This is a genomic window from Streptomyces sp. NPDC020898, assembly GCF_044333925.1.
Classification (GTDB): Bacteria; Actinomycetota; Actinomycetes; order Streptomycetales; family Streptomycetaceae; genus Streptomyces.
In genome coordinates this window covers 1-98007 of record NZ_JBIRRV010000029.1, presented here as the reverse complement: position 1 = coordinate 98007, position 98007 = coordinate 1, and the positions used below count along the sequence as shown (strand labels likewise).

Here is a 98007-nt window from a genome sequence, read left to right as displayed (position 1 = left end):
CGAGCGTGCACGGCGCGTCCAGCTTGGAGCCCGCGTCGCCGCATATCGTGCCGCCGCCGTAGACCTCGGTGTCTTCGGCGACCAGGAACTGCTGGTCGTCCTTGCCCGACACGGACACGACGTACTTGCCCGGCGCGAGATAGGCGACCATGCCGTCCGTGAACGAGCCGCTGACGCCCTTGGAGTTCTTGGCGCCCGACGCCTTCTCCGCGGCCGCCACCGGGGTCGCCGCGTCCGCCGCGCTCTTGTTGGACGAGCTGTCGGCGGTGCCGTTCTGACAGGCGGTCATCAGCAGGCCGGCGGTGATCGCGGCGGCGGTGACAACGGCCTTGCGCAGGTGGCGGTTCTTCACGGGAGGTTCCTTCCGGGGGCGGAATCAGCAGGGAGCCGGCGGCGTCTCCACCGTTTCCCGCTCTGTGATCACTATGAGGGCCCCCGAAGCCCGCAGGTCACACCCGTCGTCCCTTCAGGACACCGCCGTTGCCCAGCGGTGACACAGCAACACCTGCACTGCGGACGCCAGTTGGGCGATACGGCAGCCGGGCGGCGGTCAGTCGGCGGCGCCGCGCAGTGCCTCGATGATGTCGCTCAGCGCGCCGGTCAGCTGTGGGTAGTCGTCGTGGGCCACGGGGGTGCCCGCTGCGGCACCGTCGTGGCTGGTCGCGCAGTTCCCCGCGCCCCTGCAGGGCGCTGCCGAACCGCAGCCGATTTCGCCCGACCTGCTGAGAAGGTCCGCATCCGCCCCGTCCATCGCCCGATGCACGTGCGGGGGTGACGGCAGAGCGAGCACGGCGAGCCGGGGCCACGTCCGGCACTGCCTTCGTGCCGGCCGTGGCCTCCGACTCGCCCGCTCCCCTCGTGTTCCTGGTTCTCACCTGTCGTTCGGCATGCGCTCGGACGAGCGGTAGGGGTCGCGCTGGACGACGCACAGGGCCCAGATGATGAAGGCGGAGAGCGCGATCATCACGACGGACCAGACCGGGTAGTACGGCAGGGAGAGGAAGTTGGCGATGACGACGAGTCCGGCGATGGCGACGCCGGCGACGCGTGCCCACGTCGCGGTCCCGAACAGCCCGATGCTGACGATCACGGCGACCGCCCCCAGGGCGAGGTGGACCCAGCCCCAGCCGGTCAGGTCGAACTCGAACACGTACTGACGTGTGGTGACGAAGATGTCGTCCTCGGCGATCGCCATGATGCCCCGGAAGATGTCCAGCACGCCGACGAGGAAGAGCATCACGGCCGCGAAGGCCGTCAGGCCGCCTGCCCATTCCTGCTTCGCCGTGTGTGCCGGCCGAGTGTGTGTCGCGGTCATCTCGTGCCTCGATTCGTGTGGTCCGGACGGTCCGGACGGTCCGGACGGTCTGGCTGTTGCTGTTGCTGTTGTTGTTGTTGCTCAGCGGCCGGAGGCATGGGAGGCAGGGCCCGAGTGCCCGGCCGGAGCGTTGCCGGTCAGGACCAGTTCCTTCGCCCTGCGGAACTCCTCGTCCGTGATGTCGCCGTGGGCTCGGATCTCGGACAGCTTGGCGAGTTCGTCCACGCTGCTGGTGCCGCCGCCCGCGGTCTGCTTGATGTAGGTGTCGAACTCGCGCTGCTGGTCGCGGGCCTGCGCTATCTCCCGACGGCCCATGTTCCTGCCACGGGCGATGACGTAGACGAACACGCCCAGGAAGGGCAGGAGGACGCAGAACGCCAGCCAGCCGGCTTTCGCCCAGCCGCTGAGTCTGTCGTCGCGGAAGATGTCGGTGATGATCCGGAAGAGCAGGACGAACCACATGATCCACAGGAAGAACACGAGCATGGTCCAGAAGGCGCTCAGCAGCGGATAGTCGTACGCCAGGTAGGTCTGTGCGGTCATGTCCGTCCTCCGTCGTCGGTCGTCAGCAGTCAGTCGTCCGTCTTTCGTCGTCGGAGCGGTTGTCCGGCGTTCTCAGCGTGCCCACGGCGGCTGCCGGTCGGCCTCACCCGGCGCGGGTGAGTGTGCGCGCCGCGCGGGCGCCGCCGGGTACCAGGAGGTGGAGGCGACGTACTCGCCGAGGGCCAGGCCCGAGACGGCCACCAGGAAGACGGCGATCAGCCAGGACAGGAACGTGAACACGGGGCCCAGGGCGCCGAACTCGTCGAGGCTGCGTTCCATGGCCGTGGGCAGCAGCAGGCGGGCGGCCTGGCTCAGCAGGACCGTGCCGGCGCCCGCCAGCACTCCCCCCGGCAGCAGGTCCCACCAGCCGATCCTGCCGCCCAGCAGCAGATGCTGGGACCACCACCACATCAGCGACGCCGAGAGCACCGACAGCGCCAGCCCGGTCACCGCGCCCCCGCCGAACCCGTCGCGCAGCGGTGCCTGGACCAGGAGGAAGACCAGCCAGACGAGCAGCCAGAGCAGCCAGCGTCCGACCACGGCCCGCAGCGGTGCGCGCGGCAGGTGCCAGCACCGCTCGCACACCGCCTGCAGCGCCCGGCTCAGGGCCGTGGCGGACAGCAGCGTCACCACGACGCCCACAGCCCCGACGGAGTCCCTGGTGGGGCCGGTGGCGGAGTAGACCCGACGCACCTCGTCGAGCGTGTCGCCGCGTACTCCCAGAACCGCGCTGAGGGAGTCGGCCAGCAGGTCGTGCACCCAGCCGGGGGCGAACGCCGCGATGGTCATCAGCAGCGGGAGCACGGTGAGGAACGCCTGCGCGGCCAGCCGTACGGAGCCCTCCACGAGGTTGAGTGCCGTCAGGCGGGTCAGCAGCCGGGCCGGGGCTCCGGAGCGGAGCCTCGCCGCGACCCGCCTCGCCGTACGCCGGCGCTCGTCGGTGGGCCGGCTCCCGTCTCCGCGCCCGCGTCGCGGTGTGCGCCCGGGCCTGGACGTATGCCTGGGGCCGGCCTTTGGCCCGTGTCCCGCCGGATGTCTGCGCGGCGCCGGGCCGGGGCCGGAGGTCCCGGCCATGGCTTATGGGGTCGCCCGGTTCGGCGCGCCGGATTCCGCCTCGGCCTCCGTGCCGTCGGCCGGTTCCGCGGCGGCGAGGACCGCCAGGAGGATCAGGGCGGCCAGGACGACGCAGAGGACGATGGCCACCGATGCGACCGTGGGGTAGTTCCACAGGAGCAGCCACAGTCCTCCCGCCCCGATGACGATGCCGGTGGTCCACTTGCGGTGCTCGGCCAGCCAGTGGCTGACGGGTCCGGTGCGCACTCGGGTGTGGCCCAGTGCCCGGCCGGCGGCCGTCGTGCCCCGGTCCGCGGTCGAGCGGACGGCGCGGGCGAGGCGGCCGGGACCGTACAGGTACGCGGCCAGCGCCGTGATCACCGCGATGATCAGCAGAGTGCGGGTGCTGTTGCGCAGGAAGCGGATGAAGGTGTCGTAGATCGCCGCGGCCGCGTCCGGGGGCAGTGCCGAGGATGGCACCGAGTCGAGATAGACCCGGCGTAGGACTGCCAGCGCGACCAGCACCACCACCATCATCACGCCGATGCCGAGCGCCGTGATCACCAGCATCAGCCGGTGCGACGGAGCCGTCCACACCGTGAGCGCGGCGATCGCGATGGTCAGTACGGGCAGCCAGGTGCCGAGGATGTCCAGCAGCCGCATCGTGTCCTGTGCCTTGGCCAGTTTCTCGGTGTGGAACAGCGTGACCGTCTTGTCGGTGTCCGGGATCGCGGAGGCCTTCTCGAAGCCCGCGTCGACGAGACGCTGCTTCACCTGGTCGATGACGTCACCCACATTCAGGCTGACGGTGTCGCCCTGGGCACGCACGGCCCCCTTGCTGTCACCGGTGAGCATGTTCACCACCGCGGCGTGCGACCGCCGGTTGGCGCCCTCCCACGCCTGCTGGAAGACGTCACCGGTGATCACGCGGGTGACCGCGCGGTCGACGACGGACCTGACCGCGCTGCGCAGGGGACCGGCGAGGGAGTCCGCCCCCGCCACGACGCGGGGTGGTGCCCCGGAGTCCTGGAGGACCTTGGTGAGCGAATCCGTCACCGCCTCGACGTCCACGTTCTCCACCACGCGGTCCGTGAGCCGGTTGATCACGACGTCCTGCACGGCCGGGTCGGAGGCGAGCGGCGCGACGGTCTCCACGTACCTGTCGGTGTCGGAGACCGTGGCCTGCACCCAGGCCGCGACGACGGCCAGCGGGGCGAGTACCAACGTCAGCAGGAGCAGCACCGAGGCGCCGGTCCGGCGCAGTCCCCGGTGACGCACCTTCGCGGCCCGGCGCAGTCGGTCGTACTCCGCTTTCTCCTCGGCGGTCACGACGTGGTGACCGGGAGGCGCGGCTCCGCCAGGGTCCGGTGAATCGGGGGTCGAGGCCGGGTTCATGGGTGCTCCTCTCGTCGCGCGCGTCGTGCGGCTCCTTGTGTGTGCCGTGCCGGCTACGACCGCCGTGCTCGGCCGCGCCCACCGCCGAAGCGGCGGCTCGGGGTGCCGGACCGTTGCGGCCGACCCCGCGGGCCCGAGGGGTCAGCCGGTTTCGGTGGGGCTGTGCGGGGCGGGGGTGGGTGTTCTTCGGAGTGCGGCCCGCCATGCGAGGGCGACCGCCGCCTCGGCCAGTCCGAGCAGGACCAGCCAGAGGCCGAGCAGCCGGGTCAGGGCGCGGGCCGACTCGGCCGGGAGGGCGAGCACCACGATCCCCGCGACGATGCCGAGCACCGCGGTGCCCAGGAGGACGCCACGGTGCGGCAGGTTCTCGGTGGCGAGGGCCGTGTAGAGGGTGAGGACGCCGGACATCAGCCAGACAACCCCGACGATCAGGGAGAGCGCGGCGATCGTCTGCAGCGGGTTACGCAGGCACAGCACCCCGGCCAGGACGTACAGCACGGCCATCAGCAGCTCCGGGAGCCGTTCGCCGTGCCCTTCCCGGGCGAAGACGGCCACGAACCGGAACGCCCCGATCGTCAGCAGGTACAGGCCGAAGAGGACGGCCAGGACGTGCAGGGTCTCGTCCGGCCAGACCAGCACGAGGACACCCGGCACCAGCGTCGCGACCGCCGAGCCCATGATCCAGGTCCAGGACCGGCCGAGCCTCGCCAGCGCCCGCGCGGGATCTCCCATCGGATCGAGGGCCGCCCTGTCGGGCACGTGTTCCGGTTCGGTACGCGATGCCGGACCGCGCGGCATGGTCATGGCTTCTCCTCGCGTGATCGGGTGCTCGTTTCCGGTATCGCCTACGAGGCGGTGCACCAGGAACTGGCCGCTTCAGAGTCCCGCCCATCGCCGGGGACTGGATCACCCGCGACGGGTGATCCGTCGGGCCCGCCACGGAGATGAGGTGGAACCAGCCGGCGAACCGGACGTACCGCGTCCTGACCAACGGCCGGCCCGCCGACCCGCCGGATCGAAGATCGAAGAGAGACGAGATGAGCGATGCCCGCGATGCCCGTACGGACCGCACCGGGTCCCCACCGGGCGAGCCTCGGCGGCACCGACGGCTGCGCGTCGGCCGGTGGGCGGCGTTCGCGGCCCTCGCCCGCACCGTGTTCATCGCCGTCGGTCTCGTCGCCGCCTACTACCTGCTGCCCTTTGACGATCGCGGCACGGCCCGCACGACGGCGCTGCTCGTGGGCGGCCTGGTGGCGGTGCTGCTGGTGTTCTCGTGGGAGGTACGGAGCATCGTGCGCTCGGCCTACCCCCGGCTGAAGGCCGTCGAGGCCCTGGCCGCCACGCTGGTGCTGTTCCTGGTCCTCTTCGCCGGTGCCTACTACCTGTTGGAACGCTCCGCTCCGGGCTCGTTCAGCGAGCCCCTGACCAGGACGGACGCCTTGTACTTCGCTCTCACCACGTTCAGCACCGTCGGCTACGGGGACATCACCGCACGCTCCCAGACGGGGCGCCTGCTGGCGATGCTGCAGATGGCGGGAGGGCTGCTGCTCGTCGGCGTCGCCGCACGGGTGCTGGCGGGCGCGGTCCAGGCGGGGCTGCGCCGCAAGGGCCGCGAGCCGTCGGCGCAGTCGCGTTCCGGTACTGATCCCGGGCCCCCGGATCAGGAGGCCGGACCATGACCGTACCCGGTGCTTTCACCGCGAGACGGGGCAGCGACGACCGGACCCGGTCGAGGTGATGTCGAGGTGACAGAGCGTCAGCCGGCCGAGCAGGTACCGGAGTTGGTGCCGATCCGCTAGGACCGCATGCCCGCACCGGGCGCCAGGTGCAGCTCTCTGGTGCAGCTCTGGTGCAGCTCTGCGGGGACGCCCACCCCCTGAGTTTCCGGCTGCTCTGAGGACCCGCCCCTGCCCCGTCCCGGTCCCGTCCCTCTCCCGTCACTCCGGCAGCTGCCGCATCTCCATCACGCGCAGGCCCAGCGACTGACAGCGGGCGAGCAGCCCGTACAGGTGCGCCTCGTCCACGACCGGGCCGAACAGGACGGTCTGGCCGGACATCATGACGTGGCTCAGCTCCGGGAAGGCTTTGGCCAGCGCTTCCGACAGGTGTCCCTCGACTCGGATCTCGTAGCGCACGAGCTGTCCTTCCTTGGAACAGTCCGGCACAGTCGGGCGGAACTTCTACTCTGCGATCGTCCGCCCCGGTGCTCCCTTCGGGCCTCACCCGGTGCAGGTGACCGTCGCCAGGCGCCGTACGACATGGATCAATGCGTCAGAACGAGCTTGAACGAAATGATCAGCAGGCCGAGCAGCAGATTGACCGAGGCGGTGGCGACCACAAGCCGCCTGGAGGCGTGGGCGCGGCGTGCCGCGGCCACGGACCAGCCCACCTGCCCGGCAACGGCAACGCAGACGGCCAGCCACAGGGAACCGTCCAGGTCCAGGCCCAGGAGCGTGCCGGCGGCCACCGCGGCGGCCGGCGGGACGGCGGCCTTGGCGATCGGCCACTCGTCGCGGAACACGCGCAGCACGACCTGGCGGTCCAGAGGCTGTTGCGCGAGATGTGCCCCGAACAGCTGGGCGTGCACATGCGCGATCCAGAAGACGGTTCCGGTGAGCAGCAACAGCAGCACCAGCTCCAGGCGCGGGAAAGACCCCAGTTCGCCGGCGCCGATCACCACGGAGGCCGCGAGCATGGATCCGTACACCCCGCCCGTGTAGTCCGCGCCGGCCCGGCGCTCAGCGTGTCGCACCGGTCGCACCGCCGGCTCCGGCCGCAGCGTCGGTGTCCGGCTGCCGTCGGCGGCCTTCCCGGCCGGTCGGCAGGTGCGAGGTGACCAGGAAACTGGCGAGAGCGATGCCGCCGGTGGCCAGGATCGCCGCTTTCAGGCCGTCGAGCTGAGCGGTGGCGTAGGAATCCGCGACGGCGTCGACCTGGGACGACGGCAGCCCGGCTTGCTCGGCCGCCGAGCGCACCTGGTCGGTGGAGACGAAGCTGATCCCGGACTGGAGAGAGACACCGACCTGCTGACGCGTCTCCTCGGACAGCTGCGGGTTGTCGTCCACCTGCGAGGTGAAGGCGTGGGCGAGCGCGCCGATGAGGATCGACCCGATCAGCGCGGTGCCCAGCGCGGAACCCAGGTTCTGTGCCGTGAACTGGAGCCCTCCGGCCTCACTGCGCTCCTCCTCGCCGACACTCGACTGGACGACGTTGCCCAGCTGCGAGGCGAGCAGGCCGACACCCACGCCCAGCAGGGCCATGGCACAGGCGAACATCGCGTTGTCGATGACCGGGTCGATGGTGGCCAGCAGCCACACGATGGCCCCCGCCAGGATCAGCAGACCCAGCCGGACCACCCGCCGGGGCCCCATCACCCGGCCCAGCGAGGACCCGCACAGCGAGACCACGAGCATGGTGATGGACACCGGGAGCAGCCGCAGCCCCGTCTCGAAGGCGTTGAACCCCTGAACCACCTGCAGGTACAGCGGGATCGTGAAGAAGAGCCCCAGCAGGATGAGGTTCTGGCTCAGCAGTGTCAGCAGGCCGGACCGCAGTACGGGTCGGCCCAGCAGGGACAGGTGTACGAGGGGATCGGTGCCCTGGGCCTCGCGCCGTCGTTCCCAGTGCCGGAACAGGGCCAGGACGACCACCCCGAGGGCGATGACGAACAGGGTCGGCGCGAAGCCGAAGACGGTGAAGGGGGGGTTGCGGGGCTCCACCCACCCCCAGGTGCTGCTCTGGAGCACTCCGAGCACGCCCAGTCCCAGCCCGGCCGCCGAGAGCAGGGCACCCACCCAGTCCAGCCGGGGGCGCCGCGCGGGCGGGGCGGGCGTCGGGATCACCCGGCGGCACAACAGGACGGCCAGGACGACCACGACCTCGCCGGCGAAGACCAGCCGCCAGGTCAGATACGTCGTCACCCAGCCGCCCAGCAGCGGGCCGACCGCGATCCCCGCGCCGGCGAGGCCGCCGAGGACCGCGTAGGCGACGGCCCGGTCCCGCCCGTGGTACGACTCCGCGACGAGCGCGGCCATGGCCGGCAGCACCATGGCGGCGCCGAGTCCCTCGATGACCGACCAGCCCAGTGCGAGGACCCAGAGGGTGGGAGCCGCGGCGGTCAGGGCCGACCCGGTGCCGTAGACGACGAGTCCCACGAGGAACATGCGGCGACGTCCCAGGATGTCCCCGAACCGGCCGCCGATGATCATGAAAGCGGCCATGACCAGCGCGTACAACGTGATGATGGCCTGGATGGAGGTGACTTCCGTGTCGAAGTCCTCCACCAGCTGGCTGATGGACACGTTCATCACGGAGGTGTCCAGGACCATCAGGAACTGAGCCGTACCGAGAACGATCAGAGCCCGCCAGTGCTTCAAGGTGTCCACCTCGCTGAGTCGGGTCGGCCCGGGGTACCGGCGGCCGACGGATACCCCGCTGCCGCTCCCATCGAATGCCGGGCACCCGGGCCGCGCCTCACCCGTTCCGGGGGAACGTCACAGCAGCCGGAGTTCGCGGGCGCGGCGTACCGCGTCGCCCCGCCGGCTCACGGCCAGTTTGCGGAAGACGCTCTTGAGATGGGTCTTCACCGTGTTGACCGACACGAAGAGGTCCGCGGCGATCTCCTCCGTCGACATCATCAGGGCCAGCCGCCGCAGGACGTCGCGCTCGCGTGCGCTCAGCTCCACGGCGACGAGCGGCGAGGACTGCTGCACGGGCTGCACGGGCTGCACGGGTTGCACGGACTGCGTGGAACGTGCGGACCGGGTCTCCGGGCGGGGCCGTTCACCGTGGCGCGACCGGTCGGACGTGAGCCAGCCCGCGGCCAGCTCCTGGAGCGGTGCCGAGGCCAGGAGCGGCCCCAGCCATGGGCCGGCATCGAGGAACGGACGCCGCAGCCGCTCGCGCCGGGCGTCGAGGAGCGCCTGCCCGACGAGCTTGCGGGAGGTGGTGTCGTCCCCCGCCTCCACCGCTGCCCGCGCCCTCACCAGCGCTGCCCGGACGGTCACCGCCGGACCGGTACGGCCCTCGGCGCGGACGCTGTCGAGCAGGTCGATCGCCTCCCCGGGACGGCTGGCGGCGAGCAGGATCTGCGCGGCCTCAACGGCACACACCGGCTGATCGCCGGACACGCCCTGGAGCACGTCGACGGCCCGCTGAGGCTGTCCTTCGGCCAGGTGGGCGGCGGAGTCCACGAGCGCCTTGTGGCCCGCCGCCCAGGGGGAGGCCACGCCGGCGGACACCGCCGCGTCCGCCGCCTCGACGGCGGCTCGTGTGTCGCCTCTGGCCAGCAGGAGACGAGCTGTGACGAGGGCTCGTCCCGCCGCCGGTACCGGATCACGCCTCCCCGGGTGGAGGGGGGCCGACTCGTCGAGGAAGGCCTGGGCCCGGTCCAGTTCATGGCGGTCCACGGCCACGCCGGCCAGGACCAGTCGTCCGATGCCGGAGCCGGAGGCCTGGGGCAGGCCGGCCCGCTCCGCCTCGGACACCGCCGCCAGGGCCTTGCGCTCGGCCCTGCCGATCCAGCCGTTCAGGTAGTCGAGCAGCGCCAGGTGCCCCATCGAGTCCTCCCGGGGCAGCACGGTGGAGGCTCCGCCAGGGGTGCCGGCCACGGTGGTCAGGGCGGCGCGAGCGTCCTCGAAACGCCCGGCCCACAGACGTGCCGAGCCCAGATGGGTCAGCAGGAGCGCGGTGAGTTCGGGGTGATCGTCCAGAAGCCGCTCGGGGACCTCCTGCCGCAGTCCGGCGGCCGCCTCGGCGGCCCTCTCGGCCCGTGGGGGACAACCGGTCAGCCGGGCGGCCAGTGCCTCCAGCAGCACACAGCTCAGCCGGGCGGCCGTCAGATCGGGCGCGTCGCCGTTCAGCCGCTGCCCGTCCAGCCGCCCCCCGTTCAGCTGCTCCTCGGCGCGGCTCAGGCAGGCCAGACCGCGGTCGAGGTCGCGGTCGAGGTCGCACTGGGACAGATCGCGGGCCGCCCGTACGAGGTCTGTCGCGGGGCTCCTGGCCTCGGGTCCCATACCGGAGAACACCTGGGTCAGCTCGCCCGAGCGCAGGCCGGTGAAGAGCTGGCCGATCGCCAGGTCGTCGACGAGGGCACCGGCGGCGAAGTCCCAGTCGCCCGCGGCGGCGCCGTGGATGAGTGTCTCCCGCAGGAATCCCGAACGGCGCAGCCACCGCGCGGCCCGCCCGTGGAGTTCCGGCTCCTGGCCGGGCAGACGCACCCGCAGATGGGCCCGGAGTATCTCCCCGAACAACGGATGCAGCTGATACCACGAGTGCCCGAGGTGCTCGACGAACGCGTTCTCGCGGTGCAGCCCGGCAAGAATCGGCTCGGCGTCGGTCCGCCCGGTCAGCGCGTCGGCCAGCTCGGGACAGAAGCGGTTCAGGACGCTGACACACAGCAGCAGGTCCTGCGCCTCCTCCGACTGCCCCTTGAGGACCTCGGCCGTCAGGAAGTCCGCGACCGTACTGCGGTCGGCCTCGAACTCCTTCAGATAGAGCTCCGGGTCCGCGCTCTCCCGGGCGGTCAGCGCGGACAGGCTCAGGCCGGCGGCCCAGCCCCGGGTACGGTCCACCAGGGCGTCCACGGCGGGCTCCGGAAGGCTGAGACCGTGCAGTTCCAGCAGTGCCCCGGCCTCCTCGGAGGTGAAGGCCAGCTCGGCGGCGCGGATCTCCGTCAGCTCGTCGGCCGCCCGGTAACGGTGCAACGGAAGCAGCGGTTCGGTGCGGGTGACGAGGACCAGGCGCAGACCCCGCCCGGCGTGGTGCAGGACGAACTCCAGCTGCTCAGCGATCTCGGGATCGCTCACGCGGTCGTACTCGTCGAGCACGACGACCGTGGGCCGGTCGCGGTCGTCGAACTCCGCGGCGAGCAGCGCCAGCAGTTTGTGGTCCACCCGGGTCGCGTCCGCGGGGCACCCGACCGCGTCGGAAACCGGTGCACCGCAGGCGCGCAGGGCCTGAAGGACGTACGCCCAGAAAACGCCCGGCCGCCGGTCCCCCGTTTCGACGGTGAGCCACGCGGCAGGCTGCCGCAGTCCGGCGGCCCAGTCGGCGGCCAGCATGGTCTTGCCCGCTCCGGCCGAGCCGTTGACCAGCGTCAATGGTGTCCGTAGCGCCTTGTCGAGATGCCGTACGAGCCGCGGTCGGCGCAGAAAGGTGGAGGGCCTCGCGGGGAGGGCGAACCGGGTGCGCAGAAACGGGTCCCCCACGGGATCGGCGTCCAGAACGGCCGACGCGGCCGGAGCCGCGGGGACCGTTGGTACGGCCGGTCCTTGAGCGTTTCCGGCGTGCCCGATGTGCCCAGCGTTCTCGGCGTTCTCGGGGTTCCCCGTCACGGTACTCACCACCCCCTGTTCATCGGGGTCATGCCATGAGCGACGCTTTCGCACCCAGCATCCCAGTCCTCCGGCCTACGCGCGCGGCGGTCCGGGGTGAACCAGGTCCGGGGCTCAGTGCACGGGGAAGCCGAAGGAGTAGCCCTCTGCCGTGAGCCGGGGGAGGATCTGGCGCAGGGCCTCGACGGTCTGGGAGCGGTCGCCGCCCGCGTCGTGGAAGAGGAGGGTCGGCCCGTTGGGCAGTTCCCGCTCGACGGTGGCGACGATGGCGTCCGTGCCCGGGCGCTCGAAGTCCTTGGTGTCGACGTTCCAGCCGAGCGGGCGCATGCCGCGGGAGGCGGCGAGCGTGCGGCTGTACGGGGTGAAGGCGCCGCCGGGTGCGCGGTAGTACATCGGTCGTACGCCCCCGGACGCCTCGGTGATCATGCGTTCGGCGTCGAGGATCTGCTGCGACTGGTAGGCCTGGGACTGCTTGTCCATGGTGGTGTCGTGCGACACCGAGTGGTCGCACAGGCGGTGCCCGGCCGCGACCACCTTCTTCACGAGGTCCGGGTGGGCCTGCGCCTGCGTCCCCACCATGCAGAACGTGGCCTTCACCCCGAACTCCCGCAGTACGTCGAGTACTTGGGGGGTCCACACGGGGTCGGGGCCGTCGTCGACGGTGATGTTGACGCCGCGAGCCCCCTTGTCCGAGGCGTGCACGATGGTCACCGCGACCGGCTTGACGGCACTGGCCGGCTTGGCCGGTGCGGCCGCCTTCGGCGCCGAGTCGCCGACGGCGCCGGCCTGCGCGGTCCACACCGAGGCGCCGGTGGCGAGCAGCGTCACCCCGAGCGCCGCGCCGAGTACCTTGCCGTACCAGCCCCGTCCGCCGCTGTGCCGCGCCTGTGCCATGTCCGCCCCGCTCTCCCGCAGTTCCTCGCCGACCCCTTGGTCACCTCGCGACCAACTGGCAGGACGAGGAACAGCGGCCCCGGGATGCGCCCGTTACCGATCAAGGACAAACCCGGAGTGGTTCCCGGACAACCGGACGAGCAGCGGACGGACTTCACGCCTCCGGGAGGTCGCGCCTCTCCAACGGGCGTGCAGCGAGCCGTTCTCGTCCCGGTGGACGGCGCACCGCCATCTGCCCACGCGCACCACGGCGCCGTGCCCCGGCGGGATGTCGGCCAGGGCGGGCGGCGTCATGGCCGGCAGCCGGTCGCCGAGGGTAACGAGCAACGCGGTTTTGCCCGGGTACGGGAAACGCCTTGGTGCGGCCCAGGCCCACGCAAACGCCCCAGGTCACTGACCTGGGGCGTCATTCTGGAGCTGGTGGGAAAACGGCCTCCGCTCAGTGGTCGTCGGTGATGCTGGTCGCGATGCCGTTGCTGACCACGACCTCGGCGGAGAAGCCCTTCTTGGCGGCCGCCTCCAGCTGGGCCTCGGTGCACTCGACGCCGCCCTCGCCGCCGGGGCCGGTGTTCACGGCCTCGCAGATGTCGTCGTAGCCCATGATCTTGGTGTCATCGGCGACGAGGAACTGCTGCTCGGTGCCCTTCGTGTCGGACACGCTGTACTTGCCCGGCGCCACGAAGGACACGTTGCCGAACCAGGTTCCGTTGACGCCCTTGCCCTCGTTGACGCCCTCGATGACGGTGTCGCGGGAGTCGGAGTCGGCGGGGGGAGTGCTGTCTGAGTCCGAGCCGGGGGCGGGAGTGCTGTCGGTGTCGGACCCGGAGTCCTGCTGGGCGGCGCGGCGCTCGATCACCAGGGTCGCGACGCCGTCCTTCATCTCCACGTCGGCGTTCACGGCACCCTTCTTGAGGGCCGCCTCCAACTGGTCGAGCGTGCACGGCGCGTCCAGCTTGGAGCCCGCGTCGCCGCATATCGTGCCGCCGCCGTAGACCTCGGTGTCTTCGGCGACCAGGAACTGCTGGCCCTCCTTGCCCGGTACGGACACGACGTACTTGCCCGGCGCGAGATAGGTGACCGTGCCGTCCTTGAACGAGCCGCTGACGCCCTTGGAGTCCGCCGCCTTCTCCGCGGCCGCCACCGGGGTCGCCGCGCTCTTGTCGGACGAGCTGTCGGCGGTGCCGTTCTGACAGGCCGTCATCAGCAGGCCGGCGGTGATCGCGGCGGCGGTGACAACGGCCTTGCGCAGGTGGCGGTTCTTCACGGGAGGTTCCTTCCGGGGGCGGAATCAGCAGGGAGCCGGCGGCGTTTCCACCGTTTCCCGCTCTGTGATCACTATGAGGGCCCCCGAAGCCCGCAGGTCACACCCGTCGTCCCTTCAGGACACCGCCGTTGCCCAGCGGTGACACAGCAACACCTGCTCTGCGAACGCCAGTTGGGCAACGCCGCTCGGGCCGGCTCCCGTTCGGACCGCCGATCCCGCCCGGCCCGTCCGGACCGCCGATCCTGCCCGGCCGGTCGGGCAGGTCGGGCAGGCCCGTGCTCCGCAGGTCAGGCGGACGGCAGCTGGCGGTCGTGCACGTGGCCCGTGTCCCAGGCCCAGGCGGCGATCTCGACGCGGTTGCGCACGGCGAGCTTGTCCTTGATGTTGGCCAGGTGGGTCTTGACCGTGCCCAGCGACACGTACAGCTCGCCGCAGACCTCCTGGTTGGTGCGGCCCACCGCCACCAGACGTACGACGTCGAGTTCCCGCTCGGAGAGCGGATGCGGGACCGTCGCCGGCGGCCGCCGCCCGGCGAGGTGCTTGAGCAGCCGGACGGTGATGGCGGGGGAGACCAGGGCGTCCCCGCGGGCGGCGGAGCGCACGGCCTCGATCAGCAGGGTGGAGCCGGCGTCCTTGAGGAGGAAGCCGCAGGCGCCGTTGTGCAGGGCGGTGTAGGCGTAGTCGTCCTGGTCGAAGGTGGTCACCACGACGACGCGCAGCGGGTCGGTGACGCCCGGCCCGGCCAGGGCCCGGGTGACCTCCAGACCGTCCAGCCTGGGCATACGGATATCGACGAGACACACGTCCGGACGCAGCCGACGGGCGAGTTCGACGCACTCGGCGCCGTCGGCCGCCTCGCCGATCACCTCCAGGTCGGGCTGGGTGCCGAGGATCAGCCGGAAGCCGGTACGGACCATCTCCTGGTCGTCCGCGATCAGTACCCGCGTCCGTGGGGCGTTCCGATCGCTGCCGTCGCTCATACCGGCGATCCTTCCACAGCCGCCAGGACGGGGAATTCGGCACTCACGCACCAGCCGCCGTCCGCTGTCCGGCCGCTGGTCAGCGACCCCTCCACGGCCTCCACGCGTTCCCGCAGGCCCACCAGGCCGAAGCCGCCCCGCCCGCCGGTCGGCACCGTGACGCGCGTCTGCGGAGCCGTGTTGCGCGCCTCCACCCGGAGGTGACCCCGGGAGTCGAGTTCGAGGCGGACGACGACGTCCGAACCGTGGGCATGGCGGCGTACGTTCGTCAGTGCCTCCTGCACCACGCGGTGGACGGACGTCTCCACCTCGGGAGCCAGCCGGATCCTGCGCACCTCGGGCGCGACGTACAGCGCCGCGTCGGTTCCGTTCTCGGCGAACGCGGAGACCAGGCGCTTCAGCTCGGCCGGCAGCTCACCCGGGCGGGCCGCCTGATGGTCGTCCTCGCGCAGCACCCGCACCAGACGGCGCATGGAGTCCAGGGTCTCCCCGCCGGCTCGGGAGATGCCCTCCAGCAGGGGCTTGATCTGCTCCGGCGAGGACTCCTGGATCACCAGCGCCGCGTTGGCGTGCACGATGATGCCGGTGACGTGGTGGGCGACGAAGTCGTGCAGTTCCCGGGCGAGTTCCAGCCGCTCGTTGTGGCGTACGGAGGTCACGGCATGGGCCCGGCGGGCGTCCAGGAGACGCAGATAGCAACCGAGGCCCGCGGCGCCGCCGACGGCGAACGTCAGCACGAAGGAGTACTCGGAGATGTTGGGGCCCGTGCTCCAGCGCAGCGGCAAGGCGATCACCGCGGCAGCCAGCGCCACCGACAGCGTTATGGCGGTGGCAGGGCGTTCCACCCGCCGCGCGGTCCGGGAGAGCAGCACGAGCAGGGCGAATGTCTCCAGCAGGCCCCAGGTACCGCTGTTGAGACGGGCATATGCATACAGGCCCACGGTCAGGGCCAGGGAGCCCAGCGCGGCGGCGCCGGCCCGCCATTCGGGGCCCGGCCGGCGGGCGGGACGGAGCAGCGCGGCGGCGGCGAGGGGGCCGGAGACCAGGGTCAGCCAGCTCGACCAGCGGGTCTGCGGGTCGTAGTAGGCCGCCAGGTCGAACAGCCACACCAGGGCCAGGCCCACGCAGAGGGAGACCGTGATGGCGCGCTGGACGGCCGGGGAGAGCGGAGTATCGGGTTCCACGCCGCACAGAGTACGGAGGTACGGCCGGGCAGCGGGTCGGCCTGCAGGCCGATGCCGGCCACCCCGGACCGGCCCCGCGGCCGAGGACAGGCACGCGTGTCCGGCGGGATCGTCGACGGCATGCAGATTCTCAGCTTTCTCCAAGTGGCCCTGGCGGCGCTCGCCGGGCTGTGCCTCGTCCTGTGCGCCCTCGTCACCGTGGATGCCGCCCGATGAACCCGTACCGCACGACCATCGCCTCCCCCGTCCTGGTGGGCGCCGGTCTGAAGAAGTCCTACGGCCTGACCCGGGCCCTGGCCGGTGTCGACGTGTCCGTCTCGGCGGGCGAGTCGCTGGCGGTCATGGGCCCGTCCGGGTCGGGCAAGTCCACCCTGCTGCACTGCCTGGCCGGCATCGAACGCCCCGACGAGGGCCAGGTGCTGCTGGCGGGGGAGCGAGTGGACCAGCTGGGCGAGCCGCACCGCAGTGAGCTGCGCCGGACCCGCTTCGGCTTCGTCTTCCAGTCCGGCCAGCTGCTGCCGGAGCTGCCCGCCGACGAGAACGTGGCCCTGCCGCTGATGCTCGGCGGCATGCCTCGCCGCCAGGCGGTCCAGACGGCGCGGGAGTGGTTCCCGCCGCTGGGCCTGGCGGGCATGGAGGAGCGCCGGCCCGGACAGCTGTCCGGCGGGCAGGCGCAGCGTGTGGCCATCGCCCGCGCGCTGGTCGGCAGCCCGCAGGTGATCTTCGCCGACGAGCCCACCGGCGCACTGGACCAGGCCACCGGCATGGAGGTCATCGACCTGCTGGTCACCACCACCCGCAGGCAGGGAGCCGCACTCGTCGTGGTCACCCACGACGAGGACGTGGCCCGCTGGTGCGATCGCACCGTCCGGGTCCGCGACGGCCGCCTGGCCGAGGACCACCGAACGCCGGCCGGAGCCACGACCGCCGTAGCCCCCGCCGCCTGGGGCACGCCCGGACACCCGGCCGGCTTCGACGCGGACGCGAGGTACGACCGATGAGGGCCCCGAACCCGAGGAAAGCCCTGGACCGCACCACCTGGACCCTGACCTGGCGGCTGACCCGCGCCGGAGGCCGCACCGGGCTGCTGGCCACCTCGCTGTCCGTCGCCGCGGCCGCCATCAGTACCGGGCTCCTGCTGATCTGCGTGGCCGTCAACCTCGGTTTCCAGCAGCGAGCGGACCGCATCGACTGGCGCACCCCCGTCAGGTCCGCGGCTCCGGTCGCCGTCGAGGCGGTCGGCACCACCTTCAGCGGCGGTACCCCCGTCACGGTCGTCGACGTGGCACAGCTCGCGGGCAGGAAGGCCCCCGCTCCGCCCGGCATGCCCCGCTTCCCCGAGCCGGGCGAGGTGTGGGTGTCCCCGGCCCTCGCCGACCTGCTCCACCGCCTTCCCGCCGACCGGCATCCCGTCCCCGGCACCGTGGCGGGAACCCTGGGCCGCGACGCGGTGGCCCACCCCGGCGAACTGGTCGCGCTCGTCGGCCACAGGCCGACCGCCGCCGCCGTCACCACCCCGCGCGAGGTCGATCCGCGCCGCCCCGGCGACACCGTCACCCCCACCAGGGTCGCCGACTTCACCGGACAGCGCTCGGCCGACGGCATCGGCAGCGGGTACGTGGCTCTCGCGAAGATCGCCACCATCCTCGTCGTCGTACCCCTGTTGGTCCTGGGCGCCTCCTCCGCCCGCCTGTCGGTCTCCCGCCGCGACCAGCGCCTCGCCGCACTGCGGCTCATCGGCGCCACCCCGGGCCGGATCGCCGGGATGACCGCCGCCGAGGCCGCCCTCACCGGCGCGGCGGGCGCACTGCTGGGCACCCTCGGATACGGACTGCTCCTGCCGGCCACCGCTCAGGTGTCCGTGGCGGGCGGCTCCTGGTACGCGGCAGACCTGTGGGTGGGGCTCCCGGTGCTGCTCGCCGTACTCGCCGGTGTCGTCGCCATGGTGGTCGTCAGCGCGCTCGTCGGGCTGCGCCAGGTCGTCGTCGGCCCGCTGGGCGTGGCCCGCCGGTCCCAGCCACCCCGCATGAGTTTCCTGCGCGCCCTGGCCTTCGTCGCGGTGATCGTGGGCTACAGCTTGTACACCCAGGAGCACAAGAGTGATGTCAACGGCCCCCTGGTGTTCTTCGCCCTGGTCTTCCTCGCCCTGTCCCTGATCGGCCCGTGGGTGGTCGGCGTCCTCGGGCGGATCATCTGCGCACACGCTCGGAAACCGGCGACCCTGCTGGCCGGCCGCCGCCTGCTCGACGATCCCAAGAGCGGCTGGCGTACGGTCTCCGGGCTCACCCTCGCGGGATTCGTGGCCGGGTTCTTCGCGCTCTTCGGGGTCTCCGGCATCTCGCCCTGGGGACATCCGGACACCCTCGCCGTGGCCGTCCCGAAGAGCCGGGCGGCCGTCGTCCAACAGGAGGCGCGGCACCGCCTGGAACACGCGGGGATCACCGCCACCGTCGGCACGGACACCGACTGGGTCGCCCTGGGGAACGGCGAGGACACCGTGCAGGTCGTGGCCACCGTGCCCGGCGGCACCGAGAAACTGGACCGCGCCCGCACTGCGCTGACATCCCTCGTACCCGGCCAGTACCCGGTCACCGGAACCGACGTCAACTGGTCGGGCGAGTTGTTCACGCGGGACTTCTCCGCCGCCACCCGGGTCATCCTCGGGGTCACCTTCGTCACCGCGATCGCCTCCGCGGGCATCACCGCGGCCTCCTCCGTCCTGGACCGCCGCCGCACCTACGGCCTGCTCCGCCTCGCGGGAACACCGCTGCGGACCCTCGACGCGGCCCGCCGCAAGGAGACCCTCCTCCCCGTGGCGGTCCTCGCCGGCGGAGCCGTCCTGACCGGCCTCTTCACCGCCGCCCCGCTCACCCTCGGCGGCGGCTCAAGCATCGACACCGGCGGCCTGACCCTGCTCGCCCTGTGTCTCGGCGCCGGCGTCGCGGGACTGCTGGCGGCCGGCGCGCTCAGCCGGCCTCTGCTGAGATCGGTCACGGAACAGTCGGGCCCCCGTGAGTAGCACGGGCCCGCCTCGGAGCCGTCTCGGCGGTGGTGGACCGTTAACCGGCTGTTTACGCCATGACGGTTTCTGTACACCCGGCTGCCTCGTTGTGCCGGACCTGTTGATCAATACCGATATGCACGGTCAAGGTCAGAGCCAGAGTCAGGGCGGTACGCAACTCGCCCCCCGCCTCGACGAGTTGGCCCAGATCCTCTTCCGGGACGGCGACGCGGGGCCGGACGACCACGGCCACTGGCGCAAGGCGGTCGCGACCGACCTCTTCCGCCATCGCGCCGGCACGCGGGTGGAGGAGCGGTGGCAGCTGTCGTACGACCGGCTGCGCGCCCTGAACGAGGAGGTGCTGTGCCCGGAGGACCTGGCCCAGGACCCTCGCGCCCTGGCCGCCCTGCACGAGTGGACCTCGGTGGTGGACGGGGCGACGGCCACCGTGGCCGGCATCCACTACAACCTGTTCCTCGGCAGCCTGCTCGACGACGCCTCGTCACCGGCACGGGACCTCACCGAGTTCGTCACGCTGGCCCGCACCGGCACCTTTCTGTGCACGGAGCGCGCGCACGGCAACGACGCGGCGGCGCTGGAAACCGTCGCCCGATACGACCGTGAGTGGGACGAGTTCGTGCTGCACACCCCGCACGAGGGCGCGCAGAAGTACATGCCCAACACCAGCCCCGCCGGCGGGCCGAAGAGCGCGGTGGTGGCGGCCCGGCTGTTGGTCGACGACCGCGACCAGGGCGTCTTCCTGTTCCTGACCCCGCTGAGCGACCGCCGGGGGCCCCTCCCGGGTGTCACCGTGACGATGCTTCCGGAGCGTGTCGGCAGCCCGGTGGACCACTGTGTCACCAGCTTCGACCAGGTACGTCTGCCCCGCACCGCCCTCGTCCAGGGGGAGCACGGGAAGCTGTTGCCGGACGGCACCTTCACCAGGCCCGTGTCCCCACATCGGCCGCGGGCACGAACGGCGTCTCTGCCGGAGGGTAGAGAGCGGCCTCGTACCTGGGACCGGTGTAGCGCCCTCGTACCCGCCCTACGCTCGCAGCGACATGGAGACGATACGCAACTGGCTGCTCCCCGCGCTGCTCGCGGCCGCACAGTTCGCCTGGCTGTGGCCCGTGGCCGGCCTGGCCGGCGCGGAGGTGCCCGGGGCGGCCGCACTGGTCGCCGTCCTGGGCGCGGTGGTCGTCGAGACGGCCGCGCTGGGCCGCCGACGGCAGGCGCCGGTCCTGGCCCTGGCCTGGTCCCTCGGCTCGCTCCTGGTGGGCCAAGTGGCATGGCAGGACGGCTACTTGGGGATGGGCGCGCCGATCGCGCTGTACTCGGTCGCGGTCCGCTGCGCCGGGCCCGTGACCGTACGCGCGGTCGCCGCTGCCGTGGGTGCCGAATGGCTTCTGTCGCTCGTCCAGGTCGGAGTCCGGCCCGCGGCCGCCTCGGATTTGGCGCTCGGCGCGCTCGTGTACGTCGTCTGCGTGGGGCTCGGCGAGGCTCGACGGCAGTGGCTCAAGGGGCGGCTCCTCGCGACCCGTCGGCTGGCCGGCGCGGAAGAGACCCGGCGGCGGGCGGGCGACACCGAACGGCGGCGGCTGGCCCGCGAACTGCACGACGTGAGCGCCCATCACCTGACGTCCGTCGTCATCACGGCCGACGCCGCGCGACGACTCGGCGGCAGCAGGCCCGAGTTGACGGCCGAGGCGCTGTCGTTCGCCGAGCGGACCGGCACCGAGACCCTGACGGCGCTGCAACGGCTCGTCGGTCTGCTGCGCGACGTCGACCGTCCTGACCCACGTCCGATGACCGCGCGTATCGAGGAACTCATCGCCGGATTCGGCCGGTTGGGGCGTCCCATCGATGCCGTGCTCCCCGCCGACCTGGCCGGTCCGGCGGCCGAGGCGGTCCACGGGATCGTCCGCGAGGCCCTGACGAAGTCCTGACCACCTTCGACCTCGACGCCTACCTGTACGAGGCGTTGCGCGCCGGGGCCTCGGGTTCCTGCTCAAGGACGCCCTGCCCGAGGACCTGCTGTCCGCGATCCGTGTGGTCGCCGCCGGAGAGGGCATCCTGGCCCCGACCGTGACCCGCCGGCTCATCGACACCTTCGCGCGGGGCGCCCCGCAGCCGCCGTCCGTGACGGGTGCGCTGTCCTCCCTGACGCCACGCGAGGGGGAGGTGCTGCTGCACATCGCGTCGGGCCTGACGAACGCCGAGGTCGGGGCCGCGCTCGGAGTTGCCACGGGCACCGTGAAGACCCATGTGAACGCCCTGCTGTCCAAGCTGGGCCTGCGGGACCGGGCGCAGGCCACGATCCTGGCGTACGAGAGCGGCTGGTCAGGCCGCGCGGAACGGTCTGAGCGCGATTCGTCGTGCGGCCGGCCTTGCGCGGACCCGATCGCACCGCTGTGTGCCCGGGTGTGTGCTCGGGTGTGTGCTCAGGCCGGTCGCCGTAGGTCCTCCAGATACCGCAGGACCGCGGCGACCCGCCGGTCCACCCGGTCCGTCGGTGACAGGTCGAGCTTGGCGAAGATGCTGCGGATGTGCTTGTGGACGGCGCCCTCGGTGACGACGAGCCGTTCGGCGACGGCGGTGTTGCCGAGCCCCTCGGCCATCAGGGCGAGTACGTCCCGCTCGCGGGGGCTGAGCCGGTCGAGGCGGGTGTCCTGGTGGGAGCGGGTGAAGAGCTGGGCGACGACCTCGGGGTCGATGGCGGTGCCGCCGTCCGCCACTCGCCGCAGCGCGTCCAGGAACTCCTCCACCCGGCCGACGCGTTCCTTGAGCAGATAGCCGAGGCCGTTCACACCGCCGGTGAGCAGCTCGGTGGCGAAGGACTGCTCGACGTATGCGGACAGCACGAGGACGGCCAGGTCGGGCCGCCGGCGCCGGGCCTCGACCGCTGCGACGATCCCCTCGTCGGTGTGGGTCGGCGGCATCCGTACGTCGAGGATGGCGACGTCCGGCTTGTGTTCGTCGATGGCGGCCAGCGCCTCGTCGGGGGTGCCCGCGGTGGACACCACGTCGAGGCCCTCGGCGCGCAGCAGCAGGGCGAGGCCCTCGCGCAGCAAGGCGTCGTCCTCGGCGATCACGATCCGCATGTCACGCTCCGCATGCCGGTCCGCATGTCGATCCGCGTATCGGTCCGCATGTCACAGTCCACAGGGGAGTTCCGCCTTCAGGGTTGTCGGGCCGCCGGGCGGGCTGGCCAGGGAGAGGGTGCCGTCGTGCGCCGCGATCCGGCGGCGCATGCCGGTGAGGCCGGAGCCGCCGTCCTCGTCCGCGCCGCCCCGGCCGTCGTCCTCGACGCACAGGTGGAGACGCCCGCCGCGGCTGCGCGCGGTGATGGTGGCGGATGCGGCGCCGCTGTGCTTGGCGATGTTGGTCAGGGCCTCGGCGATGACGAAGTAGGCGGTCGCCTCGACGGAGGCGGCACAGCGTTCGGGTACGTCGACGTCGGTCCGGCACGGCACCGCGCACTCCGCCGCCAGCCCCGAGAGCGCGCCGGCCAGCCCGCGGTCGGCCAGCACCGGGGGCAGGATGCTCCGGGAGACCGTGCGCAGCTCCGCGAGGGCCTGCTCGGCGGCGGACTGGGCGCGTTCGAGGAGCTCGTCGGCGCCCGCCGGGTCGCGGGCCACCATGCGGCGGGCGGCACCGACCAGGACGGTGACGGAGACGATCCGGTTCTGGGTGCCGTCGTGCAACGACCGCTCGATGCGGCGCAGTTCGGTGGCGTGGGCGTCGAGGGCGGCGGCACGGGTGGCGGTGAGTTCGGCGACGCGGAGCGACAGATCCGTCTCCGGCCCGGCCGCCAGGAGCAGACGTCCGGGCCGGGCCTGCGAGCGGGCCATGCCGGGGCCGAGCCCCAGGATGATGGCGATCCAGCCCACGCCCAGCATGGCCACGGCGAGCGCGTCCGGCCAGGCGTGCGCGTCGCCGATGCCCACGGAGGTGGCGGTCGAGTCGTCGGGCAGGAGCTTCCAGTACAGCGGAAAGAGGCTGTCGCGTACGGCGACGAGCGGCAGGAGGACGCCGAGGAGCCCCAGGAGGAAGCCCAGGGTGGCGTGCCGGGCCAGCCAGCGCAGCTCCCGTCGGGTGGTGGGGTCGACCAGGGCGAGCCGTAGTCGCGTCGGCGGAGGCTCCGGGGCGATGACCTCGGGACCCCGGCGGCCGAGCCGGTCGCGCTCCCGGCCGGCCAGGGCGTGCAGCGCGCCCAGGACCGCGGGTGCCATGAGCAGTCCCACCCCGGCCAGGCTCGTCACGGCGGTGACGGCCAGCCAGAGGAGCAGGAGCAGTGCCAGGAAGGCCGTACCGAGCCCGGAGGCGAGTTGGGCGAGCGCGGTGCCGGCCGCACGCGCGGTCCGTACGACGGTGTCCCCGAGGCCCACCCGCCGGTCACCGGCTGCCGTCGGGTCCTGCTGGACCGCCATCCGCTCTCCCCCTCCCCTTGCTGCGAACTGCTGCGAACGACCTTATGACGCCCGTCAGTTCACCGCGGGTCGAGGGCCGGGGTACAGCCTGCTGTACCCCGGACAGGGCGGGCTGCGGGATCGGCCGGGAGGGGTGCCGATCCGTAGCGTCGACGACGTCAGCCGGACCCCCGGACAGACCGCTCAGCACCGCAGGAGAAGCCCCATGGCGACCACCGATCCCTACCGCCTCACCACCCCCGACACCCCCGCCGACGGCCCGCACGAAGCGTCGTCGCCCGGCGTCACCGGCGGGGAGGTCGTCCGTACGCTGCTCTGGATCGTGGTCGTGGTCAGCGCGGTCGCCAACTCGGCGGCCACCTACGCCGAAGCGGACACCTGGGTGCACCTGGCCTGCGGCGTCGTCACCCTCCTCGCCGCGAGCACCCTCGCCGTGCGCCACCTGCGGGGCCGTCGATGAACGCCGCCCTGGCCTGGACCCGCAACTCGGGGACCACCGCCCACGAAGCGTCGACGCCCGCCATCGTCCTGGACCGGGTCGTCAAGGAGTACGCGGGAGGCATCCGTGCCCTCGACGAGGTGTCGCTGACCGTGGAACGCGGCACGTTCCTCGCGGTGATGGGGCCCTCGGGCTCCGGCAAGAGCACCCTGATGCACTGCGCCGCCGGGCTGGACTCCCCGACCTCGGGCAGTGTCCGCATCGACGGCCACGAGATCGCCGGCCTGAACGAGACCCGCCGTACCGAACTGCGCCGGGAGCGCGTCGGGTTCGTGTTCCAGGCGTACAACCTGATCCCCTCGCTCAGCATCCAGGACAACATCACGCTGCCGCTGCGGCTGGCGGGACGTACCCCCGACCACGACTGGCTGCGGACGTTGACGGAGCGGGTCGGTCTGGCCGACCGGCTCACCCACCGCCCGGCCGAACTCTCCGGGGGCCAGCAGCAACGGGCCGCCGTGGTACGGGCGTTGGCGGCCAGGCCGGCTGTCGTGTTCGCCGACGAGCCGACCGGCGCGCTGGACCTGCGCAGCGCCCACGAGGTCCTGGACCTGCTGCGCGACCTCGTCGACGATCTGCACCAGACGGTGGTGATGGTCACCCACGACCCGGCCGCCGCGGCCCGGGCACACCATGTGCTGGTGATGGCCGACGGCCGGGTGGTCGAGGCCCTCGAAGCGCCGACCGCCCCCGAACTGGCCCGCAGGCTCGTCGCGTTGGCGGGGGTCTGAGCCATGTTCGTCAAGTTCGCCATGTTCCGTCTCGCTCTGCAGATGGCCGGACACCGGATCACCGCACTGATCGCCGTGGCCTGCGCGGTTCTCGGCGGCGCGGCCCTGATCACCGGCACCGGCGTCCTGGCCGAGTCCGGCCTGCGCTCCCACCTGCCCGCCGGCCGTCTCGGCGGCGCGGACGTCGTCGTCGCGGCCGACCAGGAGCTCCACCCGAGCGGTGACCTGCCGATCGCGCTCCCGGAACGCCGTACGGTGCCGGCCCGACTGGTGGGCGAACTCGCCGAGTTGCCGGGTGTCACCGGGGCGGTCGGCGACCTCGGATTCCCCGCCGCCCTCGTCGACGCGCACGGCCGGGTCGTGGCGGCCGGGAACCCCCAGGCCGCAGGACACGGCTGGTCCTCGGTGAAGCTGCTGGACGGTGCGCGTGTCGAGGGCAGCGGGCCGGCCGGTTCCGCCGAGATCGCCGTCGACAGCGCTACCGCCGCTGCGGCGGGGGTGAAGGCGGGCGACCGGGTCAAGGTCGTTGCGAACGCCCGGCCCGCCGCCGGGTACCGCGTCTCGGCGGTCGTCGACGCGCCGGGCGCCGGTGTCTTCTTCGCGGATGCGGCGGCCGTACGGCTGTCGGGAAGGGAGAAGGGCGACGGCGGCCCGCGCGCCGGAACCGTCGACCTGATCGGCCTCCGCACCGCACCCGGCGCCGAGGAACAGGTCGCCGCCGAAGTCCGTACGAGGTTGAAGGGCACCGGGCTCGAAACGGTCACCGGCACGGACCGCGGGGACCTGGTGTCGCACGGAGCGGGCGCGTCCCGCTCCCTCCTGATCCTCCTCGCCGGATCACTGTCCGGGATCGTCCTGCTGATCACCGGGTTCGTGATGGCGAGCGCGCTGGCCGTGTCGATCGCCGGGCAGCGCCGCGACCTCGCGCTGATGCGGGCCGTCGGCGCGACTCCCCGGCAGATCAGGCGACTTGCCGCCGCCCAGTCGACCGTCGTCGCGGCCGTGGCCCTCGTACCCGGTGTGGCGCTCGGGTATCTGCTGGCCGGGCAGTTCCGCGGACTGCTGGCGGACCGGGGGCTCGTCCCGCCCGAACTCCCGCTCACCGTCAGCCCGTTGCCCGCCCTCGCGACGATCCTCCTCATGGCCCTGACCGTGCAGATCGCGGCCCGGAGCTCGGCGTGGCGCACCTCGCGGCTGCCCGCCACCGAGGCGGTCGCCGAATCGCGCAGCGAGCCGCGCGATCCGTCGCGCACCCGGACGCGCATCGGCCTCCTCGTCATCGTCGGCGCGACCACCATGTCGGCCGTACCGCTCTTCTCCCCGACGGTTCTCGGCGCGGCGGCCACATCCATCGCGGGCATCCTCGGGGCGATCGGTCTGGCCCTGGCCGGCCCGGCCCTCGTCCGGGCCATCGGGAACGCGGCGGCCCGGCGCACCCGCACCGGCGTCTCCGCACCGACCTGGCTGGCCATGGCCAACGTCCGCGCCTACGCCCTGCGCAACGCGGGGATCGTCAGCACCCTGGCCATGGCGGTCGTGTTCGTCCTGACGTACGCCCTCACCCAGACCACCGTGCTGGCCGCCACCGCCGACGACACCCGCACCGGCACCCTCGCCCAGCAGCGCCTCGACGCGCCGGGCCTGGGCGGACTGCCCGCCGGCACGCTCGCCGACGTACGGGACACGACCGGTGTACGGGCGGCGGCACCGGTGAGCACGACCACCGTGGTGTGGCCGTACAAGATGTTCAACGACACGGTGACCGAGTCCGCCTCCGCGATGATCCTCACCCCGGACGCGTCGGACGTCCTCGACCTCGACGTACGGGACGGCAGCCTGAAGGGCCTCACCGGCGCCACCGTCGCCGTCAGCAGCGACGTCGCCCGCTCGCGCTCCGCGTCGGTGGGCCGACGGGTGGGTCTCGTCCTCGGCGACGGCGCGAGGGTCGACGCCGAGGTGGTCGCCGTCTACGCCCGTGGTCTCGGCTTCGGCTCGGTGGTCCTGTCCCACGACCTGGCGGCCGGCCACACCACGACGGGGCTCGACCAGAGCATCCTGATCCGCACGGACGGCACGGCGACCGCCCGCCAGGCACTGACATCGCTCGCCGCGTCCCACCCGGGCCTGGCCCTCGCGGACACGAACCCCACGTCCGCCGACGGCCTGCAGGACGCACCACCGGAGGTGTGGATCAACCTGGCGACGATCGTGGTCCTGCTGGTCTACCTCCTCCTCAGCATCGCCAACAAGCTCGTCGCCGCCACCGCCCAGCGCCGGGTCGAACTGGCAGCTCTCCGCCTCATCGGCACCACACCCCGCCAGATCCGCGCGATGATGCGCCGCGAGGCAGCGGTGACCGCCGCCACCGCGCTCACAGCGGCTCTGCTGCTGTCCGCCGTACCACTCGCCCTCCTGGGCCAGGGTTTCCTCGGTCACCCCTGGCCGGCGGGCCCGGTGTGGCTGCTGCCCGCCCTCGCGCTCACCGTCACCGTCACGGCCTTCCTCACCATCGAACTCCCCACCCGCCAGGCCCTGCGCACCCCACCCGCCGACGCCCTCCGCGCCCAGTGACCCGGCCCGCGTCGTCGCGACCGTGCGGTTGCGGTGCTCGTCCTCGGCCCCAAGCATGGCCTCAGGGAACAGGGAACAGGGAACAGGGAACAGGGAACAGGGAACAGGGAACAGTGGCAGAGCCCTTCTGAGGGGCACGTTCCGGGAAGACATGAGAGCCATGACGTTTCTTGCGGACGGCCGGCCGCCGCGCTGTCTGGTCACCGGCGCCACCGGTTACCTGGGCGGCAGACTGGTGCCGGAGCTGCTGGCGGCCGGGTACTCGGTGCGCTGCCTGGCCCGCTCGCCCGGAAAGCTGCGGGACCACCCGTGGGCCGGGCAGGCGGAGGTCGTGCGCGGGGACGTGACGGACGAGGAGTCCGTGCGCGCGGCCCTGGAGGGAATGGACGTCGCGTACTACCTGGTGCACGCGCTGGGCACCGGGCGGGGTTTCGAGGACACCGACCGGCGCGCGGCCAGGATCTTCGGTGAACAGGCGCGCGCTGCCGGAATCCGGCGGATCGTCTACCTCGGCGGGCTGACCCCCTCCGGCGTACCCGAGCACGCGCTCTCACCCCATCTGCGGTCCCGCGCCGAAGTGGGCCGGATCCTCCTGGCCTCGGGCGTGCCGACCGCCGTACTACGGGCAGCCGTGATCATCGGGTCGGGTTCGGCCTCGTTCGAGATGCTGCGGCACCTGACCGAGCGGCTCCCCGCGATGGTGACCCCGAGCTGGGTGCGCACCCGCATCCAGCCGATCGCCGTCCGCGACGTGCTCCGGCTCCTCGTGGGCTGCGCGCGGCTGCCGTACGACGTGAACCGGACCTTCGACATCGGCGGGCCGGATGTCGTCACGTACGAGGAGATGATGCGGCGGTACGCCGTCGTCGCCGGGCTGCCGAAACGCGTCATCGTCCCCGTTCCGCTGCTCACCCCCCGGTTGTCCAGCCTCTGGGTCGGTCTGGTCACCCCGGTACCGGGCTCCCTCGCGCGCCCGCTGGTCGAGTCGCTGAAGCACGAGGTGGTCTGCGCCGAGCGGGACATCGTCCGTTACGTGCCGGACCCGCCGGAGGGACCGGTCACCCTCGACCGGGCGATCGGGCTGGCTCTGCGGCGGGTGCGGGACGCGGACGTGGCCACCAGGTGGTCCTCGGCCTCGACTCCCCGCGCCCCCAGCGACCCGCTGCCGACCGACCCCGACTGGGCGGGCGGAAGCCTCTACACGGATCACCGCGAGCGTACGGTCGATGCGTCGCCGCAGGCGCTGTGGCGGGTGGTGGAGGCGATCGGCGGCGAGAACGGCTGGTACTCCTCGCCGCTGGCCTGGTCCGTACGGGGCCGGCTGGACACCCTGGTGGGCGGTGTCGGCCTGCGCCGGGGCCGCCGGGACGCGATCCGGCTGCGGGTCGGCGACAGCCTGGACTTCTGGCGGGTGGAGGAGATCGAGCCGGGCCGGCTGCTCCGGCTGCGTGCGGAGATGCGACTGCCTGGCCTGGCCTGGCTGGAGATGACCGTCGGCCGGGATTCCCAGGGCCGCACGGTGTACCGGCAGCGAGCCCTGTTCCATCCGCACGGCCTGGCCGGTCACGCCTACTGGTGGGGCGTGGCCCCCTTCCACACCGCCGTCTTCGGCGGCATGGCCCGCAACATCGCGGTGGCGGCCGAATCGGCCGCCACTGAACCGGCCCGTATCCACTGAGGGGGTGGCAGGGAGCCGACGGCGTTTCCACCGTTTCCCGCTCTGTGATCACTATGAGGTCTCCCAGAGCCCGCAGGTCACACCCGTCTTCCCTCCAGGACGCCGCTGTGGCACAGCCGTGACACAGCAACACATCGACCGTGGAGGTCAGTTGGCCGCCACACCGCCTGGATCTGTACTGCTCGGCGTCTCGGCGCGCACAAGGACCCGGGATGCCCATGAGCCGGCTGCCCCGCACGAGTGGACCTCGGCATCGTCCTCCAGATGCAGGGAGCGCCGACGGCTGCGACCGTTGGAGTGATATGTCGGACGATCCCCATGCCTTGGCACTGGAGGCGGCCATGACGGTAGTGGCACACCCTTCGCTTCTGCGGGAACTGGTCGAGCGGTGCGAGACGCTCAGACGGCACGCGGTGTCCGGCGCCGGCCCGGAGGTCGCGCGCCGGCTCGAGGACGCGACCTACACGCTGTGCGTGGTCACCGGCACCCGCCAGTTGGATGCGGCACTGTCCGTGGCCCGTCGGCAGTTGGCCGACGCCATGAACCGGCGACAGCCTTTCCACTCCTGAACTGAACGTGCCGGCCCCCGCTCACGGGGTCGACGCCGGGCAGAGGGATCTGGTTGCCCGGCCGGGGCGCGGTACCGGCCGGGCAGGGAACTGAGACTCACGCAGCGCGCATCAGGCCGCTTCGGCCGGGACCCGTCCCGCTTGGATGGCATCGACCAGAGCCTGGTGGTCCTTCTCGTTCTGGTCGGCGTACAGCTCGGAGAAGGTCACCAGCGCACGGTCGAAGGCGCTGCCGCCACCCAGGTAGGCGGCGATCCCGATCCGGTCTCCGGACCTGGCGTGGGCGCGGGCAAGTGTGGCACCGCACAGCCGGCCGAACAGGGCCATCCGCTTCGGCGACATGCTCTCGGCCACGGCGATGCCCTTCCAGTCCCGCAACTGGCGGACGTAGAAGTCCCGCTGCCTGCCGTCCATGCCCGTGACGTGTTCCCAGCCCAGGAAGATGTCGCTGGTGGCCTGCATGAGCCGTTGGCCGGCGACGACACGCTCGCCCTGGGTGGCGAACGTGCTGTTGCCGACGTAAGGCGCCAGAACCGACTTGTCGGCCTCCTTGGCCTGGAGGAACAGGGGGTCCTCGTCGTCCTTGCCGAGCAGCAGGATGATCCAGCAGCGGGTTCCCACACTGCCCACACCGACGACCTTGCGGGCCATGTCGGCGACCCGGTAGCTCTCCAGCAGGAACCGGCGGTCCGTCTGCAGGGTCTGGCCGTAGCGCTCGATCAGCCGGCCGAGCAGCTTCTCCAGCTCGCCGCGTTCGGTGTCCGGCAGCAGATCCTGGAGCCGTACCAGCAGAGGCGGATCGGGAGCGATCTGACGCCTTCCGTCGATGAAGTGGGTGAGCTTGTCGAAGACCTGCAGCGTGTCATGAGCACGGGCCCGCTCCCGGGCCTTGTCAAAGCGATCGCGCGTTCCTGCGCCCAGCAACGGGGCGAACTGCTGCTGGAGCTCGTCCGCGTCGAAGCGGGTGTACCAGACCTCGAGATTGCTGAGTCCCGCGAAGGCCCGCATCCGTTCGCGGTACGACCCCACGGTGGCCCGTACCACGGACGCCCGTTCCTTGGTGCTGAAGCCGTTGGCCCGCCCCGCGATGACGAAACTGGCCGACAGCCGTTTGACGTCCCACTCCCACGGTCCGGGCAGGGTCTCGTCGAAGTCGTTGATGTCGAACATCAGATGGCGTTCCGGCGAGGCGAGCAGCCGGAAGTTGAGCATGTGCGCGTCGCCGCAACACTGCACCCTGAATCCGCTGCGCGGCGTCTCCGCGAGGTCGGCGGCCATGATGGAGGCGGCCCCGCGGTAGAAGCGGAACGGCGCCTCGCTCATCCTGCCGTAGCGGATCGGTACGAGTTCCGGCACGCGCGTCGCGGACTGCTGCTCGATGATCTCCACCGGGTCCGTACGCTTCGGCGGCGGTACGAACTCCGCGTGGCTGGACCGGGGTGCGTCGGCGCGTGCGGCCTTGCCACGGGCGACCCGCTCCTGCGGGGTGAGGTGCCGTGTGTCGACGCCGGAAAGGTGGCTCTCGGTCATTGCGGACCCTCCCTGAGGTGTTGCCCGACGTTCAGGGCTTTCGCGATGCCTGTCAGGGAGGGAGAGGGAGTCGACGCTCCGCATGCTCGGAACGAGGCCGGCGCTGACGGCACGGATGTCGACCGCAGCTGTGGGCACTGTGGTTGACGCCGAACTCGGAGCCGGCCGGTTGCCGAAGCGGATGGTTCAACCTCGTCACGCCAGACCGATCAGGCGTTGTTTACAACATATGTCCAGATCACGCCATCGGCGAGATCGATCGATCCGAGGCGGCGCCCACGGTGTCCTGGCGGGCGCGCGCACGCGCGGGTCAGTGGAGGACCTTCTCCTTGGCCCGGCGGTACTCCTCGTCGGTGAGGTCGCCCCTGGCGCGGATCTCGGAGAGCTTGGCGAGTTCGTCCGCCTCGCTGGTGCCGGCGCTGCCCGCGGTCTCGCGGATGTACCGCTCCGTCTGCTCCCGCTGGGCTCTGACGTGACGCTGTTCGCGCTTGCCCATGTTCTTTCCCCGGGCGATGACGTAGACGAAGACGCCCAGGAAGGGGAGGACGATCGCGAAGACGAGCCATCCGGTCTTGGCCCATCCACTCAGGTCGTCGTCACGGAAGATGTCCACGACGACGCGGAAGAGCAGGGCGAACCACATGATCCACAGGAAGAACCACATGATCGACCAGAAAGCCCCCAGAACGGGAAAGTCGTAGGCCAGGTTCACGCTGCCGCTCATCACTTCTCCTCCGGGTCACGGTTGCCTTGCCGCTGTTCCGGCTAGTGGTCCTCGGTGCTGATTTCGAGCCCGAAGGCTTCGCCGATATTGCGGGCCGCGGACACCACCCGGGCACTCCCCACCACGGGGGCGATCGCCACGAGCGTTCCCTGGACCTTCTCCAGTGGCACGCCGAGTTCCGCGGCGGTGCCGATGTTGAGGAGATAGGAGGGGGCGGAGGCATCCATGGCCACCAGGGCGGCGATACGTGCCAGCAGGTACGTCTCCTCGTCCAACCCGGAACGTTCGAACGTGTCGAGTGTCATCTGGACGATCGTCTCGAATACGGGGGCGTTCGCTTCGGCGAGGGCGGCGACGCCTTGGGCGCCTGTCTCTTGCTGGGCCATGGCTCGATTCCTTCCTGGGGGTGCCGGTGTCGTGCACCTCCATCAGAGTTGGGCCTGCCGCGGACCGCCTCACCCGGAAGGGGTGATCGTCGTAGGACCGCTCCCGTCTGTGCGAGGGGCCCTCTGGCCCTCCGTCCGGAGGATCCCCCCGAGCGGGTGATGCCGGACCGGGTGCAGGCACGGTGGCATGGAGGACCGAGCGCACCCCGCCTGTGGGAGGTCGACATGTCCGGTAGCCGCTCCGCGCTCGCTCCACGCTGGACCGCACGCGTGGCCGTGATCGCGGGCATCGGGGCGATCGTCGTGCTGCTGCTGTTCGCCGGGCTGCACAGCCTGCTGCTCGTCCTCGTGGGGGCCGGCGGGCTGGCGGTGACGGCGGCGGGCGTGTGGTGGGCGCTCGTCCACACCGGCCTGGTCAGGGTGCTGGCCGGGGCGCTGGCTTGCGCCGCCCCCGCCGCCGTCGTCGTGCTGTACATGGCGTCCGGGCTGCTGTGGGTGGTGCTCGTCTCGCTCGCGCTGTGGGTCCTGGCCGTCTTCTGCGGCCGGGTCGCGCTGGCAGGCGCCGAGACCGCCCCGGCACGGACCCCGGAACGCACACCGGCGCCGCCGCGGCGCCCCTACCTGATCATGAACCCGCGTTCGGGCGGCGGCAAGGTCGGCCGGTTCCGGCTGCGGGAGAAGGCCGAGGCACTGGGCGCCGAGGTCTGCGTCCTGGACGTGACGCACCGGCAGGACGTGGCCGCGCTCGCCCGCCGGGCCGCCGACGCGGGCGCGGACCTGCTCGGCGTCGCGGGAGGCGACGGCACACAGGCCCTCGTCGCGGCCGTGGCCGCGGAGCGCGATCTGCCGTTCATGGTGATCTCCGCCGGCACCCGCAACCACTTCGCCCTGGACCTCGGGCTGGACAGGGACGACCCGTCGAAGTGTCTCGACGCACTCACCGACGGCGTCGAACTCCGCATCGACCTGGGCATCATCAACGACCGGGTATTCGTCAACAACGCGTCGTTCGGCGCCTACGCGTCCGTCGTGCAGAGCCCCGCCTACCGCGACGACAAGGCCCGCACCACCCTGCAGATGCTGCCCGACCTGCTGACGCACCAGTACGGCCCGCGACTGGCCGTGCGCGCCGGGGGCGTGACCGTCGAGCAGCCGCAGGCCGTACTGGTCAGCAACAACCCGTACCGGACGGACGACCCGGCGGGGCTGGGCCGCCGGGAACGGCTGGACTCCGGCGTCCTCGGGGTGCTGGGCGTGAAGGTCGACAGCGCGGCGCAGGCGGCGGGGATGCTCCGCGGGCACCGGGCGCCGGGCCTCGCGCAACTGACCGCTCAGGAGGTCGTCGTCGATGCGGACGCGGATACGGTTCCGGTCGGTGTGGACGGAGAGGCCCTCACCCTGTCGACCCCGGTCCGGTGCCGGATCCGCCCGGGCGCCCTGCGTGTACGGGTCCCCCGCGACCGCCCCGGCGTGCCGCGCGGCAGACCCCCGATGGACTGGCGCCGGGTGCGGCGACTGGCCGTGACGACGATCCGGAGGGCCGCGGGACATGGCGGATGACCGTGCGGGATCCGGCTCTCGCACGACCCTGCCGGCCGGGGGCGAGGGCGATCGGCGTGTCGGCCGGACCGGGGCGCGGGTCATGGGGTCGCTCGCCGCCGTCTCCCTGTCACGACTCCTCGACACCTCGTGTTCCTGCTGGAGCGGGCCTCATACGGCAGTTCACCGCGCCCCCCGTACCGACGCCCTGTACTTCGCGGCATCGGGTTCGTCGCCGACCGGGCAACGGCCGGGAAGACGACTCCCGGCACTCACCTGTTCCGGGTGATGCGGAACCGCACTCGACGGGCCCACAGTGGAGCTCACCCTGACTGGCTCGCACCGTCCTGGTCTTCCGCTGCTCGGCGAAACGGACTCCTATCCGGATCGGAGACACCATGAAGGACCTCAAGTTCGAGCAGAAGCGCTCGCTGTCACGCCGTGAGGCGGCTGACCAGCTCACAGCACTCGCAGCCGTGCTGCGGGAAGGTGGGGACGCCGAACTGGAACTCAGCCCGGGAACGCTGAGCCTGCGGATTCCCGACGACCTTCGCAGCGAGATCGAGGTCGAGATCGGTAACGGGGAGATCGAGCTGGAGATCGAGCTCAAGTGGCCCACCGCGCCGACCCGGACAGAGTCGACCCGGACAGAGCCGACCGGGACAGAGCCGTCACGGACGGCCGCAGACACGGACGAGGCCACAACGCGAAAGCGCGTCCCGACAAAGCGAGGGCGCAGCGGTACGGGTGCCAAGAGAAGCAAAAGCAAGAGCGCGAAGCGGTCCGCTACGAAAACTTCCTGAGCCGTGCGCTGTGCGGTGTCGTCGCCGCCCTGCCCTCCTGGGGGCGTGGGGCGCGGCTGCACCGCTTCGGTTTCGGAAGTGCGCGCCGCTGTCCCCATCAGCGTGGGCCGTCGTCGTGCTCGGTCGAGGCGTTCAGGGAAGCTCTTCGAGGAACGGTACGGCGCCGTGCCGGACGCCTACGGATATCGCTGACCGAGGCACCCCGCACGTCCCGCCAGGTCACCCCCGGTCGGCGACAAGCGACCAGACCTCCACATCATGCGTACTGGCTCGCAGGGCCGGCCACCGTGTCGCGGAAGACGGACGGATCCGGGCTACCCGTCCGTGCTGGACGGCTGGGCGTGGCCGTCAGGTCGTCCGCCGGGCGGGAAGGCGCGGGCGGTGCCGCGGACACGCACGGCGACCTCGTCCCCGACGGCGGGCGGCAGGGCGGCCGGGTCGAAGACCCGCGCGGCCACCATCGTGCCGTCGCTCAGGCGCAGGGCGAGCACCGCGTCGTGGCCGTAGAAGTCGCGCCGCACCACGGTCGCGGCGACCGCGTCCGGGGCCCCCGGTGGGGCGAGCGTGATCTGTTCGGGCCGTAGCAGCACGCGCGTCGGGCCGGTCGGCGCACCGCCTTCGAACGGTGTGAGTCCTACGGTGCCCAGCGGGGTGCGAGCCCGGTCGCCGTCCATGACACCGGGCAGCCACACCGCCTCGCCGACGAACCCGGCCACCCACGGGTCGGCCGGGGATCCGTAGAGGAGTTCCGGGGGGCCGGTCTGGACGATACGGCCGTCCCGCATGACCGCGATCTCCTCGGCCATGGACAGGGCCTCCGCCTGGTCGTGGGTGACGAGAACCGCCGTGGCGCCGTCGGTGTGCAGGGCCTGCCAGACGTCCCGTCGCACTTCGGCGCGCAGCGCGGCGTCGAGAGCGTTGAACGGCTCGTCGAGCAGCACGACCGGCGGGCGCGGCGCGAGTGCCCGGGCGACCGCGACGCGCTGCTGCTGCCCGCCGGAGAGGTGGTGCGGCATCCGGTCCTCGAAGCCTGCCAGCCCCACCAGGTCCAGCACGGCAGCTGCCCGGCCGGCCCGCCGGGCCGCCCGGCCGAGCCCGTAGGCGACGTTGCCGAGGACGGACAGGTGCGGGAAGAGCGCGCCCTCCTGGGGAACCACCGCGATCCGCCGCCGCTCCGGCGGCACCGATGCGTCGGGGGTGGCGACACGCCGGCCGTCGATCCGGATCTCTCCGGCGTCCGGTGTCTCGAAGCCCGCGATGCAGCGCAGCAGCGTCGTCTTGCCCGAACCGGAGGGGCCGAGGACGGCGACGAGCGCTCCGGAGCGGACGCGGAGGTCCACGCCGGACAGCGCCCGGACGCGGCCGTAGGCCTTGTGGACGCCGACAATGCGCAGTTCCGCCATGGTCAGCCGCCTGTCCGGGTGAGGATGCCGGTGCGTGCCGACAGCCACCACGTGGGCACGGAGGCGATGAGCACCAGCAGCGCCGCATAGGGTGCGGCGGCCGCGTACGCGGCGACCGAGGTGTGCTTCCACAGACCGGTGGCGAGGGTGTCCATTCCGGTGGGGCGCAGCAGCAGCGTGGCGGGCAGTTCCTTCATACAGGTGAGGAAGACCAGTGCGGCGCCGGCGCCGATGCCGGGTGCGGCCAGTGGCAGGGTCACCGTGCGCAGTACGTACGTACGGCGCCGTCCGAGCGAGCGGGCCACCTCCTCCAGGCCGGGCGGGGCCTGTGCCGCGGCCGCGCTGACGGCCGCGACCGCCAGGGGCAGGAACAGGGCCGCGTACGCCAGCGCGAGCAGCCACACGCTCTGGTAGAGGGGGTAGGCCACGTTGATGCCGAAGAACACCAGCGACAGCCCGATGACCAGGCCGGGAAGGGCGTGCGAGAGATAGGCCAGGCGGTCCAGGGCGACGGCGAGCAGTCCGGGTGCGCGGGCGGACAGCAGCCCCACCGGCAGCGCCAGCACCATGGTCAGCCCGGTCCCGAGCAGAGCGACCTGCAGTGAGTTGCCGGCCGCGTCGGCGAGCTCGCCGAGCGACCCGGGCCGTGAGACGCCCTCGCCGAACCACCGGACCAGGCTCGCGGCCGGCACGCCGAGAGCCGCCCCGATCACACCGGCGAGCCCGAGTGCGGCCGGCCCGCGCAGCCGGCCCAGGCGTAGTCGCTTCGGCGACCGGGCTGCCCCGCCGCCGAGGCGGGCGTAGCGGGCCGCACGTCGTCGGCTGAGCTGCTCGGCGAGAAGCATCAGTGCGGTGAGGGCGACGAGGGCCGTGGCGAGCACGAGCGCCCCGGTACGGTCGAAGCCGAGGTTGATCGAGGTGAAGACGGCCCGGGTGAGGACGTCCACCCGCAGGATCGAGACGGCGCCGAAGTCGGAGAGCACGTAGAGCGCGACCAGCAGTGCGCCCGCCGCCACCGCCGGCCGTACCTGGCGCAGCGTCACGCCGACGGTCGTACGCCACGGGCCGCGGCCCAGCGACCGGGCCACCTCCTCCTGCGCCGGATCCACGCCGACCAGCGCGGCCGCGACCGGCAGGTAGACGTACGGGTACGAGACCAGCGTGAGTACGAGGGCCGCGGCCCAGAAGCCCTCGAAGCCCTCCGTCGTGGACACCCAGGCGAAGGCGGCGACGTAGCTGGGAACCGCGAGGGGAAGCGCGGCGAGCACCCCGAACAGCCGCCGGGCCGGCAGGTCGGTGCGGGTGACCAGGAACGCCGCGACCACGCCCAGGACCGTGCAGGCCGCGGTGACGACCGCCGCGAGCGCCACGCTCCGGACGATCAGTGTCCCGGTGCGCTCGGTGAACAGTTCGTCGGCGATCCGGTCCCAGCCGGCCTCGCCGACCCGTATCCCCAGATAGGCCAGCGGAACGAGGGCGACACCGATGGCGAGCATCGCCGCGCAGGCCAGTACCGGGCGCGGCATCAGCCGCCGTGCCCGGCGCAGGACGAGGAGCGGCGTGATGGTCAGACGAGCCCCGATTCCTTGATCATTTCGACGGTGGCCGCCAGGTCGTCCAGGTCGTTGAGGTCGATGTCCGGTGCGTTCAGCGAGGAGAGCCGGGGCAGGCCGGGGGCGGTGGCGACGTCGTCGATCAGCGGATACTCGTAGGTCTGCTCGGCGAAGTAGGTCTGGGCCTGGGTGCCCAGCAGATGGTCGACGAACTCGCGGACGTCGGGATCGTCGTCGGCCTTGTCCAGCACGCCCACACCGGAGACGTTGACCAGGCTGCCGATGTCCTTGCCTGGGAAGAAGTGGTTCTTCGCCTTCAGGGCGTCGACGGTGGCGCCTTCCTCCTTGGCCAGCTCGTACACGTAGTAGTGGTTGACCAGCCCGGAAGCGAGCTTGCCGGAGTTGACGTCGGCGACGATCGGCGCGTTCCCCTCGCGGATCTGCGCGTCATTGGCCTTCAGCCCCGCGAGGAAGTCCTCGGTCTTCTTGTCGCCGTGCTCCACCCGCATCGCGGTGACGAACGCCTGGAACGAGCCGTTGGTCGGTGCGATGCCGACCTTGCCCTTCCATTCGCGCTCGGTCAGTTCGAACACCGACTCGGGCAGTTCGGCCTGGGTGACCTCGTCGGTGTTGTAGACCATCGTGCGCACGCGGCCGGTCACACCGACCCACTCGCCGTCGTCGTCCCGGTACTCGGCCGGCACCTTGTCCAGTACCTCGTCGGGCAGCTCGGCGAAGAGACCCTTCTCGGCCACGGCCCCCAGGGCCCCGGCGTCCTGGGCGAGGAAGACGTCCGCCGGGCTCCGGCTGCCCTCTTCCTGCAGCTGGGCGGCCATCTGCGCGGTATCGCCGTAGCGCACCTCGACGGTGATGCCGCTGGCCTTCTCGAAGCCCTCCAGCACCGGCTTGACGAGCGACTCGCTCCGACCGCTGTACACGGTGATCTTCTCGTCCGGGCCCGCCGCTCGGGCCTCGGCCTGCGCGGCCTGTTCCGATCCGCAGGCCGTGGCTCCCAGGGCCAGCAGACCGCCGAGGGCCGATGCGAGCAGGGGCCTCATCCTGGAGATACTCACGATGCGGCTCCTCCGCTTCCGGTCATGCCGGGGCCATGGTTAGGTCAGGCTAAGCTTCCTTAAGTCAGCCTAACCTTGTAGATAACGCATATGCCCACTTTTGTTCGGCATTGGGGCCTGCGCCCGTGAGCAGAGGCCATCGGCGACAGGTCGCACACGTGGATCAACTGCACGACGGGCCGGGCGGGCCGGGCAGGCCGGACCCGGCAGCGGGCAGGCAGCGGTCAGCTCGCGGGCTGCTCGACGACCTGGGCGATGTAGAGCGGCTCGCCCAGCTTCTCGATCAACTCGAGCTGTGTGTCGAGGTAGTCGATGTGGTGCTCCTCGTCGGCGAGGATCGACTCGAAGATGTTCGCCGAGGTGATGTCGCCCTTGGCGCGCATGACCTCGATACCGCGCCGGAGGCGATCGACCGCCTCGGCCTCGACCTCGCGGTCCGCCCGGAACATCTCGGTGACGGTCTGCCCCACCCGCACATGGAAGAGCCGCTGGTAGTTGGGCAGGCCGTCGAGGAACAGGATCCGGTCGGTGAGAGTCTCCGCATGGTTCATCTCATCGAACGACTCGTGTCGCGTGTACTGCGCGAGCTTCGGCCAGCCGTTGCTCTCCTGCATCTTGGCGTGCAGGAAATACTGGTTGATCGCCGTCAGCTCCGCGGTCAGTTGCTCATTGAGGAACTCAAGAACCTCGGGGTCGCTCTGCATGGCAAGCCGTCCTTCCCGAGAGAGACCGACCTGACGCCAGGCGCCCATGGAGCAGGACGCTGTCGATGGCGCCCGTTTCTTCGACGATAACGTGCTTCCGGTTGTGGTGATCAGGGACCGCCGCACCGACGGCGCCGTGACCGGGACACCGGGCACGCCTACCGCGTCACGTCGAAGTGCCGGCCCCCGGGCGGACACGCGGCCGTCGGCCGGCACGAGGACGTCGTCGGCCGGCCGCCGGGCGACGGCGGGACTGTGGGTGATCAGCACGATGCCTAGGTTCCGCTCGGCGCGCAGTTCGGCGAGAAGGTCGAGAATCGCCGCCTGGTTCACGGTGTCCAGGGCGGCGGTGACCTCGTCGCAGATCAGGAACCGGGGGTCGGCCGCGAGGGCACGGGCCAGGGTGACCCGCCGGCGCTCGCCGCCGGACAGCTCGCCGGGCAGCCGGTCCGCGTGGCCCGCGGGCAGTCGGACCGCTTCGAGCAGCCGGCCGGTCTCGGTGGCCAGGTCGGCGGCAGTCCGCAGGCCGCGGAGCAGGCGCAGCGGTCGGGCCGGCGCCGTGCGCACGTCCTGCCGCGGGTGCAGTGCTCCGGCCGAGTGGTACGACGTATCGTGCTGCCGGTATCGCGGTCAGGCAGGGTGCACGAGATGTCGAGGGGCCATGAGGGCAGGAGATCGCGAGTCGACGTCTCCAACGAGGCGTACGAAGACGGGGCTCCGCCGAGCGGCAGTACATCTCGCCGCCATGCATCTGAGCGGAGCACTGCTGCTCCTCACCTTCCTTGTGCCGCCGGTCTGGGTTCTGGACGCCTACGGGGCGGCTCCGGCCAGTGATCCTTCGGCGGACACGCCGCTTTTCGTGATCCTCCTGGCGGTCGTGTTCGGCTGCGTGAGCTTCCACGTGGCGGTGCAGATCCCCGCGGGACTGCTGGGTACTTGGCTGGGTCGGAACCGTACGGCCGGCGTCGGTTACGTGCTCGTCCTGGCGGTGGCGGGTGTGCTTACGGCCGGTCTTCTGTGGGGAGCCCTGGGTGCGGGCCGCGCCGCCCAGATCCTTCCCTTGTGGGCCGACTTCATGGCGCGCGGCTCGTTGGCCATGGCCGCGTATGTCTGGCTGAGCCGCCGGCTCCGGACTTGGCCCTCCCTGTAAGGGCCCTCGCCGTGCCGCGCGGCGGAGTTGCAGTCCGCAGAAACCCTCCTTCAGTTGCCGCCCGGTGCCGTCAGGTTGCCGTCGTGAGGCGGTAAATATGCACTCACAGGAGCGGCACAATTTGGCACACCTCGAATTGAAGTGATGTGCATCACGCCGGATTTATTCCTGATGGTGGCGATTGGCTGATCGGCGAAGGCGGCAACTGTGTTCTTTTGAAACCCAATCGGGCGCTTGTCGTCACAGGTGGGGTAATTCAACTGAACCTTCAGGCTGCGATCGCGACTGTGGGAAAGCCTCTTCGGCCTGGTCACAAGTGTGTACGGGCGTCCAGGAGCGGGCGAGGGCGACGGAATCCGCAGGCTCTCGCGCCCCGGCGGACTCGGGCGTCAACGCCCCACGACGGCAAGGGCGTTCATTGCCCGGTGTGCTTGCCGATCCCCATAATGACCGGGCTTGCCAGGCTCAGGGCCGCCCCGGTGCCACTGGTGGCCAGGCATGGGGCGAAGCCGGCGAGCGGGTTGCGGTACTCGGCGCGGCGGATCGGAGTGTGTGAATTCGCCGGGAGTACCCGCTCTCACGAGAGGGAACCGTTTTGCCGCCGAGCAGCCGCCGAGCCGCCGAACAACAGACCACTGAATGAGGCCAGGTATGACCAAGCACCGCCAGAAGTCGAAACGCCGGAAGATAGCCGGTGCCGCAGCCATCGTGGTGGCCGTGGGTGCCGTGGTTGTTCCTTCGGCCGCCCAGGCGAGCGGTTACGGGCCGGGCGGTTGGAGCATCGTCTCGTTCTCCTGGTGGGGCTGGGGCAAGTCGGATCCGGTGGCCGTCCCGAAGCCCTCACGACCGCCTGTCGCCTCCGCGTCCCCTTCCGCGTCGGTCTCCGCCTCGGGTACCCCGGCCGCCGCTCCGTCCGGCACCCCGAGCGCCTCTCCCACCAGTGCCTCCCCCGCCGTCGCCACCCCGAGCGCGTCGCCTTCGGCGTCCGGCGGCCCGACCGCTACACCCACCGCGGGCACGCCCGAGCCCACGCCGCCCGCAAGCACTCCGAAGGCCACGAGCACCGGCAGTACGCCCAGCACTTCCGCCAGTGCGGATTCCGGTCCCACGGATCGTGTACTGGTTCTGGTCAACGCCGAACGCGACAAGGCGGGTTGCGCGCCGTTGACCGAGAATTCCACACTCACCAAAGCCGCTCAGGACCACAGCCAGGACATGGCCGATCACCAGAACATGTCGCACACCGGTTCCGACGGCTCATCGATGAGCGACCGGCTCTCCCGGGTCGGCTACCCGTTCAGGTCGGCGGGCGAGAACGTCGCCGCCGGGTACAACTCTCCGGAGAGCGTCATGGACGGCTGGATGAACAGCGCCGGTCACAAGGCGAACATCCTCAACTGCGGCTTCAAGGAGATCGGCATCGGCCTGGCACAGCCGGGCTTCTACTGGACCCAGGACTTCGGCTCGACCGCGTAGCCGGACTCAGCCCCCGCACCTCCTGCCTGGCCGGGAGGTGCTGTACATCAGCCCCGCTGCTTCGGACATCCCGCGCCACGCGCCTCGCGCCATGAGATGGGGGCGCATGCGTCCGCACGGGGGTGCGAACTCGGTGTCCACGCACCACAGTTGTGCGCCCCTGCTTCCAGAGCCGCGATCAGGGGAGTCGGGCGACGGCGAGACGGGGGAGTCCCCTCAGCCCGCGAAGGTGTACCTGGTGTACCTGGCGGACCTGGAGCGAGTGAGCGACCGCGGTTACGTCGACACCTCACCCGTGACCGTGCGCGGTACCAACTGCCCCAAGAGCGTCCGCATCGGCTGAGACACCTCCAGCAGCGACAGGCGGTGTACAACGTCACGAGCCGTTCACCGAACAGCTCGTCTCCGGCAGCATCTTCACGCCGGGAACGTTCGTCGGCAGGCACACCAGGTGGACCGTCGCCCTGCACGAGTCCGGCCCCGGAGCGGAGGGCGCGGCAGCCCCGGTCGCCCTGGCCGCTGCCGCGCTCTCGCCCCGCCACGTCTTCTTCACCGGCATCGCTGGCGGCCTCAAGGACGTCACCCCACGGCGGCGGCGTCGGCCGGCACTTCTCTGAACCAGCAGCCAGGGCAGGGCTGGCAGCACGGCCGGGCGCCGCCGGGGTGTCGACCACACCCCCCACGAACAGCCAGTCCGCGCGGACATCGGGGCACACCGAACGGCGCCCCTCCGCTCGACTTGCGGACGCAAACCGATCGGTTTACTATGGCGGAAACCGATCGGTTTTTCGTCGCGAAGGCGGGCAATTCCCGAACTTCCAGCGCTGCCTCCTGAGGCCGGAGAGGGTATTGGCAATGAGTGCGAATTCGCAGAAGAAGAAGTTTTATGCCCTGAATATGTTTGACGTGGTCGACGTGGAGAAGTACCTCGCGTATTTCAGTCGCCTGCCCGAAGTGGCCCCGCAATATGGTGGCCGAATGGTGGCGTTTGGTCGTTTCCGGGACAACGTAGCCGGTGACCTCGCGCCACGACAGGTTCTGTTTGTCGTGGAATGGGAGTCCGAAGAGGCGTTCAACAGCTTCCGGGACGATCCGGACTTGGCCGACTTGCATCAGCTGCGGGAGAACGGGACGGCGTCCTATACCTGGCAGACGTTCGATGGTCTCGATATGAGTGACCCCGCCGACGTTTCGCTCGACGATGTACTGGCGGTGCTCAAGCCCTAAAACCCGCACCGCTACGGAGTCGGAGCCGGAGCCGGATGAGCCGGCCGACGAGTCGTCGGCCGGCGAAGGACGCCTCCGGTAAGCGCGGACTCCATTGGAGGCTCGGCGGTCCTTGCGTTCGCGCGCGAGGCGAGTCGGAGGATCCGCTCGTGATGTGATCGTCGCCACAGAGACGACGAGTGCCGAGCGGACAGGGTTGGTTGTGGAACTTTCCCTGCGTGACCGGATACGCGCCGGCGATCCGGAAGCCTTCGCCGAGCTGTTCGGCGCGCATGCCCGGGCCGTCTACGGTCATGCCGCCCGCCTGTCGGCAGACCGGGGCACTGCGGAGGACGTGGTGTCCCTGACCTTCCTGGAGGCGTGGCGGCTGCGGGAGAAGCTGAGACCCGAAGCCGCCGCGGCCCTGGACGAAGGCGCCGACGTTCCCGGCGGCGATGGACTGCGCCCCTGGTTGTACGGCATCGCCACCAACGTTCTGCGCAACACGCGCCGCGCCGCGCGCCGGCACAGCGCCGCGCTCGCCCGGCTCCCCGACCGTCCGGCGGACCGTGACACCCTGCCCGACTTCGCCGACGACGTCGTCGGGCGCATGGAAAGAGCCGAGCGGCTCGCAGCCGCGCATACCGCGCTCGGCCGGCTGCGCAGAGCCGAGCGTGAGGTGTTCGCACTGTGCGTCTGGTCGGGGCTGAGCTACGCGGCCGCAGGCGAGGCCCTCGGCGTGCCGACGAGCACCGTACGCTCGCGGCTCGCCCGGGCAAGGCAGCGTCTACGGACGTTGTCGGAGGCGGAGTTGGCCCGGCGCCCGTCCGTCGGGCAGCCGGTCAAGTATCCGGGGGAGCCAGGTGCCGCCGCGATACCCGATGTTCCACCTCAGGAGGAAAAGGCGGGACTCGGCCCGCGCACCGGACAGGTACCGGGTGGCCGTACCGAAACGGCCCGGTCGACTCAGGAGAAGCACCGATGAACCCCGAAGAGCGCGAGGAACTGGCCAGGCTGCTGCCGAGCCCGGGTGAGCCGGTCCTGACGAGCGACCGCCACGACCTGCTGAAGGACCTTCTGATGAGAGAGCTCACCGACGAGCAAGCCCTGGAACCGCTGGACATCGCGACGGCACCCGGCCGGCGAGCGCGCGCCCCCCGCCGCCGGTTCGCTGTCATCGCCGTGCCCCTCGCCATGGCGGCGGCGATCGTCGGCGCGGTCCTTGCCGGCTCCGTCGGGTCCAGGACCGCCACGACCGATACGGACGCGGTCGACCTCCTCAATCGCATCGCTGAGGTCGCCGCCGCGAAGAGGTCCGTGCCCGTCAGGGACGACCAGTACGTCTATGTCCGCACTCAGGGCTCCATCAAGTTCTCGGAAAAGGACATCCGGATCCTGCGCGAAGAGAGGTGGGCCCCCGTCGACGGCAAGCGCGCGGGACTGCTCCGCACCACGGTGCTGGTGGGTCCGCCGTTCCGGCACCGGGACCCGCTCTCCGCGTACTCGAAGGGCACTCACGACACGACGCTGAGCCGCGACCCGAACGTCACCACGTTCCGTGAGCTTCAGGCGCTGCCCACCGACCCCGATTCGCTGCTGGAGAAGATCTACGCCGGCACGAAGGGGGAGGGACAGACCAGGGAGAGCGCGGCGCTGGAGAAGATCGGCGACATGCTGCCCGACGCCACCCTCCTGCCCGAACTGGACGCCGCGCTCTACCGCGCGGCCGCGAAGATCCCGGGCGTCTCGGTCGTCACCGACGCCAAGGACTACACCGGCCGCTCCGGCATCGGCCTGAGTTTCAAGGAGCGCGACGGCCGCACGGTCTGGGTCTTCGACAAGAAGTCCCTCGACTTCCTGGGCTCGGCGGACGAGGCGCTGCTGGATGTCGGGGTCGCGGACAAGGCAGGCGGGACGCCGGCCGCATGACTCCCTGTTCCTGGAGAGCGGTTCGTCCCGCAATTGATTTGGACTGCACAACAAACAAGCCCCAGGCCGCCGGCACTGGGGCTTCAAGAAGAGCGGATGACGAGAATCGAACTCGCACTCTCAGCTTGGGAAGCCATGGCGCTTGACTGGACCCTTTAGCTCTGACCTGCGGAGATGCCCTCCGTGGAAGTGGCCGTTCCGGTCGGATTGCACCCCTGTCGACCGTAGTTGACCGCCTTTACGGGCACGCTGTGGGCGCGGCTTCGAAGAGCGGCGCGTAGCGGGCGTGCGCGAATGGGCTCTGCGCGTGGCTCGGCTGGTTCAGATGGCCGGCTCGGGGAGTCTTCGCGAGTCCACAGTGCGTCTGGCGAAGTGCACCCCCTGTCACGCTTCCTGGAACAGGGTGCGCTCGGCCCTGGCGCCCTTGCCGGCTTCTGGGCCGTACCACTGGAGCGCCTGGCCGGTGATGGCGGCGATGCACTCGAAGTCCCAGCTCGCGGTGGAGGAGAGTCCGTCCATGCAGCCCGGCCGTGGTCGCCACCACGAGATCGACGGCCCCGGCGCTGAGGTGCTGCCCGCGCTGGGTGAGGATCTCCTGGCCGCCCAGGCGCGGGTCGTCGGCCGGTACTCATCCAAGAAGCAGAGGCATGTCCTCGATGCCTTGCGCGCGGTCGGCGGTGGAGCGTCCGCTCCCTGCCGTCCGGGCGTGTCACTGCGTACATGGCCGTACCCGCCCCAGGTGGCCACGATCCCTCCTTGGGTTGGCCTCATGCCGAAGGGGAGACCCGGAGCCCGAAGCTCTTTCCATCGCTCGGCGAGTTGCCGGAACTCGGTCTGGTCGGCCAGGAGGGGCAGGACAACTCTCAACTCGGTTGCGTGAGTTGGTGGAGGCGCTGGACGCCCCCGTGCTCGTCATCAGCGTCGAAATCACCGGCGAGCCCGGCCCGCGCACCACGACATCATCGTCGGTCAGATCACGGTGATGGCCAACGAAGGCTGGCTGGGCGAGGAGGAGTCGGAGTACATTCCGGTCGAACCGGGCACTCTCGTCTTCGAGCTCGCCCGCATGGTCCATCTGCGGCGTCGCGATGCCGACGAGTAGTCGGCGACGCCCCGCGTCGAAATCGACCATGAAGGCGCTGGAGGCCTCCTTCACGATTTCTGGCTGCCCCCTCCGGAGAACGTGAGGAGGGCCAGGCCGCGATGCATAAAGCGCTCACCGACGCTGGCATCTCCGAGGGGGATGGCGGCCACTCTGACGGAGCTGATCCTCGCCCTGAACTCGCACTGGCGTATCACCGTCGCCTGGGACGGACAGCACGACGGCGAGCATGCGCCGATGCTTCGCAGCCTGGCGGTCTGGGACTGCGGCCCCCGGGGGTACTGGATCCGTGAGCAGCCGGAGGAGCCGATTCTCCCCGGTCAGGTCACCCCGGAAAGCCCCCTCACCTGGTTTGCTCGGGCCGGAGAGATGTGGCGGAAGCTGACCGACCTGCTGCCGGAGAAGGTGGAGCTGAGCCCGCGCTGAACGGGGTTTGGCGGAGTCCGCTATTCCGATTTATCCGAGAAATGTTGCATCAGGGCGAACGGGGACGACAGCGCGGCACCGCCCAGGGTGAGGACATCGGTGTCCACCTCCTCCAGCACGATGGCGATCGCCAGGTCCACGGCGTCGACTGGGCCGGTGGCCGAGCCCGCGCTGATGGTCCCGGCCGGCGGGATGTACTGACCGGGCTCCATCGTGACCCGGACGCCCTCTCTCTCGAGGACCCTCACCCTGCCCAGATCCTCCACGGAGTAGACGTACTCCCGGCCCTCGTACGCGACGCGCAGCGCCCGGTCTTTCTTTCGCAGGGCCCGGGCGTTGAACCGCAGCTCAGCGGGCCGGCCGTCGATGGTGAGCTCGGCCTTGAACAGCGAAGGCCGCCCTGATCTGCGCTTCCCGCGGAAGCTTGCCTCCGGGAAGGCGGGACCGCTCAGCCGAACGGTGTCCATTCCCTTTTCCAGCGGCCGGTAGATCGGGCAGCGCTCCACGGTGACGGACCCGAAGTCCCCCACATCCCCTCTGAGCCCGGCCTTGGGCAGCTCTTTCTTGATGCTGATGCTGTACGGCGTCAGCTCGAACTTCAGGGACTCACTACTCGTATCCACGGCGACACCTGCTCATTTCGTGCGGACGTTTTTTCTGGAGCTTTGAATCTGCTGCACCGCGGCCCCCGTTGTCGCTAGTCGAACGGGTTGAGCGCGCTGCCCAGGCTCTTGGCGCCGTCGGCGATGTCGTTCCCGATGTCGCTCGCCTTGTCGCCGACCCAGTCGGCCGCCTTGTCGGCGCCTTCCGTGATGTCGTCCCAGTGCTCGACGACCTTCAGGCCCCCGTAGACGATGCCGGTCCCTACGGCGAGACCGATCGTGACCGGATTGGGTGCGACCATCGCCGCGGTCAAGGAGGCGTTGAACCCGACCTCCGCATAGTTGGCCAGGTAGCCGGCCTTGCTCTTCTCCCACTCCTTCGCGTGGTCCATGGTGGCGATGTTGGCTACGGAGAATGCCGTCGCGCCTGCCGACCCGACGACGCCGGCCCCGCGCCACAGCCCCGCGGTCTTCGCCGCCGCGCCGAACCCCCCGGCCTTCCCGACCGTCCAGAGGCTGGCCTGTCCCGCGCGGGTGACTGCCTGCCCGGAGTGTGTCAGCCCGCCGTACAGTCGGGCCATGTCGTCCGATCCGGCGAAGAAGTTGATGGCTTGATTGGGAGTGAAGCCCAGCATTTTGGCATTCATGAAGCCGCGTCGGCGTAGCGCGTCCCACCCGTTACCCCATCGGTCGCCCAGGAAACCGGAACTCAAGGGCACATTGGCAACCCTTTGATACGTCTGGCTCCGGGAGGCCATGTTGCCAAGCTGGCCGGGAAGCCAGCTACCGGGGGCGGTCAACGAGCGTATAGGCGGGTTGTAGTTGCCGAGCTTCGTGCCCGCCCAACGCAGGATGGGGTTGCTGCCGGGCGCGGTCCACCGTGTCGCGAGGGCAGCCTTCATCGGCCCGAGTCTGCCGGTCTTCACCGCATTGCCCAGCAACACCTTGGTTCCCGATAAGCCGCTCGCTGCCACAACCTGGGATGCGGCCGCGACGTTGAACACGTCGGCGCCGAACTTGATCATTCCGGTAAGGGACTCTTCGTGCGGCTCCAGACCAGGGATCTTCGAGAGCGCATGCGCCTCGAGCCGTGCGACCCAGTCGCCGAGCTTTTCCCCCGGCTGTCGCGCCAGATCCTTCGCGTTCGGATCCTCACTTGCTGCCACCGAATTGGCCAGCAGCAGTGTCTCCGGCTTGATCCCCTCTCCCTTGTACTTCTCCAGGTCGTTCATCGTGAACCCCGCCCACAGCAGCCCGGCCATCGGGTCGCCGTTCTCCAGGCGCAGGATGGTGGCGCGTTTACGCAGATCCTGGGCCTCACTGCGAGTCCAGGACCTCATCGGCTTCAGCGGCGACAGATGCCCGCTCACCCCTAGCTGGGCGGCTCGGGTGAAGGCCTCGTCAAGGCGGTCCTCCATGCCGCCGCGCCCGTCCAGGAGTTTCGCCAAATGCTCCAGATCCTCGGGATTTGCCCCCCGAAACGACATTCCAGTCCCCGTCCCTCAATAGCCGGCTTGGCCTTTGCTGCTAGCGGCTCAGAATATGCTGTCAGGGTGCACAGAGGCTGTCCTGGGAGCATTGAGCCGGGTAGGTCACCCTCCATGACCGGCGTCATGCCACCATCCCAAACGGGTGCGAACAGTCCCCGGAAAAGGCGTAATCCCGCACGATTGCGATGATCGCCGAAATCTCGTCAACCAAACCTCAGCTGATCAGGAACGGTTCCTCTTGGGTTCCCGGGGGTTCGGGATCTACGGTTCCCGGGTTCAGACCTGGTGCGTACCCACACGTTGGGTTCGACGTACCCGGCGTAACTGTGCACGGTCGAGCAGCGCACGGGCATCAGCGTGCCCGGCACCCGCACCGGACGGCGATTTTACGGATCGACCAGCGGCTGAAGGGCTGGCCGAGCTTGACCGGGCGGGTGGAGGCCGTCTTCACGGCGAAGTCCTCGTCGTCATCGCCGAGTGGGCGGGACGGCCTCCCGCCCACTCAGGGTCCAGGCAGGCCAGGCCGATCTCCTCCATCGCCGTTCGAGGCGGATTATCTCACCGTCGGACGCGCGAAAATCTGTGGTGGCCGAAGTAGACAATGGATGGTCTCGTGGGTATGGTTTCTCTCGTAGCCCAGAGAGACAGCAGGGCCTGGCAGACACGAACTGCCGGGCGGCGGTACGCAGTTGCAGTTTGCAGGACGGTGCGGTGGTGGAGTTCCGAAGCCAGGGTTGTCGTAGGACGGCGACGGGGCTGACGACCGGACCGGGTGGCCCGCAGTGATCAGGGGCCGCCGCGAGTAGGGCCGCGGTCGACGCGGTGGCAGTACCCGTAGGTGCAGTGCGCAGTACCCAGCAGTGAAATCAGTGGGCAGTACCTCGGTGAAGGCGTCGGCTGCGGGCGCGCGCACCGGGAGGTTCGGCAGTGGGGTTCCAAGCCAGAGTGGACGCAGGACGGGCGACGGGGCTGGCTGCCGAAGAGTGGCGCTCCGCGCGGCCACCAGCAGTTCGCGGTATCAGCAGTGCCAGCAGTACGCAGTACCCGTTTGGCAAGTGATTGGTCCAGAGGGAAGAACGGAGGAGCCGAGCGCCATCAGGATCGCCCGGGCGGACGTGTTGAGCCCGGGTACCGCAGGACATCGATAGTGAGGTGGTCTCCGGTCGAGCAACCGCGATCCCCGCGTCCCCGACAGCGTCTCGGTCGGGTCGGCGGACACAGAAGGCCGGCGCAGCACTGGGGCCGGCAGATGGTGTAGCAGTTCCTTCGGGGCCCTGGTGCCGTACGGCACCAGGGCCCCTCCACGCGTTCCGCAGAGAGGTGAGATGACAGCAGACGACTCCTTCGGCCGTCTCGACGACGACGATTACCCCGCCTTCACCATGGGTCGAGCTGCCGAAATGCTCGGCACCGCCCCCAACTTCCTCCGCGCCCTCGGCGAAGCCCGCCTCGTCACTCCGCTCCGCTCCGAGGGAGGACATCGCCGCTACTCCCGCTACCAGCTGCGGATCGCCGCCCGCGCCCGGGAACTCGTCGACCACGGGACCCCCATCGAGGCCGCCTGCCGCATCGTGATCCTCGAAGACCAGCTCGAAGACGCCCAGCGCATCAACGCCGAGTACCGCCGCGCCGCCTCCCGGCACACGGCCGATATCTGACCCGCAGCCCGCAGCGACGGGGCCAGGCCGCGCTGATCCGCCGATCTCAGAATACGAGCGCATGACCGCCGAAGATTCTCCGCCGCCGGCACACGGGCGCGATCCCCAGCCCCGCCCCGGCACCACTCCCGACGTCCTGCGGCCCGCGGTCGATGCGCCTGTCGGCCCAACCGGCCGGCCGGCTGCCGCCGGCCTGGAAGGCGGGGCGGAGCGCGCGGCGGCTGCGCTGAAGCCGAGGATGCGCGGCTGGCTGCACGCCGGCGTGTTCCCCCTGTCTCTGGTCGGCGGGATCGTCCTGGTCGCCGTCTCGCGTTCGGCGGCGGCAGTGGCGGCCTGCTCGGTGTACGCGCTGTCGGCCTGTCTGCTGTTCGGTACCAGTGGGGTCTACCACCGTGGAACGTGGGGTCCACGCGGGGAGGCGGTCCTGCGGCGGCTGGACCACGCGAACATCTTCCTGATCATCGCCGGCACCTACACCCCACTGGCGGTACTGCTGCTGCCCGCGAATCAGCAGCGGGTGCTGCTGGCCGTGGTGTGGGCGGGTGCCCTGGCCGGCATCGCCTTCCGCATCCTGTGGATCGGGGCTCCCCGGTGGCTGTACACCCCGTGCTACATCGCGCTGGGCTGGGTCGCCGTCTTCAACCTGCCCGACTTCGCACGCACCGGCGGCACCGCGGTCGTCGTACTCGTCATCGCCGGCGGTCTGCTCTACACCGCGGGCGCCGTCGTCTACGGACTCAAGCGCCCCGACCCCTCACCGGCCTGGTTCGGCTTCCACGAGGTCTTCCACGCCCTGACCATCGCCGCCTTCACCGCGCACTACACGGCCATCCTCCTTGCAGCCACATGACCGTGTTCGGAGGCAGCCCCAAGCGCATGACTCGGGGGTCAACCGCACATGGTCAGCCAGACTGGTGGGGCGAGGGGGATCTGGTGGAGTCCTGAGCGTCATCGAGCAGTGAGGAGCCGATGTGACCGCAAGAGACCCGGACGGCAGGCGGGCCTCTCGCCCTCCCAGGGGCGGGAGTCGCCAGGGCAGGTCGATGACTCCGGCTGGAACGTTGGCGGCGGCGGAGGCCGCGGCGCCCGTGGAGTCGCTCAACAAGTCGCCCTTTGCGTACGCGACTTGAGTCCCGTCTCGTCATCTGAGACGATCCTGACCTGCAGTGACTCAAGTTGAACCCTCGGGGTCTCCGAAGACCCGCGTGCCCTCGACTTAGGGCACGCGGAGGGCACGAAACCCCCGAATTGGACTAGATAACAAACAAACCCCAGGCCGCTGACCTGGGGTTTCAATCTGGAGCGGGTGACGAGAATCGAACTCGCACTCTCAGCTTGGGAAGCTGATGTTCTACCACTAAACTACACCCGCGTAAGACGCCGCCGCGGCGGTGTCGGAACGCTCAGTCACTCTACCGTATGCCAGGCCCCCGGCACCGAAGCCGTGGGGCCTGCCCCTGTTCCGGGGGGATTTCGGGAGGGTTCCGAGTTGGTTCGTGGCCGGTTCTCGGGGTGTGACCGGGCTGCGGGCGGCCGGAGTTGGGGCGTACGGTGGGGGCGCGGAAGAGGGGCCGGGCGGGATCGGAGTGCCGCCTGGGGGGTCGCCCTTTTCGTCCCGTAATGTGGCTTTCCTCGTCGGTCTCGACAGTGACCGGCGACGGCTCTTGGGGAAGGGACTCTGAGGACTTGATCGAGCGCACCGTCGTCCGTTGTGCCGAAGGGCACGTGTTCAGCACCGCTTCGTTCCCGATGCAGCAGGCCGAGCGGCTCGGCCCCGGCCGGCTGGTCCGGTGTCCACGCTGTGCGCGGCTCCGCAGCGTGGTGCAGGTGACGTTGGAACAGGAGCACCAGCACCAGCAGCATCAGCAGCGGAGTACCAGCAACAAGTGACGTAGACGCAGGTTGGCAGGCGCGCGCGGGACCGTCCGGTTGTGGTGGGTCCGCGCGCCTTGCGTATCCTCGGGGCGTGCTTCTCTCAGACAAGGACATCCGGGCCGAGATCGACTCCGGGCGAGTACGGATCGATCCCTACGACGAATCCATGGTGCAGCCGTCGAGCGTCGACGTGCGCCTCGACCGCTACTTCCGGGTGTTCGAGAACCACCGCTACCCCCACATCGACCCCTCCATCGAGCAGGCGGACCTGACGCGGCTCGTGGAGCCCGAGGGTGACGAGCCGTTCATCCTGCACCCCGGGGAGTTCGTGCTCGCCTCCACCTACGAGGTCATCTCCCTTCCCGACGACCTCGCCTCCCGCCTCGAAGGCAAGAGCTCGCTCGGGCGCCTCGGGCTCGTCACCCACTCCACCGCCGGGTTCATCGACCCGGGGTTCAGCGGGCATGTGACGCTGGAGCTCTCCAACCTCGCGACGCTCCCCATCAAGCTCTGGCCCGGTATGAAGATCGGCCAGCTGTGCCTGTTCCAGCTGAGCTCGTCGGCCGAGTTCCCGTACGGCAGCGAGCGGTACGGCTCCCGCTACCAGGGGCAGCGCGGGCCCACCGCCTCTCGGTCGTTCCTCAACTTCCACCGGACGCAGGTATGACGGTCGTCCGCGAGGATCTCTCCTACGAACAGTTCGGCGTCGCCGTCCGCGACCTCGCGCAGACCATCGCCGACGACGGGTACGAGCCCGACGTCGTCCTCAGCATCGCGCGCGGGGGTGTGTTCGTCGCGGGCGGGCTGGCGTATGCCCTGGAGTGCAAGAATCTTCATCTGGTCAACGTCGAGTTCTACACCGGCGTGGGCCAGACGCTCGAAATGCCCGTCATGCTGGCTCCCGTTCCCAACGCGATCGATTTCACCGACAAGAAGGTGCTGATCGCCGACGACGTGGCCGATACCGGCAAGACGCTGAAGCTCGTACACGACTTCTGTCTCGACCACGTCGCCGAGGTGCGCTCGGCCGTCATTTATGAGAAGTCCCAGAGCCTCGTCAAGTGCGAGTACGTCTGGAAGCGGACCGACGACTGGATCAACTTTCCGTGGAGTGTCTTGCCTCCAGTACGTAAGTCGGGGGAGCCGCTCACTCCGTCGAAGGATGCGCTGTGAGGACGTCCTTCGTCAGTACCCCCTGCTCCGTGCCCAGCGTGCGGTCGTAGCGCAGGCCCGGGGCGCGTAGGCGGTAGTGCTCGGAGGTTGTCGCGACCGCGTGGCGCTGGTCGCGGGGTACGCCGAGGGTGAAGGTCGCGTCGCCGGTGTAGGTATCGTCCAGGCGGGTGCCGTCGATGTGGGCGTGGTCGGCGAAGGACATGATCACGCGGAGGCGGTTGTCCGCGTCGATGGTGGAGCGGCCGTCCAGGGTGTAGGTGCGGTCGGTGCGGGACGTCACTCCGCCCCGGCGGACGGTCTGGTCGTCGGTCCAGCGGCCCTGCTGGTTGTCCGTCGTCTCGTCCGGGGTCCAGGTGTGCGTGATGGCCGTGCTCAGGCGCCGGTCGACCGTCGTCGTCACGCGGCCGTGCGAGGTGTTCAGGTAGCCGCTCACCGTCAGACGGCGCTTGCCGGCCGTGTCCAGGGTGCGCGTGGTGCCGTCCGTGTACGTGTTCGTGACGGCCGGGTCGGTGGCCTTGTACGAGGTCAGGGCGCCCGTCACCACCGACTTGTGGGCGTCCTGCCAGACCAGGATGTTGGTGGGTGCGCTCCAGCCGGTCTGGCCCGCGGGGACGCCGGCCACCGTCACGTCGACCGTGTGGGCCTTGCCGTCGTTCAGGAGGGCGGCGAAGGGGGTGAGGTCGAACTCCAGCGGGCGTACGTCGAAGGCGGTGGGGGAGGGGATCACGCTCCACAGGTACGGAGACCAGCCGCCCGTCCAGATGTTCGGGTAGGGGGAGGCGATCCCCGCGAGCTTCCCGTCGATCGTGACCTGGACCTCGCGGTACGGGCCGTCGTCGCCGCCCTGGCAGGAGTAGGACGCCGACGGGGTGACCGCCGAGTACCAGAACTCCTCGCAGCCGCCGCCCGAGCCGGTCGCGTACACCTCGGCGAGGATGCGCTCGGAGTTGCGGGGGGTGGTGAGCTTCGCGTCCGTGGTGACGCTGTTGCCGTTGCTCAGGGGGATGACCTGGTCCGGGGCGGAGGCTTTCGCGGCGTGGGGCTCGGGGGCGTAGAAGGTCAGGGTGGCCTTGACGTCCAGGATGCCGGTGTAGGTGTCGTCGACGACGTTGCCGATGAGCATGTCCACGGACCGGGGGGTGCTCAGCGTCTTCTCGTACCGTGTGACGTCCTTCTCCACCGACCAGTCGATGCCGTCCTGGGAGGGCTCGGGGGTCGAGGTGCGGAGTATCTGGACGCCGCCGATGTCGAGGTAGCCGAGGCGGTCGAACTGGCGGCCGGCGACGGTGCCGTCGAGGCGGAGGACCACCTTCGACCAGTGGCCCGGGGTGCCGCAGGCGGTGGGCGGGGTGTAGGTGCCGGTGTACGGCGTGAAGTCCTTGAACTGCGCCTGGGCGACGGTGACTTCGCAGGATTTGGTGTGGGGCTTGGAGATGGGCGGGGCGGCTGTCACCGGGTCGTGGTAGTCGGTGCCGAACTCCGACGGGACGGTGGTGGCGGCTCCGGCGGCCGTCGCGAGGGCCGTGAGGGTGAGGCCGAGGGCGGCGGAGGCGAGGGTGATCGTCCGTCCCGCTCTTCGGGCGCCGCGAGTACGAAGAATCGTCATGCGGGGCAGTGAACACCGAGGTGGATGTGGTGGACTAGACCTCTTGGGGCTCTTTTGACCAAAAGCGGCAGGAGGGGTTCCGGGGCGAGGGTTCCAGGGCCGGAACCCCGCCCCGGGACCCCCGGCCCCCGAAACCCCTCCTGGGTGTCGTGAACCTCAGAACGTCCCGAGCTTCACGATCGACAGCAGAGCGATCAGCTGGATCGCCGACGCGCCCAGTGCCTTCGGCCACGGCAGGTCGTGGGAGCGGCGGACCATGATGGTCAGCAGTACGCCTGCCGCGACCCAGGTCGCCCAGCCCAGGATCTGTACGAAGGGTGCGTCGCCGCCCACGAACATCGCGACGAGCAGGCGCGGGGCGTCCGTGATCGACATGATCAGCATCGACAGGCCCACCGTCGGCTGCCAGGCGCCGTCGCCGCCGAGCTGGCGGGCGAGGGTGTGGGTGACCACGCCCAGGATGAAAGCGCTCAGGACCATTGCCACGCCCGTCGTCAGCACGATCGGGATCGCGTTGTCGAGGGTGGCCTTTATCGTGTCCTCGCGGGTGTCGTCGAACCCGAAGACGGCGATCAGGCCGTAGAGGAACGTGACGACGAGGGCCGAGCCCCAGACCGAGTAGTCCCGCATCTGGAGGAACGTGCGGTCGGGGGACGTGACGATGCCCCGCAGCAGTTCCTTCCAGCGCAGGCGCGGACCGGCCGGCGGGGTCGCGGCGGACCCGGCGCGGTAGGTGTCGCCCTGCTGGTACGGGTCGTCGCCGACCGTGAACGCCTGTGTGTGACCAGGGTTGTTGGCCGCGTACGGGTCCACGGGGGCGTTCGGATGCCCCTGCGGGCCCCCGCGTCCGTAGCCGTGTCCCTGCCCGTGTCCGTCGTCGCCGAAGTACTCCGGCTCGCCGTGTCCGCTGCCCGCCGCCCCCTGCGGGGGCCACTGCCGTCCGCCGGCGCCGCCCGGGCCGCCGTACGACGGCTGTCCGCCACCGTACGGCTGCTGAGGCGCGGACGGGTAGCCGTACGACGGGCCGCCCTGCGGGGGCTGCCGGCCGTTCGGCTGTTGCCGCGGGTCTTGTTGCGGTCGCGCTTGCGGGGCGCGGTTTTCCCGGCCGCCGCGTCCGATCCTGAATCCAGCCACGTCATCGAACGTACCTGGTCCCGGAGAGTGACGGGTGGGGCCCGGGCTTCCGGAGCCCCCTTTGCTGCCGACCTGTGACATCCCTTAAGGGGGCCTTCACACTTCCCCTAGGGAACCCGCGAGGCGTCGTCCCGACCGGCTCCGCTACTGGAGCATCCCGTCGACCAGGCCTTCCGTCACCGGCGTGACCCCGGCCGTCCTGATCCCCGACGCCGAGCCGGGCAGGCGCAGCGAGCCCGAGAAGCTGTAGACGTGAAGGTCGGCCTTGCCGTCGCGGTTGCCGTCGCGCAGCCGGACCTTCAGACCGAAGTGGTCGCCGCTGGCGACGTCGCCCGGGATGCCCGGCGTGCTGCGGGCGAGCCACTGCGAGCCGGTGGCCGTGAGGCCGCCGTCCCGCCCGTACAGGACGTGGACGCCACCGGCGTACGGTTCGCCGCCGAGGGTCTCGCCGGTCGAGCTGATCGCGAGGTCCTGGCGGCCGTCGCCGTTGATGTCGCCGGCGGCGATGCTGTCGCCGAAGGAGTCGTACGTCTCGGCGGTGTCCGCGATGCCCGCCGTGTTCTGGGTGAAGCGGGCGGACTTGGCGGGGCCCGCGGCGGCGCCGTACCAAATGCTCACCTCACCGCGGGACTTGGAGAACAGCGGGGTGCCGATGGCGATGTCACCCTTGCCGTCCTTGTTGAAGTCGGCGATGACACCGTCGCCGCCGCGCTCGGCCTCGCCGGCACCGTTCACGCGCTCCAGCCGGAGCGTGCGGCCGGGGGCCAGGGTGCTGCCGCCCTTGATGAACCAGGCTTCGGAGTCGATGTAGTTGTCGCCGATGACGTCGCCGATGACGACGAGGTCGGTCTTGTTGTCGCCGGTCACGTTGCCCGAGACCAGGGCGGTGGTGGTGAAGAGCACCCCGTTCTTGTCCAGGGTGGTCACCGAACCGGCCACGCCCGAGCGGGAGATGGGACCCCGGTGGACGTACGCCTTGCCGTCCGCGACGACGGCCAGGTCCTTCTTCCCGTCCCCGTTGAAGTCGCCGGCCGCGAGGTCCGAGCCCATCCGGGCGTACGAAGTGTTCGCCCTGGCCGGGATGTTGGTCCCGCCGGACAGGCCCGTCCGGCTGCCCCAGAGGACGGTGACCGTGCCCTGCTCCGCCCGGCCGGCCACGCCCTCGCGCATGGCCGCGACGGCCAGGTCGCCGTACCCGTCGGCGTTGAAGTCGGCGGCGGTGCGGACCTCACCGAACTCGTCGCCCGTCTCGTCGGCACCGGGCACTCCGGCGCTGTTCTGGCTGACGTACTGGACCTTGGTGCCCGGCCCGTTCGCCGTACCGAAGGTGACCTTGACGGCGCCGCCGGGGAATTCGTAGGCGGCGCCGTTGGAGTACTCGGCGTAGTCGCGGTAGCCGTCGCCGTTGAAGTCGTCGGCCGGCTTGGACGGTGCGGCGGTGGCCGTGGTGACGGGCAGGGCGGTGAGCAGACCGGTGGTGAGGGTGGCGGCCAGGAGGAGGGCGCGCTTACGCAAGTGAGGGCTCCGGAGTGTGACGGGAGGGCAGGGCCGTACAGGAGGTGCGACCAGGAGGTGCGCACAGAAGACCGACAGCAAGGGCCAAGAGTTGTACGGGAGTTGGGATTCCTGGGATTCCCTACAGGAATTCCGAGCTGGAGAACGTCACCGACGGCTCCGCCGCCACCAGGCTCCCCTTCACCCCGGGATGGACGGTCACCTCGTCCCACGTCTCCCCCCGGTACGTCCGCACCGCCAGGTCGGCCCGGCCGTCCCCGTCGAAGTCGCCGACCGTCAGGACGCGCGTCGTCCCCTTCGCGGGCGGGGCGACGGTCACCATGCCCGCCGCCGAGATCCCGGCCGCCGCCGTCGGTGCCCGGAACACCCTCAACTGTGAGCCGCTGGACAGGAGTTCGTCGCGACCGTCGCCGTCGAAGTCGCCGGTGGCGAGCATCGAGCCGGGGGAGTCGAGGGTGCCGGCGGTGGCGTCGGGGAGGTCGTAGCGCAGGGATGTTTCTCCCATCGCGCCCACCGCCGCGTCCAGGTCGCGCCCCTTGCCGAAGCGGCCGAGGGCGACATCGATGCCCTCGGGCAACACCGTCCCCGTGCGCGTCGGGCCCTGCGGGCCGCCGAGGACGACCGCAGACTTCGCGGTGCCGTCCGCCGTACGGACGACCAGGTCGTCGTATCCGTCACGGTTCACGTCGGCCGCCGGGCCCGTCGGGACGTTGCCGGGGGCGAGGATCGGCGCACCGGCCTTGCTCGGGGCGCCCTTGCGGGTGAACGGGCCGCGCAGATAGCTGAGTTGCTGTTCCGAGGCGTGGACGACCAGGTCCTGGGCGCCGTCGCCGTCGAAGTCGCCGCACACCGGCTGGTCGGGCCAGTCGTTGCCGGCGCGGGCCTTCGCGGGGATCACGAGGGTGACCGCGCGGCCGGTGAGGCCGTTCGGGGAGCCGAAGAGGAGCTGGAGGGGCACCGGGGGCTGACCCAGGCCGTCGTACGGGGGATCCGTCGACACGACCAGGTCGGTGAAGCCGTCCCCGTCGAGGTCGCAGCTCGCCTCCGCGTCGAACACCGCCGGCAACTGGCCCTTCGTACGCGCCGCTTGGCGGGCCGGGCTGAGCAACTGCCGGGCGCCGGGGACGAGTCCGGCCGGTGAGCCGTAGACGACGCCTATGCCGGCGTCGTCCGTGTGGAGCTGGTCCTTGACGAGGTCGTTGAGGACGAGGTCACGGTGCCCGTCACCGTTGAAGTCGTCGGCGACCTTGCTGCCGTCGCCCTGCGGGACGGGGCGCTGGGCGGGGGCCTTGGCGGCCTGGACGGGGGTCTGGGCGGCGGAGCCGGTGTCCTCCGTCGCGGGGCCGCAGGCCGCCAGCAGGAGGACACCGCAGAGCGCGATCCCCGTACGTCTGCCGCCCGCTCCCGTGCCTCTTCGCCCGCGCACCGCTCACCTCGTCAGCACCATTGACCCCGTTGACAACGACTGAGTAATGATGCACGTGTTCGAGATGCGAAGACACCCCCGAGCCGCGGTGAAACTCGGACACGGGGGTGTCTGTCCGCGGTCGCCCGGGAGGGGCGTCCGCGAGGGTCGTCCCGGACAGGCCCTAGCCGGCCAGGTCGCTTCCGAACGAGGCACCCTGCGCGCTCGGCAGGCCGACCGCCGTCGGGCCGAAGGTCGTCGAGCCCTGGGCCGCCGCACCGGGGAAGAACCAGGCCGCGCCCGCCCCGTCGTTCTCCCCGACAGCCATCACCGTGAGGTCGGGACGGCCGTCGTGGGTGACGTCGGAGGCGAGCAGCCTGGCGCCGAAGCCGTCGCCGAACTCCGACCCGCCCGGAACCCCGGCGGAGTCCTGGGTCAGCTGGAGTGTTCCGGACGTGGTGAGGCCGGCCCGTGAGCCCCGCAGCAGGGTGATCGCGCCGCCGCCGATCGGCTCGTAGTCCGTGCCGAAGGACTCGCCCCTCGCGCCGATCACCAGGTCGCCGTAGCCGTCCCTGTTGAAGTCCGCGATCGCCAGTGCTGTGCCGAAGCCGTCGCCGTACTCCGCCGTGTCCGGCACTCCGGCGGTGTTCTGCGTGTACGCGACGCGGCGGCTCGGGCTCGGGCCCGCCCCTGTGCCGTACACGACGTCGATCTTGCCGCCCAGGACGGCGGTCGGTTCGTTGTCCCGGTCCATCGGGTTGCCGAGGACGATGTCGCCGTAGCCGTCCTTGTTCAGGTCACCGATCGTCGCCGTCACGGCGGGGCGCAGCGCCGCCGCCCTGGTCAGGCCCGTGGCCGTACCCCGGTAGTAGACGGCGGTGGCCAGGCGGTCCTGGTTCGGCTTCTGGCCCGTCACCACCAGGTCCGCCCGTGCGTCGCCGCTCACCCGGCCCGCGGTCAGGGCCGGCTTGTCGATGCCGGGGTCGTACGAGGAGATCTTGCCGGTCTTGCCCGTTCTGCCGAACGGGCCGCTGATCAGCCGGATCCGCCACGACGCCGTCCCGGTGTCGCCCTGTGCGGAGACGGCCAGGTCGGGCTTTCCGTCGCCGGTGAAGTCGGCGGCGGCGATGCTCAGGCCGAAGTAGGTGCCGCCGGGCGTCGGATGGGGGTTCTGGATCGTCGTACCGCCCGTCAGGCCGTTCTTCGAGCCCCAGACGACGGTGACCGTGCCCGCGTCCGGGGAGTTGCCCATCTTCTCCCAGGGTGTGCCGATGACGAGGTCGCTGTAGCCGTCGCGGTCGAGGTCGGCGACCGCGAGCTGTGAGCCGAACTCGTCCCCCTCCTCGGCTGCTCCCGGGACGCCCGGGGTGTTCTGGCTGATGAGCTTCCGCCGGGCCGGGTCCAGGCCCTTCGCCGTGCCGTTGACCACGGCGACCTGCCCGGCCCACTCCAGGCCGCTCACCGTGGCGGCGGGGGCGGCGATGGCCACGTCGCGGAAGCCGTCACCGTTGAAGTCGCCGGAGAGACGGGAGGGGGCCGCGGCGGCGGGGGTCGCGAGGGTGAGCGGGGTGAGGCCCGAGAGGAGGAGGGCGGCCAGCGCGGCCGGGGTGCCGATGGCTGCGGGACCCCAAGTGCCCCAAGGGTTCTTCATGTTGGTGACGTCTCCGGGGATAGGTGAAGAGGAGTCCGGTTGAAGGGAGTTGGGGAAGTCGGGGGAGGAGGAAGGGAGTTCAGTGCGGTGGTCGGCGGATACGGCGATCAGTCCGCCAGCTCCGCCCCGAAGAACGCCCTTGCTCCCAGCCCCAGTTGCGCGACGGTGAGCGTCCGGGAACCCGTGCCCGTCGGGCCGGCGGAGGTACCGGGGAGGACGTGGAGGCGGCCCACCTCGTTGGCTGCGGCGATCAGCTCGGCGCGGCCGTCGCGGTTGTAGTCACGAAGGAGGACGGAGGTGCCGAGCCACGCGCTGTCCGTGCTGACGGCGCCCGTGAAGCCAGGGGTGTCGATGTCGTACTGGCGGGCGTTCTTGCCGGTGAGGCCGGTGGAGCCGCCGCGCAGCACGGAGACGGAGCCCGTGGCGTACCAGTTGTCGCCCAGACTCTCGTTGGGCGCGCCGACGGCCAGGTCCGGGTAGCCGTCGCCGTTGGTGTCCGCGGCCGAGATGTCGTACCCGAAGTAGTCGTGGTCCTCGATGCTGCCGGGGACGCCCGCGGTGTTCTGTGTGAGCGTCCGCAGCGTGCCCGCGGGGCCGGTGGCCGTGCCGGGCAGGACGTGGACCGCGCCGCCCCTGCCGGAGCGGGAGACACCGACGGCCAGGTCGCCGTAGCCGTTGCGGTCGAAGTCGGCGATCACGGCGCTGGATCCGACGAGGTCGGAGGAGGCGGGCAGGGTGCGCTTCCAGGGCTTGGCGGGGCCGTTCCTGCCGCCCCGGTAGAACCAGACGCGGCTGGTGGCGGTGTCCGAGTCGAACCCGATGAGCGCGAAGTCGTCGGTGCCGTCCTTGGTGACCCGGCCGGCCACCACCATCTCGGCATTGATGTCCTCGCCGTGCCACGGGTCGAGGTTGGTGGCCGTGCCACGCCCGCCGGCCTTGGTGAACGGTCCGCGCAGGAACCAGACGAACTCGCCGTCGACGGACACGACGTCCAGGTGGCCGTCGGCGTTGAAGTCGCCGATGGCGACGTCCAGCCCGAAGGTGTGCTCCTTGCTGCCCGGGGACGCGTACGTACTGCCCTTGGTCAGGCCCGACTTGGACCCCCACAGGACGGTGAACGTGCCGTGGCGGTCGGCGTGCAGTTCGCCGGGGGAGGAGGCGATCACGTCCGCGTAGCCGTCCTTGTTCAGGTCGGCCGAGGTGACCTTGGCTCCGAAGTAGTCCTTCGCCTCGGCCACGCCCGCGATGCCGGGGCTGTTCTCCGTGATGACCGAGCGCTTGGCGGGGTTCAGCCCCGTCGCCGAGCCCCAGATGACGGAGACCGCGCCCGCCTCCGGCTTCCCGCCCACGGGGGCGGTGCGGTCGCCGACGACCAGATCGCGGTAGCCGTCGCCGTTGAAGTCGTCCGTGTGCTTCGCCGCCGCGGCAGTGGCCGGGGTGCCCAGGGCCACCGGGGTCAGGGCGGCACCGAGGACGGCGGTGGCCAGGAGGGCGGCGCGGGCGGAAGTCCGGGGGCGCAAAGGGTCTCCAGAGGTATGAAGGATCGCGTGAGGCGATGAGGAGACCTTCGGCAAGTGGCGATGGTTGTACGGGAGTTCGGCGAATTCCGGGGCCACCACCAACACAGCAACAGCCCCCCGCCCGTACGAGGGGCAGGGGGCTGTCGGTGGCGGTCGTACCGCTGGTTACTTCACCGGCTGGGACTCCGGGGCGTTCTCCGTCTCCGCCTCGCCCGCCGGGGGCTCGTCGGCGGCCGGGGTCTTCACGGACTCCAGGAGCAGCTGGGCGACGTCGACGACCGTGATGGACTCCTTCGCCTTGCCCTCGTTCTTCTTGCCGTTCACGGAGTCCGTGAGCATGACCAGGCAGAACGGGCAGGCGGTCGACACGATGTCGGGGTTGAGGCTGAGCGCCTCGTCGACGCGCTCGTTGTTGATGCGCTTGCCGATCCGCTCCTCCATCCACATCCGCGCGCCGCCGGCGCCGCAGCAGAAGCCGCGTTCCTTGTGGCGGTGCATCTCCTGCTGGCGCAGGCCCGGGACGGCCGACATGATCTCGCGCGGGGGCGTGTAGATCTTGTTGTGGCGGCCCAGGTAGCAGGGGTCGTGGTAGGTGATGAGGCCGTCGACCGGGGTCACCGGGAGCAGCTTGCCCTCGTCGATGAGGTGCTGGAGCAGTTGGGTGTGGTGGATGGTCTCGTAGTCGCCGCCGAGCTGCGGGTACTCGTTGCCGATCGTGTTCAGGCAGTGCGGGCAGGTCGCGACGATCTTCTTCGCCGACCTCGGCTTCTTCGTCGACTCGTCCTCGTCATCCTCGCCGAACGCCATGTTCAGCGCGGCCACGTTCTCCATGCCGAGCTCCTGGAACAGCGGCTCGTTGCCCAGCCGTCGCGCGGAGTCGCCCGTGCACTTCTCGTCGCCGCCCATGATCGCGAACTTGACGCCCGCGATGTGGAGGAGCTCGGCGAACGCCTTGGTCGTCTTCTTGGCGCGGTCTTCCAGGGCGCCCGCGCAGCCGACCCAGTACAGGTACTCGACCTCGCTGAGGTCCTCGATGTCCTTGCCGACGACCGGCACCTCGAAGTCGAGCTCCTTGAGCCACTCAAGGCGCTGCTTCTTCGCCAGGCCCCAGGGGTTGCCCTTCTTCTCCAGGTTCTTGAGCATCGTGCCCGCCTCGGAGGGGAACGCGCTCTCGATCATCACCTGGTAGCGGCGCATGTCGACGATGTGGTCGACGTGCTCGATGTCCACCGGGCACTGCTCCACGCAGGCACCGCAGGTCGTGCAGGACCACAGGACGTCCGGGTCGATGACGCCGTTCTCTTCCGCGGTGCCGATCAGCGGGCGCTCGGCCTCGGCGAGGGCGGCGGCCGGTACGTCCTTCAGCTGCTCCTCGCTCGCCTTCTCGTTGCCCTCGGCGTCCTTGCCGCCGCCCGCCAGCAGGTAGGGGGCCTTGGCGTGGGCGTGGTCCCGCAGCGACATGATCAGCAGCTTGGGGGAGAGGGGCTTGCCGGTGTTCCAGGCCGGGCACTGCGACTGGCAGCGACCGCACTCCGTACAGGTGGAGAAGTCGAGCAGGCCCTTCCAGGAGAACTGTTCGACCTGGCTGACACCGAAGACGTCGTCCTCGCCGGGGTCGGTGAAGTCGATCGGCTTGCCGGCGGACGTCATGGGCTGGAGGCCGCCCAGTGCCGTGCCGCCGGTCGCCTCGCGCTTGAACCAGATGTTCGGGAAGGCGAGGAAGCGGTGCCAGGCGACACCCATGTTGGTGTTGAGCGAGACGACGATCATCCAGACGAAGGATGTCCCGATCTTGATCATCGCCGTGAAGTAGATGAGGTTCTGGAGCGTGCCGGTGCTCAGGCCCTTGAAGGCGAGGACGAGGGGGTACGAGGCGAAGTACCCGGCCTCGTAGTGCTCGACGTGGTGGATCGCGCCTTCCAGGCCGCGCAGTACGTAGATCGCCAGCCCGATGGTGAGGATGACGTACTCGACGAAGTACGCCTGACCGGCCTTGGAGCCCGCGAAACGGGACTTGCGCCCGGGGCGCGAGGGCAGGTTCAGCAGGCGGATCACGATCAGCACGGCGATGCCGAGGATCGTCATCACACCGATGAACTCGATGTACATCTCGAACGGCAGGAAGCCGCCGATGACCGGCAGCGTCCAGTCCGCCGAGAAGAGCTGGCCGAAGGCCTGGGCGAGGGTCGGCGGCAGCGTCAGGAAACCGACTGCGACGAACCAGTGGGCGAAGCCGACGATGCCCCACCGGTTCATCCGGGTGTGGCCGAGGAACTCCCGCGTCAGCGTCACACTGCGCGCGTAGGGGTTGTCGGTACGGAGGCCGGCCGGGACCGGCTGGCCGAGTTTGAAGTACCGGACGAACTGACCGATGGCGCGTGCGAGCAGCGCGACGCCGACCACGGTCAGGACCAGCGACACGATGATCGCGGCGAGTTGCATGTCGGGGCTCCTCAGGCCTGCGAGCTGTATGACAAGAGCTGTATTACTAAGCGGTAACTTAGGCAGTCTGCCAGAGACTACCCATATCTTGACCCGCACTGTAGTCAGCAGCGGAGTGATCTGGATCGCTGAGGCATACCTGAGTCGGCGCCTGACCTGCTCGTCACATCAGATTCTCCTAGATCGTGTTATTCGTACAGAATTGTTACTTTTGCGCCTAACGTGGACCCGTGCTCTACGGGATCCTCGCCGCCACCTCCGCCCTTCTCCTCGCCGCCGTTCTCACCGCCCTGCTGCGGACGCCCGCCCTGCGGTTCGGGGTGCTCGACCGGCGCCGGGCGCGGCCCCTGCCGCTGCTCGGCGGGCTCGCCGTCGTGCTCGCGACGGCGCTGGTCGCGGGGGTGGGCGAGTGGACCGGGTACGCCCCGCTGGGGGACGGGATCGGCGGACTGCTGATCGCCGGGCTCGGTGTCGCCGCGCTCGGGCTCGTGGCCGACGTGCGGCGGGTGAAGGCACGGTTCCTGGCGGCCGGTACGGCGGTCGCCGCCGCGTTCGTCGTGCCGTTCGGGGAACTGGGGTTCTGGGCCGGGCTGCTCGCCCTCCTCTGGATCGTCTTCGTGGCGACCGCCTTCCGGGCCCTCGACCACGCCGACGGCCTGGTCGGCACGGTCGGCGTGCTGACCGCCTTCGGGGTGGGCGTCTGCGCCGCCGCCGAGGTGCTGGACGGGCTCGCCGTGCTGCTCAGTGTGCTGGCCGCCGCGCTCACCGGGTTCCTCATGCACAACTGGCATCCCGCGCGGATCGCACTCGGCGCCTGCGGGTCCCTGTTCACGGGGTTCCTGCTCGCCTCGGCGGCCGTGGTCGTGCGGACCGGGCACGAACTGGCGTCCAGTACGGGGGTCCTGTTCGCGCTCACCGCCGTGGCCAGCGCCGATGTCGTGCTGGTGGCGGTGTCGCGGCGGGTGGCCGGGCGGCCGTTGCTGCGCGGGCATCCCGACCATCTCGCACACCGGCTGCGGCGGCTGGGGCTCACCCCGCGCGGGGCGGCCCTGCTGCTCGGCGGATGCGCCTTCGGCGCCGTGCTGGTGGGGGTGCTCGCGCACGGCGGATGGGCCGGCGGATCCGGGCCGTGGTGGGTGGCGGGGGCCGCGGGAGTGGTCGTACTGGGGCTGCTGAGGGTTCCTGTTTACGGGGCCCGGCGGGCGGCGGCCGTGCAGTCGGCGCAGGTCAGGGCGGCATTGCGCGTAAGGAACGGATAAGAGTTGAGCGGGGTCGACTCAGCTCTGTTGACCGCGCGACGGGAGTGATGCACACTTGAGCCTGTTCCACTCAAGTCATTGCTTTACGTCATTGCTGCTGGAGGAATTGACATGGCACGTGCGGTCGGCATCGACCTGGGCACGACTAACTCCGTCGTCAGCGTTCTGGAGGGCGGCGAGCCCACCGTCATCACCAACGCCGAGGGTGCCAGGACCACGCCGTCCGTCGTCGCCTTCGCGAAGAACGGTGAGGTGCTGGTCGGCGAGGTCGCGAAGCGCCAGGCGGTCACGAACGTCGACAGGACCATCCGGTCGGTCAAGCGCCACATGGGCACCGACTGGAAGATCGAGCTCGACGGGAAGAGCTTCAACCCGCAGCAGATGAGCGCCTTCATCCTGCAGAAGCTGAAGCGCGACGCCGAGGCCTACCTGGGCGAGAAGGTCGCGGACGCGGTCATCACCGTCCCGGCCTACTTCAACGACTCCGAGCGCCAGGCGACGAAGGAGGCCGGCGAGATCGCGGGCCTCAACGTCCTGCGCATCGTGAACGAGCCGACGGCCGCCGCTCTCGCGTACGGCCTCGACAAGGACGACCAGACGATCCTCGTCTTCGACCTCGGTGGCGGCACCTTCGACGTGTCGCTCCTGGAGATCGGTGACGGCGTCGTCGAGGTGAAGGCCACCAACGGTGACAACCACCTCGGCGGTGACGACTGGGACCAGCGCGTCATGGACTACCTGGTCCAGCAGTTCCGCACCGGCCACGGCGTGGACCTGGGCAAGGACAAGATGGCCCTCCAGCGCCTCCGCGAGGCCGCCGAGAAGGCCAAGATCGAGCTGTCCTCGTCCACCGAGACCTCGATCAACCTGCCCTACATCACGGCGTCCGCCGAGGGCCCGCTGCACCTGGACGAGAAGCTCACGCGCGCCCAGTTCCAGCAGCTGACCGCCGACCTGCTGGAGCGCTGCAAGACGCCGTTCCACAATGTCATCAAGGACGCGGGGATCAACCTCTCCGAGATCGACCACGTCGTTCTCGTCGGTGGCTCCACCCGTATGCCCGCCGTCGCCGAGCTCGTCAAGGAGCTGACCGGCGGTCAGGACGCCAACAAGGGTGTGAACCCGGACGAGGTCGTCGCCATCGGCGCCGCGCTCCAGGCCGGTGTCCTCAAGGGCGAGGTCAAGGACGTCCTGCTCCTCGACGTCACGCCGCTGTCCCTCGGTATCGAGACCAAGGGAGGGATCATGACGAAGCTCATCGAGCGCAACACCACGATCCCGACCAAGCGTTCCGAGATCTTCACGACGGCCGAGGACAACCAGCCGTCCGTCCAGATCCAGGTCTACCAGGGCGAGCGCGAGATCGCGGCGTACAACAAGAAGCTCGGGATGTTCGAGCTGACGGGCCTGCCGCCGGCCCCGCGCGGCGTGCCGCAGATCGAGGTCGCCTTCGACATCGACGCCAACGGCATCATGCACGTCACGGCCAAGGACCTCGGCACGGGCAAGGAACAGAAGATGACCGTCACCGGTGGCTCCTCGCTGCCGAAGGACGAGGTCGACCGCATGCGCCAGGAGGCCGAGCAGTACGCGGACGAGGACCACCGTCGCCGCGAGGCCGCCGAGAGCCGCAACCAGGGCGAGCAGCTCGTCTACCAGACGGAGAAGTTCCTCAAGGACAACGAGGACAAGGTCCCCGGCGACATCAAGACCGAGGTCGAGGCCTCGATCGAGGAGCTGAAGGCCGCCCTCAAGGGCGAGGACGCGGCGGAGATCCGCACCTCCACCGAGAAGGTCGCCGCCGTCTCGCAGAAGCTGGGCCAGGCCATGTACGCCGACGCCCAGGCGGGTCAGGCAGCCGGCGCCGGTGACGACGCGCCCGGCGCCGAGGCCCCGAAGGCCGACGACGACGTGGTGGACGCCGAGATCGTCGACGACGAGCGCAAGGACGGTGCCGCGTGACCGAGGAGACTCCGGGCTTCGACGAGAAGCCCGACGTCCCCTCCGGCGCCACCTCGGACGACGCCGAGCCGAAGGACGCCCTCTCTTCGGAGGGGGCGTCCCCGGCCGGGGACGCAACCGCAGCAGCACAGGTCGCCGGTCTGACGGCACAGCTGGACCAGGTTCGTACGGCGCTCGGTGAGCGCACCGCGGACCTCCAGCGGCTCCAGGCCGAGTATCAGAACTACCGCCGCCGGGTCGAGCGGGACCGGATCGTGGTCAAGGAGATCGCCATCGCGAGCCTCCTGACCGAACTCCTGCCCGTGCTGGACGACATCGGCCGCGCGAGGGAACACGGCGAACTGGTCGGCGGCTTCAAGTCCGTCGCCGAGTCGCTGGAGACCGTCGCCGCGAAGATGGGCCTTCAGCAGTTCGGCAAGGAGGGCGAGCCCTTCGACCCGACGATCCACGAAGCCCTGATGCACTCGTACGCGCCGGACGTCACGGAGACGACCTGCGTGGCGATCCTGCAGCCGGGCTACAAGTTCGGCGAGCGCAACCTGCGTCCCGCGCGGGTCGCGGTGGCCGAGCCCCAGCCCGGGGCGACGCAGGCCACTCCGGACTCGGGCGACGCGGCGGACGACAAGGAGAGCGGTGGCCCGGAAGAGGGCTGACGTGAGCACTGACGCGGGGCCCGCAGGAAAGGAGGGACGTCGGGGATGAGCACCAAGGACTTCATCGAGAAGGACTTCTACAAGGTCCTCGGCGTCCCCAAGGACGCCACCGAGGCCGAGATCAAGAAGGCGTACCGGAAACTCGCCCGCGAGTTCCACCCGGACGCCAACAAGGGCAACGCCAAGGCGGAGGAGCGCTTCAAGGAGATCTCCGAGGCGAACGACATCCTCGGCGACACCAAGAAGCGCAAGGAGTACGACGAGGCCCGCGCCCTCTTCGGCAACGGCGGCTTCCGCCCCGGGCCGGGCGCGGGCGGCGGCTCCTTCAACTTCGACCTGGGTGACCTCTTCGGCGGCGGCGCCCAGGGCGGAGCCCCCGGTGGTGGCTCCGGTCAGGGCGGCTTCGGCGGCGGCATCGGGGACGTCTTCGGGGGCCTGTTCAACCGGGGCGGCGGCGGCACCACCCGTACGCAGCCCCGGCGCGGCCAGGACATCGACACCGAGGTCACGCTGAGCTTCACGGAGGCGGTGGACGGCGCGACGGTCCCGTTGCGCATGACGTCCCAGTCACCGTGCAAGGCGTGCTCGGGCACCGGCGACAAGAACGGCACGCCGAGGGTGTGCCCGACCTGCGTCGGCACCGGCCAGGTGGCGCGCGGCTCGGGCGGCGGCTTCTCGCTCACCGACCCGTGCCCGGACTGCAAGGGCCGGGGCCTGATCGCGGAGCACGCCTGCCTGGTGTGCAGCGGCTCCGGGCGCGCCAAGTCGTCCCGGACGATGCAGGTGCGGATACCGGCCGGGGTGGCGGACAGCCAGCGCATCCGCCTCCGCGGCAAGGGAGCGCCGGGCGAGCGGGGCGGCCCGGCGGGCGACCTGTACGTCACGGTCCATGTCGACTCCCACCCGGTCTTCGGCCGCAAGGAAGACAACCTGACGGTGACGGTGCCGGTGACGTTCGTCGAGGCGGCACTCGGCGGCGAGGTCAGGGTCCCGACCCTGGGCGGCCCGCCGGTCACCCTCAAGCTGCCCCCGGGCACGCCCAACGGGCGCACGATGCGTGCGCGCGGCAAGGGCGCGGTCCGCAAGGACGGCACGCGGGGCGACCTGCTCGTCACCGTCGAGGTGAGTGTCCCGACGGAGCTGACGGGGAAGGCTCGTGACGCACTGGAGGCGTATCGCGAGGCGACCGTGGACGAGGATCCGCGGGCGGAGCTGTTCGAGGCAGCGAAGGGAGCTTGACCGAGATGGACGGCCGTAGACGCAATCCGTATGAACTGACGCAGGAGACCCCGGTCTACGTCATCTCGGTGGCGGCCCAGCTCTCGGGCCTGCACCCGCAGACCCTGCGCCAGTACGACCGCCTGGGCCTGGTCTCCCCCGACCGCACCGCCGGCCGGGGCCGCCGCTACTCGGCCCGCGACATCGAACTGCTCCGCGCGGTGCAGGCGTTGTCGCAGGACGAGGGCATCAACCTGGCCGGCATCAAGCGGATCATCGAGCTGGAGAACCAGGTGGCCGCCCTGCAGTCACGCGTGGCGGAGATGGAAGCCGCACTGGACGGCGCCGCGGCGGCGCTGCAGCAGCGGGAAGCCGCGGTGCATGCTTCTTATCGGCGGGATCTGGTGCCGTATCAGGAAGTGCAGCAGACGAGTGCGTTGGTGGTTTGGCGGCCGAAGAAGGCCAAGGACTAGCCAGGCGACGAACGAGCGTGCGTGTGAAGGGGCCCGGAGGTTCGGTTCGAACCTCCGGGCCCCTTCCGCGCGCTCAGGGTGCAAGGGCCACCCACGCGTCGCCGGGGGCGGTTTCGGTGCCGTCGGCGTGGAAAGCGGTCACCCAGTAGAAGTGGGTGGTGCCGACAGCGGCTGTGGTGTCGGTGTACGACGTGCCGGTGACCGGGTCGGCGGTCAGGGGCTCGTACGCGGTGGTGGCCGGGTTCCAGCGGTAGACCCGGTACCCGGTGACGGTCCTGTAGTAGGAGCTGTCCAGTCTCCACGAGAGATCGACCGAGGCCGCGTCGTCGGCGGCCTTGGCGCTCACACTGACCAGAAAGTCCGAGGGGGTCTCGACGGTGGGCCGCAGGTCGTGTTCGGTGACGGTGGCAGGCACCAGGTTCTCGGCTGACGAGTTGGTGGAGTTGTCCGAGGTGTCCACGGCGTCCACGAAGTACGTGTGGGTCTCGCCATCCTGGAGGTTCGACGAGTCGACGAGTCGGCTGGTGCCCGCCTCGACCCGGCCCACGTACGTGTACTGGTTGCTGTCGTTCACCGTGCTGAGCCGGTAGAGGTGATATTCGGCGAGGTCGGCCGCCGGGTTGTCGTCCCAGTCCAGGACCGTGCCGTACTCGGTGGCGGTGGCTGTGAACCCGGTGACGAGGGGCGGGGCGGTGGCGTCCGTGTAGAGCCTGCCGACGCCGTGCGAGGGCTTCGACTCGCGCCCGAGGGCATCAACGGTGGTCACCCAGTACGAGTAGGTCGTACCGGGCACCGGGGTCGTGTCGGTGCACAAGTAGGTGTGGCGGAGTCCGTAAGTGGTGTCGATCAACTTTGGGTCGCAGGACACGAGCTGCGTCCCGGTGGTGTCGTCATAGCGGTACACCCGGAACTCCGCCGGCGCCAATGGCGACATCCACCAAGTCAGATCGACGCCGCCGCCGTCCTCCGGGCGGTTGACGCCGTTGACGAGGTAAGGGACGGCGAGCGGCCGGGCGAACGACAACACCGACGAGTACCCGATATTGCCCGCTGCGTCGGTCGCCGAGACCTTGTAGTAGGAGGTCTCCCCGTACGGGGCGGTCTCATCGGTCGCCGAGTTGCCCGCGCTCTTGAGCACCGTGAACGGCCCGTCGGGCGCACTGGCCCTCAGCAGGTGGTGCTCCAGCGACTCCCTGTCGGACATCCACCAGAAACCAACTCCGTCCAGGGCGCTCTCGCTGAGGACCTTCAGACCGGTGACGGTCGGCGGGGTCCGGTCGACGGTGGTGACCAGTTGGTCGGCGCTGCCCGCTGACTCGTTGCCCGCTTTGTCCACGGCCCGCACCTCGTAGAGGAAGGCTGTGCCGGTCGGGGCCGCCGAGTGGGGGAACGAGGTTCCGGCGAGATTTGCCGTGCCGCTGATCTTGGCCCAGTCGGTCCGTCCTTTCACCTGACGGTAGACGCGGTAGCCGGAGAGATCCATCTCCAGGTTCTTCGACCAACTGATCCTCACCTTGTCGGCGGCCTTGTCGTACGTCGCGGAGGCTCCGGTGGGCGCGAGCGGTTTGACCTTGTCGACCGTCGCCGAAGTGCGGGGCGTATAGGCGAAGCTGACGTTGGCGGAGCCGGTCCAGTTGGCGTAGTCAATGCGGAGGGTGTGTTTGCCGGCCGGGATGGTGAGGTTGACGGTCGTCTTCTGGGTCGTGGTGACGTTCTTCCAGAGGTTGACCTTGGCCTTGCCGTCCAGGTAGACGCGGATGCCGTCCTGCGTGGCGGCGGTGAGGGCGAAGGGGCCGCCGGAGCCGAAGTCGCGGGTGACGGTCCAGCGGACGCCGAAGTTGTCCTTCGGGAGGCCGATGGCGGGGGTGCTCGCGCCCCAGTTCTCGGCGATGGCGGCGTCGCAGTCGGTCTTCTTCGGGGTGCCGGAGAAGGTGGTGTTGGCGAAGAACTGCCGCTTGTAGACAGGGGAGTTGCAGGTCACCGTGGCCGCCGAGGCGGCCGGGACGGCGACCGTGGTGAGCAGTCCGCCTGCCGTCGCGAGCACGAGGGCGCCGGAGGCGGCGGCGGTCATGGGTGTGGGCCGGTTCATTCGGCGGCCTCCGGGTCCGTTACGGGCTCTGTCACGGTGACGTACGAGAACTGCTCGCCGCTGTCGAAACGGGAGTTGCCGTAGCTGTCGACGGCGAGCACGGCCCAGCGGACGGTCTCGCCCTGGGGGTCGTAGATCTCGTGGTAGTAGCCGACCAGCGTCTCGTCGGGGTAGGGCTGGCGGAGCTCGTTCTCGCGGGTCCACTGCTCGTACTGCCAGACACCGTCGACCAGGACTCCGCGGTAGACCTGGTAGTACTCGACGTCGTCTTCCGGGCTGCGCTCCCAGATCAGCTCGATGTCGGCGCCGTTCATGGCGCCGCGCAGGCCGGTCACAGGCGCCGGGGCGAGCCCGGTGGCCGGTGCGGTGGCGGTGGCGGGGGCCGATGGGGCGGACTCGTTCTCAACGTCCTCGGCGGTCACCACGTACGTGTGCGTGACGCCCTGCTGAACGCTGATGTCGGTGTACGAGGTCCGGCTCCGCCCCACCTCGTCGATGAGCCAGCCGTCGCGGTAGATCCGATATCCGCTCAGGTCCGACGTGTTCGGCACGGTCGGCGCCTTCCACGTCAGTGCGATCCCGGTGGCCGTTGTCGTGGCGGTCAGGCCGGTGGGTGCCGAGGGCGCGAAGTCTCCGCGCTCCACCGGGATGGCTGCCGACTTGGCGGACCGGTTACCGGCCTTGTCGACCGCGGTGATCCAGTAGGCGTAGGACTGGAGTTCGTTCACCTTGACGTCGGTCCAGGTGGTGGACGTCACCGTCGCCACCGGGACCGGGTCGTCGCCATACTGCCAGTGCCGGTGAATGACGTAACTCGTGGCGCCAGGTACGGAGTTCCAGGCCACGGTGATCCCGGGCTGGGCGTCGGTCGCCGTGGTGCCCGAGGGAACCGCGGGGGCAGTTCTGTCGAGGGTGGTCACGGGTTTGTCGGCGGTGCCGACGGATTCGTTCCCCGCCTTGTCGGCCGCGCGGACCTCGTAGAAGTAGGTGTCGCCTGTCGCGGGCGGGGCGTCCGTGTACGTCACCGCCGTCGTGGTCGTCAGCCGTTTCCAGGCGTCGCTGTCCTTGAGCCGGCGGTACACGCGGTACCCGGCGAGGTCCAGCTCCTTGTTTCTCGACCACTTGACGGTCGTCTTCCGCGTCCCGTTGTCGTAGGTCGCGGAGACGGCGGCCGGAGTGAGGGGCGCGACCTTGTCGACGGCCGCCGAGGTCCGGGGGGTGTAGGCGAACTTGACGTTCGCGTTCCCGGTCCAGGCGGCGAAGTCGACGCGGAGGGTGTGTTTGCCTGCGGGGACGGTGAGGTTGACAGTTTTCTGCACCGACGCCGAGACGTTTTTCCAGAGGTCGATCCTGCGTACGCCGTCGACGTAGACGCGGATTCCGTCCTGGCTCTGGGCGAACAGGGCGAACGGCCCCCCGGACCCGAAGTCCCGAGTCACGGTCCACCGCACGCCGAAGTTGTCCTTCGGGAGGCCGGTGGCCGGGGCGTTCGCGCCCCAGTTCTCGGCGATGGCGGCGTCGCAGTCGGTCCGCTTCGGGGTGCCGGAGAAGGTGGTGTTCGCGAAGAACTGCCGTTTGTAGACGGGGGAGTTGCAGGTGGCCGTGGCCGCCGAGGCGGTCGGCGCGGCGGCGGTGAGGAGGCCGCCGGCGGTGGCGAGCACGAGGGCGGTGGTGGCTGCCTGCGTCGTGCGTCTGGCTGGGTTCAATGCGGTCCTTCGAGTCCTGATCGTCAGCGGCAAGGAGTGGGCCGCTGACGATCAGGACTCGCGAAGGTGTGAACTGGTTGTACGGCTGTTGTGATTTTGTTCGAGAGGTAAGAGAAGTTACGTCTGGCTGAGATCGTTCGGTCCTTCGTGATCGCTCGGAGCTTCACGCACACAGGTGGTCCACACCCGATCAGATCCCGGGCGGCTTGGTGTGGGCCGCGTAGAGGCAGTTTGTGCAGGGTTCCGCCGCTTCTCCACATGATCGGCGGAGCGTGACGTTGTTATCTCGTTAAGTGGTTTCGCTTGACGCCCGGGGCTTGCCCGAGTTGTCTTTTGAGACACATGGGCCGCAATGCTGCGCCCGCGTCCGGAAAGCACCTGAAGTGAGCGCGCGAATGCCCCGAATACCCCGCATGCGTCGTATCGTCCTGGCCGTGGCCGCCTCCACGGTCACGGTCTCTCTCGGCGCGGGCTGCGGGGTGCTCGACGCCGACAGCGGGCAGGCCAGTGAGGAGACCCCGGCCAAGGGCAACGACATCACGGTGGGCCTGCTGCTTCCGGAGACGGAGAACTCCCGGTATGACAAGTTCGACTACCCGATCATCAGGAACAAGGTCGAGTCGCTCACCAACGGTCAGGGCGAGGTCGACTACGCCAACGCCGGGGCGGACGCCGCCAAGCAGGCGCGGCAGCTCCAGCAGATGATCGACGAGAAGGTCGACGTCCTGCTCCTCGACGCCGTGGACGCGCACGCCATCGCGAGCGGGGTCAAGAAGGCCAAGGACGCCGGGATTCCCGTCATCGCGTACGACAGGCTGGCCGAAGGCCCGATCGACGCGTACATCTCCTTCGACAACGAGCTCGTCGGAGAGGTGCAGGGACGTTCCCTCCTGGAGGCCCTCGGCGGTGACGTCGACACCTCGGCGAAGATCGTCATGATGAACGGGTCGGTGACCGACCCGAACGCCGCCCAGTTCAAGGAGGGTGCCCTCTCCGAGCTGAACGGCAAGGTGACGATCGCGCAGTCCTTCGACACCAAGGACTGGAAGCCCGAGAACGCCAAGGCGAACATGGCGAGGGCGATCGAGTCCATCGGCAAGGACAACATCGCCGGCGTCTACTCCGCCAACGACGGCATGGCCGGCGGCGTCATCGAGGCCCTGGAGGCCGCGGGCGTCACCAAGCTGCCGCCGATCACCGGGCAGGACGCCGAACTGGACGCTGTGCAGCGGATCGTCTCCGGCGAGCAGTACATGAGCGTCTACAAGTCGTACCTGAAGGAGGCGGAGACGGCGGCCGAGATGGCCGTCGCCCGCGTCCAGGGGCACGACATCCAGTTCGACTCCTTCACCCGGGACAGGGTCGACAGCCCCACGAACAAGGACGTCCCTGCGCAGCTGGTGAGCGTCGTCGCCCTGACGCGGGCCAACATCAAGAGCACGGTCGTCGCGGACGGCATCTACAAGCTGACCGACATCTGCACGGCGAAGTTCGAGGACGACTGCGTGGCCCTCGGCCTGAAGTAGCCCCACGTACCCCTGGGTCCGTCCGGACGGACCCAGGGGTACGTACGTTTCACGCCACCCGCGTGAACTCCACCGTCACCTCCGGCAGCCCCCCGGCCACGCCCCGGTACACGCCCTTGTGCGGTGTCACGTCGTCGTAGTCGCGGCCTCTGCCGACCACCACGTGGGACTCGTCCGCCCGCGTCCGGTTCGTCGGGTCGTAGCCGCACCAGTCGCCCGCCCAGTACTCGACCCAGGCGTGGGACTGGCCCTCCACCGGGCGGTGCAGCTCCGCCTCCCGTTCCGGGTGGAGGTAGCCGGAGACATAGCGGGTGGGCAGGCCCAGGCCGCGCAGCAGCGCGATCGTCACATGGGCGATGTCCTGGCAGACGCCGGCGCCCTGTTCCCACGCCTCCACCGCCGACGTGGTCACGCCCGTCGTACCCGGCAGGTACGACACCCGGTCCGCGACCAGCGCCGACACCGCGATCGCCGTCCCGTGCGGGTCGAGGCCGGCGGCGGCCTCTCGTGCGCGCTCGATCAACTCCGGCGGGACGGTCGTACGTACCGTCGTGGTCGCGTACTCCAGCAGTCGGGAGTTCGCCGTCCGGTCGGCCACCTCCGCCCAGCTCGGGGCGGGGTCCAGGGGGCCCGGCGGGGCCGTCTCGACCAGGCTCTGGGCGGTGATCGTCAGATCGGCGTGCGGGTCCATCAGGTCGAAACCCGTGACCTGCGTACCCCAGTAGTCCCAGTACGACCAGGTCGGCGTCGTCGGGTTCACGGTGACCCGGGCGTCCAGCGTCGTCTGGCCGGGGAGCGTCAGCGGGGTCATCCGGACCTCGTTGTGCGAGGAGATCACGGCCTGCGCGTACGCGACATGGGTGATGTGCCGGATACGGAGCCGGCGGGTCATCGGCGCGTTGCTGCTCATACTGCTCGCGCTCCTTCCTGGGCCCACTCCACGGGCCCCTGGTACGGGAAGAACCTCTCCGCGACCGCCTCCGCCGAGGCCATACAGGCGGTCTGCAAGTCCCGTAGCAGCGCCGGGAGTTGGTCCTCCATGGCCTGCGAGTCCAGGTATTCGAGTCTGGTCCGCAGACGTCCGATCGGGCGGCGGGCCGGGTCCTGGCGCGGGCGGCCGAGGGCGGCGAGGCACTCCTCCGCCGTCGTCAGCGCGTGCAGCGCCGAACGCGGGAAGTCCCGGTCCAGGAGCAGGAATTCGGCCACTCTCGGGGTGTCGCCGAAACCGCCGTACACCCGCGCGTACGCCTCGTCCGCGCCGCTCGCGCTCAGCAGCGTCGGCCAGTCCGGGGCGTGGGCGGCGTCCAACACCCGTACCGACAGCAGCCGTACGGTCATGTCCACCCGCTCAAGGCTGCGGCCCAGGACGACGAACCGCCAGCTGTCGTCCCGGCTCATGGTGGAGTCCGCGAGGCCGAAGAAGAGGGCCGCCCGACGCCGTACCAGCTCCAAGTAGGCGTACGGGCCCGTCCGTCGGGCCGCGAGCCGCTGGTCGGCGAGGGCGTGCCAGGTGGAGTTGAGGCACTCCCACATCTCCGAGGAGACGGCTTCCCGGGCACTGCGGGCGTTCAACCGCGCAGCCCCCAGCGCGCCCTCGATCGAGCACGTCGAGCGCGCGTCGAAGGCCAGCTGGTCCAACACCTGCTGCATGTCGACGGGTTGGCCGCCCGCGTCGACGCCCAGGATGGCGTACAGGGAGCGGCAGGCCGCGTCCTCGTCGCGCCAGGGGTCCTCGAGGAGGCGGTGCAGATAGGCGTCCAGGATGCGGCCCGTGTTGTCGGCCCGCTCCACGTAACGGCCCGTCCACGTCAGGGCCTCGGCTATCCGGGAGAGGATCACGTCGCTCACTGCTGCTGCGCCCCTTCCTGTACGAGGGTGAGGTTGCCGTCGGGTCCGAGCTGGCGCGGGGCGACCTCGGGAAGGGTGCCGGCGGGCTCGGGGGACGGGGTCTCGGCGGGCCCCTCGGCGAGCACCCAGGTGTCCTTGGAGCCGCCGCCCTGGCTGGAGTTGACGATGAGGTTGCCCTCCTGGAGGGCGACGCGCGTGAGCCCGCCCGGCAGGACCCACACGTCGTTGCCGTCGTTCACGGCGAACGGGCGCAGGTCGATGTGGCGCGGCGCCATCCGCTCGCCGGCGAGGGTGGGCGACGTGGACAGGGCCACGGGCCGCTGCGCGATCCAGCCACGCGGATCGGCGGCGACGGCCGCCCGGCACCGCTCCAGGGTCTCCCGGTCGGCCTTCGGCCCGATGACGATGCCCTGGCCGCCGGCGCCGTCGACGGGCTTGATGACCAGCTGGTCGATCTGGTCGAGCACGGCGTCCAGTTGGCCCGGTTCGTCCGGACGGAACGACTCCACATTCGGAAGAATCGGTTCTTCGGAGAGGTAGTACCGGATCAGATCGGGTACGTACGTGTAGAGAAGCTTGTCGTCCGCGATGCCGTTGCCGACGGCGTTCGCGAGGGTGACGGTGCCCGACTGGGCGGCGCTCAGGATACCCGGGCAGCCGATCACCGAGTCGGGCCGGAAATGGAGCGGATCGAGGAAGTCGTCGTCCAGCCGCCGGTATACGACATGGACGGGAACCTCACCGCGCGTGGTCCGCATCCACACCCGGTTCAAACGGCACACCAGATCGTGCCCCTCGACCAGCTGCACGCCCATCAGCCGGGCCAGCAGGGCGTGTTCGAAGTAGGCGGCGTTGCTCGGACCGGGGGTCAGCACCACGACGCGCGGATCACTCACCCCGTCGGGCGCGGCGGCGCGCAGCGCGGCCAGCAGGCGCTGCGCGTAGCCGTCCACGGGGACGACGTGCTGCTCGGCGAAGAGGGACGGGAAGATGCGGGTCATCGCCCGCCGGTTCTCGATGACGTACGACACCCCGGACGGCACCCGGACGTTGTCCTCCAGGACCCGGAAGTCCCCGGCCTCGTCCCGTACGAGGTCGATGCCGGCGACATGGATGCGTACCCCGCCCGGCGGCTCGATGCCGTGGGCGGCCCGGTGGAAGTGGTCCGAGCCGAGCAGCAGCCGCCAGGGCACGACCCCGTCCTCGAAGGCCCGGCACTGCCCGTAGGCGTCCGCGAGATAGGCCTCCAGGGCGCGTACCCGCTGGGCGACCCCGCGCTGGATCAGATCCCACTCCAGCGCGTCGAGGATCCTCGGCACGAGGTCCAGCGGCCAGGGTCTCTCCTCGCCCGCGAAGGCGTAGGTCACCCCGCGGTCGGTGAACGCCCGGGCCATCTGGTCGGCCCTGAACCGCAGCTCGGTCGGCTCGATGGGCTGGAGCGCCGCCAGTACCGGCTCGTAGGCGGCCCTGACCTCACCCGGCCGCACAAACATCTCGTCCCACGCGTCGGCCAGCGCGTATGCGTCAAATATGTCCGCCATGACCTGACGGTAGGGGCGGGAGGTAACGGGACGATCTCCGAGTGGTTTCCGGCAGCTTGCGCGAAAGGTGTGGTACGCGCTTATGGCCCCGGCTGGATGGGGAGCACCCGGCCGGGGCCGCTTCGGGCGTTCCCCCGTTCGCGCCTCGCGGCGCCCCCGTTACGCCCTCTGGAAGCACCTCCAACAATGCCCCCACGCGTAACGTCCCACCACCGTCAGCTTGTTGCAGGGCCACGGGCGGAGGAGGGTCGAAACTCGGACATAGTAAGGGGATTGGGGGCGCGCGGCGGGCCCAGCCGTGTTGCGGACCACGTCCGGGCCGCGCATAGTTGCGCAGCAAAGAGGCTGTAACCAAGGTGGGATGGGGCGATGGCCGGGCACGGGACGGATGAGCATCCACACGGTGCTGACCGACTGTGCGGGGCCGGGGATCGCGTGTATTCCCGGGCCGTACGGCGGGGCCGTGTGCGGCGCACGGACGCCGAGGCGGTGCCCTGTCTGCTCGAACTCGCCCTGCTGCACCCCGATCCCGGAGACATGGCCTGGCTGGTGCCGACCTCGCCGCAGGAGGTCATGACCCGGCTGTTGCGGGGCGTCTACGACGAGGTCAGCGTGAGCCAGCGCCGCGTGGGCTCGGCGGTCGCGGCCTTCGAGTGGTACGCCGCCCTCGGTGAGCAGGGCCAGTCCCCCGGCACCGGCACGAACTCTGGCGAGGGCACCGCCCTGCGGGTCCTGGACGGTCTCGCCCGCATCCAGACCGCGATGGACGACGCGACCCAGGCGTGCACGACCGAGGTGCTCACCGTCCAGCCCGGCGGCATCCGCCGGGAGTACGAACTCACCGAGGGCCTGCACCGGGCGCTCGAACTGCGCGGGCGCGGCGTGCGGATGCGCGGCCTCTACAACCATGTGGCCCGGCACGGCCAGGGCCTGCTCAACTACCTCGACCTGATGGGCGACGCGGCCGAGGCACGCACTCTCGACGAGGTCGTCGAGCGGCTGATCCTCTTCGACCGCACGGTGGCCTTCATCCCGGCGAACGCCGAACGGACGGTCGCCCTGGAGATCCGCCACCCGGCGCTCGTGCAGTACCTGGTGACGGTCTTCGACCGCCTGTGGCGCCTGGCGATCCCGTTGACGGCCCCGCTCCCCGACACGGGCATCGAGGGCATCTCGCACCGGGAGCGGTCCATCGCCGCCCTCCTCGCCGAGGGCCACCAGGACGCGGTGGTCGCCGAACGGCTCGGCATCAGCGTCCGCACCTGCCGGGCACACATCGCACGGCTCTCGGAAACACTGGGGGCGGCGAGCCGGACACAGCTGGGGGTACGGATAGCCCAGGCGGGGCTGGACGGGCCGCCGGCGGTACCTACCGTTCCCTGCCAGGTATCGGACGCGACTGCTCCGGCGCCTCCCGCGCCTCCGGTGCCTGCGCCGGCTCAGGTACCGGCTCCTGCTCCAGAATCCCCGACTGCCCGATGAGGTAGCCGAGTTGGGCGCGGCTGTCGCTGCCGAGGGTGGTGGCGAGTTTGGCGACGTGGACGCGGGCGGTGCGGATGTTCATGCCGAGGCGGTGGGCGATGACGGCGTCGGTGTGGCCTTCGACGAGCAGGGCGGCGATGGCTTGTTGGCGGGGGGTGATGCCGTTGAGGGACGGGAGCTGGACAGCCTCGGGATACATGGGGGTGGCCAGGCGCCACAGCTGCTCGAAGGTGGTGGCGAGGTAGCTCACGAGGACCGGGTGGCGCACCTCCAGAGCGAGGGTGCGGTCCTCGTTGGCGGGGATGAAGGCGACGGTCCGGTCCACGATGAGCAGCCGGTTGGTCACCTCGTCCAGGGTGCGGGCCTCGACATCGCCGGTCAACTGGTCGTAGCGGACACGGACGGAGGGGGCGTGGCGGAGCGTGTGCTGGTAGAGGGTGCGGATACGTGCGCCCCGGTCAAGGAGGGCCTGATCGCGCTCCAGAGCGATGGGGAGAACCTTGGGGGGCCGACCGTTGTGGGGCTGGATGGAGAGGAGCTCGCTGGAGGCATCGGTCATGACCTGGGAGATGGCCAGATTGATCCGGTCCAGGCCGCTGAGGAAGCTGATCGCCGGCGTATCCGGCGCTGTCGTGGGGGCGTCGATACGCAGGAGCGGTTCGAACGCCTCGGCCAGCTGTGCCTCCCGATGCCGCCGCCTGGCGATGTCCTCCGCGCTCTCGCGCAGCAACCGGGGAAGGGCCACCGCAGGGGCCAGCGGGCGCAGTCGGCGCGGGTCCTCGAGGTCGGGCTGGAGCAGCCCGAAGTCGATCAGGCACGGGGCAGCCAGGGCCTCGTCCGCCGGGACGTGGCCCTCGCGCAGCGCGCGGGCGTACAGGCTCATGCCTGCCTCGCACAGTTCCTCGGCCCCGTGCGGGTGCCCCTCGGTCACCGGTGACCCCTCTGCCCTCGACTTCTCAATGTTCCTCGTCGAAGAGCCCCGACTGCGCGATCAGGAACCCGAGCTGGGCGCGGCTGCCGCTGCCCAGGGAAGTGGCCAGCTTGGCGATGTGGGCCCGGCAGGTGCGTACGTTCATGCCGAGGCGGCGGGCGATGGCCTCGTCGACGTGGCCCTCGATCAGCAGCTTGGCGATGGAGCGCTGGATGTTCGTGATGCCACCGGCGGCGGTTTCGTAGGGGGCGCCGGCGGTCAGTGGGACGGCGCGGCTCCACATGAACTCGAAGACCTTGATCAGATAGCGGACGAGGCCGGGGTGGCGGAGCTCCAGGGCGACCTGCTGGTCGTCGCGGGTGGGGATGAAGGCGACGCTCTCGTCGCAGATGATGAGGCGCTCGACCAGCTCGTCGATGGTGCGGTACTCGACCTTGCCGTCGGAGAGCTGAGCCACGTATCCGAGCCGCTCGGGGCTGTAGCGGGCCGTGTGCTGGTAGAGGGTCCGGATGCGCACGCCACGTTCGATCAGCGGCCTGTCCCGTTCCAGTCCCAGCAGCAGGCTGCGTTCATTGCCGCGGTCGCTCGGCTGGATTGTGAGCATCTCGGTCTGGCACTGCGTGGTGGCCAGATCGAGCGCTCCGTTGATCCGGTCGGCGCCCTCCAGCACGGTGATCGAGTGGGCGGACGTCGTCTCCTGGGCGCTGAGGGCCATGAACGGTTCGAATACATTGGCGAGGTCGATCGACTGGCGTCTGCGCTCCGTGATCTCGCGCTCGATCGGGTTGAGCCGCCGTGCCAGGGCGATCGACGGGGGAACGGGACGCATCCAGTTCGCGTCATCAGGATCGGGGTGGAGGAGGGCGAGTTCCGTCAGACACGGAGTGGACTCCACATCTGCGCGTTCGATTCGTCCGGTACGCAATGCGTTCGCGTAGAGACGACCTCCTTCTTCGCACAGATCGGTCACCGGGTGAGGATGTGTCCCCCTAATCCCCTTTGTCATAAAATCTCCACCCCCCAGGGTCCTGAACATGCAGGAACATGATGCATCGATTCTGTGGTCATGACGTGCCTGAATGAGCCATCGTCTTACTCGACGGGGGAAGAGGAGACCTTCAAGTGAGGACGAAGCCGATTATGCGTAACAGAATGCTTCGCTCGGTGCTTGTCGTCGCCTTCTCAGCCGTTGTGGCCTTCGGAGCACTGAGTGGCCTCTCCGATGCGAAGAGCGACGACAGGGCCGACAGTCACTGGCCTGCGAGCGCCGTGGACGTCGTCGCCGGCGCAGAGGACAGTCACTGGCCGGTCATCGTGGTGGATGACGGTTCCGGGGGCTGATGTGACCACTCCACCCGACGACCGATCCTTCCGTCGCGAAATGGCCACCGCCTACCGCTCCGGCTGGCACTTCATCGATCTGGTCACCGCCGTCCCCCACAGCGGTGACTCGTTGACGGTGACCGTGTTCGGTGAGCCGGTCGTCGTGACGCGGGACGATGAAGAGGACGTACGGGCGTACCGGTGTCTGCGGCGGCCTCGGGGGGCGCCGCAGCCTGTTCGGTGTGCTATTCGGTACGGAATGATCTTTGTGAACCTGGACCAGCGCGACCACCGGCTGGACCACCCCGACATCCCGGATATCGGTGATATCCCGGACGTACAGACCATCTCAGCCACCCCCCGCAGTGCCTGACGCGATTCCCCCGTCGCAGTAGATCGCTCAGGTGCTTCCCCCCGCAGCGGCGCCACCGTGACCTGAACACGGTGGCGCCGCTGCTATTTCTGGTGAAATATCAGGGTTTGGGCGGGCTCCGTTGCGGGTATGACCTTCGCCCGCTTGGCTGGAAATAGCTGCTCCTGGCCCCACGCCCCGCCGTCCATCCGTCATTGAGGGTGGGCGGCGTCTCGGCATGTCCGGGTCCCGCTTGCACTCCCGCACCCACCTTGAGTGGAATAGACTCAACTTTGTGTAGCGTTGGCCGTGTCAGTCAGTACTTAGTCAGTAGTCAGTCAGCACTGGAAGTGGGAAGGGAGCAGCGACCGTGGACGCCGAGCTGACCAACAGGAGCCGGGACGCGATCAACGCGGCCAGCAGCAAGGCCGTGTCCGAGGGGCACCCGGACCTGACCCCCGCGCACCTGCTGCTGGCGCTGCTCGCGGGGGAGGACAACGAGAACATCACCGACCTGCTGGCCGCGGTCGACGCCGACCAGGCGGCCGTACGTTCGGGTGCCGAGCGTGTCCTCGCGAGCCTGCCCAGCGTGACCGGTTCGACCGTCGCACCCCCGCAGCCGAACCGGGAGCTTCTTTCGGTCATCGCCGATGCGGCCGAACGGGCGAAGGAGCTCGGCGACGAGTACCTCTCCACCGAGCACCTCCTCATCGGGATCGCCGCGAAGGGCGGCGCCGCCGGGGACGTACTCTCCCAGCAGGGCGCCGGCGCGAAGAAGCTGCTGGACGCGTTCCAGAAGAGCAGGGGAGGGCGTCGCGTGACCACAGCCGACCCCGAGGGCCAGTACAAGGCACTCGAGAAGTTCGGTACGGATTTCACGGCCGCCGCGCGGGAGGGCAAGCTCGACCCGGTCATCGGCCGTGACCAGGAGATCCGCCGGGTCGTCCAGGTGCTCAGCCGCCGTACGAAGAACAACCCCGTCCTCATCGGTGAGCCCGGCGTCGGCAAGACCGCCGTCGTCGAGGGCCTCGCCCAGCGCATCGTCAAGGGCGATGTGCCGGAGTCCCTGAAGAACAAGCGGCTGGTGTCGCTGGACCTCGGTGCGATGGTCGCCGGGGCGAAGTACCGGGGCGAGTTCGAGGAGCGCCTGAAGACGGTCCTGGCGGAGATCAAGGACTCCGACGGCCAGATCGTCACCTTCATCGACGAACTCCACACGGTCGTCGGCGCGGGCGCCGGCGGTGACTCCGCGATGGACGCCGGCAACATGCTGAAGCCGATGCTGGCGCGTGGTGAGCTGCGCATGGTCGGCGCGACCACGCTGGACGAGTACCGGGAGCGGATCGAGAAGGACCCCGCCCTGGAACGCCGCTTCCAGCAGGTCCTGGTGGCGGAGCCGAGCGTCGAGGACACGATCGCGATCCTGCGCGGCCTCAAGGGGCGGTACGAGGCCCACCACAAGGTGGTGATCGCGGACAGTGCCCTGGTGGCCGCGGCGACCCTCTCCGACCGGTACATCACCTCCCGCTTCCTCCCCGACAAGGCGATCGACCTCGTCGACGAGGCGGCGTCCAGGCTCCGGATGGAGATCGACTCCTCGCCCCTCGAAATCGATGAACTCCAGCGTGCCGTCGACCGGTTGAAGATGGAGGAGCTCGCGCTGGAGAAGGAGACCGACCCCGCCTCGCGCGAGCGTCTGGAACGGCTGCGCCGCGATCTCGCCGACAAGGAGGAGGAGTTGCGCGGCCTGACGGCCCGTTGGGAGAAGGAGAAGCAGTCCCTCAACCGGGTCGGCGAGCTGAAGGAGAAGCTCGACGAACTCCGCGGCCAGGCCGAACGGGCCCAGCGCGACGGCGACTTCGACACCGCCTCCAAGCTGCTCTACGGCGAGATCCCCGCCCTGGAAAGGGACTTGGAGGAAGCCTCGGAGGAAGAGGAGGAAGCCTCCAAGGACACCATGGTCAAGGAGGAGGTCGGCCCCGACGACATCGCGGACGTGGTCGGCGCCTGGACCGGCATCCCGGCCGGCCGCCTCCTGGAGGGCGAGACCCAGAAACTCCTGCGCATGGAGGAGGAGTTGGGCCGCCGCCTGATCGGCCAGTCCGAGGCGGTCCAGGCGGTGTCCGACGCGGTACGGCGGACCAGGGCCGGCATCGCCGACCCGGACCGCCCGACGGGTTCCTTCCTGTTCCTGGGGCCGACGGGTGTCGGCAAGACCGAGTTGGCGAAGGCTCTGGCCGACTTCCTCTTCGACGACGAGCGGGCCATGGTCCGCATCGACATGTCGGAGTACGGCGAGAAGCACAGCGTCGCGCGCCTGGTCGGCGCGCCGCCCGGCTACATCGGCTACGAGGAGGGCGGCCAGCTGACGGAGGCGGTGCGCCGTCGCCCGTACAGCGTGGTGCTCCTGGACGAGGTCGAGAAGGCCCACCCGGAGGTCTTCGACATCCTCCTCCAGGTCCTGGACGACGGGCGGCTGACGGACGGTCAGGGGCGGACGGTCGACTTCCGCAACGCGATTCTCGTGCTGACGTCGAACCTGGGCAGTCAGTACCTCGTCGAGCCGCTGACGTCGGCGGAGGAGAAGAAGCAGCAGGTGCTGGAGGTGGTCCGGGCGTCCTTCAAGCCGGAGTTCCTGAACCGGCTGGACGACATGGTCGTCTTCTCCGCCCTGAACAAGGAGGAGCTGGAGCGCATCGCGGGGCTCCAGATCGGCCGGCTGGCCAAGCGGCTGGCCGAACGCCGCCTCACCCTGGACGTCACCGAGGACGCCCTGGCCTGGCTCGCCGACAAGGGCAACGATCCCGCGTACGGTGCCCGCCCGCTCCGCCGGCTGATCCAGACGGCGATCGGCGACCGCCTCGCCAAGGAGATCCTGGCCGGCGAGGTCAAGGACGGCGACACCGTACGGGTGGACGCCTTCGGGGACGGGCTGATCGTGGGTCCGGCGGAGCAGGAGACCGGGAAGACGCTCTGAGCGGTATTCCGCCAACCGGCGGTGAACATTCGGGGGCGCCGACGGAGACATCCCGGGACACGGACGGACACATCCCGGGAACGGGGGCCCGGAACTCCGTAAACAGCCCTGCAGAGCCCCGCCGGATTCGGTCGGCCGGGGGCAGCCCGGAGGCCAGGTGTGTTGCAGGTTGGGGGCCGGGCGAGAGAGGGTGGGCTGTGTACGTCTGGTCTCAGCGATGGCCGGACGAGCCAGACGACAGCAGGGGTGTTTCAGTATGTCCATCGACCCGTCCTCGATTCCGAACTTCGGGGGCCAGCCCGAGCCGCAGCCCGGCGGACCGGCGGGCCCCGTGGTCCCGGACCAGGACCTTGTGAAGCAGCTCCTCGAGCAGATGGAGCTGAAGTACGTCGTCGACGACGAGGGTGACCTCGCGGCGCCGTGGGAGCAGTTCCGTACGTACTTCATGTTCCGTGGTGAGGGCGACCAGCAGGTCTTCTCGGTGCGGACGTTCTACGACCGGCCCCACCAGATCGAGGTGAAGCACGCGCTCCTGGAGTCGATCGACGACTGGAACCGGCGGACCCTGTGGCCCAAGGTCTACAGCCACACCCATGACGACGGCACCGTCCGTCTGATCGGTGAGGCGCAGATGCTGATCGGGACGGGCGTCAGCCTGGAGCACTTCGTGTCGTCGACGGTGAGCTGGGTGCGGGCCGCGATCGAGTTCGACAAGTGGCTCGTCGAGCAGCTCGGCCTGGAGCAGGAGATCGACGAGGCGGAGAAGCCCGGGGACGACGAAGAGTAGTCGTACCTGTACGCGAAGGAGCCCGGCCACGGAGGCCGGGCTCTCGCCGTTTCCGGGCCGACCGATGTGGCGGCCGACGAGGCGCCGACCTCCCGGCGCAGGGCCAGGACGTCCACCAGGAGCAGCCTCCGACGACCGGACTCGTCCTCGCCCGAAGTCGCGTCGGGTGACCCGGCGGTGTGGGCCGTCTTCACAGGCGAGTTGAAGGCCGGCCGCCACCGTCCCTGAGGCGGCCGGGTCCCGGCAGCCGTCCGTCGTGCGGGCGCACCGGGCCCTTGTCTGCGAGGGTCCGGCGGGCCACTGACCTCCCCAAAGAACCGGGGGAAAGAACTACCCACCCACCCTCCTCCCCGGCCGCGAGGCCCGCGTCACCCGTACGAGTGACCGGCTTGCAGGGGCGGGACACGGGCGGTTACGTTCGCCGAAACAACCGCAAACAGAAACGGCCCCCGCCGGGATTCCCGTCCCGAACGAGGGCCTGACCAACCAGGAAGAAGCAAGCTTCCCGATGGCTGAGCCGCAGTCTAACGCGCGCCTGCGCGCCGACGCCGGAGCACCGACCTCCGGCGTGATCCACGTACGCACCCGCCTCACGGCCGACTTCACCGTGATCTCCAACGCCCTCGCCCAGCGACGCGGCAGCGCGGTCACCATCGGCGTCGCGGCGTACATCGCCTCCCTGCCCGACCGCGTCCCCGTGACCATCACCGCCCTGTGCGAGCACTTCAGCGAGGGCGAGATCCTCATCTCGCGGGCGCTCAGGGAACTCGAAGCGGCCGGATACCTGGAGCGCCGCCGCGAGCGACTGTCCAGCGGGAAGATCCGCACCCGGACGTACTTCTACGACGTCCCCGGCGGCGGTTTGGATCCGGATCCGAACGAGTCGCCGAAGCGGGGCCGCCCCCGCGAGCGGGCCGCCGTCGCTGCGGTCGCACCCGTGTCCGTGCCCATGGAGGAAACGGTGGCCGTGCAGGTACAGGTGCCCGTACAGGCCGAGGCGGAGGCACCGGCCCCGCTCGTGGAAGCCGACCCGCAGGCCATCGCCGTACTCGCCGCCCTGCGTCGGGCCGACCCCCGCCTGGTCCTGACCGCGCAGGAAGCCGCCCGCCTCGCCCCGGCCGTCACCCGGTGGCTCGCGGCAGGCCTCCTGCCCACGCACATCACGGACCACCTCACCGCACGGCTCCCGGACAGCTTCCTGACCCGCCCGGCCGGCATCCTCGCCTACCGGCTCAAGGAGACTCCCCTTGCCTTGCCCGCACCGGCCGACAGCGCAGAACCCTCCGTACGTCCGGCGGTCGTGCCCATGCGGAACTGCGACGGCTGCGACCGGGGATTCCGCACGGCGGAACCCGGCCGTTGCCGGGAGTGTCGATCCGGGGATCGTCTCCGTGCGGCCGGCTGAGCCAATGACTGGGTGTGCGGTCCACCCGCAGGTGGGAGCCTCGATGTGCGACGATGCGAAACTCAGCGCCAAGAGGAGGTGGGGCATGGTCGACAGGTTCCAGGACGGGCTTCTGACGCCCACGGAAACGGCCTCCTACCTTGAGATTCCGCAGTCGACCCTCACGTCGTGGCTGAAGGGCAAGGCCGCGGGAGCACCACTGGTCCACCAGGTCGAGCCGGTGCGGAAGGGGCAGCCCTCGGTGCCTTTCATCGCGGTGGCAGAGGCGCACGTCCTTCGTTCTCTGCGTTCGCTGGGGCTCCGCATGAGCGAGATCAGGGAGGCGGCTGCCGCCGTACGGGACGCATTCGAGACCCCCTACGGCCTCGTGTCCAAGCGGATCGCCACAGACGGTGTGGACATCTTCGTCGAGCACGGGTGGGGGGATCTCCGCAGAGCCCGCGACGGCCAGGTCCCCATCCAGGAAGTGGTCTCCGACTATCTCCGCTACCTCACCTGGGAGCCGGGCGACGACTTCCCGTCCAGCCTGCGACTGAGGCAGTACCCGGACTCCGTCCCCGTCGTGATCGATCCGAGGTTCGGCCGCGGTCTCCCCGTGGTGGCCGCCAACCGCGTCGCGGTCAACGCCATCACCGACCTGTGGGAGGCCGGGGAAAGTGTCGAGGACATCGCGTACGACTTCGACATGACGCCCGAGCAGGTCGACGCGTTGTGCCGGGCAGTGGTGCGCCTTGTCGCCTGAGTTCTTCCTCGACCGCAATCTCGGGCGTCGGGTCGCGGAAGGGCTGAGGGCGTGCGGCTGGACCGTTCACCACATCGGGGACGTCTTCCCCGATGACGGCCAGGACGTGGCCGACGAACAGTGGATCACTCATGGTCTCGACCAGTCATGGGTACCTCTGTCGAAGGACGGACGGATCAAGACCCGTGACCTGGAGATCCGGCCTGTCCTGGAGCGCGAGGCTGTGCTGTTCTACCTGGACAATCAGCAACTCCCCAGCGCCGAGATGGTCGAGCGGCTCGTCACTCGCCGTGACGCGATCCACCGGGCCGTCGAGAAGGGCGGCCCTGCGGCGTACGCAGTGCGGCACGACCGTATCGAGCGCACCTGGCCCTGACGGGCGGTGCCCCTTGGGGCAGCCCGCCCACGGCCGGGGCTACTTCGCCCCAGGCGCCCTGATCGGCCTCGATCAGGGCGCCTGGGGCGGCGTACAGGAACCGCCCGGGCTCACAGTCGTATCGCCGGCGGATCAGCTGACCTTGACCGTCCAGGACGAGGAGTACGTGTCCGCCAGATCGGCGGTGGCCGGGCGGTAGACCCGTAGCGTCCGCGACCCCGCGCGCGGGAAGGTGATCTTCGCAGTGGCGCTGCCCCTGCTGGTGAGGGTGGCCCTGGTGAGAGTCACCCACGTGCCGTCCTTCTGGCGGGCCTGGAAGAGCAGTCCGGTCCCCGGGACGTAGGGGGAGCTGAGCGCGGTGTAGGACACCGGCTTGCCGTGGACCGCGGTGGTGGCCGGCTTGCTGACCGTGAGGACGGCCCTGACGCGCGAGGTCAGGGTCTTGCTGGTCGAGGACGCCCAGGTCAGGTTCTTCGCCGCGGTGACGGCACGCCAGGCGCCGTTGTACCTGGCGGTCGTGGCGTAGGAGGCCTTGCCGGTGCTGTCCGCGGTGACGGTCACCTGGGTCTTCCAGGCTGTGGTTCCCGCCCGCTTGTACTGGAAACTGACCCTGGCGCCGGCCGCGGGCTTGGCGCCGGTCTGGGCCACGGTGGCGGTGAAGGTCGCCCTGCTGCCGTAGGTGCTGATGGCCGGGCCGGTCAGCTGGGTCGTCGTGGCAGCCAGGACACGGGTCGACACGCTGCTGACGGTGGTGTCGCCGTACTGGGAGACGATGGTCAACGTGACCTCGTGCACCCCGGGGGTCGTGGCCTTCCAGGTGCCGGCGGGCCGCGCGGGATAGCTGCCGGTGGCGAACGTCGTGCCGTCGACGTCGAGGGTCCAGTGCTCGGCCCGGCTGACGCCGTCGGCGGCGGATGTCGTGGCCGCGTAGGTCCGGCTGCTGCCCGCTACGGGAAAGTCCTGGAGGCCGGCCGTCCAGGTCGGCGTGACCTCGGACACCACCGTGACCGGCAGGGCCGCCCGGCCGTGGGCGCCGCGGTTGTCGACCGCGTCGAACGCCAGCGTGTGGGCGCCGTAGGGGAGTTGGCCGAGGTCGGCGAAGAAGCGGTCGGTGTTCCCCTCGTAGGTGTACGCGCCGACCGGCGTCGTCGCCTGCGCCTTGCCGTCGAGCGACACGGTGGTGCTGACCGGGTAGGCGTAGTTGAGGTTGGACGGAAACGCCTTGTTGAGCGACGGCGGGTAGGCGTAGTTCAGCATCACCGGCGTCTCGTCCGGGTGGATGACGGTGTCGAGCTTCGGCGTGATGGTGAAGCCGTGGTCGACCAGGGTGGTGGCCCGCACCGGGGAACCCGCGCGGCCGTCCTCGTCGTAGGCCACGACGTAGACCTCTCCGGCCCACAGGCCGGCCCGGACCGCACTCGTGTCCAGGGTGGTGGTCCACGTCGCGCCGCTTGCCGGGGCGGTCAGGTCGGCGGGGGCGGGCCAGGTGCTGTTCGAGCTGAAGTACCGGACGCGCGAGACGCCGTTGTCGCCGGTCGCGGTGGCTCGCAGCGACAACTCGCCGTCCGCGGACAGGCCCACGGGCTTGTGGTCGGTCCAGGCGTCGTCGCCGGGCAGATCGGGCAGGGTGACGGCCGGCCGCCCGTTGTCGACGGTGACGGCGGAGTTGGCTGTGACGAGCCGCGGGCGGGGGCTGTCCACCTCGACGTGGATGGTGTTCTCGCCGTCGTTGACCAGCGGCGCGGCCACCCCGTTCGTGGAGCCTCCGAACTGCTGGGTGGCGGCGGTGTCCAGGGTCGCGTGCAGGGTGCAGGAGGGCAGGCAGTCTCCCGGGCTCAGACTGAAGGTCTGCTTGACCGTGCCGGTGCCCTGGTATACACCGCTGCCGGTGATGCTGACCACGGCCGTGGTCGGCTCGTCGTCCGGGTCCGCGTGCACCGTGAAGGTGACATCCGTCGTGCCGGTGATCGTCTGCCCGGCGCTGACCGTGCCGTCGCCTCCGGCGTCCGAGGAAACGCCGTCGAACGCGATCACGGCACCGGTGTCATCCGCGACAGCCGCCGACGCGGGCGCGACGGCGCACAGCACAGCGGCACTCGTGGCCAGGGCGAGCGATCTGACGGATCGGGATATACCCACGTCTGTCCTCCTGGGCCTGCGCCCTGGCTCGGCGGAGGCGCCGGGTGCGGTCCGCACGCCGTCTCCGCTCAGGGTCCGGCAGCTTGAGGATCTTCGACGGACTCCGATTGCGTGTCAAGAACCTCGCAATCTGTCCCAAGGGGTGGAAAGCCCATCACAGCGCTCCCGTCGGCACCCGGGCCCGAAACCCCCATGAACTCCTGCCGGTTCAGGACGCCAGGCGCCGCAAGCGGCTGCTGGCCTCGGTGAGGACCTCGTCCTTCTTGCAGAAGGCGAAGCGGACCTGGCTGTGGCCGGCCTCCTGGCTGTCGTAGAAGACGGAGTTGGGGATGGCGACGACGCCGCAGCGTTCGGGGAGGGCGCGGCAGAAGGCGTAGGCGTCCTTCTCGCCGAAGGGCGTGATGTCGGTGGTGATGAAGTACGTGCCCTGCGGCTGGTAGACCTCGAACCCGGCCGCGCGCAGGCCGTCGCCGAGCAGGTCGCGCTTGCGGTGGAGGTCGGCGCGGAGGCTGTCGAAGTAGGAGTCCGGCAGCGACAGCGCCTCCGCCACCGCGTACTGGAAGGGCCCGGACGCCACGTACGTCAGGAACTGCTTCGCCGAGCGGACGGCCGTCACCAGGTCCGGTGTTGATGTGACCCAGCCCACTTTCCATCCGGTGAACGAAAACGTCTTCCCGGCGCTCCCGATAGAGACCGTCCGTTCGCGCATCCCCGGGAAGGAGGCCAGCGGCAGATGTTCGGCGTCGTCGAAGACCAGGTGCTCGTACACCTCGTCGGTGACCACCAGAAGGTCGCGTTCGACGGCGAGGTGCGCGATCTCCGTGAGTTCCTCGCGGGTCAGGACCGTGCCCGTCGGGTTGTGCGGGGTGTTGATCAGGAGGAGGCGGGTGCGGGGTGTCACCGCCGCCCGCAGCTCGTCCAGGTCGAGGCGGAACGAGCCCTCGTGGGGGCGCAGTGTGACCGGCACGCGGGTGCCGCCCGCCATGGCGATGCACGCCGCGTAGGAGTCGTAGTAGGGCTCCAGGGCGATCACCTCGTCGCCGGGCTCCACCAGGGCCAGCAGGGTCGCCGCGATGGCCTCCGTCGCGCCCGCCGTCACCAGGACCTCGCGGTCCGGGTCGTACGACAGCCCGTACCGGCGCTCCTGGTGCGCCGCGATCGCCGTACGCAGCTCCGGGACGCCCGGACCCGGCGGGTACTGGTTGCCGCGGCCGTCGCGCAGCGCCCGTACGGCCGCCTCGCGGATCTCCTCCGGACCGTCGGTGTCCGGGAAACCCTGGCCGAGGTTGATCGAGCCGGTGGCGACGGCGAGCGCCGACATCTCGGCGAAGATCGTCGTCCCGAACTCGGCGAGCCGGCGATTGAGGAAGGGGCGTGCGCTGCTGGTCATGGTCGTCATCCTGCGCCGAAGCTCTGGACTTCCTCAACTCTGCTTTGGCAGGTGAGACACGCGGGCATCCCCACGTCACGCAACACAGCGAGGCGCCCACGGGGGGCCGCTTCGGGGGAACGAAAGGCAGGTGACGTCATGGCCGAGGCCATCATCACCCTCTTCATCCTGGCGGGCTTGTTCATCGCGCTGAGCTCGGTGGCAGTGGTCTCGCGGGGGCGGCGTCAGAGGCTGCGGGCGAGTCACGGGCGGAACGGGGGAAGGAACAGCTGGTGGGCCGGCGGAGCGGCGGGCTCCAGCGGTTCCGGCAGCTCCAGCAGCTCGGGGAGCGGCACGTCGTGCGGGTCGAGTACTTCCTGCGGAGGGAGCTCGTCCTGCGGGGGCGGGTCCTCCTCCTGCGGGGGAGGCGGCGGCGGATGCGGTGGAGGCAGCTGACACGGGGCAGCTGAGCTCCGGAAGGGGGAACCGTATCCGGACCGCGGAGTGAGCGCCCGCCGGGAGGACGTAAGCCGTCCCGGCGGGCGCTCGCATGTCTTCTCCGCGAAATACCTTCTTGGGATACCTCCGCGGGATATGTGGGACCCGCGTGCGGGTGACCTTCGCACGCTCAGGCGTACGCCCTGGTTGAACAGTTGAGCTGTGCAGCCCTCTGAGGGATGGAAACCCCACGAAGTTGGGTAAAAACGCTGTGACGGCGCCACCGTTCATGATTCCCTCTACATCACCAACACAGCCCCTCGGACGTCCCCTGACCCCTGGACGTTCCTCACGACTGGGCTGATCTCCCGGTGTCGACCCGTGTCGACCGGAGCGCGCCGGACCACACCTCGCTCATTCACACCTTGGTCCCTCACACCTCCCTTTGCGCGCCTGCGGAGCCGACCCATGCTCACGACCCTGAACACCGCCTACACCGACACGCGTGCGGCAGACCTCGCCTGGGCCCTGGGCCGGGAACCGCTGCCCGCCCTCGCCACCCTCGATCTCGAACTCGCGGACGCGAAGCTCCAGTTGAGACTCCTCGGCGCCTCCCATCAGGTGCTGCTGGAGGAGGAACAGGGCACATGTTCGGAGACGGTCGCGTGCATCCCGGGTTCCAGCACCCCCCTCCCGCTCGGCGTGGCCAAACGCCTCGGCGACTGGGAGTACGAGTTCGCGGCGAGAGTCGAAGTCCTCTCGCCGGGGTCGTTCGCGGGGCGCGCCCAGGAACTGCTGGCCCTGGTCGCCGACCATCCGAACGGTCTGGCCGGCGTCTTCCCCGGCAGCCCGCACGCCTTCACCGCGATGCTGGCCCAGCGGCACGAGGGGCAGGTGCAGTGGCGGACCTGGCACGCCTATCCGCAGGACGGGCAACTGGTGGCGACCAGGACACGGGTGGGGGTGCGGGGGGCGGCGGCGCTCCGACCGCTCCTCGGGACGTTCACACCGACTTCTTCCGCGTAAACCAGAGACCACACGTGTGGGTGACGAAGCGTACCCGGGGTGTGACGTAGCGTTCCGAGCGTGATCGAACCGCACGTGCCGGCCCCGCCGGGCAGCCCCCCGTCCTGGGGCGGCCCCGCGCGGCTGCCCGTCCGGCCCGGCACCGGCCGGTTCCTGGTCCTCGCCGGCGTCTTCGTCTGTGCGGCCTGCGGACTGGTGTACGAACTGGAACTCGTCGCCCTCGCCTCGTACCTGATCGGCGACTCGGTCACCCAGGCGTCCGTCGTGCTCTCCGTGATGGTGTTCGCGATGGGCATCGGCTCGCTCGGCGCGAAACGCCTGCGCTGCCGCGCCGCGGCCGGCTTCGGCGCGATCGAGGCGGCCCTCGCGCTGGTCGGCGGGTGCAGCGCGATGGCGCTGTACGCGGTGTTCGCGTGGACCGGCGACTGGGGCGGCCTGTGGGCGCACGGCCCCCGGGTGCTTCTCGTCGCCTTCTCCCTGGCCATCGGGCTGCTGATCGGCGCCGAGGTGCCGCTGCTCATGGAGCTGATCCAGCGCATCCGCCGCCAGGACGCGGGCGGCGCGGTGGCCGACCTCTTCGCCGCCGACTACGTGGGCGCGCTGGTCGGCGGCCTGGCGTTCCCGTTCCTCCTCCTGCCCTGGCTGGGGCAGCTCACCGGTGCCCTCCTCACCGGCACGGTCAACGCGCTGGTCGGCTGCGCCCTCGTCCTCGGCCTGTTCCGCCAGGACCTGTCCCGGCGGGCGTGCTGGCTGCTGGTGGCGGCGAACGTGACGGTGATCGGACTCCTGGCCTCCGCGGCCGTCCTCGTCGACGACTTCGAACGCGCCGCCCGGAACGCCGTGTACGGCAACGACGTACGCGTGGCCCTGCGGACCGGCGTACAGGAGGTCGTTCTCACCGGCGGCACGGCCGGACGGCCGCTGGGCCTGTTCCTGGACGGTCGGCTACGGGTCAGCGAGCGCGACGATCTGCGCTACCACGAGGCGCTCGTCCACCCCGCGATGAACGGCCCGCACGCGCGCGTGCTCGTCCTGGGCGGGGGAGACGGCCTCGCGGCGCGGGAGGTGCTGCGGTATCCCGGCGTACGGCGGGTGGACGTGGTCGAGCTCGACGCGGGGGTGGAGCGACTGGCGCGCCACGACCCGGCGCTGTCCGCGTTGAACGCGCACGCGTTCGACGACCCGCGCGTCCATGTGACGACGGCGGACGCCTTCGGGCTGCTGCGGGGTGCGCGGGCCGCGTACGACGTGGTGATCTCGGATCTGCCCGACCCGGGCATCACGGCGAGTACGAAGCTGTACTCGCAGGAGTTCTACGGGCTGGCGCGTCAGGTGCTCACCGACGACGGGCGCATGGTCGTGCACGGCGGGCCGGTCTCCTCCCGGGAGCGCGTCTTCTGGACCGTCGAGACGACCGTCCGGGCCGCCGGGCTGCATACGGCGTCGTACCGCGTGGGCGGGCGCGACGCCGGCTTCGCGGCCGGGCCGGACCGTACGGCGTCGGGGGCGGCCCGGGCGCCCCACGACTGGGGGTTCGTGCTGGCGACGGCCGAGGGGCCCGCTCCCGCGCTGCGGGTGGACGCGTCCGCGCCCCGGCTGCGGACACTCACCCAGGCGGGACTGGCGGCGGACGCGCGGGCCGCGGTGCGGATGCGGGTGGCGGGGTTGCGGGCTTCGACGCTTGTCCATCCGCGCTATTGAGAGAGGGGTAAGGAGGCTACGCCCGTGGGGCCGCGCGGGTGTGGATCCGGGGGGATCCCGTGGGAATCCCCGGATGCGAGGGTGTGGTCCGGGCCGTGCTGGGTACCCTCGGATGCCATGGACCATGAGGTGTTCGTTCCGGTTCCGCCCGAGCGGCTGAGGGACGTGCTCGCCGACCCCGCGCGCATCGCCCGGGCGGTACCGGGACTCCAGCAGGACGCGGGCACCGAGCTTGCCGCCTCCGGGGTCGCCGGGCGGCTGAAAGTGCGTATCGGGGGGCACACGATCACGTATCGCGGGTCCTTGCGGGTCGTCGCGGCTGTCGCGGACAGCCAGGACGAGGGCCGGGACGACGGGGAGTACGCGTACGTCCTGGAGGGTGACGCCGTCGAGGCGCGCGGCGGCGGGTCGGTGAAGCTGGCACTGACGTTGCGGGTGCGAGGGACTGCGGACGAGGTCGGTTCGGCGCTGGTGTTCGGGGGGACGGTGGCGGCGGACGGGCGCTTGACCGAGCTTCCCGCGGACGCCGTCGCTGCGGCGGGGGTGCGGTTGCTGCGGCGCTTCGGGGAGGGCTTGGGGGAGGTTGCGGGGGAGGCCGGCGAGCCCGACGAATCCGGGCAGTCCGGGGAGCTCGAGGAGCCTCCGGCGATTGTGGAGATCCAGGTTCCCAAGGCCGACGTCCCCGACGTCCCCGATGTCCCCGATGTTCCCGACGATCCCGGCGCCCTCGACGGCGATGACCTGGACGAGGGTGAGCAGGTCTCCGAGCGGTTCATGGACGACGGCGAGGCGCCCGCCGAGGCCGCGCATGCGCGCCGGACCATGATCGGGCGCAGTGCGGAGGAAGTGGACCACGCGCCGCCCCGGGGCCGGTACGCCCCTGTGCCGCCTCCGGAACAGGTGGCGGGGAACACGACGCTGCGGTGGGCTGCGCCGGCTGCGGCGTTGGTGGTGGCGTCGGCGATCGTGGTGGGGCGGGTGCTGAGGAAGCGGCGTTGATGCGGAAGCGGCGCTGATGAGGAAGCGGCGCCGGTGGTGACCACCCTTCGTGGTGCAGCCGGGCCACCCGCCGCCGCGCCTTCTCCCGCCGCCCGCTGACGGCCCGTCGGTGAACACGCGGCCCATCCGCTCGATCCAAACCTGGGTATCGAGTGGTCGGCCGACGCACCGCTGCTCTCCGACAGGGACGCGGCAGCAGGGGTGCCTGGCGCACAGCGGCTCACCGGCCAGGTAGTGGCCACCTCCGCGGCGCCACCGCCGCCGGCCTCTGCCACGGCTCGTATTCCGACCGGCAGTCACTCCGCCCGGACAATTCCGTACGCCAACGGAATGAAGTACGGCGATATTCCGGGACGGCGCAGACTGTATTCGGCATAACTGCAGTACGAGTACGCCCCCCCCACGCCGTCGTGTGGCTCTCCGGTGTCAGCGCGCGGTACACCTCTGTGCAACAGCACTGCGCACCAATGAATTCGGTGCATGACCGCGCACCTGCTTCCGGCTCCACAGGAGGGTTGAGCGATGAGGCGTCAGTACCTTCGCACATCATGGGTCCAGGCCGCCGCCATGTTTTCGGCCGCGGGAGCATTTGGCCTGGTCGCCAATTTCGCCTCGTCGACGACCGCTCTGGCCGCTGCGAGCGAGAACCCCGGTGTCGATTGCCCTTTCACGCTGCCAGGCCCGAATGGCGCACTAAGCGTCGACCCCGATCTCCCGTGGCAGATGCCCAATGATGACTGGGACGAAATAGGAAACGCTCCCTGCGGAAGCGGCAAGCACCATAACCATGACTATGGCCATGACCAGCAAGGTCCGCAGGGCGCTCAAGGAGACCAAGGCGCCCCGGGTGACACGGGCCCCCAGGGTGACACGGGCCCCCAGGGCGATACCGGTCCGCAGGGCTCGCAGGGCGATACGGGTGCTCAGGGCTCGCAGGGCGACCAGGGGTTCCAGGGCGATACCGGCACGCAGGGCTTCCAGGGAAACCAGGGGGCCCAGGGTGACGCCGGCGCTCAGGGCACCCAGGGTTTTCAGGGTGATACCGGCACGCAAGGGTTCCAGGGGGCCCAGGGTGACACCGGCGCTCAGGGCACCCAGGGCTTCCAGGGAAACCAGGGCACCCAAGGAACCACCGGCACGCAGGGTTTCCAGGGCTTCCAAGGCACCCA

General features: G+C 70.3%; 85 protein-coding genes, 2 tRNA genes and 5 pseudogenes. 41 read left to right on the top strand and 51 right to left on the bottom strand.

Annotated elements, in window-relative coordinates; all coding sequences use genetic code 11:
* The 7 genes and pseudogenes from ACH4TV_RS45425 to ACH4TV_RS45395 all read right to left on the bottom strand — a co-directional run.
* Window positions 1-352, bottom strand: a pseudogene (locus tag ACH4TV_RS45425) (hypothetical protein); the annotation flags it as partial.
* A gap of 198 nt (window positions 353-550) precedes the next feature.
* On the bottom strand, window positions 551-751 hold the full coding sequence (locus ACH4TV_RS45420; RefSeq protein ID WP_398407326.1) for a hypothetical protein: 201 nt from the start codon (window positions 749-751) through the stop codon (window positions 551-553).
* Between the two features lie 120 nt (window positions 752-871).
* Complete coding sequence (locus tag ACH4TV_RS45415) at window positions 872-1315, bottom strand: hypothetical protein (RefSeq protein WP_398407325.1); 444 nt, start codon at window positions 1313-1315, stop codon at window positions 872-874.
* 81 nt (window positions 1316-1396) lie between these two features.
* Window positions 1397-1858 carry an SHOCT domain-containing protein gene (locus ACH4TV_RS45410; protein ID WP_398407324.1) on the bottom strand — a complete coding sequence of 154 codons (462 nt, stop codon included), beginning with the start codon at window positions 1856-1858 and terminating at the stop codon, window positions 1397-1399.
* A gap of 72 nt (window positions 1859-1930) precedes the next feature.
* Window positions 1931-2932 carry a ribonuclease BN gene (locus tag ACH4TV_RS45405; protein ID WP_398407323.1) on the bottom strand — a complete coding sequence of 334 codons (1002 nt, stop codon included), beginning with the start codon at window positions 2930-2932 and terminating at the stop codon, window positions 1931-1933.
* 3 nt (window positions 2933-2935) lie between these two features.
* Entirely contained in the window at window positions 2936-4306 is a 1371-nt protein-coding gene (locus tag ACH4TV_RS45400) for a hypothetical protein (RefSeq protein WP_398407322.1), read from the bottom strand.
* Window positions 4307-4447: 141 nt separating this feature from the next.
* Window positions 4448-5110: an HdeD family acid-resistance protein gene (locus tag ACH4TV_RS45395; RefSeq protein ID WP_398407321.1), complete on the bottom strand. Its 663-nt coding sequence runs from the start codon at window positions 5108-5110 to the stop codon at window positions 4448-4450.
* Between the two features lie 233 nt (window positions 5111-5343).
* Here ACH4TV_RS45395 and ACH4TV_RS45390 point away from each other — a divergent pair, with 233 nt between their 5' ends.
* On the top strand, window positions 5344-5985 hold the full coding sequence (locus tag ACH4TV_RS45390) for a potassium channel family protein (RefSeq protein WP_398407320.1): 642 nt from the start codon (window positions 5344-5346) through the stop codon (window positions 5983-5985).
* A 258-nt stretch (window positions 5986-6243) separates the two neighbouring features.
* Here the strand turns inward: ACH4TV_RS45390 and ACH4TV_RS45385 are convergent, their stop codons facing one another.
* The 8 genes from ACH4TV_RS45385 to ACH4TV_RS45350 all read right to left on the bottom strand — a co-directional run bounded on the left by ACH4TV_RS45385 (window position 6244) and on the right by ACH4TV_RS45350 (window position 15962).
* Window positions 6244-6441 carry a hypothetical protein gene (locus ACH4TV_RS45385; protein ID WP_398407319.1) on the bottom strand — a complete coding sequence of 66 codons (198 nt, stop codon included), beginning with the start codon at window positions 6439-6441 and terminating at the stop codon, window positions 6244-6246.
* A 128-nt stretch (window positions 6442-6569) separates the two neighbouring features.
* On the bottom strand, window positions 6570-7001 hold the full coding sequence (locus tag ACH4TV_RS45380; RefSeq protein ID WP_398407333.1) for a hypothetical protein: 432 nt from the start codon (window positions 6999-7001) through the stop codon (window positions 6570-6572).
* A 43-nt stretch (window positions 7002-7044) separates the two neighbouring features.
* Window positions 7045-8682 (bottom strand): MFS transporter, encoded by a 1638-nt coding sequence (locus ACH4TV_RS45375; RefSeq protein ID WP_398407318.1) that lies wholly within the window; start codon window positions 8680-8682, stop codon window positions 7045-7047.
* 117 nt (window positions 8683-8799) lie between these two features.
* Entirely contained in the window at window positions 8800-11529 is a 2730-nt protein-coding gene (locus ACH4TV_RS45370) for a LuxR C-terminal-related transcriptional regulator (protein WP_398407332.1), read from the bottom strand.
* A gap of 225 nt (window positions 11530-11754) precedes the next feature.
* A complete protein-coding gene (locus ACH4TV_RS45365) occupies window positions 11755-12534 on the bottom strand; it encodes a polysaccharide deacetylase family protein (RefSeq protein WP_398407317.1) in 780 nt (259 codons plus the stop codon).
* A 439-nt stretch (window positions 12535-12973) separates the two neighbouring features.
* Window positions 12974-13798: a hypothetical protein gene (locus tag ACH4TV_RS45360; RefSeq protein WP_398407316.1), complete on the bottom strand. Its 825-nt coding sequence runs from the start codon at window positions 13796-13798 to the stop codon at window positions 12974-12976.
* Between the two features lie 287 nt (window positions 13799-14085).
* A complete protein-coding gene (locus ACH4TV_RS45355; RefSeq protein ID WP_398407315.1) occupies window positions 14086-14778 on the bottom strand; it encodes a response regulator in 693 nt (230 codons plus the stop codon).
* Window positions 14775-15962 carry a sensor histidine kinase gene (locus ACH4TV_RS45350; protein WP_398407314.1) on the bottom strand — a complete coding sequence of 396 codons (1188 nt, stop codon included), beginning with the start codon at window positions 15960-15962 and terminating at the stop codon, window positions 14775-14777. Before ACH4TV_RS45350 ends, ACH4TV_RS45355 begins: the two co-directional genes overlap by 4 nt.
* Before the next feature lie 212 nt (window positions 15963-16174).
* Between ACH4TV_RS45350 and ACH4TV_RS45345 the strand changes: the two genes are divergently transcribed.
* Window positions 16175-16963 (top strand): ABC transporter ATP-binding protein, encoded by a 789-nt coding sequence (locus ACH4TV_RS45345; RefSeq protein WP_398407313.1) that lies wholly within the window; start codon window positions 16175-16177, stop codon window positions 16961-16963.
* Complete coding sequence (locus ACH4TV_RS45340; protein ID WP_398407312.1) at window positions 16960-18981, top strand: FtsX-like permease family protein; 2022 nt, start codon at window positions 16960-16962, stop codon at window positions 18979-18981. The genes ACH4TV_RS45345 and ACH4TV_RS45340 overlap by 4 nt, the downstream gene beginning before the upstream one ends.
* 52 nt (window positions 18982-19033) lie before the next feature.
* Here the strand turns inward: ACH4TV_RS45340 and ACH4TV_RS45335 are convergent, their stop codons facing one another.
* Complete coding sequence (locus ACH4TV_RS45335) at window positions 19034-19375, bottom strand: hypothetical protein (RefSeq protein WP_398407311.1); 342 nt, start codon at window positions 19373-19375, stop codon at window positions 19034-19036.
* 649 nt (window positions 19376-20024) lie between these two features.
* On the opposite strand from ACH4TV_RS45335, the gene ACH4TV_RS45330 reads away from it, so the two are divergent.
* Both ACH4TV_RS45330 and ACH4TV_RS45325 read left to right on the top strand, forming a co-directional pair.
* Entirely contained in the window at window positions 20025-20909 is an 885-nt protein-coding gene (locus ACH4TV_RS45330) for a sensor histidine kinase (protein WP_398407310.1), read from the top strand.
* Window positions 20903-21300: pseudogene (locus tag ACH4TV_RS45325) on the top strand (LuxR C-terminal-related transcriptional regulator); the annotation flags it as partial. The gene ACH4TV_RS45330 and the pseudogene ACH4TV_RS45325, both read left to right, overlap by 7 nt.
* Window positions 21301-21404: 104 nt before the next feature.
* Here the strand turns inward: ACH4TV_RS45325 and ACH4TV_RS45320 are convergent.
* Both ACH4TV_RS45320 and ACH4TV_RS45315 read right to left on the bottom strand, forming a co-directional pair.
* Window positions 21405-22064: a response regulator gene (locus tag ACH4TV_RS45320; RefSeq protein ID WP_398407309.1), complete on the bottom strand. Its 660-nt coding sequence runs from the start codon at window positions 22062-22064 to the stop codon at window positions 21405-21407.
* A gap of 51 nt (window positions 22065-22115) precedes the next feature.
* Window positions 22116-23393 (bottom strand): sensor histidine kinase, encoded by a 1278-nt coding sequence (locus tag ACH4TV_RS45315; RefSeq protein WP_398407308.1) that lies wholly within the window; start codon window positions 23391-23393, stop codon window positions 22116-22118.
* Between the two features lie 205 nt (window positions 23394-23598).
* Here ACH4TV_RS45315 and ACH4TV_RS45310 point away from each other — a divergent pair, with 205 nt between their 5' ends.
* The 5 genes from ACH4TV_RS45310 to ACH4TV_RS45290 all read left to right on the top strand — a co-directional run bounded on the left by ACH4TV_RS45310 (window position 23599) and on the right by ACH4TV_RS45290 (window position 29441).
* Window positions 23599-23853 (top strand): hypothetical protein, encoded by a 255-nt coding sequence (locus tag ACH4TV_RS45310; protein WP_398407307.1) that lies wholly within the window; start codon window positions 23599-23601, stop codon window positions 23851-23853.
* Window positions 23850-24623: an ABC transporter ATP-binding protein gene (locus ACH4TV_RS45305; RefSeq protein WP_398407306.1), complete on the top strand. Its 774-nt coding sequence runs from the start codon at window positions 23850-23852 to the stop codon at window positions 24621-24623. Before ACH4TV_RS45310 ends, ACH4TV_RS45305 begins: the two co-directional genes overlap by 4 nt.
* A 21-nt stretch (window positions 24624-24644) precedes the next feature.
* The gene (locus ACH4TV_RS45300) at window positions 24645-27194 is read left to right on the top strand and encodes an FtsX-like permease family protein (RefSeq protein WP_398407331.1); all 2550 of its coding nucleotides are present in this window, start codon (window positions 24645-24647) and stop codon (window positions 27192-27194) included.
* A 160-nt stretch (window positions 27195-27354) separates the two neighbouring features.
* The gene (locus ACH4TV_RS45295) at window positions 27355-28872 is read left to right on the top strand and encodes an SDR family oxidoreductase (RefSeq protein ID WP_398407305.1); all 1518 of its coding nucleotides are present in this window, start codon (window positions 27355-27357) and stop codon (window positions 28870-28872) included.
* 341 nt (window positions 28873-29213) lie between these two features.
* Window positions 29214-29441: a DUF5133 domain-containing protein gene (locus tag ACH4TV_RS45290; protein WP_398407304.1), complete on the top strand. Its 228-nt coding sequence runs from the start codon at window positions 29214-29216 to the stop codon at window positions 29439-29441.
* Between the two features lie 111 nt (window positions 29442-29552).
* On the opposite strand, the gene ACH4TV_RS45285 is transcribed toward ACH4TV_RS45290, so the two are convergent.
* The 3 genes from ACH4TV_RS45285 to ACH4TV_RS45275 all read right to left on the bottom strand — a co-directional run bounded on the left by ACH4TV_RS45285 (window position 29553) and on the right by ACH4TV_RS45275 (window position 32081).
* Window positions 29553-30971, bottom strand: coding sequence for a DUF2252 domain-containing protein (locus ACH4TV_RS45285; protein WP_398407303.1), 1419 nt, complete (start codon window positions 30969-30971; stop codon window positions 29553-29555).
* A 310-nt stretch (window positions 30972-31281) separates the two neighbouring features.
* Window positions 31282-31695 carry an SHOCT domain-containing protein gene (locus ACH4TV_RS45280; protein WP_398407302.1) on the bottom strand — a complete coding sequence of 138 codons (414 nt, stop codon included), beginning with the start codon at window positions 31693-31695 and terminating at the stop codon, window positions 31282-31284.
* Between the two features lie 41 nt (window positions 31696-31736).
* On the bottom strand, window positions 31737-32081 hold the full coding sequence (locus ACH4TV_RS45275) for a carboxymuconolactone decarboxylase family protein (protein ID WP_398407301.1): 345 nt from the start codon (window positions 32079-32081) through the stop codon (window positions 31737-31739).
* A gap of 225 nt (window positions 32082-32306) precedes the next feature.
* Between ACH4TV_RS45275 and ACH4TV_RS45270 the strand changes: the two genes are divergently transcribed.
* Both ACH4TV_RS45270 and ACH4TV_RS45265 read left to right on the top strand, forming a co-directional pair.
* On the top strand, window positions 32307-33641 hold the full coding sequence (locus ACH4TV_RS45270; RefSeq protein ID WP_398407300.1) for a diacylglycerol/lipid kinase family protein: 1335 nt from the start codon (window positions 32307-32309) through the stop codon (window positions 33639-33641).
* A gap of 377 nt (window positions 33642-34018) precedes the next feature.
* Window positions 34019-34423, top strand: a complete 405-nt coding sequence (locus tag ACH4TV_RS45265) for an amphi-Trp domain-containing protein (protein WP_398407299.1) — start codon at window positions 34019-34021, stop codon at window positions 34421-34423.
* 314 nt (window positions 34424-34737) lie between these two features.
* Here the strand turns inward: ACH4TV_RS45265 and ACH4TV_RS45260 are convergent, their stop codons facing one another.
* The 5 genes and pseudogenes from ACH4TV_RS45260 to ACH4TV_RS45240 all read right to left on the bottom strand — a co-directional run.
* Entirely contained in the window at window positions 34738-35826 is a 1089-nt protein-coding gene (locus ACH4TV_RS45260) for an ABC transporter ATP-binding protein (protein ID WP_398407298.1), read from the bottom strand.
* Between the two features lie 2 nt (window positions 35827-35828).
* Window positions 35829-37352 (bottom strand): ABC transporter permease, encoded by a 1524-nt coding sequence (locus tag ACH4TV_RS45255; RefSeq protein WP_398407297.1) that lies wholly within the window; start codon window positions 37350-37352, stop codon window positions 35829-35831.
* A gap of 41 nt (window positions 37353-37393) precedes the next feature.
* Window positions 37394-38452, bottom strand: a complete 1059-nt coding sequence (locus tag ACH4TV_RS45250) for an iron ABC transporter substrate-binding protein (RefSeq protein WP_398407296.1) — start codon at window positions 38450-38452, stop codon at window positions 37394-37396.
* Window positions 38453-38676: 224 nt separating this feature from the next.
* On the bottom strand, window positions 38677-39156 hold the full coding sequence (gene bfr / locus ACH4TV_RS45245) for a bacterioferritin (protein ID WP_398407330.1): 480 nt from the start codon (window positions 39154-39156) through the stop codon (window positions 38677-38679).
* 357 nt (window positions 39157-39513) lie between these two features.
* Window positions 39514-39723: pseudogene (locus ACH4TV_RS45240) on the bottom strand (ATP-binding cassette domain-containing protein); the annotation flags it as partial.
* Between the two features lie 178 nt (window positions 39724-39901).
* Here ACH4TV_RS45240 and ACH4TV_RS45235 point away from each other — a divergent pair.
* Complete coding sequence (locus ACH4TV_RS45235) at window positions 39902-40306, top strand: hypothetical protein (protein WP_398407295.1); 405 nt, start codon at window positions 39902-39904, stop codon at window positions 40304-40306.
* Between the two features lie 758 nt (window positions 40307-41064).
* Here the strand turns inward: ACH4TV_RS45235 and ACH4TV_RS45230 are convergent.
* Complete coding sequence (locus tag ACH4TV_RS45230) at window positions 41065-41415, bottom strand: hypothetical protein (RefSeq protein ID WP_398407335.1); 351 nt, start codon at window positions 41413-41415, stop codon at window positions 41065-41067.
* A gap of 10 nt (window positions 41416-41425) precedes the next feature.
* Here ACH4TV_RS45230 and ACH4TV_RS45225 point away from each other — a divergent pair, with 10 nt between their 5' ends.
* Window positions 41426-41782, top strand: a complete 357-nt coding sequence (locus tag ACH4TV_RS45225) for a CAP domain-containing protein (protein WP_398407329.1) — start codon at window positions 41426-41428, stop codon at window positions 41780-41782.
* 376 nt (window positions 41783-42158) lie between these two features.
* On the opposite strand, the gene ACH4TV_RS45220 is transcribed toward ACH4TV_RS45225, so the two are convergent.
* Window positions 42159-42356 (bottom strand): hypothetical protein, encoded by a 198-nt coding sequence (locus ACH4TV_RS45220; protein ID WP_398407294.1) that lies wholly within the window; start codon window positions 42354-42356, stop codon window positions 42159-42161.
* Window positions 42357-42637: 281 nt separating this feature from the next.
* Here ACH4TV_RS45220 and ACH4TV_RS45215 point away from each other — a divergent pair, with 281 nt between their 5' ends.
* The 3 genes from ACH4TV_RS45215 (at window position 42638) to ACH4TV_RS45205 (ending at window position 44917) form a co-directional block, all read left to right on the top strand.
* Window positions 42638-43009: a DUF1330 domain-containing protein gene (locus ACH4TV_RS45215; protein WP_398407293.1), complete on the top strand. Its 372-nt coding sequence runs from the start codon at window positions 42638-42640 to the stop codon at window positions 43007-43009.
* 202 nt (window positions 43010-43211) lie between these two features.
* Window positions 43212-43973: an RNA polymerase sigma factor gene (locus ACH4TV_RS45210; RefSeq protein ID WP_398407328.1), complete on the top strand. Its 762-nt coding sequence runs from the start codon at window positions 43212-43214 to the stop codon at window positions 43971-43973.
* Window positions 43970-44917 (top strand): CU044_5270 family protein, encoded by a 948-nt coding sequence (locus ACH4TV_RS45205; protein ID WP_398407292.1) that lies wholly within the window; start codon window positions 43970-43972, stop codon window positions 44915-44917. The genes ACH4TV_RS45210 and ACH4TV_RS45205 overlap by 4 nt, the downstream gene beginning before the upstream one ends.
* A 94-nt stretch (window positions 44918-45011) precedes the next feature.
* Here the strand turns inward: ACH4TV_RS45205 and ACH4TV_RS45200 are convergent.
* Together ACH4TV_RS45200 and ACH4TV_RS45195 are read right to left on the bottom strand one after the other, a co-directional pair.
* Window positions 45012-45078: transfer RNA gene (locus tag ACH4TV_RS45200), tRNA-Gly, on the bottom strand.
* A 223-nt stretch (window positions 45079-45301) separates the two neighbouring features.
* Window positions 45302-45608, bottom strand: a pseudogene (locus ACH4TV_RS45195) (hypothetical protein); the annotation flags it as partial.
* Window positions 45609-46160: 552 nt separating this feature from the next.
* Here ACH4TV_RS45195 and ACH4TV_RS45190 point away from each other — a divergent pair.
* On the top strand, window positions 46161-46445 hold the full coding sequence (locus tag ACH4TV_RS45190) for a hypothetical protein (RefSeq protein ID WP_398407290.1): 285 nt from the start codon (window positions 46161-46163) through the stop codon (window positions 46443-46445).
* Between the two features lie 20 nt (window positions 46446-46465).
* Here the strand turns inward: ACH4TV_RS45190 and ACH4TV_RS45185 are convergent, their stop codons facing one another.
* From ACH4TV_RS45185 to ACH4TV_RS45175, 3 genes and pseudogenes are all read right to left on the bottom strand, one after another.
* On the bottom strand, window positions 46466-47068 hold the full coding sequence (locus tag ACH4TV_RS45185) for a hypothetical protein (protein ID WP_398407289.1): 603 nt from the start codon (window positions 47066-47068) through the stop codon (window positions 46466-46468).
* A 74-nt stretch (window positions 47069-47142) separates the two neighbouring features.
* Window positions 47143-48534, bottom strand: coding sequence for a PE-PGRS family protein (locus ACH4TV_RS45180; RefSeq protein ID WP_398407287.1), 1392 nt, complete (start codon window positions 48532-48534; stop codon window positions 47143-47145).
* 382 nt (window positions 48535-48916) lie between these two features.
* A pseudogene (locus tag ACH4TV_RS45175) lies at window positions 48917-49068 on the bottom strand (helix-turn-helix domain-containing protein); the annotation flags it as partial.
* A 794-nt stretch (window positions 49069-49862) separates the two neighbouring features.
* Between ACH4TV_RS45175 and ACH4TV_RS45170 the strand changes: the two are divergent.
* Window positions 49863-50195 carry a MerR family transcriptional regulator gene (locus tag ACH4TV_RS45170; protein WP_398407286.1) on the top strand — a complete coding sequence of 111 codons (333 nt, stop codon included), beginning with the start codon at window positions 49863-49865 and terminating at the stop codon, window positions 50193-50195.
* Window positions 50196-50256: 61 nt separating this feature from the next.
* Window positions 50257-51045: a hemolysin III family protein gene (locus ACH4TV_RS45165; RefSeq protein ID WP_398407284.1), complete on the top strand. Its 789-nt coding sequence runs from the start codon at window positions 50257-50259 to the stop codon at window positions 51043-51045.
* 448 nt (window positions 51046-51493) lie between these two features.
* Here ACH4TV_RS45165 and ACH4TV_RS45160 read toward each other — a convergent pair.
* Window positions 51494-51567, bottom strand: a tRNA-Gly gene (locus tag ACH4TV_RS45160).
* Window positions 51568-51881: 314 nt separating this feature from the next.
* Here ACH4TV_RS45160 and ACH4TV_RS45155 point away from each other — a divergent pair.
* From ACH4TV_RS45155 to ACH4TV_RS45145, 3 genes are all read left to right on the top strand, one after another.
* Complete coding sequence (locus ACH4TV_RS45155; RefSeq protein ID WP_398407334.1) at window positions 51882-52085, top strand: hypothetical protein; 204 nt, start codon at window positions 51882-51884, stop codon at window positions 52083-52085.
* A gap of 76 nt (window positions 52086-52161) precedes the next feature.
* Entirely contained in the window at window positions 52162-52737 is a 576-nt protein-coding gene (gene dcd / locus ACH4TV_RS45150) for a dCTP deaminase (RefSeq protein WP_330289787.1), read from the top strand.
* Entirely contained in the window at window positions 52734-53243 is a 510-nt protein-coding gene (locus ACH4TV_RS45145; protein WP_398407283.1) for a phosphoribosyltransferase, read from the top strand. Before dcd ends, ACH4TV_RS45145 begins: the two co-directional genes overlap by 4 nt.
* On the opposite strand, the gene ACH4TV_RS45140 is transcribed toward ACH4TV_RS45145, so the two are convergent.
* From ACH4TV_RS45140 to ACH4TV_RS45110, 7 genes are all read right to left on the bottom strand, one after another.
* Window positions 53218-54849, bottom strand: coding sequence for a peptide-N4-asparagine amidase (locus tag ACH4TV_RS45140; RefSeq protein ID WP_398407282.1), 1632 nt, complete (start codon window positions 54847-54849; stop codon window positions 53218-53220). The two genes, ACH4TV_RS45145 and ACH4TV_RS45140, sit on opposite strands and share 26 nt — an antisense overlap.
* A gap of 156 nt (window positions 54850-55005) precedes the next feature.
* Window positions 55006-56064 (bottom strand): YIP1 family protein, encoded by a 1059-nt coding sequence (locus ACH4TV_RS45135; protein ID WP_398407281.1) that lies wholly within the window; start codon window positions 56062-56064, stop codon window positions 55006-55008.
* A gap of 63 nt (window positions 56065-56127) precedes the next feature.
* A complete protein-coding gene (locus ACH4TV_RS45130; RefSeq protein ID WP_398407280.1) occupies window positions 56128-57498 on the bottom strand; it encodes an FG-GAP and VCBS repeat-containing protein in 1371 nt (456 codons plus the stop codon).
* A gap of 121 nt (window positions 57499-57619) precedes the next feature.
* Window positions 57620-58924: an FG-GAP repeat domain-containing protein gene (locus ACH4TV_RS45125; RefSeq protein WP_398407278.1), complete on the bottom strand. Its 1305-nt coding sequence runs from the start codon at window positions 58922-58924 to the stop codon at window positions 57620-57622.
* A 163-nt stretch (window positions 58925-59087) separates the two neighbouring features.
* Window positions 59088-60554 carry an FG-GAP-like repeat-containing protein gene (locus tag ACH4TV_RS45120; protein ID WP_398407277.1) on the bottom strand — a complete coding sequence of 489 codons (1467 nt, stop codon included), beginning with the start codon at window positions 60552-60554 and terminating at the stop codon, window positions 59088-59090.
* Between the two features lie 107 nt (window positions 60555-60661).
* Window positions 60662-62074, bottom strand: coding sequence for an FG-GAP and VCBS repeat-containing protein (locus ACH4TV_RS45115; RefSeq protein WP_398407276.1), 1413 nt, complete (start codon window positions 62072-62074; stop codon window positions 60662-60664).
* 165 nt (window positions 62075-62239) lie between these two features.
* The gene (locus ACH4TV_RS45110) at window positions 62240-64516 is read right to left on the bottom strand and encodes a heterodisulfide reductase-related iron-sulfur binding cluster (RefSeq protein WP_398407275.1); all 2277 of its coding nucleotides are present in this window, start codon (window positions 64514-64516) and stop codon (window positions 62240-62242) included.
* A gap of 230 nt (window positions 64517-64746) precedes the next feature.
* Here ACH4TV_RS45110 and ACH4TV_RS45105 point away from each other — a divergent pair, with 230 nt between their 5' ends.
* The 5 genes from ACH4TV_RS45105 to ACH4TV_RS45085 all read left to right on the top strand — a co-directional run bounded on the left by ACH4TV_RS45105 (window position 64747) and on the right by ACH4TV_RS45085 (window position 70081).
* A complete protein-coding gene (locus ACH4TV_RS45105) occupies window positions 64747-65775 on the top strand; it encodes an MraY family glycosyltransferase (protein ID WP_398407274.1) in 1029 nt (342 codons plus the stop codon).
* 111 nt (window positions 65776-65886) lie between these two features.
* On the top strand, window positions 65887-67737 hold the full coding sequence (dnaK, locus tag ACH4TV_RS45100) for a molecular chaperone DnaK (RefSeq protein ID WP_398407273.1): 1851 nt from the start codon (window positions 65887-65889) through the stop codon (window positions 67735-67737).
* Window positions 67734-68390 (top strand): nucleotide exchange factor GrpE, encoded by a 657-nt coding sequence (gene grpE, locus ACH4TV_RS45095; protein WP_398407272.1) that lies wholly within the window; start codon window positions 67734-67736, stop codon window positions 68388-68390. The genes dnaK and grpE overlap by 4 nt, the downstream gene beginning before the upstream one ends.
* A 45-nt stretch (window positions 68391-68435) precedes the next feature.
* Complete coding sequence (gene dnaJ, locus ACH4TV_RS45090) at window positions 68436-69629, top strand: molecular chaperone DnaJ (RefSeq protein ID WP_398407271.1); 1194 nt, start codon at window positions 68436-68438, stop codon at window positions 69627-69629.
* 5 nt (window positions 69630-69634) lie between these two features.
* The gene (locus tag ACH4TV_RS45085) at window positions 69635-70081 is read left to right on the top strand and encodes a heat shock protein transcriptional repressor HspR (RefSeq protein ID WP_398407269.1); all 447 of its coding nucleotides are present in this window, start codon (window positions 69635-69637) and stop codon (window positions 70079-70081) included.
* Window positions 70082-70154: 73 nt separating this feature from the next.
* On the opposite strand, the gene ACH4TV_RS45080 is transcribed toward ACH4TV_RS45085, so the two are convergent.
* Both ACH4TV_RS45080 and ACH4TV_RS45075 read right to left on the bottom strand, forming a co-directional pair.
* Window positions 70155-72170, bottom strand: coding sequence for a PA14 domain-containing protein (locus ACH4TV_RS45080; protein ID WP_398407268.1), 2016 nt, complete (start codon window positions 72168-72170; stop codon window positions 70155-70157).
* The gene (locus ACH4TV_RS45075; RefSeq protein WP_398407267.1) at window positions 72167-73876 is read right to left on the bottom strand and encodes a fibronectin type III domain-containing protein; all 1710 of its coding nucleotides are present in this window, start codon (window positions 73874-73876) and stop codon (window positions 72167-72169) included. Before ACH4TV_RS45075 ends, ACH4TV_RS45080 begins: the two co-directional genes overlap by 4 nt.
* 413 nt (window positions 73877-74289) lie before the next feature.
* Between ACH4TV_RS45075 and ACH4TV_RS45070 the strand changes: the two genes are divergently transcribed.
* Window positions 74290-75402, top strand: coding sequence for a sugar ABC transporter substrate-binding protein (locus ACH4TV_RS45070; protein ID WP_398407266.1), 1113 nt, complete (start codon window positions 74290-74292; stop codon window positions 75400-75402).
* Between the two features lie 49 nt (window positions 75403-75451).
* Here the strand turns inward: ACH4TV_RS45070 and ACH4TV_RS45065 are convergent, their stop codons facing one another.
* The 3 genes from ACH4TV_RS45065 to ACH4TV_RS45055 are packed head-to-tail and all read right to left on the bottom strand — an operon-like array spanning window position 75452 to window position 78791.
* Window positions 75452-76294, bottom strand: coding sequence for a transglutaminase domain-containing protein (locus tag ACH4TV_RS45065; protein ID WP_398407327.1), 843 nt, complete (start codon window positions 76292-76294; stop codon window positions 75452-75454).
* A 14-nt stretch (window positions 76295-76308) separates the two neighbouring features.
* A complete protein-coding gene (locus tag ACH4TV_RS45060) occupies window positions 76309-77250 on the bottom strand; it encodes an alpha-E domain-containing protein (RefSeq protein ID WP_398407264.1) in 942 nt (313 codons plus the stop codon).
* Window positions 77247-78791, bottom strand: coding sequence for a circularly permuted type 2 ATP-grasp protein (locus ACH4TV_RS45055; protein ID WP_398407263.1), 1545 nt, complete (start codon window positions 78789-78791; stop codon window positions 77247-77249). Before ACH4TV_RS45055 ends, ACH4TV_RS45060 begins: the two co-directional genes overlap by 4 nt.
* 369 nt (window positions 78792-79160) lie before the next feature.
* Here ACH4TV_RS45055 and ACH4TV_RS45050 point away from each other — a divergent pair, with 369 nt between their 5' ends.
* A complete protein-coding gene (locus ACH4TV_RS45050) occupies window positions 79161-80273 on the top strand; it encodes a LuxR C-terminal-related transcriptional regulator (RefSeq protein WP_398407262.1) in 1113 nt (370 codons plus the stop codon).
* On the opposite strand, the gene ACH4TV_RS45045 is transcribed toward ACH4TV_RS45050, so the two are convergent.
* Window positions 80161-81204: a helix-turn-helix transcriptional regulator gene (locus ACH4TV_RS45045; RefSeq protein ID WP_398407260.1), complete on the bottom strand. Its 1044-nt coding sequence runs from the start codon at window positions 81202-81204 to the stop codon at window positions 80161-80163. The genes ACH4TV_RS45050 and ACH4TV_RS45045 overlap by 113 nt on opposite strands.
* Before the next feature lie 25 nt (window positions 81205-81229).
* Window positions 81230-82210 (bottom strand): helix-turn-helix transcriptional regulator, encoded by a 981-nt coding sequence (locus ACH4TV_RS45040; protein ID WP_398407259.1) that lies wholly within the window; start codon window positions 82208-82210, stop codon window positions 81230-81232.
* A 116-nt stretch (window positions 82211-82326) separates the two neighbouring features.
* Here ACH4TV_RS45040 and ACH4TV_RS45035 point away from each other — a divergent pair, with 116 nt between their 5' ends.
* The 7 genes from ACH4TV_RS45035 (at window position 82327) to ACH4TV_RS45005 (ending at window position 89166) form a co-directional block, all read left to right on the top strand.
* A complete protein-coding gene (locus ACH4TV_RS45035) occupies window positions 82327-82545 on the top strand; it encodes a hypothetical protein (protein ID WP_398407258.1) in 219 nt (72 codons plus the stop codon).
* Window positions 82546-82585: 40 nt separating this feature from the next.
* Window positions 82586-82900 (top strand): (2Fe-2S)-binding protein, encoded by a 315-nt coding sequence (locus ACH4TV_RS45030; RefSeq protein WP_398407257.1) that lies wholly within the window; start codon window positions 82586-82588, stop codon window positions 82898-82900.
* 349 nt (window positions 82901-83249) lie between these two features.
* Window positions 83250-85856 (top strand): ATP-dependent chaperone ClpB, encoded by a 2607-nt coding sequence (gene clpB / locus ACH4TV_RS45025; RefSeq protein ID WP_398407256.1) that lies wholly within the window; start codon window positions 83250-83252, stop codon window positions 85854-85856.
* A gap of 256 nt (window positions 85857-86112) precedes the next feature.
* The gene (locus tag ACH4TV_RS45020; RefSeq protein ID WP_398407255.1) at window positions 86113-86643 is read left to right on the top strand and encodes a YbjN domain-containing protein; all 531 of its coding nucleotides are present in this window, start codon (window positions 86113-86115) and stop codon (window positions 86641-86643) included.
* Window positions 86644-87151: 508 nt separating this feature from the next.
* Window positions 87152-88048, top strand: coding sequence for a hypothetical protein (locus tag ACH4TV_RS45015; RefSeq protein WP_398407254.1), 897 nt, complete (start codon window positions 87152-87154; stop codon window positions 88046-88048).
* 85 nt (window positions 88049-88133) lie between these two features.
* A complete protein-coding gene (locus ACH4TV_RS45010) occupies window positions 88134-88790 on the top strand; it encodes a DUF433 domain-containing protein (RefSeq protein ID WP_398407253.1) in 657 nt (218 codons plus the stop codon).
* Window positions 88780-89166, top strand: coding sequence for a toxin-antitoxin system, toxin component, PIN family protein (locus ACH4TV_RS45005; RefSeq protein WP_398407252.1), 387 nt, complete (start codon window positions 88780-88782; stop codon window positions 89164-89166). The genes ACH4TV_RS45010 and ACH4TV_RS45005 overlap by 11 nt, the downstream gene beginning before the upstream one ends.
* A 132-nt stretch (window positions 89167-89298) precedes the next feature.
* Here ACH4TV_RS45005 and ACH4TV_RS45000 read toward each other — a convergent pair whose 3' ends face one another.
* Together ACH4TV_RS45000 and ACH4TV_RS44995 are read right to left on the bottom strand one after the other, a co-directional pair.
* Entirely contained in the window at window positions 89299-91305 is a 2007-nt protein-coding gene (locus tag ACH4TV_RS45000) for a hypothetical protein (protein ID WP_398407251.1), read from the bottom strand.
* A 208-nt stretch (window positions 91306-91513) separates the two neighbouring features.
* On the bottom strand, window positions 91514-92704 hold the full coding sequence (locus tag ACH4TV_RS44995; protein WP_398407250.1) for a pyridoxal phosphate-dependent aminotransferase: 1191 nt from the start codon (window positions 92702-92704) through the stop codon (window positions 91514-91516).
* Window positions 92705-92967: 263 nt separating this feature from the next.
* Between ACH4TV_RS44995 and ACH4TV_RS44990 the strand changes: the two genes are divergently transcribed.
* The 4 genes from ACH4TV_RS44990 (at window position 92968) to ACH4TV_RS44975 (ending at window position 96838) form a co-directional block, all read left to right on the top strand.
* The gene (locus tag ACH4TV_RS44990; RefSeq protein ID WP_398407249.1) at window positions 92968-93144 is read left to right on the top strand and encodes a hypothetical protein; all 177 of its coding nucleotides are present in this window, start codon (window positions 92968-92970) and stop codon (window positions 93142-93144) included.
* A gap of 436 nt (window positions 93145-93580) precedes the next feature.
* Entirely contained in the window at window positions 93581-94138 is a 558-nt protein-coding gene (locus ACH4TV_RS44985; protein WP_398407248.1) for a DUF2617 family protein, read from the top strand.
* A gap of 60 nt (window positions 94139-94198) precedes the next feature.
* Window positions 94199-95839, top strand: a complete 1641-nt coding sequence (locus ACH4TV_RS44980) for a polyamine aminopropyltransferase (protein ID WP_398407247.1) — start codon at window positions 94199-94201, stop codon at window positions 95837-95839.
* Window positions 95840-95956: 117 nt separating this feature from the next.
* Entirely contained in the window at window positions 95957-96838 is an 882-nt protein-coding gene (locus tag ACH4TV_RS44975) for a carbon monoxide dehydrogenase subunit G (RefSeq protein ID WP_398407246.1), read from the top strand.
* A 693-nt stretch (window positions 96839-97531) separates the two neighbouring features.
* On the opposite strand, the gene ACH4TV_RS44970 is transcribed toward ACH4TV_RS44975, so the two are convergent.
* Window positions 97532-98007 (bottom strand): hypothetical protein (locus ACH4TV_RS44970; RefSeq protein WP_398407245.1); only part of this gene is annotated, 476 nt, incomplete at its 5' end.

Coding starts and splice junctions, on each gene's coding strand:
- ACH4TV_RS45065 (WP_398407327.1), bottom strand. CDS start 76,294: ATGACCCGCCGGCTCCGTATCCGGCACATCACCCATGTCGCGTACGCG.
- ACH4TV_RS45365 (WP_398407317.1), bottom strand. CDS start 12,534: ATGGCACAGGCGCGGCACAGCGGCGGACGGGGCTGGTACGGCAAGGTA.
- ACH4TV_RS45310 (WP_398407307.1), top strand. CDS start 23,599: ATGGCGACCACCGATCCCTACCGCCTCACCACCCCCGACACCCCCGCC.
- ACH4TV_RS45410 (WP_398407324.1), bottom strand. CDS start 1,858: ATGACCGCACAGACCTACCTGGCGTACGACTATCCGCTGCTGAGCGCC.
- ACH4TV_RS45315 (WP_398407308.1), bottom strand. CDS start 23,393: ATGGCGGTCCAGCAGGACCCGACGGCAGCCGGTGACCGGCGGGTGGGC.
- ACH4TV_RS44995 (WP_398407250.1), bottom strand. CDS start 92,704: ATGACGACCATGACCAGCAGCGCACGCCCCTTCCTCAATCGCCGGCTC.
- ACH4TV_RS45085 (WP_398407269.1), top strand. CDS start 69,635: ATGGACGGCCGTAGACGCAATCCGTATGAACTGACGCAGGAGACCCCG.
- ACH4TV_RS45380 (WP_398407333.1), bottom strand. CDS start 7,001: ATGCTCGCGGCCTCCGTGGTGATCGGCGCCGGCGAACTGGGGTCTTTC.
- ACH4TV_RS45355 (WP_398407315.1), bottom strand. CDS start 14,778: ATGAGCGACGGCAGCGATCGGAACGCCCCACGGACGCGGGTACTGATC.
- ACH4TV_RS45050 (WP_398407262.1), top strand. CDS start 79,161: ATGGCCGGGCACGGGACGGATGAGCATCCACACGGTGCTGACCGACTG.
- ACH4TV_RS45235 (WP_398407295.1), top strand. CDS start 39,902: ATGCATCTGAGCGGAGCACTGCTGCTCCTCACCTTCCTTGTGCCGCCG.
- ACH4TV_RS45415 (WP_398407325.1), bottom strand. CDS start 1,315: ATGACCGCGACACACACTCGGCCGGCACACACGGCGAAGCAGGAATGG.
- ACH4TV_RS44985 (WP_398407248.1), top strand. CDS start 93,581: ATGCTCACGACCCTGAACACCGCCTACACCGACACGCGTGCGGCAGAC.
- ACH4TV_RS45015 (WP_398407254.1), top strand. CDS start 87,152: ATGGCTGAGCCGCAGTCTAACGCGCGCCTGCGCGCCGACGCCGGAGCA.
- ACH4TV_RS45300 (WP_398407331.1), top strand. CDS start 24,645: ATGTTCCGTCTCGCTCTGCAGATGGCCGGACACCGGATCACCGCACTG.
- ACH4TV_RS45080 (WP_398407268.1), bottom strand. CDS start 72,170: ATGAACCGGCCCACACCCATGACCGCCGCCGCCTCCGGCGCCCTCGTG.
- ACH4TV_RS45255 (WP_398407297.1), bottom strand. CDS start 37,352: ATGCCGCGCCCGGTACTGGCCTGCGCGGCGATGCTCGCCATCGGTGTC.
- ACH4TV_RS44975 (WP_398407246.1), top strand. CDS start 95,957: ATGGACCATGAGGTGTTCGTTCCGGTTCCGCCCGAGCGGCTGAGGGAC.
- ACH4TV_RS45265 (WP_398407299.1), top strand. CDS start 34,019: ATGAAGGACCTCAAGTTCGAGCAGAAGCGCTCGCTGTCACGCCGTGAG.
- ACH4TV_RS45120 (WP_398407277.1), bottom strand. CDS start 60,554: ATGAAGAACCCTTGGGGCACTTGGGGTCCCGCAGCCATCGGCACCCCG.
- ACH4TV_RS45180 (WP_398407287.1), bottom strand. CDS start 48,534: ATGTCGTTTCGGGGGGCAAATCCCGAGGATCTGGAGCATTTGGCGAAA.
- ACH4TV_RS45420 (WP_398407326.1), bottom strand. CDS start 751: ATGGACGGGGCGGATGCGGACCTTCTCAGCAGGTCGGGCGAAATCGGC.
- ACH4TV_RS45040 (WP_398407259.1), bottom strand. CDS start 82,210: ATGACAAAGGGGATTAGGGGGACACATCCTCACCCGGTGACCGATCTG.
- ACH4TV_RS45400 (WP_398407322.1), bottom strand. CDS start 4,306: ATGAACCCGGCCTCGACCCCCGATTCACCGGACCCTGGCGGAGCCGCG.
- ACH4TV_RS45390 (WP_398407320.1), top strand. CDS start 5,344: ATGAGCGATGCCCGCGATGCCCGTACGGACCGCACCGGGTCCCCACCG.
- ACH4TV_RS45215 (WP_398407293.1), top strand. CDS start 42,638: ATGAGTGCGAATTCGCAGAAGAAGAAGTTTTATGCCCTGAATATGTTT.
- ACH4TV_RS45405 (WP_398407323.1), bottom strand. CDS start 2,932: ATGGCCGGGACCTCCGGCCCCGGCCCGGCGCCGCGCAGACATCCGGCG.
- ACH4TV_RS45290 (WP_398407304.1), top strand. CDS start 29,214: ATGACGGTAGTGGCACACCCTTCGCTTCTGCGGGAACTGGTCGAGCGG.
- ACH4TV_RS45280 (WP_398407302.1), bottom strand. CDS start 31,695: ATGAGCGGCAGCGTGAACCTGGCCTACGACTTTCCCGTTCTGGGGGCT.
- ACH4TV_RS45395 (WP_398407321.1), bottom strand. CDS start 5,110: ATGACCATGCCGCGCGGTCCGGCATCGCGTACCGAACCGGAACACGTG.
- ACH4TV_RS45260 (WP_398407298.1), bottom strand. CDS start 35,826: ATGGCGGAACTGCGCATTGTCGGCGTCCACAAGGCCTACGGCCGCGTC.
- dnaJ (WP_398407271.1), top strand. CDS start 68,436: ATGAGCACCAAGGACTTCATCGAGAAGGACTTCTACAAGGTCCTCGGC.
- ACH4TV_RS45135 (WP_398407281.1), bottom strand. CDS start 56,064: ATGTCACAGGTCGGCAGCAAAGGGGGCTCCGGAAGCCCGGGCCCCACC.
- ACH4TV_RS45345 (WP_398407313.1), top strand. CDS start 16,175: ATGAACCCGTACCGCACGACCATCGCCTCCCCCGTCCTGGTGGGCGCC.
- ACH4TV_RS45110 (WP_398407275.1), bottom strand. CDS start 64,516: ATGCAACTCGCCGCGATCATCGTGTCGCTGGTCCTGACCGTGGTCGGC.
- ACH4TV_RS45305 (WP_398407306.1), top strand. CDS start 23,850: ATGAACGCCGCCCTGGCCTGGACCCGCAACTCGGGGACCACCGCCCAC.
- ACH4TV_RS45295 (WP_398407305.1), top strand. CDS start 27,355: ATGACGTTTCTTGCGGACGGCCGGCCGCCGCGCTGTCTGGTCACCGGC.
- bfr (WP_398407330.1), bottom strand. CDS start 39,156: ATGCAGAGCGACCCCGAGGTTCTTGAGTTCCTCAATGAGCAACTGACC.
- ACH4TV_RS45285 (WP_398407303.1), bottom strand. CDS start 30,971: ATGACCGAGAGCCACCTTTCCGGCGTCGACACACGGCACCTCACCCCG.
- ACH4TV_RS45165 (WP_398407284.1), top strand. CDS start 50,257: ATGACCGCCGAAGATTCTCCGCCGCCGGCACACGGGCGCGATCCCCAG.
- ACH4TV_RS45170 (WP_398407286.1), top strand. CDS start 49,863: ATGACAGCAGACGACTCCTTCGGCCGTCTCGACGACGACGATTACCCC.
- ACH4TV_RS45010 (WP_398407253.1), top strand. CDS start 88,134: ATGGTCGACAGGTTCCAGGACGGGCTTCTGACGCCCACGGAAACGGCC.
- ACH4TV_RS45190 (WP_398407290.1), top strand. CDS start 46,161: ATGGCGGCCACTCTGACGGAGCTGATCCTCGCCCTGAACTCGCACTGG.
- ACH4TV_RS45020 (WP_398407255.1), top strand. CDS start 86,113: ATGTCCATCGACCCGTCCTCGATTCCGAACTTCGGGGGCCAGCCCGAG.
- ACH4TV_RS45145 (WP_398407283.1), top strand. CDS start 52,734: ATGACGGTCGTCCGCGAGGATCTCTCCTACGAACAGTTCGGCGTCGCC.
- ACH4TV_RS45275 (WP_398407301.1), bottom strand. CDS start 32,081: ATGGCCCAGCAAGAGACAGGCGCCCAAGGCGTCGCCGCCCTCGCCGAA.
- ACH4TV_RS45320 (WP_398407309.1), bottom strand. CDS start 22,064: ATGCGGATCGTGATCGCCGAGGACGACGCCTTGCTGCGCGAGGGCCTC.
- ACH4TV_RS45055 (WP_398407263.1), bottom strand. CDS start 78,791: ATGGCGGACATATTTGACGCATACGCGCTGGCCGACGCGTGGGACGAG.
- ACH4TV_RS45030 (WP_398407257.1), top strand. CDS start 82,586: ATGGCCACCGCCTACCGCTCCGGCTGGCACTTCATCGATCTGGTCACC.
- ACH4TV_RS45140 (WP_398407282.1), bottom strand. CDS start 54,849: ATGACGATTCTTCGTACTCGCGGCGCCCGAAGAGCGGGACGGACGATC.
- ACH4TV_RS45205 (WP_398407292.1), top strand. CDS start 43,970: ATGAACCCCGAAGAGCGCGAGGAACTGGCCAGGCTGCTGCCGAGCCCG.
- ACH4TV_RS45070 (WP_398407266.1), top strand. CDS start 74,290: ATGCGTCGTATCGTCCTGGCCGTGGCCGCCTCCACGGTCACGGTCTCT.
- ACH4TV_RS45330 (WP_398407310.1), top strand. CDS start 20,025: ATGGAGACGATACGCAACTGGCTGCTCCCCGCGCTGCTCGCGGCCGCA.
- dnaK (WP_398407273.1), top strand. CDS start 65,887: ATGGCACGTGCGGTCGGCATCGACCTGGGCACGACTAACTCCGTCGTC.
- ACH4TV_RS45270 (WP_398407300.1), top strand. CDS start 32,307: ATGTCCGGTAGCCGCTCCGCGCTCGCTCCACGCTGGACCGCACGCGTG.
- ACH4TV_RS45340 (WP_398407312.1), top strand. CDS start 16,960: ATGAGGGCCCCGAACCCGAGGAAAGCCCTGGACCGCACCACCTGGACC.